The sequence below is a fragment of the Streptomyces sp. NPDC089919 genome (genome assembly GCF_040684615.1).
In the GTDB taxonomy this organism is placed as follows: Bacteria; Actinomycetota; Actinomycetes; order Streptomycetales; family Streptomycetaceae; genus Streptomyces.
The window spans coordinates 1-107,504 of sequence record NZ_JBFBGK010000014.1 but is presented as its reverse complement, the minus strand read 5'-3'; the positions used below and the strand labels follow the sequence as shown (position 1 = coordinate 107,504).

The following is a 107,504-nucleotide window of genomic DNA, read 5'->3' as shown; positions in this document are numbered from 1 at the left end:
CCGCGGCGGGGCTGCTGGACGGCCGGCGCGCCACCTCCCACTGGGCGGTCTGCGAGCTGCTGGCCCGCCGCTACCCGGCGGTCCGGGTGGAGCCGAACCCACCGAGGCGGAGACCGCCTCGGCCCAGGCGAAGGCGACCGGGAAGCGCGTCGAACTGCTCTCCCGCCGGACCGAGACCTCCGACACCTGGGCCAACCCCAGCGGCTCCTTCTCGGTGGACCGCTACGGGTCACCGGTCCGCGTCCTGGTGGGCCAGGACTGGGTGCCCACCGACCCCACCCTGGCCTTCGCCCCGGACGGCCGGGTGGTCCCCAAGGCCGGCACGGTCGCCATGACCTTCTCCGGCGGCACCGGCCCGATGGCCACCGTGGTCGAGGACGGCCGCGAGCTGGAGCTGAGCTGGCCCCGGCCGCTGCCCAAGCCGACCCTGAACGGCAACGTCGCCACCTACCCGAACGTCCTCCCGGACGTCGACCTGCAACTGAAGGCGGACGTCGACGGGTTCTCCCAGCTGCTGGTCGTCAAGACCGCCGCCGCGGCCGCCCACCCGGATCTGGCCACCCTCAAGCTCGGCGTCGACACGGTCGGCCTGGCCGTCACCGCCGACGCCACCGGCAACCTGTTCGCCCGCAACCCCGCGGGCCAGGCCGCCTTCGTCAGCCCCGCGCCCATGATGTGGGACTCCACCGGCACCAGCGCGGCCGCCGCCAAGACCGGCGCGGCGGCCAAGGGCGCGGGGTTCGCGGCCCCGGCGGGCGGCGAGGATCCCTTCGAGCGCGCCCCCGGCGCCAAGGACGCGCTGATGGCCACCAAGGTCGTGGGCGGGTCGCTGGAGATCACCCCCGACCGGACCCTGCTCAACGCCCCGGACACCGTCTACCCCGTCTTCATCGACCCGTCCTGGGCCGAGGGCAAGAAGCAGAACTGGACCCGGGTCTCGGAGAAGTACCGCACCAACACCTACTGGAACGCGAACGACGTGGCCCGCGTCGGCTACGAGAGCGAGACCAACGGCCTCTCGCGCTCCTTCTTCCAGATGGACACGTCCAACATCAAGGGCAAGGCCGTCAAGGCCTCCACCTTCCGCATCAAGAACACCTGGTCCTGGTCCTGCCAGCCCAAGGTCGTCCAGCTCTGGCACACCGGCGGCATCAACACGGGCACCAACTGGAACACCCAGCCCGGCAAGTTGTCCATGCTGGACTGGACCGACGAGAGCAAGGGCTGGAAGGGCAGCTCCGACTGCCCCGAGGGCAACCTGGAGTTCGACGTCACCGGCAAGATCCGCGAGGTCGCGGCGGCCGGTGACAACGAGATCACCCTGGGCCTGTACGCCGGCAACGAGGGCGACACCTACGGCTGGAAGAAGTTCGACCCCAAGACGGCCGTGCTCTCCACCGAGTACAACACCGTCCCGGACGTCCCCACGGAGCTGGGCACCAACCCCAACAACCCGCTGATCGGCAACACCGACATCAGCGTCCACGCCCTGGTCAGCGACGCCGACGCGGGCAACCTCCAGGCCCAGTTCCAGGTCTGGCCGGTGGGCAAGGCGCCCGTGGTCGACGAGACGGTCTCCGCCCAGCGCGGCCGGATCGCCACCCTGGCCCTGCCCGACGCGAAGGTCCCCACCGGCTCGTACCAGTGGCGGGTCCGCGCCAAGGACCAGGACGGCGCCTACTCCGCCTGGAGCGCGGTCAAGTCCTTCGAAGTGGACCGGGACCGCCCCAGCGAACGGCCCACCGTGTCCTCCACGGAGTACCCCGACGGCGAGGCGGGCTGGCCCGCCACCACGGGCAAGGCGCGCGTCACCGCGGGCCGCTTCACCTTCGGCGCGGCCGGCGTCGGCGACGTGGTCGCCTACCGCTACCACACCAGCTGGGACCCGCAGGAGCGGGGCGTCAACGTCAGCGGCTCGCCCGGCAGTTCGGCGACCGTCACGATCACCCCGCCCGCCGTCGGCCCCGGCTACGTCTACGCGTACAGCCTCGACCGGGTCGGCAACCGCTCCGACGAGCGCGCCTACCTCCTGTACGCCAACGGCACCGGCGCCAAGGACCGGCCCGGCGACCTCAACGGCGACGGCAACGCCGACGCCTGGTCCCTGGATCCCTCCGGCACCCTGCGCAGCTACCTCGGCCTGGGCACCGGGAAGTTCGGCACCGCCGCCTACGGCGGCGCGGCCCTCCCCGGCGGCCTGATCACCCACCGCGGTGACTGGAACAACGACGGCATCGAGGACCTGCTGGTCCGCCGCTACGACGAGGTGGACAAGAAGCAGAAGCTCTACGTCTACCCCAACACCGGCTACGGCATCGTGCGTCCCGAGGACGCCTACGAACTCACCGTCGCCTGTACCCACTCGGGGGCCGAGGCCGGCGACTGCCAGGGCCCCGGCTCGGACTACTGGCTCGCGGACGACACCCAGATCCTGGCCGTCGACGACCTCTCGGGCGGTCCGCGTTCCCTCAACGGCACCCACGCCCTGGCCGACCTGCTGGTCCGGGAGGACGACAAGCTCTGGCTCTACTACGGCACCGAGAGCCGCTACCTCGACGAGCAGCAGGACCCCATCCAGATCGGCGCCAACTCCTGGCGCGGCACCACCCTCATCGCCCCCGGCGACGCCACCGGCGACGGCATCCCCGACCTGTGGGTGCGCCGGGACGACACCGGTGACGTGTACCAGTACACCGGCCGCAAGACGGCCGACGGGCACTTCGACCTCGGCGCCTGGGGCGAGGCCGCCCAGCCGGTGAAGATCCTCTCCGGGGCCGGCGCCGCCGCGTACCCCGAGCTCTCCTCCAGCACCGACCTCACCGGCGACGGCCGCCCCGACCTCTGGGGGCGCGGCCAGGGCAACTCCCTGACCGTCTGGCCCGGCAAGGGCTCCACCCAGGGCGGCTACACCTTCGACGCGCCGGTCACCGCCGGCTCCACCCACGCCGGCCCCAACCTGGCCAAGGGTGGCCAGGTCACCGCCTCCACCAGCTACGAGGCCGACGGCTGGGGCAGGTCCGCCCTGGTCGACGGCCGGCGGGACTCCGCACCCGGCTCGAACGGCTGGAGCACCAGCACCGCCAGCCCCAACAGCGACCGCACCGAGTCCGTCACCGTGGACCTCGGCGTCCGGCAGCCGCTGGACTCCGTCGACCTCTACCCGCGCAACGACGGCGCCAACACCGGCATGGGCTTCCCCGTCGACTTCACCATCGAGGTCTCCGAGGACGGCACGACCTGGGACGACGTCATCGAGCGCACCGGCTACCCCAGGCCCGGGAACGCCGCCCAGTCCTTCTCCTTCGACACCACCGCCGCCCGGTACGTGAAGGTCACCGGCACCCGCCTGTCCACCGACCCGCACGGCGACTACCACCTCCAGTTCGCCGAACTGGAGGCCTACGGGACGCAGAAGCTCGCCGCCGGCGCGTACAACGTCGCCAAGGGCACGACGGTGAGCGCCACCAGCAGCCACGAAGGGTCCGGCTGGACCCTGAACGGCCTGGTGGACGGCAGCAACACCGGTGGCTGGAGCAGCGACGCGAACACGGCCGCCAGCCACACCGAGTCCGTCACCGTCGACCTGCGCGCGCCGCGCTCGGTCAACTGGATCAACCTGCGCCCGCGCGGCGACGGCGCCAACACCGGCGGCGGCTTCCCGGTGGACTTCACCGTCGAGGTCTCCCCGGACAACACCGCCTGGACCAAGGTCGTCCAGCGGACCGGCTACCCGCGTCCCGACGCCGCAGCGCAGTCCTTCCCCTTCGAGACCCGGCAGATCCGCTACATCCGGGTGACCGGCACCAAGCTCGTCAAGGACCCGCTCGGCGCCTACCGCATGCAGCTCGCCGAGCTGGAGGCCTTCGGCGACCAGGCCTACGACCCCCGGGTCCCGGACCTCGCGGTCGGTACCGCCGTCACCGCCGGCAGCAGCGCCGTCGGCTGGCCGGCCAAGGCCCTCGTCGACGCCGACCCCACCACGGCGTGGAGCAGCGACGCCAACACCGGCGCCGACCACGCCGAGTCCGTGACCGTCGACCTCGGCGCGAGCCAGTCGCTCAACTGGGTCAGCCTGCGCCCGCGGAACGACGGCGCGAACACCGGCCTGGGCTTCCCGGTCGACTTCACCGTCCAGCTCTCGGACGACAACACCACCTGGGGCACCCCGGTCGTCAGCCAGACCGGCTACGCCCGCCCCGGCAACGCCGGCCAGTCCTTCTGGTTCGAGGCGCGCAGCGCCCGCTACATCAAGGTGACCGGCACCAGACTGTCCAAGGATCCCAACGGCCACTACCGGATGCAGCTGGCCGCACTGGAGGCCAGCGGCGGCCGGTACCTGCCGGCCTCCGCCGTCAACTTCGCCAAGGGCGCCCCGGTCACCTCGACCAGCAGCTACGAGGCCGACGGCTTCGCGCGCGCCAACGTCGTGGACGGCAAACGCAGTTCCACCGCCGCATCGCAGGGCTTCAGCAGCAACGGCACCCCCGCCGTCAACCACACCGAGTCCGTCACCGTGGACCTCGGCACCCGGCAGTCGGTGAACTGGGTCAACCTCGCCCCGCGCGGCGGCCCGCCGGAGAGCAGCGTCGGCTACAGCTTCCCGGTCGACTTCACCCTCGAGGTCTCGGAAGACAACACCACCTGGACCAAGGTCGCCCAGCGGACCGGCTACCCCCGCCCCGGCGGCGCCGTCCAGCCCTTCCCCTTCAACGCCCGCGCCGCGCGGTACGTCAAGCTCAACGCGACCGGGTTGCAGGCGCCCGGGGACTACCGGCTCCAGCTGGCCGAGTTCGAGGTGTACGGCTCCAAGGCCTTCAACTCGGCAGCACCCAACCTGGCGTTGGGGGCCGCGGTCACGGCCAGCAGCAGCTACCTGAACCCGACGTGGAGCCCCGGCGGACTGGTCGACGCCAACCCCGCCACCGGCTGGAGCAGTTCGAACTCCCTCGGCACCGACCACACCGAGTGGGTGAGCGCCGACCTGGGCACCGTACAGAGCCTCAACTGGCTCACCCTGCGGCCGCGTACGGACGGCGCCGACGCCGGCAACGGCTTCCCCGTCGACTTCGTCGTGGAGGTCTCGCAGGACGGCACGACCTGGACGAAGGTCGCCCAGCGCACCGGCTACCCCAAGCCCGACGCCGCCCCGCAGCACTTCCTCTTCGAGCCGCGACCCGGCCGGTACGTCCGGATCACCGGAACGAAGCTGGGCACGGACAGCAAGGGCGAGTACCACATGCAGTTCAGCGGGCTGGAGGCCTACAGCGGCAAGTCCCTGCCCCGGCTGAGCCGCAACGTCGCGCGGGGCGCGGCGGTGACGGTCAGCAGCAGCTACCAGGGACCCGGCTGGACGGCGGCGGCCCTCACCGACGGGAACCCGTCGGCGCTGCCCGGCCTGCAGGGCTGGAGCAGTGACGCGACCCCGGCGGTCGACCACCAGGAGTGGGTCAAGGTGGACCTCGGCGCCTCGCTGCCGGTGGGCTGGATCAACCTCTACCCGCGCAACGACGGCGCCGCCAACACCGGCACCGGCTTCCCCGCCGACCTCGTCGTGGAGGTCTCGCAGGATGGCACGAGCTGGACGAAGGTCGCCCAGCGCACCGGCTACCCCAAGCCCGGCAACGCCGTGCAGCAGTTCCCCTTCCCGACCCAGAACGCCCGCTACATCCGGGTGACCGGCAACAAGCTCGGCACGGACTCTAACGGGCACTACCGCATGCAGCTCGTCGAACTGGAGGCGTACGACCCGGCGGCCACCTCGTAGCCCGCCGTTGCAGCACACCCTGCGGGGCCGCCGGTGCGACCGGCGGCCCCGCAGGTGCGTTCACCCTCATCCCATTGCAACGGAATGCCGCAGTCTGTTGCGTTACCGCCAATCTCAACGCAACGAAAATATGCGCATTGAGCTTTGCTTATAGCGCACATGATCGCAAATTGCGTTGCCGCACCCTCGAATGCAACATAGCGTTTCCTCGTAACGAAACAACAAGTGAGTGCAGTGACCGACGGGGTGGGGATCATGGCGGCGGGGATCGTGACGGCGGCACCGGGGCGGCGATCAGCGGGGCCCGGGGCCGTCGGGGCGTTCGCCCGCTTCGCCGTCTGTGGCGGGGGAGTGGGCCTCGCCTCCAGCTTCGCCGTGACGGCCCTCGCGGCCCGGCTGCCCTGGGGCCTGGCCAACGCCCTGGTGACCGTGGCCGGCACGCTGCTCGCCACCGAGCTGCACGCCCGCTTCTCCTTCGGCGCGGGCGCCCGCGCGACCTGGCGCCAGCACGCGCAGTCCGCCGGGTCCGCGGCCGCCGGCTACGCGCTGACCTGCCTGGCGATGCTGCTCCTGCACCACCTGGTGGCCACCCCCGGGGCGACCCTGCAGCAGGCCGTCTACCTGACCGCCTCCGCCCTCTCCGGCCTCGCCCGCTTCGCCCTCCTCCGCCTGCTCGTCTTCACCCGCCCCCACCACCCCGCCCCCCTCCACCCCGTTCCCACCCCCACCGTCACCCCGCCCCACCTCGTCCGGGCGGCCTGAACCGGCCCGAGTCCGCGACCCGACCCGCCCGCCGGGCGGCGCCGGTCACCCGTCGGCGGGGCGTTCGGGTCCGCGCGGCAGGAGGAGCGGGGTGGCGAGGAGGGCGGTGCCGGCGAGGGCCAGGGCGGTGCGGGGGCCTAGGAGCGCGCCGACCAGGCCGCCGGCGGCGGTCAGTACGGCGGTCGCGGCCTTGGTCGTCACCGACCAGGCGGTGAGCGTACGGGCGACCCGCTCGGTGGCCGTGCGCTCCAGGCGGTAGGTGGCCGAGACGGGATTGAAGACCCCGCAGCAGAAGATGAGCCCCAGCTCCACACCGATGACCAGCAGCAGCCCACCGGTCCCCGGTCCGACGAAGGCCAGCCCCACCGGCCACACCGCACGCAGCGCCCCCGCCACGACCAGCACCCGGTGCTGCCCGAAGCGGCCCGCCAGCGGCCGGGCCAGCCGCGAGCCGATCAGCCCGCCGACGGAGGGCAGGGCGAAGGCCAGGCCGTACTGCCAGGGCGCGAAGCCGAGCCGGCCCAGCATGAGCACGGCCAGCAGCGGCTCGGCGGCCATCACCAGGCCGTTGAAGAGCGCGGTGTTCAGCAGCAGTCGCCGCAGCACCGGATCGGCCCGGATGAACCGCCAGCCGTCGAGCAGGTCCCCCGCCCGCAACCGCTCGGCCGGACGCCGCCCGGCCTCCGGCTCGGCCCCGCCCGAGGCCCGGATGCCCAGGGCCGAGAGCAGGTAGCTGACCGCATCGGCCACCACTGTCGTCACCGGCCCCAACAGGCCGATCAGAGCGCCCCCGAGCGGCGGTCCGACGATCGTGGTCGTCCAGGCCGTGGACTCGAACCGGGCATTGGCGACCAGCAGGTCCTCGGCCGGCAGCAGCGTCTTGAGGTACGCCCCGGACGCCGCGCGGAAGGAGATGTCGGCCGCCGCGACCACCACCGACACCAGCAGCAGCTGCACGAGACTGAGCGCGCCCAGCGCGTAGGCGAGCGGGATCGTCAGCAGCGCCGCGCACCGCAGCAGGTCGGCCCCGACCAGCACCGCCCGCTTGCGCCGGAACTCCACCCACGGCCCCAGCGGCACCGCCACGGCCGCACCCACCGCGGTCGCCACCGCGGGCAGCGCCGCGACCTCGGCCGGCCCGGCGTGCAGCACCTGGATGGCGATCACCGGGAACGCACCGAAGGCGAGCCAGGTCCCGAGCGCACTGGTCGCATACGCCCCCCACAGCCACCCGAAACTCCGCCCGAGTGACCTTCCGCTGCCCCGCCCGACGGGGGTGACCGTGCTGCCCATGCCGCAAGGACTACCAGGCGGGTCTGACAACGCTCCGTTCCCGGGACGCGACGACGGTGGATGATGTCGGAGAGCGTCGCCCTGTACCCCTATGACACCTGACCGAGCCGTCCTCAGGCTCTCGGCAGCCCCCGAGCCGTAGACGCACCCACCCCCGACCCCACACCCCGGGGAACCCGCCGGGTCCTTCCGTTCGTCACTGATCACGAGGGTCGCCCGCCCCGGCGCGGCCCCGTCCGAGGAAGGGGACCGGCATGGCGCACGAACAGCCGACGCCCGGCACGCTCGAGACCACGACCGCCGACGGCCGCCGGATGACGCTGTCGCTGCCCGCGACCGGCGCCGCCTGGGCCGCCGACGGGATCGACGCCCTGCGCTTCGTCCCGGCCACGCACACCGGTCAGGGACCGGAGCCGCAGCCGCTCCCCGAACAGCCCTCGCTGACCATGGAGACGGCCCTCCTCGGGATCGGCGCCTGAGCCGGGCGCGGCCGACCGGAGGGGTCGCTCAGGGTCCGGCCGAGAGCCGGCGGAAGCGTTCGGGGAGGGCGCGGAGCCAGGCCGCGCGGTCCTGGGCCACTTCGCGCAGGCGGGTTTCGGGGGAGCGGGCCACGAGGTGGCCCAGGTAGCGCTCGTGGAAGCGGGCGTGTTCCTGGTGGAGGGTGCGCAGGGCGCGGGCCGTGCGGGCGGGGTCGGCGCCGGAGAGCCGGGCCAGCGCCGGGGCGTGCTGCTTCCAGCGACCCTCCACCGCCTGCCGCAGGAGGGCCGTCAGCTCGGCCGTCCGGTCCAGGACGGCGCGCAGCTGTTCGGAGCGCAGCCCCAGGGCGTCCGCGAGCAGGAGGGTCTGCCGGTCGTCGCCGGACCAGCGGTGCTCGGCCTCGGCGCGCGCGTACGCCTCGGGCGGCATCCCGACCCGGCGCGCGAGCCGGTCCGCGGTGAACTGCCGGGCCAGCCGGTACTCGCGCAAGGTGGCCGGGTTCCGGCCCATGAGGACCGCGACCGGACACCACAACGCGTCGGCGAGCGCGAGGAGTTCGGTCTCGGACGGAACCTCCCGGCCCGACTCCCACGCCGAGACCGTCTCCGCGGTCCGGTGCACCCCCAACTGGTGCATGTGGAAGGCCACCTGGTGGAGCGTCAGGCCCACGCGCACCCGGGCCTGACCGGCCTCGTACGCGGAGAAGGGCGGGTACGGCGCTCCGGGCGGGTACGCGGGCCCGGGTGGGCCGGTCGGCGGGGGGAAGGGCATCGCGGGTCACCAGGCCGGAGCGGGGGTCCGGTCCCCGTCCGGACCGGCCAGGCCGTCCCAGTCGACCTCCTCGAACGCGCCGCGGTCGGCCCGGGTACGGAAGAACAGGTTCAGCAGCACCGCACTCAGGCTGCCCAGCGTGATGCCGCTGCCCAGGACCGCCCGCACCTCGGTGGGCAGCCGGTCGAAGAACGGGCCGACGACCGTCGGGAGCATCGCCGCGCCCAGACTCACCGCCAGGATCAGGGCGTTGCGCTCCTGCCGCAGGTCCGCCCTGCCCAGGATCTGGATGCCGACCGTGGCCACCATGCCGAACATCGCCACCGCCGCCCCGCCGAGGACCGGGTGCGGGACCGATGCCACCACCGCGCCGGCCTTGGGCACCAGCCCCAGCGCGACCATCAGGACGCCCGCCGCGACCACGACGAACCGGCTGGTCACCCGGGAGATCCTGACCAGGCCGATGTTCTCGGCGAAGGCCACGTACGGGAAGGAGTTGAGCACCCCGCCGAGCACGGTGGCCAGCCCGTCGGCGCGCAGGGCCCGGCCGACCGTCTCGCCGTCGACGTCCCGGCCGGTGATCTCGCCCATCGCGTACACGTCGCCGGTGGTCTCCACCATGGTGATCATCATGACCACGACCATGGCCAGGACGGGGAAGACCGAGAAGTGCGGCAGCCCGTAGTGGAAGGGGGTGCTGACGCCCAGCCACCCGGCCTGGCCGACGGCCCCGAGGTCGGCGTCGCCGAGCAGCCAGGCCACGGCCGTGCCCCCGACCAGGCCGAGCAGGACGGCGACGCTGCCCAGGAACGGCCCGCCGAACCGGGTCACGAGCAGGATGAAGAGCAGGGTCCCGCCGGCGTACGCGAGGTGGGAGGGGGCGCCGTAGGACGGGCCGCCGATCAGGTCCGCGCCGCCGCCGACGTCCTGGAGGGCCACCGGGATGAGCGTGACGCCGATGACGGTCAGCAGGGTGCCGGTGACGATCGGCGGGAAGTAGGGGGCCAGGCGCCCGGCGAAGGGCGCGAGCAGGAAGGTGGCCACCCCGGCGGTGATCACCGCGCCGTAGACGACCAGCAGCCCGGCGGTGCCGCCGCCCGCGCCCTGGCCGATGGCGATCATCGGGGAGACGGCGGTGAAGGTCGCGCCCTGGACGAGCGGCAGCCGCGCGCCGATCCGCCAGAAGCCCCAGGCCTGGATGACCGTGGCGATGCCGGCGGTGACCAGGTCCGCGTTGATCAGGTACACGAGCTCCTGGCGGGACAGCCCGAGGCTGTTGCCGAGCAGGACGGGGACCAGTACGGCCCCGGCGTAGAAGGCGAGTACGTGCTGGAAGCCGTAGAGCGCGAGCCGGGGGAGCGGGGGCACCTCGTCGACGGGGTGGACCTCGGTGCGGGGGGTGCGGGGTGTGTGGCGCGCGGCCAGGGGTGCCATTTCTCTGCCTTGCCTGAGGTAGGTGAATGAGAAGGGGCCGCGACGGTGCGCCGCATCACGGGTGCGGGGCGGGGGCGTCGCGGGGAGGCCTCGGCGGAGGGTGCGGCCGGCCGCGCGGATGGGGCGGGCGAGGGGACGGCCGAGCGCACGGGATTGCCGGTGCGCGGCCGGGAGCCGAGGCGGAACGAACCGTTCCACGGCCCGAAGGAGGCTGATCCTTGCGGATCACGGTGGCGGGGCGCAAGGTCTGGGAGTGATGTTTTGAAATCAAAACCCGTAGGTAACGTGCGAATCGACGGAAGATACAGCCCTCGGGGCCTGATTTCTTTGGCGTTGTCGACGAATGCCGGCTCAGGGAGCCGGGCGTTCGCCGCCGAGGAGGGCCCGGCCCAGGGGTGTGAGGGCGTGCCGGACTGCGTTGCCCGCGCGGTCGGTGGTCAGCAGGCCGGCGGCCCGCAGGACCGTGGCGTGATGGCTCGCGGTCGCCGCTGAGGTGCCGGTGCGCCGCCCCAACTCCCCGGTACTCGTCGGGCTTTCGGCGGCCCGCAGCACGCGGGCCCGGGTGCCGCCGAGCAGCGCGCCGAGGGTGTCGTCCCGGCCCGGCGCGGCGGCCGGCGCCCAGACCCTGCCGTACGCGGCGAGGTCCCGGGCGACCGGGTAGCGCAGCACCAGCGGCCGGTCCGGCTCGGCGTTGTCGACCAGGGCCAGCGGCCGCGGCCAGAAGAACGTCGGCACGAGCAGCAGGCCCTGCCCGCCGAGCCGCAGGTCCGCGTCGGTCTCGCAGGGGACGTGCAGGACCGGCGGCGCCCACCGCACCCCGGGGTGCAGGCCGGCGAGCAGCCCGTCCACCCCCGCGTCGGCCAGGTCCAGCGCGCGCCCGGTGCGGTCGGTGTGCACGGCGGCCGCGATCTGCGCCCAGTACGGCGCCACGGCCACGGCGTGGTAGGCGGTCAGGGCCTCGCGGACCGCCGTCCGCCACCCGGCGTCGCCCCGGTGCAGCTCGTGGATCCAGCGCGGCGCGCGCGGGTGCAGCAGCGCGGTGGCGCGCAGGTCGGCGGTCCACTGGCGGCGGGGCAGCGACCAGGTGTGGTCGATGCTGTCCGCGAGGGAGTCGGTGGCGGCGTGCGTGAAGACCTCCGGCACGTACTCGCCGGCCCCGGCGGGGGCCAGTTCGAACAGCGGCCGCATCGAGGCGTGCAGGTCGCTGCGCGTGCGCTCGCGCCAGCCCGAGAGGGCGACCCCGCCCGGCCCGCCGTCCTGGAGCACCGGCAGGCTGAGCACGGTCTCGGCGAGCGGATCGGGGAGCCTCGCCAGACGCACCCGCGCCAGGTCCTCAGCGGTGAAGTGGACGCGCAGCACGAGTTCTTCTCCCGGAGGCGCCGGACCTCTGCGAGGTCCGGCGGGGCGGCTCCGGTCACGGGGGTGGCCGGCGGCGGTGATCACCGGCACGCTAGCCGCCCGGCCCGCCGTCCGCGGGCCTGCGCCGACGAACTGGCCGACGGATGGCGCCCGGTGGGTGCCCGGTGTCCGGATTCGACGCAGCTCGAAGGGTGTTGTCCGCCCCATCGGCGGGCGGTGAGACTGAGCGGGCCGGGGCGGTGGACGCGGGGGAGCAGGGACGGGCCCGCCGCCCCGGCCGGGTCGGGTGCGGAGCCCGTAGAGTCCCGCCCGTGAGAGAAGACCAGGACGAGACCAGGGCGGCCTACGACGGGGTCGTCGAGCTCTACGCGTCGTTGTTCGCTGACCGGCTGGAGACGCAGCCGTTCGCCCGGAACATGATCGCCACTTTCGCCGAGCTGGTCCGCGGGACGGGCCACCCGCGGGCCGCGGACGTCGGCTGCGGGCCGGGCCATCTGACCGCCATGCTCGCCGAGTCGGGGTTGGAGGCCACTGGGTTCGACCTCTCCCCGGGCATGGTCGCGCACGCCCGGCGGGCCCATCCGGCGCTGCGGTTCCACGAGGCGCGGATGGAGGCGCTGCCGGTCGGGGACGGTGCCCTCGGCGGGGTGCTGGCGCACTACTCGATGATCCACACCCCGCCGGACGAGCTGCCCGGGGTCCTCGCCGAGCAGGTGCGGGTGCTGGCACCCGGGGGCGTCTTGATGGTCTCGTTCTTCGGGACCGGCGGGACGCAGCCGGTCCGCTTCGACCACAAGGTGACGCCCGCCTACGCCTGGCCGCCGGACCGGTTCGCCGAGCTGCTGGCCGGGGCCGGCCTCGACCCCTTCGCCCGGCTGCTCCACGACCCGGCCTCCGAGCGCGGCTACCTCGACACCCACCTGCTGGCGCGCCGCCCCCGCCTGCCTGAGTAGTCGTACTCAGGCGGGCCCGGGCGCCTGCTGCCAGGATCCCCGGTATGACGCGAGAACGACGGGCCCTGACGGCCCTTCACCTCCTGCTGGTCTGGGCGGCGATGGCGGTGGCGGTCCCGGTGTTGGGCATGGCGCTGTTCACGGCGGGCTGGGCCGGTGGGGGCGGCGCGGCCGCGGTGTTCGCCCTGATCGGCGTGCCGTTGACGGTGGGACTGCTGGCGGTGGCCGGGGCACCGGCCCGGACCGCGGTGCCCTGGTGCGACACCGTGTCGCGGCGGCTCGGCTGGGCGGTCTCGGTCTTCGCGCTGGGCACCGCCGGCGCGCTGGCCGGAGTGGCCGCCTGGGACGCGGGGGTGGACCTCGGCGGCGACGGCACCCGCATCGCGCTGGTGGGCCTGCCCTACGCGGTGGCGGCCGCGCTGTTCGTACCGGGCCGGGCGGTGCGGCTGGGCGGGGTGGCCGTGCTGGCCGCGGGGGTGGCGTACGGGGGCTTCCTCGGCCCCGCGCAGGCGCGGGAGCGCCGGGACGCGGCGGACCTGGCCCGGCTGCGGGAGCACGCCGAACTGCAGTACCTGGCGCCCGCGCCGCCCGGCATGGCGGTGAGCCGGGCGGAGGTGGGCCCGGCGTCCTTCGGCGTCGACTACCGTCCCGTCCGGCAGGACGTGCCCGGCTACGTGGGGCTCGTCCTGCGCCCGCCCACCGTCCCGGCGCCGCGCTGCGCCGACCTGGCCGCCGCGGGGAGGAGCTGCACCGTCGGTGCACACGGTGAGCTCGTCCTGGTCACCCGGCTTCCCGGCGGCGTCCGTGACGTCACGCTGATCCGCCGCCACGGGCGGGCCGAGGCGGAGGTGAGCAGCCAGAGCCTCGACGAGCGCGGCCTGCGCCGACTCCTGGACGGCCTGCACCCGCTCACCGATGCCGAACTGGGGTCTCTGGTAAGGGAGAAGAAGGTCGACGACCGGTTGTGAGCTGCCCCGGGCGGGAGGTCAGGTCCTGGGCGTCCGCGGGTACGCCCCCGCCCGGGCGGCCGCGGCCGCGGCCCGGGCGGCGCGCTCGGCGGCCGGGCCGTCGAGCGGGGCCGCGGTGGTGAGGAGCCGGTAGTAGAGCGGCGCGGAGACGGCCCGGATCACCTCCGGCGCGTCGGTGTCCTCGGGCAACTCGCCTCGTAGCACGGCCTGTTCGACACAGGGTGTCCACTCCGCCACCCGGACCTCGTAGAAGTGGTGCAGGGCTTCGGCCGCCCCGGCGTCGGTGGTCGCGGCGGCGATCACGGCCTTGAAGAGCGGGCCTTGGCGGGGGTCCGCGAGGGCGCCGGCCACCAGGCGGGCGTTGGCGAGCAGGTCCCCGTCCAGCGAGCCCGTGTCGCTGCGCGGGAGAGAGGTCTCGGCCATGTCGGTGAGCAGGTCGGCGACGAGCGCCGCGGGCGTGCCCCAGCGCCGGTAGACGGTGGTCTTGCCCACCTCGGCGCGGCGGGCCACCTCGGCGAGGTCGAGCCGGTCGAAGCCGGCCTCGACCAGCAGGTCACCTCCTGCCCGCAGCACGGACGCCCGGACGCGGGCCGTGCGGCCGCCCGGCCGGACGGTGCCGGGGTCCTTCTCCTCGGCCGTCATAACGGGACTCCAGTTCCATTAGGTGCGCACTCCTGTTACGGTGAGGACAGCTTAACGGGTCCATGGGCCCATTAAGAACTCGCGCGGTCCTGTCGTACCCCCAGTACCCCCAGGAGGGAACCGTCATGGAACACAGGCAGTTGGGCACGTCCGGCCTCGAGGTCCCGGTCCTCAGCTTCGGCGCGGGCACCTTCGGCGGCAGCGGCCCGCTCTTCGGGGCCTGGGGCAGCACCGACACCCGCCAGGCGCGCCGGATGGTCGACATCGCCCTGGACGCCGGCATCACCCTCTTCGACACCGCCGACGTCTACTCGGCCGGCGCGTCGGAGACGGTGCTCGGCGAGGCGGTCAAGGGCCGCCGCGACCGGGTCCTGATCTCCACCAAGGCCGGCCTGCCGACCGGCCCGGGCCCCGGGGAGGCCGGCACCTCGGGCGCCCGGCTGGTCCGCGCCGTGGAGGACGCCCTGCGCCGGCTGGGCACCGACCGCATCGACCTCTTCCAGCTGCACGCCTTCGACGCGGCGGTCCCGGTCGAGGAGGTGCTGGCCGCGCTGGGCCGGCTCGTCGAGGACGGCAAGGTCCGCCACACCGGCGTCTCCAACTTCGCCGGCTGGCAGCTGATGAAGTCGCTGGCCGCAGCCGAACGGCACGGCCTGCCGCGGTACGCCGCCCACCAGGTCTACTACTCGCTGGTCGGCCGCGACTACGAGTGGGAGCTGATGCCGCTCGCCCGGGACCAGGGCGTGGGCGCCCTGGTCTGGAGCCCGTTGGGCTGGGGGCGCCTCACCGGCAGGATCCGCCGGGACCGCCCGCTGCCCGCCGGGAGCCGCCTGCACCGGACCGCGGAGTACGGACCGCCGGTCGCCGAGGACCTGCTCCACGATGTGGTGGACGCGCTGGACGAGATCGCCCGCGAGACCGGGCGGACCGTCCCCCAGATCGCCCTGAACTGGCTGTTGCGGCGGCCCACCGTCAGCTCCGTGATCATCGGCGCCCGCGACGAGGAGCAACTGCGCCAGAACCTCGGCGCCGTCGGCTGGGAACTCACCGCGGAGCAGGTCGCCCGGCTGGACGCCGCGAGCCACCGCCCCGCGCCGTACCCGTACTTCCCGTACGAGCGCCAGGAGGGCTTCGCCCGCCTCAACCCGCCGATGGTGCCCGCCCCGGGCCCGCGGTGACGGGCGTCCGGTGCCCGACCGGACGAACGCCGACGGGCGCCCCCACGCGGGGGCGCCCGTCGTGACGCGGCGTCAGGCGGCGCCCTCCATCAGGGCCTGGATCAACGTCCGCTGGTCCTCGGAGAGATAGGGGTCCTGGAGGTCGATCGCCTCGTCGTCCACGGTGATCCGGTAGTGGAAGCCGTCCGGCCTCGGCGCGACGGCGCGGTGCGCCAGCTCCTCCCACCGCTCGGCGTCGCGCAGGCCCCGGGTGTCCAGTTCACGCGCCTTCTCGACGCCGGCGAAACCTCCGGAGCGGGTGACGGTGATCAGCATGGTGATGTCCTCCTCGGTTCGGCGCGGCCCGGTGCGGCGCCGTACGACCCCCCGTCCGGCGGCCCGCCACCGCGGCGGCGCCACCACGACCGCGGCTGCCCCCGATCCCGCCCCACGCACCTCCCACCGCCCCCACGGCCCCCGATCGTCCGGAAACCACCCCTCCCTGGCCGAGGCCCGTCCCTCGGAGCGCCGCCGGAGGTCTCGCCCCGGTCGGGCGCCCTGCGACTCTCCGTGGGATCCGGATGGCGAATTGGGGTGCGCGATGCGGCAGCGGCGTACCGTGCCGGGGGTGACGGACGCGACGCGAGAAGATGCTCTGACGGCAGTGCTGCCTGGTCTGTCCGACGCGTTCGGGCTGGGCGCGGTGAGTGATCGGCGGTTCCTTGCCCACGGCCTGATGAACCGGAACTGGCGGCTTGTGACCGCTGCTGGAGTGTTCGCGCTCAAGGAGATCACCGACGTTCCCTTGCCCAAGGTCCGCAGGAACCTTGCGGTGCTCGTGGATCTGGCTCGCGAGGGCATCCCCGTGCCGGCGCCGCTGAGCGCGGCCGACGGTGACCTCGTGGCGGAAGTCGGTGGTCATGGCTACTGCGTCCTGCCGTGGGTGGACGGCGAGCACCTTCAAGGGACGGATCTCCGGCTCGACCAGGTGCGCGATCTCGGTGCTCTGCTGGGCCGCCTCCACGAGGGCTTGCGGCGGCATGGTCCCGGCCCAGTCCCCGAGCAGGCGCCGGTGGCGAAGGTCCGCGCTGTGACCGAGGCCGACCGTGCGGCTGCTGGTCTCCAGAGCCGCTTGCCGTCCGCTCCGGTGACGGACTTCGACAAGGCCGCCGCCGAGGCCCTGCGCGACCGCCGCGGCCTCCTCGCCCGGTACGCCGACGCCCGGCCGGACGGCGAGGTGCCGGCCGGGCCCTACGGGTGGACGCACGGTGATTTCCAGTACCGCAATCTGCTGCGCCGCGACGGCCAGGTGGTGGCGGTCCTGGACTGGGACCGGCTCGGGGTCCGGCCGTACGGGGAGGAGGTCGCACGGACCGCGCAGGTGCAGTTCGGGGCAGGTGGTGTCTTCGACCTCGACCGTGTTGCCGCGTTCTGCGCCGGCTACCGGTCCGGGATCGATCTGTCGGAGGAGGACCTCGCCGACGCCGTGAAGCGGCTGTGGTGGAAGCGGCTGACCGACTTCTGGCAGCTGGAGTTCTACCTCGACCGCCAGGACCCCACCTTCGGCGAGATGTTCCTGACGGACGAGGCGCTGCTGAACTGGTGGACCGATCGCGCCGACGAGGTGCAGGCCGCCTACGCGGCCCGTTAGCCGGCGGCAGCCGGCCGCGGCTCCGAAGGCGGTGTCTGACGGAGCGTGAGCTTCCTACTCCGTCAGGAAGGTGGTGAGGGTGGTGGCCACCGCTGTGGGGTTTTCGAGTTGGGGGTAGTGGCCGGTGGGGGGTGGGGTGGTGAGTTCTTCGATGTGGGCGTGGGGGAGGCGGGTGCGGAGGCGGGGGAGGACGTGGGCGCCGCTGATGGGGTCGGCGGGGCCCCAGACGAAGAGGGTGGGGCCCGGGAAGGACTCCAGGGCGCCGGTCCAGCGGTCGGCGTGGCGGCGGCGTTCGTCGAGGTAGCCGAGGAGCCGGGGGGCGAGGAGGTGGCCGTCGGACCGGTGGAGCGAGGTCCACAGGTCGTCGAGGTCCGCCTCGGCCACCTCGCGTCCCAGGACGTTCCGCAGGGTCGAGCCGAAGCGGCGGCGGGTGGTGAGCCGGGCCAGCAGGGGGCCGAGCGGGCCGTGCAGCAGGCGTTGCAGGAGCACCGGCCGGTGCAGGTCCGGGTAGAGGCCGCCGTTGAGCCAGGCCATCCGGGTGATCCGGGACGGGTCCCGGGCCAGGAGCTCCTGGCCGACGCTGACGCCGTAGTCGTGCGCCACCAGGGCGGTGGATCCGATGCCGTGCTGCCGCCACACCTCCTCGACGAGTGAGGCCTGTTCGAGGAGGGAGTACGCGTGCCGCCGCGGCTTGTCGCTCTCGCCGAAGCCCAGCAGGTCCAGGGTGGTGACCCGCAGCCCGGCCGCCGCGAGCGCGGGCACGACGGCCGCCCAGTCGTGGGAGGAGGTCGGGAAGCCGTGGATCAGGGTCACCGGCGGCCCGTCCGCCGGACCGTCCTGGCGTACGAAGATCCGGTGGCCGCCGACCCGGACGTGCGTCCCGCCGGCCGTCCACCGGTCCAGCGGCGGCAGTGCCCGGCCGCCCTGGCCGCCGCCCCGGCGCCCGGTCACGAGGCGGCCCCCGGGGCGTGCAGCCGGTCCAGGCCGTGCAGCAGCGTGCTCAGTCCGAACGCGAACTCCTCTTCACTGTCGAGGGAGTTGAGCAGTTCGGCGTGGCCGTGGACCACCGGATGGGTGAGCGGCGACAGGGAGGTGAACAGGCCGGTCATGGCGGCGCGTTGGGCGGGGGTGCGGGCCGCGCCGCCGGCGTCGAGCACCGCGGCGCCGATCACGAAGTGGGTGACCATGAGGTAGACGTGCACGGCCGCGCGCGGCGGCCACCCCTGGTCGAGCAGCTGGCCGAGGGCGTGCTCGCGGGCCCGCATCGCGTGCGGCCCCAGCAACTGCCCGTTGGTCAGCAGCGGGACGACCGCCGGGTGGGCGGCCAGGACCCGCCGGAACTCCCGCGCGCCGTCCTCCAGGCCGCTGCGCCAGTCGCCGTCGAGGACGGGCAGCCGGATCTCGCCGAGCATGTGGTCGACGGTCTCGATCAACAGCTCCTCGCGGCTGGCCACATGGCGGTAGAGGGAGGTGTGCCGCACCTGGAGGTGGTCCCCGAGCCGCCGCATGGTGAGGGCGTCGGTCCCCTCCCGGTCGGCGAGTTCGAGGGCGGCGGCGGTGATGCGGTCCAGGGTGAGCCCGCCCGGCCGCGGCCGGCGCCGGCCGCGCTCGGCGTAGCGGGCCTGCCACCAGGCCGGCGAGCCGGCTTCGGGAGCGGGGGCGGTGGCCGGTGCAAGGGGTGCGGGTGCGGGTGCCATGGTGCCGGCCACGCTACTCGAACAGGTCGGGGTCGGTGCGGACGATCTCGTCCCACAGCGGCTGGAAGGAGAACCAGCCAGCCAACGGGAAGCCGGTCTGCTCGCGGGTGTGCCGGGCGGCCTCGGGGGCGATCAGCCGCGGGGTGCCGGCGGCCTCGGCGAGCAGCTGGGCCTGCGCGCTGCGCTCCATGGAGACGAACCACCAGGCCGCCTCGTCCACCGATTCGCCGACGGTGAAGATGCCGTGGTTCTGGTGGATGACGGCCTTGTGGGCGCCCAGGCTCGCGGCGAGCTGCCGGCCCGACTCCTCCTCGACCACCACGGCCCCCGCGTCGTCGCGGTGCAGGGTGTGCTGCTCGTAGACGGCGCAGGCGTCCTGGGTGATCGGGTCCAGCAGCCGGCCCAGGCTGGCGAAGGCCTTGCCGTGCAGGGCGTGCGCGTGGCAGGCCGCCACGATGTCGGGGCGGGCGGCGTGCAGGGCGGAGTGGATCACGAAACCGGCCCGGTTCACCGGCCGCCGGCCGTGGCGCACCTGCCCCTCGTGGTCGACCAGGATCAGGTCCGAGACCCGGACGTGCCGGAAGGACATCCCGAAGGGGTTGACCCAGAACATGTCCGGGTACTCCGGGTCGCGGACGGTGATGTGGCCCGCGACGCCTTCGGAGAAGCCCAGTCGGCCGAAGACCCGGCAGGCCCCGGCGAGCCGCTGCTTGCGGTGCTCGCGTTCGTCCTCGGGCCGCTCGAACTGCGGCGGCAGGTTCAGCTCCAGGTCCTGCTGCTCCGGGATGAAAGCACTGCTCACGGCCTCGTCACTCGATGCGTTCCGCACGCCCGCCCCTCGCCCTCTCTCGCGCCACTCTTGCGTCCACTGGACGCACACAATGCGGCCACTGGACGCAAAAAGCAAGAGTCCGGCGAGGGCGCCCGGCGCGGGCGGCGGGCCGGGCGGAATTCGCGTGACAGTGCCGCGGCCGGTCTGGAACGCTGCCGGAGGCCGACGTCCGGCCTGGTCACGAGCACCGCACGGAGCGGCGGGGGAAGGGCGATCCATGACGTTCACGGGGGAAGTGCCGTGCCTGGAAGGCGACCTGGTGCGCCTGGAGCCGCTGGCGCTGCGGCACGCCGCGGATCTGGCCGCGGCAGGGGAGCAGGACCGCAGCTCCTACGGCCTCACCTGGGTACCTTCCGCCGCCGAGGCGCGGGGCTACGTCGAGGCCCAGCTCGCCCGGGCCGCCGCGGGCACGCTGCGCCCCTACGCGCAGGTGGACCGCGCCTCGGGCCGGGTGGTCGGCGCCACGGCCTTCTGGGAACCGCGCTGTTGGCTGCCGGACGGCCGGCTGTCCGCCGTCGAGGTCGGCTTCACCTGGCTCGCGGCCTCGGCGCAGGGTACGGGGATCAACGCCGAGGCCAAGTACCTGTTGTTCCGGCACGCCTTCGAGACCTGGGGCGTGGCCCGCGTCGACCTGAAGACCGATGCGCGCAACGCCCGCTCGCGCGCCGCGATCGAGGGCGTGGGCGCCCGCTTCGAGGGCGTGCTGCGCAACTGGTCCCGCTCGTGGGCGCCGGGCGAGGAGGGCCGGCTCCGCGACTCCGCGATCTTCTCGATCACCGCGCAGGAATGGCCGCAGTGCCGGGACCGGCTGGAGGCGCGGCTCGCCCGGATCCTCGAGCGCCGACGGGAGTCCGGGCAGCCCGCGCCGGCCGGCCGGGCCGGAGCGGCGCGGGCCGACCAGGAGCCGGATCCGGTGTCGGCTTCTTGACTTCGCGGGGCCGCTGGCCGACCCTCGGGCCGACCGCCGCACCGCTCCGGGCGGGGGCGTACGCCGCGGAGGACGCATGGGGCAGCTCGACGGCAAGGTCGCGGTGGTCACGGGCGGTTCGGCCGGTATCGGCCTGGCGATCGCCCGCCGCTTCGTCCAGGAGGGCGCCCGGGTCTACCTCACCGGCCGCCGGGAAGCCGAACTGACCCTGGCCACCGCCTCCTTGGGGCGCGCCGCGACCGGAGTCGCGGGGGACGTGACCCGCGAGGCCGACCTGGCCCGCCTCTACGCCGCGGTGGCGGAGGGCGGCCGGCCGCTGGACGTGCTGGTGGCCAACGCCGGGGGCGGGCCCGCGGCCCCGCTCGCCGAACTCACCCCGGACCAGTTCGACCAGACCTCGGACCTGAACTTCAAGGCCCCGTACTTCACCGTCCAGCGGGCCCTGCCGCTCTTCCGGGACGGCGGCTCGATCATCCTGCTCGGCTCGGCCGCCGGCTCCGGGGCCTCCCGGCGCTTCGGCGTCTACGCCGCCACCAAGGCCGCCGTTCGGTCGATGGCCCGCAGCATGGCCCTGGAGTTGGCCGGCCGCGGCATCCGGGTCAACACCCTCAGCCCCGGCCCGATCGCCACCCCGTCCCTGGACCGGGCCCCCGCCGCCGTGGTGGCGGAGGCCACCGCCCGGGTCCCGCTCGGCCGCCCCGGCCGCCCCGAGGAGGTCGCCGCCGCGGCGCTGTTCCTCGCCTCCGCCGAGAGCAGCTACATCACCGGCACCGAACTCTTCGTCGACGGCGGCGCCCGCCAGGTCTGACGGTCGCCGCGCCCACCCCGGCGTCAGGTCGCCGATCACCCTGCCGGTCGCCGATCGCCTTGACCGGCGCAGTGATTAGGTGCCATATTAAGTCGCGTGAGCCAGCATCCCGAGACCGGTCCCGTCGCCCCGAGCCTGGAACAGGCCCGCCGTCAGATCGACCGCTACGGCCTCTCGGCCGACCCGCAGGCCGTGCTCGTCGCGGCGCGGCTGATGGCGGCCGGGGCCCGGGTCGGGCAGGCCGGTGAGGTGCACTTCGGTCGCTTCGGCCTCTCCACCGGCCGCTATCGGCTGCTGGCCGACCTCGAGGACCACGGCGGCGAGAAGTCGCCCTCCCAGCTCGCGGCGAGCCTGGGGGTCTCCCGGGCCACCGTGACCGGCCTGGTCGCCGGCCTGGAGAAGGAGGGCCTGGTGGCGCGCCGCCCCTCCGCCGAGGACGGGCGGGGCAACGTCGTCATCCTGACCGCCCGGGGCGCCGACCGGCTGCGCGAGCTGGCGCCCGAGCACTTCGCCCGGATGCAGGCGATGGTCGGCGGGCTCTCCCCCGAGGAGCGCACCACCTTCCTCGACCTGCTCGGCCGGGTCGTGGCGGGCGTGGACGCCCTCATCGAGGACTGATCCATCCGGCGGCCCGTCACGGGGCCGCCTTCTTTTCACCCCATGGTAAGCCGCCTAACTACATTCATATGATTAGGCGGCTAAGGAGATGGGTTCGGACTCCGACCGAAGGACACTCCATGAGCAGACGACCTCCCGGCACACCGCCTCCCGCCCCCCTCTGGCCCGAGGTCCTGATCGCGTACGCCATGCCCGCCGTGACGGCCGGAGCCGGCGGGATCGCGGGCGGGCAGCCGCAGTTGGTGGCCGCGGCGTTCACCACCATCGGCGGCACCTCCGCCCTGGTCACCGCCGTCCTGGGCGCCGCGCTGCGCCGCCGCCCCGTCCGGACCCGCCCCGCCCGGTCCTCGCGCGTCCTGCTGACCGCCGTCGCGGGCCTCGCCGGGGCGGTGGCCGGGTTGGCCGCCGGCCTCGCGGGCGCCCACTGGCTGCCGCAGGTCCCGTTCCTCGCCGACAGCCCCTGGCCCGGCCGGCTCCCGGCCGACCTCGCCCTCTCCGCGGCTCTCGCGGCCGCCATCACCCTGTGGCGCCGGCACGGCCGCCCCGGCCGGGCCCGGCCCCGGCTCGGTGTCCCCGCCCGCCCCGAAAGGACCTCCTCGTGATCGTCATCATGGGCGCCGCCGGCGCCACCGGCGGCGCCACCCTGCGCAGCCTCGCGGCCCTGGGCGTACCCGCCCGCGCGCTGAGCCGCGACCCGGCCGCACTGGCCTCCGTACTCGACGACCGCGCCCTCGCCCGGACCGAGCTGCACCGGGCCGACGCGGCCGACCCGGCCTCGCTGCGGGCCGCCTTCCGGGGCGCCGACCGGCTGTTCCTCACCATGGCCAACGGCCCCGACCAGGTACGCCACGAACTCGCGGCCGTCGAGGCGGCCGCCGACTGCGGCGTACGGCACGTCGTCAAGGTCTCCGCCCCGGCCGCCGAGCCCGGCTCCCCGGTCGCCGTCTCCCGGGGCCACCACACGATCGAGCAGCGGCTGCGGGACCGCGGCCTGGCCACCACCGTGCTGCGGCCCTACGCCTTCATGCAGAAACTGCTGCTGCTGGGCCCCGCCGTCGCCGCCACCGGCACGATCCACGGCGCCACCGGCCGGGCCCGCTGCAACTACGTGGACGTACGCGACGTCGGTGACGCCGCGGCCCGGATCCTGACCCGTCCGGACCCGGCCGGCGGCAGTCACCCGCTCACCGGCGGCCAGGCCTACAGCCACCCCGAACTGGCCGCACTCCTCGGCGAGCTGCTGGGCCGGCCGGTCCGGTACGCCGACCTCGACCCGGCCGGACTCCACGCCCATCTGACCGGCCGGGCCGGGATGCCGGACTGGCTGGCCGCCCACGTGGTCGAGATCCAGCAACTGGCCGTCTCGCGTCCCGAAAGCCCGGACCGCACCTTCGAGGAGCTGACCGGCCGCACCCCGCGCACCCTGCGGGCGTTCCTGGCCGAACACCTCGACCGGTTCCGCTGACCGCGCCGGCGCCCGGCCGCCGGCGCCCGCCGGCCGTCACGGCCCGGCGGGCGGTTCCAGCGGCGGGGCGCTCACCCCGCAGTGGGTGTGGCACTGCGGGTGGCACGCGCCGGGCCCGGGCGAGCGTACCGTCGCCCAGGCCACGGCCGAGCCCAGCACCAGCACCCCCGCGCACCACGGCATGGCCCGCCCGAAGGCCGCGTCGAACTCCGTGGCCGACCGGTACGCCTGCGGCCCCATGCCGGCCAGCAGCGGCAGCGCCGCCACCGCGAGGAGCCCGGCCGCCCGGGCGGCGGCGTTGTTGATCCCGCTGGCCAGCCCCGCCCGGCCGGCGCTCACCGAGGCCAGGACGGCGGCCGTCAGCGGGGCCACCAGCGTCACCATGCCCATGCCCATCACCACCAGGGCCGGCAGCACGTCCGTGACGTACGAGGCGCCCGGCCCCACCCGGGTCATCAGCAGCATCCCGGCCGCGCACAGCAGCGGCCCCACCACCAGCGGGATCCGGGGCCCGATCCGCTCCGCGACCGCCCCCGACCGGGCCGACAGCAGCAGCATCAGCACGGTCGTCGGCAGCAGCGCCGCCCCGGCGGCCAGCGCCGAGTACCCGGCGACCACCTGGAGCTGGAGCACGACGAGGAAGAAGAAGCCGCCGAAGGCCGCGTACACGCAGAGCGTCACCAGATTGACGGCGGTGAACTGGCGGGAGGCAAAGATGTCGGGTGGCACCATCGGATCGGCCCGCCGCCGTTCCACCGCCACGAACACCGCCGCCAGCACCAGTCCGCCCACCGCCGCCGCGACCACCAGCGCCGACCCGGACCGCGCCTCGACCAGCGCGTACGTCACCAGCGACAGGGACACCGCGCCCAGCACCGCGCCGGCCACGTCGAACCGGCCGTGCGCCTGCGGATCGCGCGACTCCGGTACGTGCCGCAGCGCCACCGGTACGCACAGCACCGCCAGCGGTACGTTCAGCAGGAAGACCCAGCGCCAGCCGGGGCCGTCCCACCAGCCAGCCGCCGAGGAAGGGCCCCACGGCCGCCCCGACCCCGCCAAGACCCGACCACAGACCGATCGCCCGCCCCCGGTCGTCGGGGTGGATCGAGCCCTGGATCAGCGCGAGCGAGCCCGGGGTCAGCAGCGCCCCGCCGATGCCCTGCAGGGCGCGGGCCGCCACCAGCACCCCGGCGTTCGGCGCCAGGCCGCACAGCAGCGAGCCCACCGCGAACCACACCACGCCGAGCACGAAGATCCGCCGACGGCCGAAGCGGTCGCCGAGCGCCCCGCCGACGAGGATCAGTGCCGAGAGGGTCAGCAGGTAGGCGTTGACCGTCCACTGGAGCACCGCGAGGTCCGCGCCCAGGTCCTCGCCGATCCGCGGCAGCGCCACGTTGACCACGGTCGAGTCGAGCAGAGCCATGCCCGAGCCCAGCACGGTGGTGAGCAGGATCCAGCGCCCCTGGGCGGACGCGACGGGAACGGCCGGCGCCGACGTGGTCATGCCCCCAGCCTGGCCCGCCCGGGCCCGGAGAGCCAGCCGGACGGAGGTACGGCACGGGGTGGCCCCGGCCTGCGGTCTCCCCTCGCGGTGCACCGCCCACCCCCGTAGCGCGGTGCACCGACCGCGGCCGGAACGATCACCACGCTAGGGCCGCGGCCCCGGGCCGGGAGGGGTCCGTACGCGCCAACCAGGGGGCCGGGCACGCCAACCGGGGGGCCCGCGGCGCCGATACGGGACCCCGGGCGCCAAAAGGGGACCGCAGGCGCCGGATTGGGGGCCCTGCATGCCGAACCCGGTTGATCATCTTGTCGTGCGAGCTGGTCTATGCTCTGCGCTCGTGGTTTCGCACACGCACCCCGGAACGACGTCGTCCGCCCTGGCCCGTCTGAACGTCAACGCCGCGCGGGTGCTCGGCGTACCCGCCGCCGGGTACGCGCACCTGCTGGGCACGGCGCCCGAGCACCTGGACGACGACCTGTGCCGGGTGCCCACCCTCACCAGCATCCGGCTCGCTGAGCTGATGACCCTGCACACGCCCTGGCCCGAGGTGGCGCTGGCGATGACGCGGCAGTCCGGGACCGGCAGCCTCGGCGTCTGGGACTACCTGATCACCTCCGCGCCGACCCCGCTGGCCGGCATCCAGGACGCCGCCGCCCACCTGGGCGCCGCCCTCGACGTGGGCACCGACTCGCTGCTGGTCACGGAGGACAACGGGCAGGTCGTGCTCAGCCACCTCAACGCCGCCGACATGTCCCACGAGGGCGCCTGCGCCGTCCGGGCCTGCGCGCTCGGCCTCTACCGGCACCGGCTGGGCACGGCCGCCCGGCGCGGCCTCGTCCCGCTGCGCGTCACCCTGGCCACGCCCGCGCCGCGCCGTCACGACGCCCTCGTCGAGCTGTACGGCACCCGGGCGATCGACTTCGACGCGCCGGTCAGCTCCCTGACCTTCCTGGCCGCCGACCTGACGGCCCCCACCCCGCACGCCCAGCCGGGCCTGTCGGCCGTGCTGCGCCGGCACGCCGAACGCACCCTGGCCACCGCCACCGTCCTGCGCGACTGGCTGGACCTCTTCCGGACCGCGCTGGCGGCCGTCCACGACACCGGCGCGCTGACGCTGCCGGCGGTGGCCCGGCGGATGAACCTCAGCGCGCGCACCCTCCAGCGCCGGCTCGAGGAGCACGGCACCACCTGGAGCGCCGAGGTGGAGGAGCTGCGCCGGACCCGGATCACCCACCTGCTGCACCACACCGACCTCAGCGTGGAGGCGATCGCCGCCCGCAGCGGCTACGCCGACGCCCGCGCCCTGCGCCGCGCGGTGCACCGCTGGTACGGCACCACCCCGGCCGCCCTCCGCACCACCGGCGCCACCCCGGCCGCCCTCCGCAGCCCCGGTCCCGCCCCCAGCTGACCCGGCCCCTCAGCAGGGCGCGACCGGGACCCCCGGTGGCCGGTCCGCCGTCCGGATCGCCGCCTCGGGCCGGGACATCGGGGTCCCGTCCGGCAGCAGCGGCGGCACCGGGTCGGTGACCGTGCCCGGGTCCGAGCGCAGTGCCCCCGAGGCGCGCAGCGACACCCGGTCGGTGGCGGCGGGGGCGAGCACCCCGGCCTGCCGCACGAATCCGATGAAGCTCTCGAAGTCGCGCTGGTGGGTGAACGGCTCCTGGAAGCCGCCCAGCGCGGGGTACCCGTCCGCGCCGAGGAAGGTGTACGCCGGGGCCGCCAGCCGGTAGCGCCGGTCCGGGTCGAGCGGGACGCCGTCGACCAGCACGTCTTCCGGGGCGACGCGGGAGCCCACCGCGCCGGCCGGGTCGAAGGTGTAGCGGACGTTCCCGGAGACGGCGAGCGGGGCGAACTGGAGCGTTCCGTCCGCCCTGCGGGTCCACTGCTGCTCCAGGACGTCGTGCAGCTGCCGCCCGGTGACCCAGGCGCTGAGGACCGGGTCGCCGTAGCCCACCGCGCGCCAGGCGGACACGAAGCGGACCGCGCCGTCCGACGCCGCGTCGTAGGGCAGGTCCCCGGCGATGACCGTCTGCCCCACCCGCGGTGCGGTCGCCACCAGCGCCAACTCCGCGGGCACGTTCGGGTGCCGGTTGGCCGTGCAGTCGGGGTCGGTGGGCCGGCTGCCCGCCCACCGGGCCCAGTCGGCGACCAGATTGCCCATGGTGCTCTCGCCCGCGGGGTTCCGGGTCCGGGTGAAGGCGCCGCTCTGGCGGCCGATGACGGTGGCGGCGCGGGCCGTGGCCTGGACGTTCCAGTAGTCGACCAGGCGCTGCATCCCGGGGTCGGGGGCGATGTCGGTGCGGGTGTTGGGGTGGTTGGTGGCCACCGTCAGCTCCCGCACCACCGCCCCGGTACGGGGGTCCAGCCTGAGCGAGATCTCGTTGATCAACTGGCCGTAGCAGCCGGCCTGGACGAAGGGGCGGGGCAGGCCCGCCGGGTCGGGCAGCATCATGGTGAAGCGGCTGTGCCAGTGGCCGGTGACGATCGCGTCGATGTCGGGAGAGGCCCGCAGCGCGAGGTCGTAGGCCGGGCCCCAGGGATCCTGCCCGCTGTTGAAGTCGGTGCCGGCGGCGGCGCCGTCGTGCAGGCTCAGGACGATGGCGTTGACCCCGCGCTGCTTGAGGAGCGCGGCGTGCCGGTCGGCGGCGGCCAGGGCGTCGGAGGTCGTGACGGACGGCAGGTAGGCGGTGCTGCTGGCCTCGCTCCCGCAGGCCGTGAGGTGGATGAAGCCGACCGGGATCCGCTCGCCGCCCGGGCCCGTGACGTACCGGACGTTGGAGGCCGGGAGGATGTCCGCGCCGCCGTCGCGCCAGTGGACGTTGGCGGAGTGGTGGGTGAAGTCCGCGCCGTGGAAGCGCCGGCCGGCGGAGTCGGTGAAGGAGGTGTCCCGGCCCGCCACGGGGAAGGGCTCGCCGCGTTCCATGTGCCGGGTGAGCATGGCGGGGGACTTGTCGAACTCGTGGTTGCCCGCGGTGGTGAACTCGAGCCCCATGAGGTTGAGGGCTTCGATGGTGGGCTCGTCGGCGAAGACGGCCGCGTCGAACTCCCAGCCGGAGAAGGAGTCCCCGGCGCTGAAGAAGACGGAGTTGGCCCGTCCGTCGCGGAGCCGTTCGAGGTGGGCGGCGAGGTAGGCGGCCCCGCCGACGGTGTAGGTCCGGCCGCCGTTGCCGTGGACGACCGCGTTGGCGCCGGGTGCCATCGCCAGGCAGCCGTGCAGGTCGGTGATGCTGAGCAGCTGGACGTCCGCGTACTCGATGGCGCCGCGGGCGTCCCGGGCGTGGTCCGAGGCGTAGCCGGGGACCCCGGTCGCCACGGTCGTCCCCAGGGCGCCCAGCGCGGTGAGGAAGGTGCGGCGGCCCGTCCCCGCGGCCCGCCGCGGGCTGCCGGGCGCGCGGTGCGGCCCCGGCGCGGGCTCGGCCCGGCGCACTAGATCCGGCCCCCGTCGGTGTCCGGGACCTCGCGGGAGGCGCGCCATTCCGTGGCGTAGCCGGCGAAGATCTCACGCAGGTGGTGGCCGATCTTGAGGTAGTCGAGGTCGTCCAGGTTGGCGAGGGAGATGCGCACCGACCACTCCGGGCCCTCGAAGCCGCCGCCGTTGAGGAGGACGACGGAGGTGTGCTCGGCGAGCCGGAAGAGCGGGTCCACGGGCTCGTAGTGGGTCTCCAGGTAGTCCGCGAACTCCTTGCCGTGGACGCGCTCGGCCTCGGCCAGCAGGTCGAGTTCGAGGTAGTAGGCGGCCCGCCGGTCGTCGTCGGCGATCTTCATCTGGGCGCCTTCGAGGAGCAGGTCCAGCCGCCGGTGGACGATCTCCCGCAGCTTCACCTTGTAGGCCTGGCCCTCCTCCAGCAGGGCGAAGAGCGAGAACAGGCTCATCATGGCCTGCTGGGGCAGCGAGAGGCCGGCGGTGTGGTTGAGGGCGACGGAGCGGGAGTCGGCGACCATCCGGTCGATGAACCGCAGGGCGTCGGGCTCCAGGGTCAGGGTGCCGTACCGCGCGGCCAGCCGTGCCTTCTGCTCGGCCGGGAGTCCCGCGATCAGCTCGTCGACGACGTTCTCCTCGGCCAGGCCGATGACGCCCAGCCGCCAGCCGGTGCAGCCGTAGTGCTTGGAGTACGAGTAGACGAGCAGGGTGTTGCGGGGCAGTTCGGCGGCCAGCGAGCGGAACCCCGGCACGAAGGTGCCGTACACGTCGTCCGTGACGATGACCAGGTTCGGGTTGGGGCCCTCGACGATGTCCCGGATCTGGTGCGCGACCCGGTCGCTGAGCGCGAGCGAGGGCGGGTTGGAGGGGTTGACCAGGCAGACCATCTTCACGCTCGGGTCGGCGAGCTTGGCGACCTCCTCGGTCGGATAGCGCCACTCCCGGACCCCGGTCTCGGCGAACAGGCTGGCCTGGACGTGCACCACGTCGAACTCGAAGGTGTCGAGCTCGGGGATCTCCAGGTAGGGGGTGAAGACCGGGGTCATCAGCGCGATCCGGTCGCCCTTGTGCAGGACGCCGTTCTTCACCAGCGAGTCGAAGACGTAGCACATGGCGGCCGTGCCGCCCTCGGTCGCGAAGAGCGAGTACCCGCCCGCGGGGGGCCGCCCGTCGAACAGCTCGTCCTCGAGATACCCGCGCACCACCTGCTCCGCGTGGACCAGCATCCGGTCCGGTACCGGGTAGTTGTCGCCGGTGATGGCGTCGGTCAGCTCGTGGAGGTAGGCGTCCCGGTCGAAGCCGAAGCGTGCCACGGCGTAGTCGGTGCACCTCCGGAGCAGTTCCACCCCCGGGAGTTCGGGGTGCCGGCGGCACCACGAGTCGAAGCGGCGCCCGATGTCCCGGCGCTCGGGCATGCCGCCCAGGTTGTCGGCGGTCCACACCCGCCGCGACTCGGAGAGCGCGAAGTAGCCCAGGGCGTAGAAGGCGGCACGCGGGCCGGTGGCGATCCAGTTGGGGTTGCCGCGGCCCGCGTTGAGCATGGCGCGGGCCGTGGTCCCCTTCTGTCCGGGCTCGTCCTCCTGCACGGCGGTGGCGAGCCGGATGAAGGTGTCCTTGAGCTCGAAGGGGGAGAGCCGGGCGAGGGCCTGGATCTCCTCGCGGGTGAAGCTGGTCTTCATCGGTCTGCTCCTTGCCTGGGCGCGGGGCCGAGGAGCAGGGCGGGACCCGGCAGCCGCCTCCCGGCCCGGGGGTCCCGCACCGGTGCCGGAGCCCTGTGGGGAGTTATACCGAGGCGCCGCCGGGCGGCGCCCCGGGTACGCATCCGCCACCCGGGTGATCTGTCGTCAGCGGCCCTGGAGGGTCTTCACGTTGTTGCCGAAGGTCCAGTCCTTGGACCCGTCCCAGTTCACCGACCAGGTCATCAGGCCCTTGAGGCCGCCGGAGTACCGGTTCCAGGCCTGCCCGACCAGGCTGGGGGACATGTAGCCGCCGCCGGCGCCCGGCTGGGCGGGCAGCCCCGGCACCTGCTTGTCGTACGGGACCTTGACGGTGGTCCCCTGCACGACGAGGCCCTTGTTGAGGCAGTCGGTCTGGGCGGTGAAGCCCTGGACCGTGCCCGCCGAGTAGGAGTCGCCGGAGCAGCCGTACATGCTGCCGTTGTAGTACTGCATGTTCAGCCACCAGAGCCGGCCGTTGTCCGCGTACTTCTTGACGATCGGGAGGTACGCGCCCCAGATCGAGCCGTACGCCACGCTGCCCCCGGTGACGTACGCGGTCTCGGGGGCCATGGTGAGCCCGAAGCCGGCCGGCATCTGGGCCAGCACGCCGTCGATGATGCGGATCAGGTTGGCCTGCGAGGCCGAGGGCTGGTTGATGTTCCCGCTGCCGACGAGCCCGGTCTCGATGTCGATGTCGATCCCGTCGAAGTTGTACGTCTTGAGGATCGGCACGATCGTCGCCACGAACCGGTCGGCGACCGCCCGGGAGCTGAGGTCGATGCCGGCCGCGGCGCCGCCGATGGACAGCAGGATCGTGGAGCCGGCGGCCTTGGCCTGGCACATCTCGGCGGGGGTGGCGACCTTGACGGTGCTGTCCATGCCGTCCTGCCACAGGGCCGTGCCGTCCGAGAGGATCACGGGGAAGGCGGCGTTGAGGACGTTGTAGCCGTGGTCCCGGATCCGGCTGTCGGTGATGGGGGTCCAGCCGAAGGGCGGGTGGACGCCGTTGGAGGCGCCGTCCCAGTTCTCCCAGTACCCCTGGAGGACCTTGCCGGCCGGTCTGCCCTTGAGGGCGCAGGTGTCGCCGGTGGGGGCGGCCGCCGCGCCGGGGCCCGGCAGGGCCAGGGCGAGGGCCAGACCGAGACCGGCCGCGGCGGCACGGAGTAAGGGACGGAGCGACGGGCGTGACGAACGACCGGGCATGGGGGGCTCCTTGGCGGGGTGGGGGGCCAGGAACAGCTGGGCCACGCCTCACGCTAGGAAGGTCCAGACCAATGGTCAAGGGTGCGGACCGCGCTCCGTCCGGGCTTCAGCGGCGGTCCAGGATGAGCCCGAGGCCGGCGATGGTCATCGTCCGGTCGGTCACCACCACGTCCGTGGCGGTGAAGCGGTCGGCGCCGAGGCGGCCCCGGACCAGGCCGCGCAGTGGCGCGGGCAGGGCGTCGAGGTCCTCCAGGACGGACTCCGGGACCTCGACCATCCCGTCGAAGCGGCGCGGCTGCGCGGTCAGGCCCGCGGCCTGGACGCTCTGGCGGAGCCCGTCGACGGTGTGCAGGGTGAGCCGCAGCTCCCGGCCGCCCGCCCGCAGCACCAGGGGAGTCCCCTCCACCGCCACGTCGAACGCGTCCACCTGTGCGGTCACCTCGCCCCGGGTCCCGGCGTAGTCGTAGGGCGAAGGCGCTGCGAGGGTGTCCGCGGAACGGTCGTCGGGGGTGTTCTCGAGCAGGGCGCCGGCCAGCGGCAGGCCGGTGGCCGTGAAGCTCCACCCCTCGGCCGTCAGGGCCTTGTGCCAGTACCCGGTGGTGCCGTGGTCGCGGCCCTCGACGCGCAGTTCGCGGGCGTCCGAGCCGCGGCCGGTCTTGTGGACGGAGATCCGGTCGGCGATCTCCCCGCCGGCGGGGACCTTGGGCTGGTGCACCCAGTCCGGCGCGGGCAGCTGGATCTTCGGGAAGACCGCCCCGCGCTGGTCCTCGTAGGAGTAGCCGAAGAAGACTCGGTCGGCGCCCGAGATGTCGAAGTCGTACAGCCGCGTGTACAGGTCGCCGTAGCGGTTGACGACGAAGGAGGTGGAGGCGGCCGTGGACAGCGCCCGGGCCTGGAAGCGGCCGCGCAGCGGGGTGGCCATCTCGTAGCTGTGGTCGGCGGGGAGCCAGGGGTCCACGTACGTGATGCGGCTCCCGTCCGGGCTCAGCGCGAAGACGTGCGAGACCTTCGCGCCGCCGACCGGGTGGTCGTTGCCGGCCGTGTCGCGCCAGACCTGGTCCTCACCGGGGGAGAGCACCGACCAGGTCCAGCGGGCCGAGCCGTAGGGGACGGTGGTGCCCCCGCCCAGCCACAGCGGGGCGCCGAAGCGGTACGTCCAGTTCCAGGTCCAGGGCGCGTTGAGGGCGTGGTCCATGGTGTAGATCCGGCCGTCCTCGTCGACCGCCGCCAGCTCGTCGTCGTCCACGGAGATCCCGCGGATCCGGCCGGCCAGGCAGTCGGGGAGCGTCATGGTGCGCCAACCTCCGTCGGCCGCGGTCTCCTTGACGTACATCAGGCCCTCGCGCAGGGCGAAGGACCAGCGGCGGTTGAAGGTCTCGGCGGTACCGCGCAGGTAGACCCGGCCGGGCAGCTCCACGGCCGCGGGCGGCAGGGCGGACAGTCCCAGGGTGCCGTCGCCGGGCACCAGGTCGGCCAGTCCCGCCGTGCCCACCGGCCGGCAGCCGTCGTCCGCGGCCGCGGTGCCAGCGGGGGTGAGGACGCCGACGGCCAGGAGGGTGGCGGCGAGTGCGTGGCGCAGCATGTCAGATCCATCCCAGGCTGATGAAGACGATGAGGGCGGCCAGGTCAAGGCCGAGCAGCGCCCCGACGGCGAGCGCCTTGTCGCGGACCTTGGGCAGGTCGTGCACCCAGTAGCTGACCAGGAAGAAGGGCAGGTAGCCCACCAGCCAGATCAGCAGCGGCATCCCGGCCCGCCACCAGGACCACTCCCAGGTCAGCGCGTCCATCGAGTTGAGGACGACCTCCACCACCACCGCGGCGGCCGCACCGCCGCCGGCCAGCGCCCAGCGGTTGGGGATCCCGAGGACCCGCGCGTCCTTGTCGGCCGGCAACAGCTTGGCGGCGACCACGCCGAACACAGCGAACATGAAGCAGATCTCGATGTTGAGCCCGATGAGGATGAGATAGGCCGAGCCGCCGCCCGGTGCGCCCCAGACCGGGGCGCGGTCGGTGAAGTGGAAGACCAGGGCGTTCCAGATCTCGTTGAACCAGTCCATGCCCCAGAAGGCCAGCCCGGCGAAGAAGACGTTCCAGTTCCGCCGCTCCACCTCCGCGGCGTACACGTACAGGACGATCAACAGCAGCGGTATGACGTACCACTGGAAGCTACCGCTGTCGCGCAGGTGCGCCAGCGCGGTACGGGACGCGTCGGTCACGGAAGTGGACTCCTTGCTCGGCCGGGACCAGGAGTCTGGCAGCGGCCCGGCACGAAGCTGAAGGGTCCTCAACATTACTATTTAGTAACTTGGTTGACGGTGCCACGTCCGCCCGGCCGGATGTGCCCCGGGCCGCGCCGATGGGCACGGCTGCGCCGTACCGGCCGATCGGCTCAACGACGCGAGACCTCCAGGGGGCCGTACCCGGCTCGTCTCGCGTTTCGGCTCCGCGGACCTGCGCGACACGGTCATGCTCGGCGCGTGAACGGGGTCCGTTCGTCACCCGGCCCGGCCCCGACGGCAACGTCGAAAGGTAGTGGTGCGATGCGACCCGTCCGGATCCGCGCGTTCCTGTCCGTGATCGCCGTGGCGGTGGCCCTCACGCCCATCGGCAGCGGCACGGCCCAGGCCAGGCAGGGCGGGCCGGAGCCGACCACCGCGCGGAGCGCGACACCCCCCTCCCCCTCCGGGGCGGCGAACCACTGCCTGGACCCCGAGGGAACCGATCTCAACACCCTCCTGTCGGTCCGGGAACAGATCATCGGACCGCCCGCGTGCCGTGTGGCGGTCGCGATGAAGCCGTGGGTCTCTTCCTTCCCGAGCTGGGGCACGGTCGCCGATGCGGCCGGCGCGCTCTACCCGGCGGGCTACACGCCCTCCCTGCCGAAGCCGATGGACGACTTCCTCCTGAAGTTCCTCGGCGTCCGGATCGTCCAGGACATCGGTACCCCGCGGGAGCGGAGCTTCGCCTTCGGGCCCGAGGTCCTGCGGTTGGTCGTGCTCGAGGAAGGGCTCCCCTTCGCCACGTTCGCCTCACCCGTGCTGCCCGGCCTCCGGCCCGGGTCGCACACGTCCACCGTCTTCTTCCGCATGAGCTTCGAACACTGCGACGGAGCGGGAACCAACCGCGACGAGGACTGCCTGCCCGCCGGCGAGTCCGCCTACACCGGCAACACCCCGTTCGAGGTCGTCAAGAAGCGGGCGACCATGTGACGGCGCGGAATCCCCGTGCGAAGGGCTGCGCTGCGGCCTTCGGCCGTCGGGCCGGGGCCGCGCTCAGCGGCGTCTGTGGACCGTGGCCGTCAGGGGGACGGAGGGCTGGAGGAGCAGGCCCACGCGGGGGGCGACCGGGCCCGCGGGCAGGTCCAGGCGGCAGCGCTGGGCGAGGGTGGCGAGCACCAGGACGGCCTCGACCTGGGCGAAGCGGGCGCCCAGGCAGGCGCGCGGGCCGCCGCCGAAGGGGAACCAGGCGTGGTCGGGGGCGGCGGGCGCCTCGGGTGACCAGCGCTCGGGACGGAAGCGGTCCGGCTCGGGGAACCACCGGGGATCGCGGTGGACGGTCCACTGGCTGCACCACACGATCGTCCCCGGCCGCACCGCCCGCCCGTCCAGCGCGGCGCCCGCCCGCGCCACCGCCGGCATCAGCCACACCGGCGGGTACAGCCGCAGCGCCTCCTTGACGACCTGCCGGGTCCACACCAGCCGGTCGTAGTCGTCCACGGTCACCGCCCGGCCGCCCAGCACCTCGTCCAGCTCCGCCTCCAGCCGGGCCCGGGCCCCCGGCGCACCGGCGAGCAGGTACAGCGCCCAGGTCAGCGCGGTGGAGGTGGTGTCGTGGCCGGCCGCCCACAGCGTGACGGCCTCGTCGCGCACCTCCACGGGCGTCAGCGGCTGCCCCTCGGCGTCCCGGGCGGCCAGCAGCCGGCCCAGCAGGTCGGTGTCCTCACCGGGCGGCTGCGCCCGGCCCGCCCGCTCCCCGATCAGCCGGTGGACCTCCGCGTCGATGGCCCCCACCGCCGCCAGCATCCGGCGCCGGGCCGGGGTCCGCGCCCAGGCGGGCAGGAAGAGGCTCGCGCCCCGGAACTCCGCCCCGACGGCCCGCTCCGCGACGTCCATCGCCCGCCCCAGCGCCCGTGCGCGGGACCCCAGGTCGCTGCCGAAGAGGGAGCGCAGCACGATCCGTTGGGTGATCAGGGCCAGTTCGGCCCGCAGGTCGATCCGCTCGCCGTCGCGCCACCCGTCGGCGGCCGCCGCGGCGCACTCGGCCATCCCGGCGGCGTACGAGCGGACCTGGCGCGGCCGGACGACGGGCTGGACCAGGGCCCGCTTGCGCCGCCAGTCGTCGCCCTTGCTGAGGATGACGCTCCGCCCCACCAGCTGCCGGAACATCCAGCCGATGTCCAGGAGCTCGTACGTGTCCTCGCGGGCCGCCAGCACCTCCGCGATGTGCCGGGGATGCGAGAGGAACACGCCGTGCCGCGGGCCGAGCGACCAGGTGACGGCATCGCCGAACCCGTCGCGCAGCCGGGTCAGGAAGTCCAGCGGGTCCCGCCCGAAGTCGAGCAGGTTCCCCAGCGGCGGCAGGCCGCGCGGGCCCCGCACCACCCGCAGCGGCGGGCCGGCCGGCGGCGCGGGTACGGGTGCGGGTGCGGCCGTGGGCCTCGGCTTCGACTGCGGCATCGACTGCGGCTTCGGCATCGTCATCGGGACTCCTCGTCGGGACGGTCGCGGGTACGGCGGCCGGGGCGGGTGCGCGAGGGGCGCCTCCGTATGACGGCCCGCCCCCCGTCATGTGACCGGGCGATGACGGCCGGGCCCGGGCGCCCGACGTGCTGGTTGGTTGGACGCATGGTCAACGACATCACCTCCGCGCACCCCGCTCCCGTCCCGCCGCGCCGTCGGGGCCGTCGCACCGCCGCCCTCCTGTCGGTCGTGGTCCTCGCCGGCGCCGCGCTGGCCGCCTGCGGCGACGCCGACGGCAAGGACAACGGCACCGTGGCCGCCGACGACACGCCCGCCACCCCGGGCAAGAAGGTCCTGTGGCTGGGCGACTCCATCGCCGGCGCCGAGGCCCCGCCCCTGGAGGCCGCGCTCAAGGCGAGCGGCCAGGAGTTCAAGAACGCCTCGTCCGACGGCGGCGGCACGGTCGTCGAGGGCAACGAGATCGCCGCGGACCTCGCCAGGATGACCTGGCCCGAGATCACCAAGGACCTCCGGGCCTTCCGCCCGGACGTCATCGCCTACCAGATCACCACCTACGACTGGGGGACGAAGGAACAGCAGCGCACCTCCTACGAGAAGCTGGCCAAGGCCGCCGCGGACGGCGGCGCCGCGCTGGTGATCGTCTCCGCCCCGCCCTTCAAGGCCGACGACGGCCCGTACGCGAAGTTCGGCAGCACCCTCGCCACCGCGGCCGGGGCCGCCGAGGAGGTCGCCGCCCGCAGCGGCGGCAAGGTCCGCTTCCTCGACGCCGGCGCCCTGTGGGGGACCGACCACCGGGCCGCCCGGGCCCAGCGATCCGCCGACGGCATCCACTCCTGCCAGCAGGGCTCGGCCGCCTTCGCCAAGTGGTTCACGGCCGAGCTCGGAAAGGCCTACGGCTTCGCCCCCGCCCCCGCGGACGAGTGGGCCACCGGTGCCTGGACCGGCGACGCGCGCTACGGCAAGCTCGGCTGCAAGTGAACCGGCCGCCCGTCCCGGCCCCGCACATCGCGCCACTGGACGGACTGCGCGGGCTGGCCGTCGCGGGCGTCCTGCTCTTCCACGCGGGACACCTGCGCGGCGGCTTCCTCGGCGTGGACCTCTTCTTCGTCCTCTCCGGCTTCCTGATCACCGGCCTGCTGCTGCGCGAGGCGGGCGGCGCCGGGCGGATCGACCTGGCGGCCTTCTGGGGCCGCCGGGCCCGCCGGCTGCTCCCCGCCCTGGGCCTCACCGCCCTGGCGACCCTGCTGCTGACCTGGGCCTTCGGGGACGCCTCGATGCTGCGCTTCGCGCTCGACGACGCGCCCTGGGTGGCCGGCCAGGCGGTGAACTGGCACTTCGTCCTCGAGCAGGTCGGCTACTGGGACGCCGCCGGCACCCGGGTCTTCGCCCACCTGTGGAGCATCGCGGTGGAATGGCAGTTCTACCTGCTCTGGCCCCTGGTGGTGGCCCTGGCCGGCCGGGGCCGCCGGGGACCGGCGCGGATCGCCGTCCTGGCCGGCGCGGGCGCGCTGGTGTCGCTGGCGCTGATGCTCCACCTCGGGTCCGCCGTCGACACCACCCGGGCCTACGAGGGCACCGACACCCGGGCCTTCGCGCTGCTCCTCGGCGCGCTGGCCGCCACCGCGCCGGTCCGCGCGGCCCTGGCCCGCGTCCCGCGCACCGCGGCCGACGCCGCCTGCGCCGCACTGCTCTGCGGCCTCGGCGCCTCCTGGGTGCTGACCGACGGCCAGCACGCGCCCGGGCTCTTCCGGGGCGGGCTGTTCGCGCACTCCCTGGCCTGCGCGCTGCTGATCGGGCTGCTCGCCCGGACCGCCGACGCGCGGACCGGCCGGGTGCTGGGCAGCCCCGCGCCCCGCCGGCTCGGCGAGCTGTCGTACGGCCTGTACCTGTGGCACTGGCCGGTCTACCTGCTGCTGCCGGACCCGCTCCTTGGGGCGACCGGATGGCCCCGGACCGCGGTGGCGATCGCGCTGTCGCTGGCGGCCGCCGTGGCGACCAAGGCGCTCGTGGAGGATCCTGTGCGGTACCGGGTCCGGTGGGCGACCGGCCGCCGCGGGGCGGTGGCGCTGGTGGCGGGGCTCGCGCTGACGGCCGGCATCTGGGCGGCCGTACCGCAGCCCACGCCCGGGGCGGGCAGCGTGGACCTCGACCGGCTGCTCGCGCCGTGACGGCCCCGCGGCCGTCCGCCGGGCCAGACTGGGCGGATGACGGTCCACCGGCGGGCGCTGTGAAGCGGGTGCGGTACGGGCGGCTGCCCGCGGGTCCCGACCGGTGCGGGCGTTCCCGGTCCTGGCCGGCCCGGCTCGGCCGGGCCGCCCGGGCCGGTGGCCTCGGGTGCCCCGCGGCCCGGTCCGGCCCGGTGGCGCTGGTGGCGGGCTGCGTGCTGCTCGCCGGATGCGGCGTACCCGGTACCGGGCCCGAGGGGGCCGGCGACCCGGCCCGCGGCGCCCGGCCCGCCACCGCGACCGCCGGGTACGTCCGGGCGTACTTCGTCGCCCCCAACGGCCCCTGGCCGGTGGCCCGCCCGGCCGCCGCCGGGGCCGGACCCCAGCAGGCGCTGGAGGCGCTGCTCGCCGGCCCGAGCAGCGACGAGCGCGCCCGGGGCCTGGTCACGGCGCTGCCGCCGGGCCCCCACCGGGTCCGGGCCACGGCGGACCGGCCCGGCCAGGTGGACGCGTACCTGCCGTGGCTGGTCGCGGAACTGCCGCACGCCGCGGTCAACCAACTGGTCTGCACGGCCGCCGCGGCACCGGGGATCCCCGGGGGCCGGCGGTCGGCCGACGTGGTCGTGCGGCTGCACGAGTCGGGGCTGCCGGGCGAGCCGTGGCAGGTGATGTGCGACGACACGGGCGTGGCAGCGCCCCTGGGCGCCCCGCCGCCGGCCCCGGACACGCCGTCCCCCCGCCGGTGAGATGTCCCGTTTGACCACTTTCCTAGGGTTGTCCGGCGTTTCGCGCCGCCGGAGAGCGCGCCGTCGAGGAGCGAGAGAGAGGGGCGCCTGCCCATGACACGGGTCCTGCTGATCGAGGACGATCCGGCCGTGCGGCGCGGCGTGATGCTGGGGCTGCGCCGCAACGGCCACGAGGCCGAGGCGGTCGGCACCGGCGAGGACGGCCTCGAGTCCCTGGGGCCCTTCGCCCCCGAGGTCGTCCTGCTCGACCTGATGCTGCCCGGCATGAGCGGGCTGGAGGTCTGCCGCCGCATCCGCGAGCACAGCCAGGTGCCGATCCTGATCCTCTCCGCCCGCAGCGACGACGTGGACATCGTCGTCGGACTGGAGGCCGGCGCCGACGACTACATCGTCAAACCGGCCGGCAGCGAGGTCATCGAGGCCCGGATGCGCGCCGTCCTGCGCCGCATCGCCCCGTCCCAGGCCGCCGCCGGCCACCGCGACGGACCCGCCGTCCACGGCGACCTCACCATCGACCCGGTCTCGGTACGGGTCACCAAGAACGGCGAGGAGCTGGCCCTCGCCCCCTCGGAGCTGAAACTGCTGCTCTTCCTGTCCGCCACCCCGGAGCAGACCTACGGCCGCCAGGACCTGCTGGAACACGTCTGGGAGCACAGCTACTACGGGGACGTGCGGCTCGTCGACGCCTGTGTGCGGCGGCTGCGCGTCAAGATCGAGGACGACCAGCGGCACCCGCGCTACATCCAGACGGTGCGCGGCTTCGGCTACCGGTTCGGGCCGCTGTGATCCGACGCCGGCCGCCCGGGGAACCCCGCCCCGCCCGTCCGCGGCTGCTCCCGGCGGGGCTGCGGGCCCGCCTGGTCGTCGTCTTCCTGCTGGTCGCCGCGCTCAGCGCCCTGACCGCGGCCGCCCTGACGTACCGCCAGGCCCGGGCCGGGATCCTGGAACGCGCCCAGGACGACGCCGTGCACGACCTGCGCGGCCAGGTCGACTCGCTGGCGCCGGACCTGCCGGCGGCGCCCGGTGAGGCGGACCTGCGCGCGCTGGCCCTCCAGCTCGACCGGGCCGGCGGCTCCCGGGACTGGCGCACCGCCGCCGCCTACCGGACCGGGCCCCCGGTGCCGGCCGCGGACCGGGCACCGGTGCTGCCCGGGGCGCTGCGGACGCAGGCCACCGCCGCCCGGACCGCGCTGGTCCAGCGCTTCCACACGGACGGCATCCCCTGGCTGGCGGTCGCGCTGCCCGTCGACGCCCAGGACGCCGGCCCTTCGGGGCTGGTGGTGTACGCCTCCTTCTCGCTGGCCCCCCAGGAGCGGGACGTGTCCGCGCTGGTGGCCGCGGCGCGGGCCGGGGTGCTGCCGGTGGTGGTGCTCTCGGTGATCCCCGCGCTCTTCGCGGCCCGCCGGGTGCTGCGCCCGGTACGGCAACTGCGCTCGGCCGCCGAGCAGATGGCCGACGGCGCCCTCGAGACCCGGATCGAGGTCCGCGGGGAGGGCGAACTCGCCGATCTGGGGCGGACGTTCAACACGATGGCGGCGACGCTCCAGGAGGACGCCGCCGCCCTGCGGGCCATGGAGGCCAAGGCCCGCCGGTTCGCCTCGGACGTCTCCCACGAACTGCGCACCCCGCTGGCCGCCATGGCCGCCGTCACGGGCGTGCTGGCCGAGGACTCGGCCGCCGGGGAGCTGGCTCCCGAGACGGCTGAGGCGCTGGAGCTGGTCGTGGACGAGACGCACAAGCTCGTGCGGCTGGTGGAGGACCTGATGGAGATCTCCCGCTTCGACGCGGGCGCGGCCGTCCTCGCCCCCGACGACGTCGACCTCGGGCGGCTGGTGCACAAGACCCTGGAACTGCGCCACTGGTCGGAGCGGGTGACGGTCGACGTGCCCGGGGGGCTGCGGGCCCGGCTGGACCCCCGGCGCATCGACGTGGTCCTGGCCAACCTGGTGGGCAACGCACTGCGGCACGGCGGACCGGACGTACCGGTGGCGGTCCGGGCGCGCACGGCCGGGGGGACCCTGGTGCTCACCGTCGCGGACGGCGGCCCCGGCATCCCCGAGGCGGTGCTGCCGCACGTCTTCGACCGGTTCGTCAAGGGCGACCCGGCCCGCACCCGCAGCGAGGGCAGCGGGCTGGGCCTGGCCATCGCGGCCGAGAACGCCCGACTGCACGGCGGCACCCTGACCGCGGCCAACGGCCCCGAAGGCGGGGCGGTGTTCACTCTGACGGTGCCGCTGCGTGAGGACGTGCCGCAGTGATGCGGGGCGCCGACGGCGGGGCAGCACGCGGTACCCGGCGGCCGCGGCGGGGCAGGGCGGCGCTCGCGCTGGCCGGGCTGCTGGGCGTGCTGGGCCAGGTCCTGGCCGGGTGCGGGATCGACGCCGAGGGGCCGGTACCCGCCGGGCCGGCCGCCTCGGGGCTGCCCGGCCAGGAGAACGGGCCCGCCGACGCCGTGCACCTGTACTTCTCCTCGCCGGTCGGGCTGGAACGCGTCTCGCGCACCTACCGGGGGCCGGACCCGCTGGGCGCCGCCCTGGCCCGGCTGGTCACCGGCCCCGACGAGGCCGAACGGACCCGGGGGCTGGTCACCTTCCTCCCGCCGGCGGCCCCGGCGCCGTTCGCCGTCGCCCGCGGCCGGGAGGCGGTGGACGTGTACCTGCCCCGCGGCTGGACGGCGGACCGTACGGCCGGCCGCCAGCTGGTCTGCACCGCGGCCGACGCGGTCGCGCGGGGGGCGGCGCCGGGGTCGGTGCAGGTCCGGCTGCACCACTCCGACGGCCGGTCGACCACCGCCGTCTGCGCGAGCCCCTGACCCACCGTCACGACCGTAATATCGTCCTATGGCACGATTCGAGGCATGACTGATGTGCAGATCGTCCCCCTGGAGCTGACCCACCTCAGCGATGTCCTCGCCCTCGGCCACCGGGTGTACGACGTCAAGGCCATGCCGTACACCTCGTGGTCGCTCTCCTCGGTCGCCGCCCACTGGGACGCCCAGCCGGACGCCTGCTGGGTCGCCCTGGACGGGCAGGGCCTGCTCGGCTTCGTCCTCGGCTCGCTGTCCTACGACGAGCGGGAGGACTGGGGCTATCTGGAGTGGATCGCGCTGGAGGAGCGGGCGCGGGGCCGGGGGGTGGCCAGTGCGCTGGTGGAGCGGTGCTGCGCGGCGCTGTACGCGGCGGGGGCGGTGCGGATCATCACGGACGTGGAGGGGAGCAACGCGGCCTCGGCGGCCATGATGCGGCGCAACGGCTTCACCGAGGCGGTCACCGTCACCCTCTTCGTCCGCCCCGCCCCCGGCGACCACCCCGCGGCCACCCCCCACCCCGCCCACGACCCCGCCCGAACCCGCCTCCGCCGAGCCGCCCGCACGACCCCGCGCACCTGACCGGGCTCGGCCCGGCCATCCCAGCCGCGCTGGGGGCACCTCCCTGCGGTAGCTGGGGAGTTTGAGCGCACCGGCGCGGAGCGGCGGCATGGGTGTCGGGGGGCAGTTGCGGGGGAAGCGCCCTCGGCTCAACTGCCGAGAGTTGCTTCTCTGGCTGCGCGGGCCCAGAGGGATTGCTGGCGGAGCGTGAAGCCCATTCGGTTCCAGTGGAAGAGGATGTGACGTGCGAGGATTCCGCGCATCCCGAGACCGAGCTGACCGGCTGCCGCTGCTGACTCCAGCGCCCGCCCGCTGGCCTCCAGGCTGCTGATCCATGGCTGGACGTGAGCGAGCGTTTCGGATGCGAGAAGGGGGCGAGCGTCCGCGAGGAGGAGGCGGCGCATGGGCTCGACCATTGCGCTGAACTGCTCGGCGGTCATGGCGTCGGCGAGCGGACGCCGTGATTCGACCAGTCCCCATACGTCGCCCTGCTCGCCGAACTCCAAGCCCGCTGAGCGCATGAGCATCGTCATGGCCAGAAGGGAAACCGCCTTGGAGTCCAGTGCTGCTTGCTGGCCACCCGCCGCTGCCTGGTAGTCGATCACGCCGACGCTGTCGTCGTGAAAGAGTGCGTGAGCGAGGACCATTCCGTCCGGGCCGCCGAACGCGGTGACTTCCGGTTCATACAGAGCGGGAGTCCACTCCGCAGTCACGCTCCAGGAGACGGAGCTGTCGAGCGCCTCGGCGACGTGGCGGACGGCTTCCTCGGCGGTGGAGCCCGGAGCAGGGAGGTAGCGCAACCGCCAATAGGGGTGCTTACGAATGAACCACCAGTTTCCCACCGGCCCGGTTCGAAGGGCCGACAGGAGGTAGGCGCGGAAGATCCGGTTGCCTGCCGGGTAGTCGGTGAAGCGGATGTTGGCTTGATGCCAGCCGGACGGCTCGGCATCGAGCGCCGCTCGGCCGGCGCTCTGGTACCGCTCCACGGCCTGGGACAGTAGTGCGGGTTCCGTTGCGGCGGCCCGGGCGGCGTCTTCGACGGACCCTCCGCCGAGAACGGCCAGGATCGCTTCCTCCAGACGGTCTGTGCGGTGCACGGCCGGGCTCCTCACGTCAATAGGAGGCAGGCGTCCCACTGCCCCTGGGGTGCGGCGTCGACTTCGGCGTCCTGGAAGGCGAGGACAGCTCCTGCCTTGCCGACCAGGAGGCCGTTCTCCTCGGCGGCCGGCGCCAAGGTGAACCGCCCGATGAGGAAGGCGAACTGGTGGCGGTAGCCGTCCGGAGATTCGGCGTCTTCCGCTACGCGTTGGACCGTACGCAGTGCACCACCGAAGCCATGGCAGAGCCCGCGGTCAGCGAGCAGATCGATCTGCTGGCGGTCGGCGAGGGAGTGCATCAGGGCGTGCTCGGCCATCCGTTTCCGATCCCTGTCTCCGAGTACTACGGCCGCGAGCTGCTGCGCGCGAGTGATTCCGGGCGTGCCGTAGCACCAGCCGGGGGCTGCTGTATGCATGGGAGCGGCACCTACGCGGCTGATCCACCGGGGCCAGCGGAGGCCGTGGGCACTGGTCTGTTGGATCTGGTCGAGCCATCGGCAGATCCGCCGGATGGCTGCTTCGTGTCCGTCCACGGTGACGCCTGCGCGCAAGGCCAGCGAGAGGAGGGCGAGCGGTCCGGTGATGCCGTGCGCGAGCCCGGCGTTGGCATGGCCGCCCGGTGTGGCGCTCTGGTCGCTGGCGGGGGCGTGGCCGACCCACCAACCGGGGAGGGGCCCGTTCGTCGCGTCGGCGAGTGGCTCGCTGAGGCGGACCAGGTACTCCAGGACGCCTTTCATCTCAGCGCCGTGGGGTTGTCGCCGCAGCAGCAGTGCCCCGATGCCGGTCAGGCCGCGGAAGAGGTCGTACTCCGCGAAGGAGGGGCGACGCCCGGCGTCGACCCGGGCATGCGCGGCGGACAGCCGTCGGCGGGTGTGTTCGGCCACGATTCCGTCGAGGGTGTGCAAGGCGTCCGCGTACCGGCCGGTTCCGTCGGCGGCGACGTGCAGAACGAAGGCCATCGCGGGGGCGCCGAGGAACAGATTCGCCTCGTGGCCGTCGGTCAGGGGGCCGATCGCGGCGAGGGTGCGGTGGACTTCTCGCCACTCCCCTGTGCCCCGCCGGGCCCGCTCGATCTGGAGCAAGGCGGCTCCGAGTGAACCGTGGGCGAGGGACTGCCGAGGAAAGGTGTCTGCAGCGGCCGGCGGTGTGGTCGTCATGCCGAGGCTCCTTCCGGGCGGCGGGTCCAGGCGAGGGCTGCGGCTCTGGCCATCCGGCGACAGGTTGCCTCCGCCGTGCTGTCGATTCCGGCGACGCGGTTGTGGTGCATGTGCAGGAGAGAGGGCAGCACGCCTTCTGGGCTACGGCCCGCCAGCATTCGGCGGTAGTGGTTCAAGGCCTCACCGCGTGCTTCCCATGCGGCGACCACCGCGTTCCCGCCGTACAGACAGGCGAGGCCGTTGCGTCCGGCCGGGTCCGAGAGTTCCAGCGCGAGGGCTTGCAGGTCGTGCGGGACGGGTGTGCCGTCGCTGCGCAGAAGGTGCTGGACCAGCCAGGTACAGCCGGCATCGCGAGAACCGAGGAACGTGGTGGCGATGTTCACGAAGGAGGCAGCGGTGACGGCGGGCCGGACTTCCATCGGGACCGCCAAGGCCAGCTGGCTGATGGCTACCGCCGAGTCGGCGACGAAGTACTCCTCCGCCGCTTCCAGCACCGGCCCGGTGCCGTAGCGGCCGGCTTCGGGGCGATCGGTGTCCCACTGCACGTGTTGGATCAGGCCCTCTCGGCGGAGGTCGGTCGCCCAGTGGGCGACGGTCTCCACCGCGGGGCCGACTGCTCCGGCCCCAGGGAGGCACAACCGCAGGCGGAGGTGGGCGTCAGGGTCGGCATAGCGGGTGAACCAGGCCGAGGGAGGCGTGTTCCACCCTTCTTCCAGGAGGCGGGGCAGGTGCCTCGTCAGTACCTCGGGCAGATGCACCGCGCTGCCGTAGAGCTTCACGAAAGCCCAGTGCGAGGATCCGGGCATCCGGGCCGAGGCTTCGCCAGTGGAGGAGCGGACCACAGGTACGGGGGTGGGCTTCTGATCGGAGGCGAGCGTCACAGTGACCTCGTGAGCACGTCCGATCCAGCCGTAGGCCCGTTCCTCGGGAGCTTCGCGCAGGACAGCCGTGTCGTGTCGTCGGAGTTCGGCACGAAGGAGTTCTTGATGGACCGGCTCCTCAAGGTCGAGGCGCAGGCGCTGGTCGGTGGCGCCGACGAACACCGTGCGCGGTACGCCGTAGGTGCAACGCCAGTTGATGAAGCGCTCCAGCCAGTCGTCTCCGTCCCCGAGGTCGCGCGCACGCAGTTGCCACTTGGCTTCAGCGAGGATGGTCCGGCCCACGCGGACCTCGGGCAAGAAGGGCAGTCGGCCAGCTGCGCCCCAGAAGAAGGGGATCAGGACGGCGGTGTGGGAACGGGCGAGCTCGCAGACGAACCGGATCAGCGGGTGGGTGCCGCTCGAGAGCTCGACAGCGTTCATCACCGTCGGCTCGATGATCCGCCCCGTGGACGCCGACAGGAGGTAGAGCCGGTTCGAGTCCGCGACGACACCGAGGTCATCGAGGTCCAGGGTCGCAGCGGGATTGTGCTCGCCGAGGGCCAACAGCTCGGGCGCGACGATGGGCGAGCGGCTCACGTTGTTGACCGGCACCTTCAGCGGTGGGCCCGAGACCTGCCCGCGGACGGCACCTTCGGTCAAGGTGGGCAGCGCGGCGTGCACGGCGGCGACCCGGTCACGGTCTGCCCGTTCGAGCATGGGCAGGAATCGCCCGGTCGTGATGCCGACCGCGAGGGAGAGCCCGACGGTGGAGAGCGTGAAACAGCCTTCTTCCAGAGCCTGCTGGGACTCCGCGAGCACGGTGAAGACGAACTCCGCGTGTGCGGGGACCTGAGTCGGAGCGGCGACGGCGAGCGCCTCGAGATCCGCGTCCGTGAGCACGATCTCTCGACGGGAGGTCAGGGCGGCGTTCTGAGCCATGGCCAGGAGGTGCTCGTCGCGCGGCGTCGTCGCCAGGACGGGCCGGGGCAGGACGGTGCCGCGGTAGCCGACGGGGTAACCGAGCCCGGTGTCAGGGTCGGTGAGTTCCCGCACCGGAACGACCATGCCCATGCTGTACCGCTCCAGGAACCGGGTGAGGTAATCGCGCCAGGCCGGGGAACCGTTCGGGTAAGGCGTGATGCGGGCGACGACGTCCAGGGCCCGGCTCGCCTCGTCGGCGATCTGCTGTGGGAGGACGACGTCACAGTCCGGCCGCAGGTTCACTGCCAAGTTGCCGTTGCCCACGCTGGTGAGACGGTTCATCGCGGCGGCGACCCGCCCGCGGATCCCGGCTTGCGCATCCGCGTGTACGCGGTCGTGCTGATCAAGCATGTGGTGGATGCCCCGCAGGTCCTCCGTCTGCACCGCCAAGGATCGTCCAGCAGTTCCGGCGCGATGGGCCTCATCCAGCTGGGCGATCAGGTGTCCGAGGGCGTCGTCAACCGTCATAGGGGCGTGAAGGTCGGTGAGGAGAACTCGGTGTCGAACCAGGGTGCGCACCATGTCTTCGATCACCGGCACGGGGGTGTCGGGGTAGTCGCCGTGCAGCTTGGAGACGAGTTCGCGAACGGGCGTGGGTGACTGTGCCGATGAGAGCGCCAGTTCTGATGCCTGGGTACGGCGGAGGGTGGTCTCGGTCGGCCCCCTCAGGCCGGGCTGGCAGGGGACGGCGATGTGCCGGCCTCGGGCGGTGAATGTCGGATCGGTGACGACGTGTAGATGCCGCAGCACGTCCGGATCCTGCTCCAGTGAGGTGATCACGGCGTGCAGCCACGTCGCGTCGGCCCTGGCGTACGTGGTGTGTTCCTCGCCGCAGCGCACGGTGGTCGACCCGGCGAAGCGCACAGGGGATGTGCCTGCAAAGGTTCCGAAAGGAGTCGCGCGGAACTGCATGCGCAGGAGGTACCGGTTGAGCGAGAGCGCGGCTCGGCGGATCCGAGAGGTGCGTTCCTCACCGCGCAGGGTCCTGCGGATGGTGTCAGCCAGCACCGGCGCGGCGAGCTCGATGGCCCCGGCGCGCCGGTCGTCGCTCCAGACCAGTTCGATCCACCGGCGGCAGTTGTCCGCGTCCATGAGGGGATCGGGAACGGCCGCAGGGCAGGCAGGCGGCGAAGCAGAGAGCGCAAACGCCGACACCCTAATCATGTTCGCGTCAACGACTCGGTACATGGCCGTTCCTCCTTCGCCGGGGTGGTGCGAGGTGTGTGCGGGCCGACCGGCGGCCCGCACACACCCCGTGGGGGATTGGGTCAGCCGATGCAGGTGCTGTTGGAGCACGCGGACTGGCAGGTGGACCCGCAGCCGTCGCCGGTGTCGTTCAGCAGCGCCCCGATCACGGGCAGGGCCGCGATGGTCTCGATGTTCAGATCGAAGTCGGATCCGGACTCCGCCGCGAACGACGTCGCGGTCTGCGGGAGGGGCCTGGTGTTCTGCTGTGCCATGGTGAGTCTCCTCGGTGGAGGGATCAGTGGACTGTGCGGATGTGCATGTGGAACCACCTGGCTAGGACGAAGGGTCACGGCCAGGAGATGGTGATCCGCGTGTGCGGCCGCTCGATGACCCTGCCCACGGGAAGGTGCTCGTCGGGCGTGCCCGCTGGGAAGACCGCGATGTGCGCGCGGTCGCCTCGGTGCCCGTCGTGCCAGGCCTGGATCTCCTCGGCCAGGCGCTCAGCGACCTTCCGGCCGTTGGGTCCGTGCCCGATAGCGCCCAGCTCGTAGCGGTCCTCCTGGTCGGTGGGCCGCGAGCGCCGATAGGCGAAGCTGTCGCCGTCCACGAGCGTCGGTGTTCCGACCGGTGACGCGACGGCCACGACTCCGCGTCGCCTGGCCTCGATCTTGGCGGCCATGAGAGGCAGGTTGTCGAGGGCAGTCGTCAGCCAGAGGTCGAGGTGCTCCATCGACTCCTCGCCGCCGACGGTGACTCCGGACCACGCCTCCATCCGGGGAGAACGCAGAGCCGCACGAAGCGCCTCGGTGTCGGGCTCGGGGTGGCCGTCGAGACGGAGAGCTACTTCGGCACCTTCCTCGTCGTGGAGGACGGCGAGGCGCATCCGGTTCTCGCCGGCACCGCGGATCGGGACGAAGCCGCACTGCTCGAACCCGTCGCTGAGGAGCCGGTCGCCGTCGCGGACGAACGCGACCGTGCGCGTCATGCTGCGCATCCGTAGCGGCACCACGAGCCGGCCGCCCTCCTTGAGCTGCGCGGTCCAGGCGGGCGGGATGTCCGCGGACTGGACGGTGGCCACGATGCGGTCGAAGGGTCCGTGCTCGGGTGCCCCGTGCTCGCCATCACGGGTGATCACGGTGACGTTCTCGTAGCCCGTGCTCTTGATGAATCGCTCCGCACGCGCGGTGACATCTACGTCGATGTCCATGGTGATCACCCGACCGCCATCACCGGTCATCTCCGCGAGGTAGGCGGCATTGGGTCCACCGGACCCGATCTCCAACACCGTCATCCCCGGCTTGATGTCGGCCTGCTCGATCTGCATCGCCTGAATCCGAGGCGCCGAGACGGAGCTGATGTCCACACCGTTCTCGTCGGTCTTGGTGATCGTGGCGGTCTCGACCTCGTACGTCTTGGCTACCTCCACTTCCGGGGTGGCCAGGTGACGGGGGACGGCACGGAACGCGGCAACGACGCGAGGGTCACGGGCGGCCCCGACCTCGATGAGCCGCTGGACCATGGTGTCGCGCAGCTGCTGCTCCGGGTTGGCGAGTTCGGTCATGATTGTTCTCCTCTTCGGCGAGATTGCGCCGGGCTCTGGGTCGAGAAGGCTGGCGGACCGGCATGGACCGAGAGGCCCGTGAGTCAGGGACCTGGCGGCCGTCCGCGCCGGGGTGATCAACCGCCCGACGGCTCGGCCGGTGACGTCCGGACCGCCAGGCGGTCGTCAATAGCGCGCGCGGCAGGGAGGCCGGCGCCGGGATCTCGGAGCAGGCCATGCACCAGCTCCTGCCGGAGCCGCATAGGGCCGGGCACTTTGGCTGCAGAGCCGTGGGGGGAACCGGGCCGGCGATGACCGCTGCTCGGTTACGCAGCGCGGCTCGGGCTGTCCTGTGGGCGCGTCACGACCAGACCGAGGCCGGTGTGGGCAGGCCCTGGTCCGCGAGTTCGATCATCCGACCCACGATGTCGCCCAGGTCCGCGTCCTTCGCGCCGATGACGGCGAGCATCGACTGGTCGGGAGCGCCCACCAGGATGAGCGTCTGGCCGAACCGGTCCTCGATCACGCTGTGGCTCCACGGGTTCCCGCGGGAGGCGAGGTCGCCGGCGATGTCGAGGCTCCTACCGCTCACGGAGCCCAGCGCCGCCATCAGGGCCGCCCACTTGTCCGCTTCGTCGCGGGCGATTCCAGGCGATGTACCCGCGACGAGGCCCTCGGGGCCGACATGGATGGCCGCCACGGCGCCGTTGGCTTCGGTCACCAGATCGCTGAGGAAGGACGGCTGCGGATGGGGCTGCATGACTACTCCTTGGCCGGAGTGGAGGAAGAGACGGATGGACGCTGAGGCATCGGTCACGGGGTACCCGCGCTCCTCGGGATGCCCTCGCCGAGCGCATCCCGCAGGGCCGGCCGGCCCGCCCGGTCCTCCGACGGCACCTGACCCCTCTCGGTGAAGACGGCGGCCACCGCCCACTCGCGGGACTCGGCAGACTGCTGGCAGTGGTTCTCCAGTACGGCGTCCGGATCTCCACCCGGTGAGGCAAGGTAGATCGCTACGGGGACATGGCCCGGCGATCGAAGTGCGTCCGAGGGCATGTCACCACTGTCACAGCAGTGTCGCCCCGAGTGAACCGGCGGCCCGTACGACTTCGGAAGATCGCTGGAGGGCGAAGTCGTATGGCCCGTACGAGTTCATGTCTTCCTGCCGCCCGGCAACGTCAGTGGCAGGAGGCCGTGTTCGGCTCCACCGGGTCGAGGTCCAGCAGCCTGGCAACCGTGGAGGCTGTTCCGTGGCCGTCAGCGAACACGGCCGTTATGCCCATCGCCTCGGCGGGCGCCAGGTTCGGCCGGTGGTCGTCTACGAACACGCACTCTGAGCCGGCCAGCCCCATCCGCTCCAGCGTTCGCTGGTAGATCTCCGGGGAAGGCTTCGCGACGCCCTCGACCCCGCTGATGACCCGCACGTCGAACAGGTCCCATACTCCGGTCTTCTCGTACGGGTTGTACGGGGAGAAGCCGTAGGAGTTGGACAGGAGGGCGACAACGATCCCGGCGGAGCGGGCGCGCTGCGTCAGCTCCACCATCTCCGCCACGGCCCGCACCTCGCCGTGGGCCCGGCCCATCAGGTTGTCGCTGGAAACGCCCATGAGCGCTGCGGTCCGCCGGTTCCACTCGGCCTGCTCCATGCGGCCCAGTTCCAGCTCGATGTACAGCGCTCGGCCTGATGGATCGTCTTCCAGCGTGCGCCGCCACGTGTCGGCCGGCAGCCCCTCACTGGCGCACCACGCCCGCGAGGACTGCCCGATCGGAGTGGTCATCACTCCCGCGAAGTCGAGTATCAGGCCGCGGTAGGACAACGGGCTCTCCCAGACTGAGGATTCGAATCAGCAACTCACCGGACGGTCGGCGAGGTCCCAAGGATCTCAGACAGTTTCCGAATCCGGGCGTTCCCGGCGCGACCGGCCCTCTGGATGATCACCCCGGGGATGGCCTGATGCTTGGCCCACTCCGGATGGGCCGAGCAGACTTCCAGCAGCGTATCCAGAGACGTCTCCCACTGGCGCGCGTCGGCCTGAGCGAGCGCGATGTCCAGCTGCATCCTGCTGTGCGCGGCCTGGGTCAGACCGGCCGGATCGAACCGTCGGGAGAGGTCAAGCGCCTTTCCTGCATTTCCAAGGGTTACGTTGATCCCCACGGCTTGGGCGCCGGCATACGAGGGCCCGAACTGCATCCCGTTGCCGAAGACGTCGCGGCCCAGCCGCGCCGCCACCGCGTGCGCCTGAGAAAGCATGTCCGCTGACCGTTCGGAGTCGCCGAGCCGGGAGGCAGCAACCGCCGCGAAGACGAGGTTCTTCCCATGCGCAGCCAATAGCCCCGTGCCGTGCTCGGAGAATCTCGGCTCGGCTCGGATCGCCGCTGACTCGGCCTCGCGCAATGCCTGTTCCACGCGAGCATCCCGCAGTAAGACCCGCGCTCGTGCAGACGCCAGCATCGACACCCGGACAGGGTCGGCTGCCAACTCCGCGTGCCGGATTGCGTGTCCGATCGAGGCGTACGCCAGGTCCCTGGCTCCAAGGAAGTTGGCGATCAAGCCGGCAGCCCGGAAGGCATCCGACAACAGACCGTTGCCCTCAGCTTCCTGGCCGGCCGGCACCTCTTGCCCGAACAGAGCCACCGACCGCAGGAACGGTGCGGCCAAGGAGCCGGCTTCGGCGTACGCCCCGCGCCAGTACACCCGCCACATCCGATCAGCTGCCTCGGCGAGATCGGCCGGCCCCGGAGCGGCCCCCTCGGCAGGGTCAGCCAGCATGCCGGCAGCGGTGTCGTGGACCGTCCGTGACAGCTCACGCAACATCGAGCGATCGTCCCGCCCCATCCCACGGCGGGGGGCCTGTTGCCCCAGGATCACCGACACGTCGGAGTGCAGCGCCTCCGCGAGACGAAGGAGCGTCGGTAATGAGACGTTCTTGTCCTGCTCGGCCTTTTGGATGGTGTGCTTCGACAGCCCGGACCGCTCAGCCAGGTCTGTCTGGGTCTCCTTGCCCCTGAGCATTTTGATCCGCTCACCTGTGGTGAAGTCTTGCCACTGTCCCACTGGTTTCCCCTCCGTGAGATGTGTCCCTGGACGATAGCCGCACGGGTGCTCCGCCAGGTGGAGTTTGCCGTCCGCCCTGCGTTCCGCGAGCGCGATATCAGCCCCGCACTGGATCGGGATACAGCACCGGCATGTCTTCCACTTGGCGCTCGGCGCACCCACCTCGGACCGGTGGATGAGCCGGGAGGATGGCGACGGGGGACGGGAGCCCACCATGCTCGGGAAGTGCATCCACGGTGCCCAGGTGCGGGTCCTGGGAGGGCGGCCCCGGCTACAGGGACGTGCCCAGGCCCTCGCTCAGGGAGGTGAAGGCGGTCTCCGCGTCGCGGACCGCGGCCGGGTAGCGGGCTTCCGCCGTGGCGCCGGCGGACAGGGCGTCGAGGTTGTCCATCGAGAGCAGCCAGTGGGTGCCGACCACCCAGGAGGCCGCCAGCCGGGCCGTCAGTTCGGGAGTGCCGGCCGTGTCGACGAGGGCCGCGGCCAGGGCCCGCCGGGAGCCTTCCTGGAAGCCGACCGACCGGGCCAGCAGCGCCGGCGTGTCCCGGACCAGCCGGGCGAAGGCGAGGACCTGGGGGATGTCGTTGAGGCCGGTGATCGGGTCCCGGTCCCGCAGCCCCGCCAGGAAGTGCTCCCGCAGGGCGGTCAGCGGCCCGACCTCCGCAGGCCTGGCCCGCACCACGCGCGCCGCCTCGTCCTCGTGGTCGGCGAAGCGGTGGATGACCAGGTCTTCCTTGGTGGGGAAGTAGGCGAAGAGCGTCCGCTTGGACACCTCCGCCGCCTCGGCCACCTGCACCACCGACACCTGGTCGAAGCCGTGCTCGAGGAAGAGCGCGATCGCCGCCTCGGAGATGGCGGCGTGCGTCCGTGCTCGTTTCCGTTCCCGCAGCCCAGTCATGCCGCTCACGGTACCAAGAAACCTGCACTTGGAAGATTTCTGCACCGGGTATACATTCTTATTGCGGTTTACATTTACACCTGGTCACCCTGGGAGGAACCATGACCGAGCGCGTCACGGCGGCCGACACGACGGCGGCGGCGGAGGTGATCGTGGCGGGCGCCGGCCCCACCGGCCTCACACTCGCCTGCGAGCTGGCACTGGCCGGTGTACGGACCCTGGTGGTCGAACGCCTCCCGGAGCGGATCGAGCAGATGAAGGGCGGTGCGCTCCAGCCCCGCACCCAGGAACTCTTCGATCTGCGCGGCCTGTTGGAGCCGATGCGGGAGCGCGCGCTCGACCGGGAGCCGGCCGGCGGCGGCCACTTCGCGATGCTCCCGGTGCCGCTGGACTACGGCGCGTGGGACACCGCCCACCCCTACCCGCTGTCCGTCCCGCAGGGCGACGTCGAGGCGGTGCTCGAGGAGCGCGCCCGGGCCCTCGGCGTGACGGTGCTGCGCGACACCCCCGTCACGGCCGTGGCGCAGACGGCGGACGGCGTGCGGGTCACCGCGGGCGGCCGGGAGATCGGCGCACGCTACCTGATGGCCTGCGACGGCGGGCACAGCACGATCCGCAAGCTGCTCCAGGTGCCCTTCCCGGGCCGCGCGGGGACGTACACCGCGGTCCTCGCCGACGTACGCCTGACGTCCGTCTCGGAGCTGGTCCCGCAGAGCATCGGGCACATCAGCACGCTCACCCGGCAGGTCGGCGACGACTGGGTGATGCTGGTGCCGCTGGGCGAGGGCCGCTACCGCTTCACCGGCGGCCGGACCAGCGGCGCGGAGCTGGCCAAGGACCGGCCGGTGACCTTCGAGGAGATCGCCGCCCAACTGCGGGCCGTATACGGCGAGGAGACCGTACTGGCCGAGGTGGTGCACGCCTCCCGGTTCGGCGACGCCACCCGGCAGATCGAGCGCTACCGGGTCGGGAACGTCTTCTTCGCCGGCGACGCGGCGCACATCCACCCGCCGTTCGGCGGCCAGGGCCTCAACCTGGGCGTGGCGGACGCCTTCAACCTGGGCTGGAAGGCCGCCGCCGTCCTGCGCGGCCGCGCCCCGGCCGGACTCCTGGACACCTACCACGCCGAACGGCACCCGGCGGGTGCCTGGGTCCTGCACATCACCCAGGCGCAGCGGGTCTTCGCCGACCCCCGCCCGGCCGAGGACGTCGTCGAACTGCGCACGGTCTTCACGCAGATGCTCCGGCTCCCGGAGGCCAACCGGTACCTGGCGGGGCAGATGTCGGGGCTGTCGCATGCCTACGAACTGCCGGGCGGGCACCCGCTGACCGGGCGCCGCGCCGCCGGACTCGACCCGGCGCTGTTCCACGACGGCCGGCCGGTCCTGGTCGACCTGGCGGGGATCCTCCCCGACGGGCTCGGCGCCGTCCGCGCCGCGCCGGTGCCCGGTCTGCCCGCCGCCCTGCTCGTCCGCCCGGACGGGTACGTCGCCTGGGCGGCCGACACCACCCCCGACGCCGCCGGGCTGGCGGCCTTGGCCGCCCACCCCTGCCGGCCGCTGTGCGGCTGACCGGACGGGCCCGGTGCGGCCCTGGCCCGGATCAGGCCGGGGTCGGGTAGATCCGGGACTGCTTCACGCTTCCGAAGGCGAAGCTGGACTCGATGGAGGCGATGCCGGGGATGGCGTGGATGCGCTTGCGGACCAGGGCCTCGTAGGCCTCCAGGCTCTCGATCACCACCCGGAGCAGGTAGTCGCTGCTGCCCGCCATCAGGTAGCAGTCCTGGATGTGCTCGATCACGCCGACGTGCTCTTCGAAGACCTTGACCGCGTCCGCGGTGTGGCGTTCCAGCCGTATCCGGACGAAGACGGTGATCGGCAGGCCGTACGCGACCTGGTCGACCATGGCGGTGTAACCGCGGATCAGGCCGGCCTGCTCCAGCCGCCGGACCCGCCGCAGGCAGGGCGAAGGCGAGAGCCGGACCCGGTCGGCGAGGTCCTGGTTGGAGAGCCGGCCGTCGGCCTGCAGCTCGCGGATGATCTGCCGGTCGACGGCGTCCATCGTCTTTTCCCCCTGGGCTTGGCAGATTCTGCCCTCACGGTACGTCTGGAGGGCAGAAGTGGCAATCGGCTGCCCCGGCCCAGGCCCTAGCGTTGCGGCATGGCCGGATCCGGCCCCCGAGGGCTGGAGGAGCCGCCTTGGTCACCACGCATTCCGTCCCCGCGACGACGGCGCCGCCCGGGCGCCGCACGCGCGGGATACCCGGGCTCACGCCCCAGGCCCAGGGCGCGGCCGCGCTGCTGGTGACCGTCCTGATCTGGGCCGGCTTCGCGCTGAGCGCGCGGGCCCTGCACGGCTCGTCGCTGGCCCCGGCCGACGCGGGCCTGCTGCGCTTCGGCGTGCCGCTGCTGGTGCTGGCGCCCGCGCTGTGGCGGCGCCGCCGCCGGATCGCCGCCGTCCGCCCGGCCGCCGCACTGAAGATCGTCTGTGGCGCGGGGGTGCCGTTCTTCCTCGCCGCGATGCACGGCGGGGCCCTGACCTCGGCCGCCTTCGTCGGCTCGCTGGTGCCCGGCATGGTCCCGCTGTTCGTCAGCCTCCTGATGGTCCTGAGCGGGCGCGGCCTGCCCCGCGGCAGCCAGGCGGCCGGCCTGCTGCTGATCGCCACCGGGGTGCTCGTCCTGGTCTGGCGCTACCTGGTGCCGGTCGACGCGGACGTGCTGACCGGCTCCGGCATCCTGCTCCTGGCCAGCGGGCTGTGGGCGCTGTACACGGTGGGGCTCAAGGAGGTGGAGCTCGACCCGGTCGGCTCCATCGGCCTGCTCTGCCTGCCGTCCTTCGTCCTGCTCGGCCTGCTGGTGCTCACCGGGGTGCTGCCCACCGGCCTGGGCTCGGCCGCCGCCTCCGACATCGCGCTCTTCGCGGTGGTGCAGGGGCTGGGCGTCGGCCTGGTCGCCGGCCTGACGTACGCCTTCGCCATCCGGCGGCTCGGCGCGGAGCGCAGCTCCGTGGCCGGCAGCCTCAGCCCGGTGGCCGTGGTGCTGCTGGCCGTACCGGTGCTGGGCGAGTCGCCGACCCCGGCGGTGCTGGCCGGCGTCCCGCTGATCACGGCGGGCGTGGTGCTCGCCAACCGGCGCCCCAGGCCCGCCCCGGTCCCCGCCGCCCCCTCCTCCGCCCCGTCCGACACCGAGGTTGCCACCGATGCTTGACCTTCTCCTCCCGCCGCCCGTGGACCCGCTGTGGGACCTCACCGAGGCGTACGGGGCCGACCCCCGGCCCGAGCGCCTGGACCTGGTCGTGGGCGTCTACCGCGACCACACCGGCGCCACCCCGGTCATGAGCGCCGTACGGCAGGCCGAGATACGCCTGGCGGAACGTTCCCTCTCCAAGGAGTACCGGGGCCTGTCCGGCAACACCGCCTTCAACCGGGCGATGCTCGCCATGGTGCTGGGCGAGTCCGGGCCGGCCGGGCGCGCGGTGGCCGTGCAGACGGTGGCCGGCAGCGGCGCCCTGCGCCTGCTCGCCGACCTGATCTGCCGCACCCGCCCGGGCACCACGGTGTGGATCAGCGACCCGGCGTACGTCAACCACCGCCCCATCATGGAGGCGGCGGGCCTGGCGGTGCGCACGTACCGCTGGCAGGACGCCGAGGGCCGCTTCGACTCCGCCGGCATGCTCGCCGACCTGGCCGGCGCGGGCCGCGACGACGTGGTGCTGCTCCAGGGCTGCTGCCACAACCCCACCGGCGTGGACCCGGCCCCGCGGGACTGGGGGGCGGTGGCCGAACTGGCCGTCCGGCGCGGCTGGGTGCCCTTCGTGGACCTCGCCTACCACGGCCTCGGTGACGGCCTGGACGCCGACCTCGCCCCCACCCGGCTGCTCGCCGACCGGGTGCCGGAGATGCTGGTGGCCGTCAGCTGCTCCAAGAACTTCGGGCTCTACAGCGACCGGACCGGCTGCGCCATGGTGCTCGGCACCTCCGCGCAGGCGCTGCGGCACGCCGAGACGGCGCTCCAGAACGCCGCCCGCACGCTGTACTCCATGCCCCCCGAGCACGGTGCGGCCGTGGTGACCACCGTCCTCGAGGACGCCGGCCTGCGGGCCGAGTGGCGTGCGGAGCTGGACGCCATGCGCGGCCGGATCGCCGCCAACAGGACCGCCCTGGCAGCCCGGTTGACCGAACTGGGCCGGCCGGTCGAGGCGGAGGTGCTGGCGCAGCAGAAGGGCATGTTCTCGATGCTGCCGCTGACGCCCGGTCACATGCAGGAACTGCGGGCCCGGTTCGCGATCTACGGCACGGTCGCGGGCCGGATCAACATCGCCGGTCTGCCGGCCGACCGGGTCAGCTGCCTGGCCCGGGGGATCGCCGGGGTGCTGGACGGCGCCGCCGGCTGAGGGGTGTGCGTACCGGGCCGGGCGGGCTCAGCCGAAGTCGAGTCCGCCGGTCCGGGTCCGCTTGAGCTCGAAGAAGTCGGGGTGTCCGGCCAGCAGCCGGACCCCGTCGAAGACGCGGACCGCGTCCTCGCCGCGGGGTATGGAGCTGAGCACCGGGCCGAAGAAGGCGGTGCCGTCCACGTGCATGGTAGGGGTGCCGACCTCCTCGCCCACCGGGTCCATGCCCTCGTGGTGGCTCTTGCGCAGGGCGTCGTCGTACGCCGTGGAACGGGCCGCCTCGGCCAGTTCGAGCGGGAGGCCCGCCTCGGCCAGGGCCTCGCGGATCACCTCGTCGTCGGCCGGCCGGTCGTCGCGGTGGAAGCGGTTGCCCAGCGCGGTGTACAGGTCGCGCAGCACGTGCGCGCCGTGCCGCTCGGCCGCCGCGATGCACACCCGCACGGGCCCCCAGCCCGTCTCCATCAGGCGCTGGTAGCGCTCGGGCAGGCCCTCCCGGCCCTCGTTGAGCACGGACAGGCTCATCACCCGGAAGGTCAGGTCGACCTCGCGGTGCCGCTCCACCTCCAGGATCCAGCGCGAAGTGATCCAGGCGAAGGGGCAGATGGGGTCGAAGTAGAAATCGATCTTGGTGGTCATGTGATCGATGCTAGGCGTCCAGTGGCCTGAAACAGAGAGCCATTTGCACCCCCGGACAGTGGGCCATTCACGGCTCGGCCGCGATCCGGTGCAGCAGGGCGCCGAAGCCGTACGGGGTGCGGCCCGGCCCGCGGGCGGGGAGAATCGGAACGGTGAGCGACAGCGGGGGCGCAGCTTCGGGCGCTTCCCACGACGTCACCGGCACCGCCTCCGCCGGCGCGGGACGGCCCGCACCGGCGCCGGGGGAGCCGACCGCGCCGTCCGCACCGGCATCGGGTCAGCCGTCCGCCCCCATCCGGTTGCACCGCAACCTCGTCTTCGCCGCGATGGTGTTCACCGTCGCCATGGTCTTCGTCGACCAGACCATCGTCAGCATCGCCGCACCGAGCATCACCGAAGAACTCGGCCTGTCCGCCTCGGCGATGCAGCGCGTGGTCAACGCCTACCTGCTCGCGCTGGCCGCCTTCTTCGCACTCGGCGGGCGGCTCGCCGACATCCTCGGCCACCGCCGGGTGGTGGTCGCCGGCACCCTCGTCTTCGTCGCCTCCTCCGTGCTGTGCGGCTCGGTGCCGGGCGGCGCGGCAGCCGAGACCTGGCTGCTCGTCTTCCGCGCCACCCAGGGACTGGGCGCGGCGCTGGTCTTCCCCGCCGCGCTGGCCGTCGTCGTGGACGTCTTCCCGGTCGGCGAACGCGGCCGCGCCCTGGCCCTGTTCTACGTCCTGGCCGGCGGACTCACCGCGCTGGGACCGCTCTTCGGCGGCTGGCTGACCGCCTGGACCTGGCGGGCGGTGTTCTGGATCAACGTCCCCGTGGCCCTGGTCGCGCTGGTCCTCACCGCCCTCGCCCACTTCCCCGACTCCCGGCGCCGCGAACGCCTGGACGCCCCCGGCGCGTTGCTCGTCGCGGCCGGCCTCGGCCTGAACGTCCTCGGACTGCAGCAGGCGGCGGCCTGGGGCTGGGGCCGGCCCCTCACCTGGGCCTGCATCGGCGGCGGGATCCTGGTCCTGGTCGTCTTCTGCCGGTACGAACTGCGCACCACCGAACCGCTGATCCGGCTGCGGGTGTTCCGCGACCGGGCCTTCACCGCCGACACGCTGGTACTCTTCTTCTCCACCCTCGCCTTCGTGCCGGTGATGTTCTTCGCATCCGTCTACGCGCAGGTCTCGCTCAGCGCCTCACCGGACCAGGCCGGGCTGTACATCCTGTACTTCTTCGCCGGCTTCGGGCTCGCCGCGCAGTGGGGCGGCCGGATCCTCGACAAGCGCGGGGCCCGCCCGGCGATGCGGCTGGGCACCGCGCTCGGCTGCGCGGGCTTCGCCCTGTGGGCGAGCAAGCTGACCGTGCTGTCGGCCCACGACCAGTGGCCCTACGCCTGCCTGGCCGGGGCCGGCATCGGCCTGCTGCTGTCCCCGGCCGCCACCGATGCCGTGAACCGGGCCATCGGCGCCTCGTACGGCGAGGTCACCGGCGTCACGCAGACGGTGCGCAACTACGCGGCGGCGGTGGGCATGGCGGTCTTCGGCACCCTCCTCACCCACGTCATGACCAGCCGGGTCACCCAGACCCTGGTCGCCGCCGGCACACCCCCGGACCGCGCTCCCGGTCTGGCCCGCACCATCGCGGAGCGGATCACCGGCCATCCGGACGACCGGCTGCCCACCGGCACCGGCCCGGCCGCCACGGCGATGCGCCACTCCATCCAGGACATCCGGCTGGACTTCGCCGAGGCCAACCGGCCGGTCTTCTACGGGATGGCCGTCGCGATGGCGCTGGCGTACCTGTGCACGCTGCTGCACCCGGGGACGCGGGTGGCGGACGAGGACCGCCCCCGGCCCGCGGCGGCCCCCGGCACCGGGACGCCGCCATGACCCCCGACGCCCTCACCCCGACGACCGGCAGGCGGCTGGTGGCCGGCGGCCTCCTGTGGGCCTCACTGGTCCAGATGCCCGTGGTGAACAACGCCGTGGTGCTGCCCGAGGCCACCAACCAGAGCCTGGTGCACCAGATCATCTCCGCCCTCGGCATCACCCGCTGCGGCCGGGTCGAGGGCTTCCGCTTCTGCTCGCCCTGGCACGAGGCCGCCGACGTCGCCTGGATCGTCGGCGGGCTCTGCCTGGCCCTCGGCGCGGTGCTGAACGCCGGGCTCTTCCCGGCCGGCCGGCTGCGGAACACCGCCTTCACCGCACTGGCCCTCAGCGGCCTGGGCCTGACCGCCACCGGCCTCAACCCCTACAACCTCCGCCCGGCCGCGCACCTGCTCTCCGCCGGCACCTGCTTCTTCAGCGGGGCGGTCGGCGTGCTGCTGCTGGGCGTCCTGCTCCGGCGGACCGGGCGGCCGTACTGGGGTGCGGCGGGCATCGTCTGCGGGGTGACCTCCCTGATCTGCGCCGTGCTGACCGGGGTCCGGCCCGACCCCAGCGACCAGGGCGCCTTCGAACGCGCCTCGGCCTGGCCCAGCATCCTGTGGATCATCGTCACCGGGGCGATGCTGCTCTTCTCCCGCCCACGCACTCCTGCGGGTGAAACCCGCTGAGACACGCCGGACGAAGGCCGCGTCCCGGGCAAGCTCTGCTACGAGGGCACTCGCGAGGAGCCCGCGCAGAGCGTGCGCGGGGGCCGAGGCCAGGGGAGGCAGCATGTCCCGTCCAAGCCGCCGGCCGGTCCGGGCTGCGGTGAGCCTGCTGGCCGCCTGCCTGCTCGCGGTCGGCTGCTCCGTGCAGGTACCGCCGCGCGGTGCGCTCGGCGGCAGCGCGGGGCGGACCGTGGCGGTGGGCGCCTACCTGCACTACGGCTCGCCCGGCGTGGACCGGATGCGGGAGCTGTCCCGCTGGCTGGGCGGCACCGAGCTGCGCGCCGGGCACACCTACCTGCCCGGGGACAGCTGGGCCAACATCGAAGGGGCCCCCGAATCGCTGCGGACCTGGGCCCGCTGGCGCCGGGCCAAGGCCGACCGGCTCTTCGTCCTCAACGTCCCCATGCTGGAGCACAACGAATCCGGTGCCCCCGACGCCCGGGTCGCCGAGCTGCTGCGGGCCGGCGCCCGGGGCGAGTACGACCGGCACTTCCGGCGGCTGGCCCAGCGGCTGGTCGGCATCGGCGTGCCGGACACGATCCTGGTGCTGGGCTGGGAGATGAACGGCTTCCAGTACACCGGCCGGTGCCGCCCGGACGCCGAGCACTGGAAGCAGTACTGGCGGCGCATCGTGGCCGCCATGCGGAGCGTGCCCGGAGCGCGGTTCCGCTTCGACTTCGCCCCCAACCGCGGGATCGACGCGATCGCCTGGACCCGCTGCTACCCCGGGGACGACGTGGTCGACATCATCGGCATGGACTCCTACGACCAGCCGCCCGGCGAGTCCTTCGACGACCAGATCGCCCAGCCCTACGGACTGCGGCAGCAGGTGGCCTTCGCCAACGCCCACCGCAAGCGCATCTCGTACCCGGAGTGGGGGCTCTTCCGCAACGGCGACGACCCGGAGTACATGCGGCGGATGCTGGCCTGGATCGCCGCGCAGAAGCCGCTGTACCACAGCATCACCGACTACTGCCCGCACGGCGTCTGGCAGTGCCACGAGAACCCGCGCTCCGCCCGGGTCTTCCGGGACGCCCTGCGCTCCGGGCGGGGCCGCCCGCGCTGAGCGGGGCGGTCAGTCCAGCGCGTCCCAGGGCACCTGCTCGAGCAGCCCGGGCAGCGCCCGCAGGAGCGGGCCGTCGTGCGGGAGGTCGAGGTCGTCGATGCGGGCGACCGGCGCGAGGCCGATGGAATTGCAGACGAAGGCGCCGTCGAAGCGGGCCAGGTCGTCCAGGCGCACCGGCTCCTGGCGCCAGGCCAGCCCGGCGTCCTCCAACTGCCGGCGCAGCAGCCTCATCGCGGTCCCCACCAGCTGGGGCCCCGCCGGCCAGACGATCGTGTCCCCGGCCACGAAGCCCACGTTGGTGATGGCGCCCTCGGCGACCGTGCCGTCCGGCGCCACCAGCAGCGCCTCGTCGTAGCCCGCCGCCTGCACCTGCCGCAGGTGCAGGCCCTGGCCGAACACCCCCACGTGCTTGAGGTGGGCGAACGGCCGGACGTACGGCACGCTGCGCAGCCGCTGGGGGCCGGCCGGAGCCGGCGTCGGGGGCCGTACGATCACCAGCGTGACGGGGTCGTCGGCACCCGGCGCGGCGTACACGTAGACGCGTACCGCGGCGTCCCGGACGCCCGCCTCCGCCAGGGCCTGCCGCATCCGGGCCAGCACCCGGCCGCCGTCCAGCCCCTGCCCGAACAACTCCCGCGTGGCGGCGTCGAGTCGGGCCAGATGCAGCGCCAGCCCCTGGACCCGGCCGTCCCGCACCTGCATGGCGGTCATGTGCCCGAACCCGCCCATGAGCATCACGGGCAGCGGCTCGGCCTCGACGGTCCGGCCCTCCACCTGCAGGAACGGCAGTGCATGATCATTCATGTCGCCACCCTAACCGGGCCCGTCCGGAGCGCGGGGAGACGGCCGTCAGGCGTGGTGCCAGCGGTTGCGGTGGTCGGCGGCGGGGCCGCAGACCATAGGCGTCCCCCGGGAGGTGACGCCGGTGGCCCCGGCGGGGGAGCAGAAGGCGCCGGGGTGCACGACGCGGGAGCCGCCGCCCGCGCCGCCGGTGTCGCTCCCGCCGCTGCTGCTTCCGCCGCTGCTCGACCCGCCTCCCGTGGAGCCGCTGCCACCGGTGCTGCCGCCGTCCGTGGAGCTGCCGCCCGTGCTCCCGTCCTGGCTCCGTCGTGGGCTCGGGCTCGGGTCGGCCGGGTGCAGCCGGGTGCCGGGTACGGCCGGGCAGACGCTCTCGGCAAGGTAGAGGCGCAGCAGCGTCGAGCCGGTCGCCGACGGCTTGCTCTCCTGGCTGCAGACCCGCCAGCCGTCGTGGTCCTTGGGCAGTTTCACGTCCGTGTAGGCGCTGACCGCCCGCAGCCGCACGACCTGCTGCTCGGCCTGGCGCCAGGACCGGCCGCCGAGTTGGGGTATGCCCGCCGCCGAGGCGGAGGGCGACGGCTCGGCGGCCGGGGCGGCCGCGACGGTCACGGTGACGGTCGGCCCCGGCACCTTCTTGACCTTGGTGACGGTGTCCGGGCCCAGTACGAGGGAGGCGGTGACCAGGGCGACACAGCCGAGCACCACGATGCCGCAGCCGCCCAGCCCGAAGCGCTGCCCGCGGGTCAGGCCGTGCGGCTCCGGCGGCGGACCCTGGACGAACGGTCCCGTGGGTGGCATCGGGGGAGGCCCCGGCTGGTAGGGGTTCGCCATGACGGAGTCCTCGGGGTGAAGGCGCACGGGTGTACGGGAGTTGCCGCCCGCGCACACCCTCCCGTCGACTGACCCCGCCCTTCTTTCACGGATGCCGGGTACACGTCAACCCTCGCGCGGCGCCCCGATCCGCGCCACGGCATCGACCACCGCGCGCCGGTGCCGGGCCCGGTGCTCCTCGGGCCACGCGGACGAGCCGTCCGCCGTGTCCGCGGGACCGACGCCGGTCGTGAACCAGGCCTGCGCCACCCCCAGGACCAGCGCGAGCACGTCCCCCGGCGCGTACCCGGCGTCCACCCGGCCGGCTTCCTGCGCTGCGACGAGGGAGGCGATCTTGCGTTCGTAGGACCCGGCCTCCAGCGCGGTGGCCTCCGGCCGCTCCAGCCGCTTCCACATCACCAGCCGCATCAGCCGGGGGTCCGCGGTGAGGTGGTCGAAGATCGCTCCCGCGTACTCGGGCAGGTGCAGGGCGTCGAAGGGCACCGACTCGGCCCCCTTCTCCAGCGCCTCCTGGATGACCTGGTCGAAGAGCTGCTCCTTGTTGCCGTAGTAGACGTAGATCATCCGCTTGTTCGCGCCGGCCGCCTCGGCGATCCGGTCGACCCGGGCCCCGGCGATGCCGTACCGCGCGAACTCGGCGAAGGCGGCCTCCAGGATCCGGGCCCTCGTTGCTTGGGAATCACGTGCCATACGGCCCAGGCTAGCAAGTAACTATCTAGTTATTGACAAACGGGTCCGGCGGCGCGCACCATGCAAATAACCAGTTAGTTACCACCTCGCCCCACCTCGCAAGGACACAGATCATGGAACTGCGCGCACTCGGCACCCAGGGACTCCACGTCAGCGCCGAAGGCCTCGGCTGCATGGGCATGAGCGCTTTCTACGGCGCCACCGACGAGACCGAATCGCTGGCGACCATCGCCCGCGCCCTGGAACTCGGCGTCACCATGCTGGACACCGCCGAGGGCTACGGCCCCTTCCACAACGAGCGGCTGATCGGGAAGGCCCTCGCGGGCCGCAACCGCGAGGACGTGGTGATCGCCACCAAGACCGGTGTCGAGTTCGACGACGACGGCACGCTGCACGGCTTCAACGGCAGCCCCGAGTACATCCACCGCGCCGCCGACCGCTCCCTGCGCCACCTCGGCACGGACCACATCGACCTGTACTACCTGCACCGCATCGACCCGGACGTGCCCGTGGAGGAGAGCATGGGCGCCATGTCCGAACTGGTCGCCGCGGGCAAGATCCGGTACGTCGGCGTCAGCGAGGCCGCCGCGGCCACGATCCGGCGGGCGCACGCCGTGCACCCCCTCACCGCCGTGCAGACGGAGTACTCGCTCTTCGAACGGGGCATCGAGGGCGACGGCGTACGGGCCACCCTCGACGAACTGGGCATCGGGCTGGTCGCCTACTCCCCGCTCGGCCGCGGATTCCTCTCCGGCGCCATCACCAGCCCGGACCAGTTCGCCGCCGACGACTTCCGACGCACCGACCCGCGCTTCCAGGGCGAGAACTTCGCCAGCAACCTCGCCGTGGTCGACGCCGTCCGGCGGCTGGCCGAGGAGAAGTCCGTCACCCCCTCCCAGCTGGCCCTCGCCTGGGTGCTGCACCAGGGCGCCGTCGCGATCCCCGGCACCAAGCGCCGCCGCTACCTGGAGGAGAACGTCGCCGCCACCGGGATCACGATCACCGAGCAGGACATCGCCGAGATCGAGGCCGTCGCCCCCCGAGGCGTCGCCTCCGGCGACCGCTACTCGGCCGACCTGATGCAGAGCCTCAACGGCTGACCCGCGCCACCCCGGCCCCGGCCCCGCCCGCTCCGGGTGGCTGCGGTAGAAAGGTACGACTTTGCGAGGAAGGCAGCACATCATGCAGAACCCCGGCCGGCCCGACCACCGCGCAGCCGTCGCTGCGGAGACGCACCGCTTGGCGGACCTGATCCGGGGAGCGGATCTGACCGCTGCGGTGCCGGGCTGCCCGGGGTGGACCCTGCTCGACCTGACCCGGCACGTCGGTGCCGTGCAGCGGTGGTTCTCGGTGCTGCTGGAGCAGCGCGTCCAGGAGCGGCCCACCAGCCGGGACGTGGACCTGAGGCTGCCGGCGGAGGAGAGCGGGTACCCGGACTGGCTGGCCGAGGGCGCCGCGGTGGCGGCCGGGGCCTTCGACGCCGTCGATCCGGACGCCCCCATGTGGGTCTGGGGCGCGGACGGCCACGCCCGCTTCTGGGCGCGCCGGATGTACTTCGAGACCCTGCTGCACCGCACCGACGCGGAGCGCGCGCTGGGTCTGGGCTCCGAGCTGGACCCGGCCTCGGCCCACGACGGCGTCGACGAGTTCCTGGTCAACCTCCCGTTCGCCGGGCCGTTCGCGCCCAAGGTGGCCAACCTGCGCGGCACCGGGGAGGTCATCCGCTTCGAGTCCACCGACACGGCCGGCCGCTGGCCGGTCGCCCTCGGCCCGGACGGCTTCGGGCTGCTCGCCGAGGACGAGGACCGCGCCGGGGCGGCCGCCGCCGCGACGGTCCGGGCCCCGGCCGCGGACCTGCTCCTGCTCCTCTACGGGCGCCTGGACCGGACCGCCGCCGCGGTGCGGACCGAGGGGGACGACGCCCTGCTCGAGCGCTGGTTCGCCAACTCGGAGTTCTGAGCCGCCGCGGGGCCGCAGGCGACGACCTCAGGCGAGTCGTTCGTCGACGGTCAGCTTGCCGAGCTCGTCGAGGAGGGCGGTCAGCTCCTCGCCCAGGCCCGCGGACGGCGTGAAGACGCCGTCCGCGACCAGGGAGTGGATCGCGGGCACGGCCGGCCGGCGGGTGGCCGGGCGCATGCCGAGCCGGGAGAGCACCGGCAGCAGCATCTCGGCGGCCGGGGCGCCGCCCGTGGGGCCCGCGGAGTAGCTGACCAGGCCGACCGGCTTGCCCTGCCATTCGGCGTAGAGGTGGTCCAGGGCGTTCTTGAGCGGTGCCGTGAAACCGCCGTTGTACATCGGCATCACGAAGACGAAGGCGTCGGCCGCCGCGGCGACGGCGCTCCAGTCGCGGGTGTGCTGGTGGGTGTAGATGCCCGTGGAGGCGTACTCCGGCTCGTCGAGCAGCGGCAGGGCGAGCTCCCGCAGGTCCACGGTCTCCACGGCGAAGGCGCCGTGCCCGGTGGCGGTCTCCGCGACCCAGTGGGCGAAGGGACGTCCGTTGGAGACGGAGCGGGTGCTGGCGGACAGGACGAGCAGGCGGGGCATCGGGTGGCTCCTCGTGAGATCGTTGACGGCCACCCATTCAAGCGCATGGCGCGGCGCGGCCCGGTACGCCGCCCGGCGGAGGGGCGTCACCCGCAATCCCTGACCCGGCCCCGCCTCAGGCCCGCGGCGTACGGCCCCGGACCCCGAGCACGCCCAGCAGGGCCAAGGTGGCCGGGCTGGGGTTGAACCGGCTCCAGACCAGGTGCTCCACCCGCCGCGGTCCGTCCGTGACCGGCACCACGACCAGCTCGGGATCGGCCGCTGCCAGCGGGCCGATGAACGCCGAGGGCAGCAGCGCGACGCCCAGCCCCCGCGCCACCAGCCGGGGCATCAGCTCGGCCACCCCGGCCTCGTACGCCACGTCGCGGACCAGCCCGGCCTCGGCGAACGCCCGGTCGGACTGCGCCCGCCCCTGGGTCCCGGCCACGAAGTCCACGTACGTCTCACCGGCGATCTCCCGCAGCGACACCCGGCCGGCGCCCGCGAGGCGGTGCCGGGCCGGCAGGAGCAGGACGTGCTCGTCGTGGTCGAGGGCCAGCGTCTCGACCCCCGCCGGCTCCTCGCCCTCCGGCAGGCCGAGGAAGGCGATGTCCAGCTCCCCGGCCCGCACGGAGGCCGCCAACTCGTCGCTGCCGCCCGCCCGCAGGAGGATCCGCACCTCCGGGTAGCGCCCGCGGAACCGCTGCAACAGCTCGGGCACGTCCACCGCGGCCGTGGTCACGATGACCCCGACCGCCAGTTGTCCGCGCACCACCCCCGCCGCCGCGGCGGCGTCGGCGGCCGCCCGGTCGGCGGCGGCCAGGCAGTCCCGCGCGCTGCCCAGGAAGGCCTCGCCGGCCCGGGTCAGTTCGACGCGACGGCTGGAGCGGGCGAACAGCCGCACCCCCAACTCGCGTTCCAGGGCGGCTATCCGGTGGCTGAGGGAGGACTGCACCACGTCGCAGCGCTCGGCGGCGCGGGTGAAGTTGCGGGTTTCGGCGACGGCGACCACGTATCGCATCTGCTGGAGATCCACCTGAAGCATGGTCGTGGTTCATGGCTCCCATGGCAACCATGCGTTGGATTCATGATCCCTGCGACGCAGACTTCACCCATGCCTTCCCCGACCTCAGAGCGGCCATCCGGCCCGGTGACGACAACTCCCCACGGAGTGCGTCACATTGACGGACCGGCGCGGCCCGAGCGCATCGGTCGCGCGGCGCTCGTCGCCCTCACCGCGCTCGCCCCGGCCGCCTGGGGCACCACGTACGCCGTCACGACCGAACTCCTCCCGGCCGGCCACCCGTTGTTCGCCGGACTGATGCGCGCCCTGCCCGCGGGGGTGGCCGGGCTCGTCCTCACCCGGGTCCTGCCGCGCGGCGCGTGGTGGTGGAAGGCCGCGGTGCTCGGGGTGCTCAACATCGGCGCCCTGTTCCCGCTGCTCTTCCTGGCCGCCCAGCGGCTGCCCGGCGGGGTGGCCGCGACCCTGGGCGCCACCCAGCCGCTGCTTGTGGCGGGGCTGGCGGTCGTGGTCCTGCACGAACGGCCGACGCCCTGGCGGCTGGCCTGGGGCGTGCTCGGCGTCGGCGGGGTCGGGCTGATGGTCCTCGGACCGGCCGCCCGGCTCGACCTGGTGGGGGTGCTGGCGGGTCTCGGCGGCACCGCCGCCATGGGCGCCGGCCTGGTCCTCACCAAACGCTGGGGACGTCCGCCGGGCGTCGGCCCGCTGGCCTTCGCGGGCTGGCAGCTGACCGCCGGCGGCCTGCTGCTCCTGCCCCTGACCTTCGCGGTCGAAGGCGTGCCCGACCACATCGACGCCGGCGCGGCCGGCGGGTACCTGTGGCTGGGCAGCATGGGCGGTCTGATCGCCTACACCCTCTGGTTCCGCGGTCTGGGCCGCCTGCCGGTGGGCGCCTCCGCCCCGCTCGTGCTGCTCTCGCCCCTGGTCGCCACCCTCCTCGGCCTGGCCCTGGGCGAATCGTTCACCCTCTCCCAGGCCCTCGGCTTCGCCCTCTCGCTCGCCGCCCTCCTGGCCGCCCAGCTCACGCCGGGCCGCCCCCACCGCAAAGGACACCCCACCCCGTGAACACCCACGCACCGCAGCCCGGTACGCCGTCCGCGCCCCGGCAGACCATCGCCGTCCTCGGCGCCACCGGCATGGTCGGCAGCCGCGTCCTGGCCGAGGCCACCGGCCGCGGCCACCACGTCCTCGCCCTCTCCCGGACCCCCGCACCCACCGACGCGGCGGAGGTGACCCCGGTCGAGGCCGACCTCGGCACCCCGCACACCCTCGGCAAGGTCCTCGCCGCCGCCACCGCCGAGCGTCCGCTGGACGCCCTGGTCCTGGCCGTGCGGACCTTCCCGGCCGACGAGGCCTTCCTGACCGACGCGACCCGGGCGGTCCTGGACGCCGCGGCCGCCCTGGGCACCCGCGTGCTGGTGGTCGGCGGCGCGGGCGCCCTGCTCAGCCCCTCCGCCCCCGGACTGCGCGTGGCGGACGACCCGGCGTACGTCCCGCCCGGCTGGCGGGCGGTGGCCGCGGCCGGGATCGCCCAGCTGGAGACCTGCCGGGCGCACGCCCACCAGGACTGGACCTACCTGAGCCCGCCCGCGAACCTGGCGCCCGGCGACCGCACCGGCCGCTACCGGTGCGGCACCGACACCCTCCTCACCGAGGCCGACGGCAGCTCGTGGATCAGCGCCGAGGACCTGGCCACCGCCGTGGTCGACGAGCTCGAGAACCCCGGCGCCGGGCGCATGTTCACCGTCGCCCACCAGTCCGCCTGACCGCGGGGGCGGACGAGCGGCCTCAGCGCCGCAGCCGGGCCGCGGAGGTACCCAGCCCCCGCGGCCCGGCGGCCCAGCCGGTCGCGGCGGGGCGGGTGCGCTGCCAGGAGGCGGGCCGGTAGCGGTCGGTCTCGCGGTGCCACTGGTAGTCCCCGGCCAGCCAGTCCCGCAGCCCGGCCAGGTACCGCGCGGTCCCGCGCAGCACGGCCGGGCCGGCCCCGGTGGCGGCCAGGTGGGCCGGTACGTCCACGGTCGCCAGCCGGTCGAAGAGCCGCAGCCGGGCCTCCAGCAGCCGCCGGACGCTCTGCGCGGCCTCCCCGGCACCGCCGCCGAGGAAGTGCCGCCACACCACGACGGCGTTGCTGATCTCCTGCTCGTACTCGGTCTCCCGGCGGTAGGACACCAGGTCGTTGTGGAGGTCGACCACGTCCGCGAAGGCGTCGTGCAGGCGCTGCACGGGCGTACTGCCCACCAGCTCCTCGGGCAGCTCCACCCCGAGGACGTACTCGACCAGTTGGGCCGCCCAGGGCGCGCCCCCGGCGGCCCGCCGCATCTGCAGGTAGTCGGCGGGGTCGGGGACCTGGCCACGGCAGAGGTTGTCGATCTCCCAGAGCGCGTCGTCGAGCAGGTTCGGGACGCATCCCTTGAGGCGGGAGCGCCAGCCGGCCGGGCGGGCGGCCGTGGTCCGGCGCCACAGGTCCGCCAGGCCCCGCTCGGCCGGGTCGGCCGGTCCGGCGGGCGGCCGGTCCCCGGCGAACTCCGCCAGCCGGGCGAGGAAGCGTCGCGCCCCCGCCGCGTCGCGCGGGCGCTTGAACCGCTCCAGGAGCAGGTCGTCCAGGTACCAGCTCCACACGTACCAGTCGGTGACGAGCTCCAGCAGGTCGCCGCGGGCGTCCGGGTGGACCAGGGCGGCGAAGCCGGGGAGGTCGAAGCCGGCGAAGTCCTCCTCGTCCCAGAGGGCGAACCCGGCTTCGGCCCCGCCCAGCAGGCCCGTCGCCCGGGCCCAGCGCAGCCCGTGCTCGCGGGCCGCCGCCGCCCCGGGGTTGCGCCGTACCGGATACGGCGGCACCAGAGCGGCCGCCGGCGTCTCGTCCCCCACCGTCCCCACCCCTCCCGGCAGTCCCCGGCCACCGTACGAGCCCCGGGCGGGCCGCCCGCCGGGCCCGCTCGCCTGTCACTCGAACGGGTGAGGCCGGAGGTGCCGGCGGTTCAGCCCTGACGCCCGGTCAGCAGGCTGCGGATGCGGTTGAGGGCGTCCGTCGCGCCGTCCGTGCGATCGGGCAGCGGGGTGCTGTCCGGGGCGGTGATCTGCTGGGACTGGCCGGTGAAGAAGTCGGCGTACACCTGCTCCGCGTCGACCGCCTCGGGGGGCTGGCGCAGGCCGACCGTGGCCTCGACGGCCTTGCCGATCAGCGCGGTCATCGTGAAGGAGTACAGGCCGAGCACCACGATGGCGGTGAGCTGCCGGCCCAGCAGGTCCCAGGAGCCGCCGTAGAAGAGGCCCTTGGGGGTGCCCAGCGCGCCGGTGGCGCACAGGCCGGCCATGACCATGCCGACGATGCCGCCCCAGCCGTGGATGCCGACCACGTCGAGGGTGTCGTCCACGCCCAGCCGGTACTTCCAGCTGATCGCGAAGGCGCAGGTGAGGCCGGCCAGGAAGCCGGTGACGGCGGCCCAGACGGGCGAGATGCCGCCGGCCAGCGGGGTGGTGGCGACCAGGCCGGTGACGGCTCCCATGGACATGTCGAGCAGCCCGACCCGCCGGGTGCGCCACCAGCAGGTGACGGCCCAGCCGGCCATCGCGGCGCCCGCGGCCAGCTGGCTGTTGAGGAAGCCCATGGCCGCCCCGCCCGGGACGCCCAGGGAGGAGCCGGTGTTGAAGCCGAACCAGCCGAACCACATCAGGGACAGCCCGATGACCACCAGCGGGAGGTTGTGCGGCCGGATGCCCTGGCGTTCGAAGTCGGCCCGCCGGCCCGCGACGATCGCCAGGGCCAGCCCGGCGGCGCCCGAGCCGATCTCCACGACCGTGCCGCCGGAGAAGTCCACCGCGCGGAGCTGCTTCGCCACCCAGCCCTCGGGGTCGAACACCCAGTGGGCCATGGGGACGTAGACCAGCAGGGTCCAGGCCGCGACGAAGGCCAGCCAGCCGGCGATGCTCGCCCGGCCCGCGACCGAGCCGCTGATGAGGGCGACGGTGACGATGGCGAAGGACATGTGGAAGACGACGAAGGTGAGCGTCGGCACGGACCCGGTGGTGTCGGCGTTGCCCACCCCGGCCAGGAAGGCGTGGTCGAGGGTGCCGATGACGCCGAGCCCGGCCGCGTCCGGCCCGAACACCAGCGAGTAGCCCACCGCGAACCACAGCACGGTGACGATCACCACGCACAGGAAGATCATCTTGAGCATGGCGATGATCTGACCGGTCCGGACCATCCCGCCGTAGAAGAAGGCCAGGCCGGGGGCCATCAGGAGGACCAGCGCCGAGGCCATCATGAGCCAGGACGCGTCGCCGGAGTCGGCGAGGGCGAGGGTCACTTGTCCCGCTCCCGTCGCTCCAGGACCTTGACGATCTCGCCCAGCAGGACGGCGTCGGTCGAGGCGTCCCGGACGGGCGCGCCGGCCGGCTCGGCCATCCGCGCCCGGATCTGCTCCAGCGTCTCGTTGTCGTAGGCGACCTCCTCCTCCCGGCCGGGGACGTTCTCGTACTCCTCGGCGGTGCGGAAGCCGACCAGGGCGTCGATGGCCTTGGCGATGACCCAGGTCATGCCGAAGGCGAAGGAGCCGACGGCCAGGATCCCGACCGCCTGGCGCCACAGCAGGTCCGCTCCGCCGCCGTAGAAGAGGCCCTTCTTGCCGCTCATGGCGGCGGTGGCCAGGAAGCCGATGGCCAGCACGCCGGTGATGCCGCCCCAGCCGTGCACGCCGACCACGTCGAGGGTGTCGTCCACGCCGATCTTGTACTTCATGTTGACCGCGAAGCAGCAGACCACACCGGCCACGAAACCGACGACCAGCGCGCCGATGGGGGAGACCTCACCGCAGGCCGGGGTGATGGCGACCATGCCCGCCACGGCGGCCGAGGCCACCCCCAGCATCTCCACGTGCCCCAGCCGCCACTTCTCGATGATCGGCCAGCCGATCATCGCGCCGGCCGCCGCGAGCTGGGTGTTGAAGAAGGTGGTCGGCGCACTGCCCTCCACCTGGAGCGCGGACCCGGCGTTGAAGCCGAACCAACCGAACCACAGCAGCGCCAGACCGATGATCACCAGGGGCAGGTTGTGCGGGCGGATCGGCTGCCGCTCGAAGTCCGCCCGCTTGCGCAGCACGGTCGCGATCGCCAGGCCCGAGGCCCCGGAGCTGAGCTCCACCGGCAGGCCGCCCGCGTAGTCGAGCGCGCCCAGCGAGTGCTGGATCCAGCCGTCGGGGGCGAACACCCAGTGCGCGGTGGGCACGTACACCAGCAGGGTCCAGGCGACGACGAAGACCAGCCAGCCCTTCATGGTGGCCCGGCCGGCGATCGAACCGCTGATCAGCGCCACGGTGATGATGGCGAAGGACATCTGGAAGCAGGCGAAGATCACCGTGGGGATGGAGCCGTGCAGGGAGTCCATCCCCACGCCCTGGAAGAAGGCCAGGTCGAGATTGCCGATCAGGCCGCCGCCGGCGTCCTTCCCGAAGGCCAGGGAGTAGCCGACCGCCAGCCAGATGATGGTCACCAGCGACAGGCAGACGAAGCTCATCTTCAGCATGATCAGGACGTGCTTGGTCCTGACCATACCGCCGTAGAAGAAGGCGAGTCCGGGCGTCATCAGGAGCACCATCGCGGTGCTCGCCATCATCCAGGCGGTGTTACCCGTGTCGTAGCCACTGGGCATGGTGGGTGTCTTTCTCGTCGGGGCCGGAGCGGGTCCCCACCGGCCGGCGGGTCAGGACTTGCGCAGGTGGGGGGCGGGTACGCCGATCAGCCGGCGGCGCACGCAGTCCCAGGCGGTGCGCAGGGCGCCGGCCACCGGTTCGGCGGCCGGGCCCAGCAGCCGTACCCAGACGCCGCGGGCGTCGGGGAGCACGCTCACCCCGGCGCGCACCGACGGGTGGGCCGGGAGCGCGGCGTGCAGCAGGCCGGCCAGTTCCCCGGCCGGGGCGAGCGGGGTGAGCGCGAAGAAGGCGGCCGTCACCGCGTGCCCGGCCATGACCGCGGGGCCGTCGACCCGGTGCGCGCCCGGTTCGAGCCGTACGGTGTCCACGGCCACCGGCCGTCCGTCGGGCAGCAGCACCTCCAGGTCCGAGGCGAAGACGTCGTAGGCGTGCCGTTCGCCGCGGGCCAGCCGGCCGGCCAGCACGGTCTCGGAGAGGAGGACGGTGGCCGAGGGGTCCGCGGTGACCGTGGTGCGCTGGTAGAAGCGGGAGCCGACGAACGGGATGACCGGGTCCGGCAGGTACTCGACGTAGGAGTCCGGACCCGCCGTCAGGAAGGTCTGGGCGGTGGCGTAGTCGTGCTCCATCCGGTAGACCTTGGTGGCGGCCTGGGTGGTCAGCAGGGCCGCGGCGCCCGCCCCGACGTGCAGGTCGGTGCGGAGCCGGTCCGCCTGGAGCACCCCGCCGCCGGTGGACATCAGGAAGGTCAGCGGCAGGTCGGGCCGGTGCGGGTCGAAGTACAGCGGTCGCATGATCTGCAGCGGGGACTTCTGGAAGTGGTGCACCAGCTCGGTCCGCGCGCCCACGCGCGCGTAGCCGAGCTCCAGCAGCCCGACCTTGCCGGGCCGGCCGACCCCGAGCATGTGGGGGCGGGCGGCGTGCCGGGCGACGGCGGCCGGGACGTGCTCGGGCTCGTAGTGGCCGGGCCCCAGGCGGTCGGCGGGAGCCGGCGGGTACGCGGTCACGGGGACGGCCGGGGGAGCGGGCGGGCCGGAGCGGGTGGCGGTGGGCGCACTCACGCCGGGACTCGGCGGAAGCTCTCGAGGAAGGCGGCGATCTCCTCCAGGCCCTCCCCGGTCAGCGAGTTGGTCAGCACCACCGGCTTGCCCTCGCGGACGTGGTGGGCGTCGCGCTCCATCACGCCCAGGTCGGTGCGGACGTACTGCGCGATGTCGATCTTGTTGATGACCAGCAGGTCGCACTCGGTGATGCCGGGCCCGCGCTTGCGGGGCATCTTCTCGCCCTCCGCGGTGTCCAGCACGAACAGGAACAGGTCGACGAGGACCGGGCTGAAGGTCAGGGTGAGGTTGTCGCCGCCCGATTCGTAGAGCAGCGTGTCCACGTCGGGGAACTGCTCCAGCATCTCGGCGCCCGCGGCCAGGTTCATGGTGGGGTCGTCACGCACGGCGGTGTGCGGACAGGCGCCGGTCTCCACGCCGACGACCCGCTCGGGGTCCAGGACCCCGGCCAGGGTGCGGCGGACGTGGTGGGCGTCCTCCTGGGTGTAGATGTCGTTGGTGATCACGGCCGGGCGGTAGCCGCGCTCGATGAGCACCGGCACCAGCGCCTCGATCAGCGCGGTCTTCCCGGAGCCGACGGGACCGCCGATCCCCACCTTCAGGACGTGTGCGTCGTTCATCTGGATTCCCTCGTGGATACCCCCGGCGTCAGCCGGGGGAGGAGACGAAGCTCCTGCGGAGCGGGACGGGGAGGGCCGGTTCGCCCTCTGGGTGGGACGGCGTTGTCAGTGGCGGCCGGTACGTTGAATGCGTGTATCTGCGGTACTCGTACCGGATCGAGCCGACGCCGGGTCAGCGCATTGCGCTGGTCCGTACGTTCGGCTGTGCCCGGGTGGTCTACAACGATGCGCTTGCCGCCCGTAAGGCCGCGTGGCAGGCGGACGGGTCGCGTATTGCGACGGGTGCTCTGGCCCGGCGGGTGATCACGGAGGCGAAGCGGACGCCCGAGCGGGCGTGGCTTGCCGAGGTGTCCGTGGATGCGTTGCAGTCCTCTCTGCGCGATCTTGACGCCGCTTACAAGAATTTCTTCGACTCGGTGGCGGGGAAGCGGCGGGGGCGCCGGATGGGGCTTCCGGTGTTCAAGAGGAAGTCCGACAGCCGCCAGTCGATCCGGTTCTCGAGGAACGGTTTCCGGCTCCGGGGAGACGGCCGGCTCAATCTCGCGAGGATCGGTGATGTCCGGGTGCGCTGGTCGCGCCCTCTGCCGTCCGCGCCGTCGTCGGTGACGGTGGTCAAGGACGCCTGCGGCCGGTTCTTCGCCTCGTTCGTGGTCGAAACCGAACCGGAGATCCTGCCGGCGGTCGATGCCGAGGTGGGTATCGACCTGGGGTTGACCCACTACGCCGTGCTCTCCGACGGCCGCGTGATCGACAATCCGCGGTTTCTGCGCCGGGCCGAGCGCCGGCTGCGGAAAGCACAGCAGGCCCTGAGCCGGAAAGCGAAGGGATCGAAGAACCGGGCCAAGGCCCGCATCCGGGTCGCCCGCGCCCACGCAAAGGTGGCCGACGCGCGGAGGGACTGGTGCCACCAGACGGCTTCGAGGCTGGTCCGCGAGAACCAAGCGGTCTATCTCGAGGATCTGGCGGTCTCCGGCCTCGCCCGCACCCGCCTGGCGAAGTCCGTGCACGATGCCGCGTGGGGCATGTTCCGGCGTGCCCTTCAGGACAAGGCTGTCCGTGCCGGACGGCATGTCGGCGTCGTCTCGCGGTGGTTGCCCTCGTCGCAGACCTGTCATGTGTGCTGGGTCGTGGACGGGAGGAAGCCGCTGCACATACGCACCTGGCAGTGCGAGGGCTGCGGAACCGTGCATGATCGTGACCTCAATGCGTCGCGTGTGATCCTCGCCGCCGGGCAGGCGGAGAGGCTAAACGCCCCTGGAGGGCCGGTAAGACCTGGGGTGGAAATCCCCCGCCAGGCTCGGCCCGTTGAACGGGGAACCCACCCGAAGCCCCAGCCGGTGACCACCGGCCGGCAGGCGGGAATCCCACTCCTTTGGTGAGGGGGAGGATGTCAAGGGGAGGGCCTTTCGGGATGGAGGGAGGAGCCGGGGCGTTGCGGACCGGTCAGGTGGCGAACAGGCGTGCCTCGGCGCGTTCGTGCCGGGCCGACATCACGTCCGCCAGCGGCACGCAGCCACCGAGGTCGGCGAGGCCGCGCCGCAGCGCGGCCGCCGCGACCTCCGCCATCACGGGAGCGGTGCGGCGCAGCACCAGCTGGGCCCGGCGGTGGTCGGTGAGCCGCAGCCGCAGGGCGGCGCCGACGAAGCTGGCGGAGAAGGCGAACAGGTCGCTGACCACGGCCTGGTGGGCCGGCACCCCGGCCGCCGCGTACGCCACCCCGACCGCCACCGCCTGGCAGCCGGGCGAGCCCTGCTCGGCCACCAGGCGGGCGTACCGCTCCAGCGGCGGGCCGCCCAGGCACTCGAGGGTGAGGTCGAGGAACTGCCGGCCGGTCCGGGTCGCCGCCCGCCGGGTCCCCTCGTTCAGCTTGGTGGCGTACAGGCGCCGGTCGACGGCGGCCAGCGCCCGGTCGTCCCCGCGGACGGCCGCGCCGTGCGCCAGGGCCAGGGCCGTCGCGTCCGAGGGTCCCACGCCGTGCCGCAGCAGGTCGGCCAGCAGCCCGGGCACCTCCTCGGCGGTCACCTCCTTGGCCTGGGCGTAGCCCTCCAGGCCGTGGCTGAGGGTGTAGAAGCCGCTGGGGAAGGCGGAGTCGGTGAGCTGCAGGCTGACCAGCAGGCGGCCCGCCGCGCCGCCGTCCGGGTCCGGTCCGTCCGGTGTCATGCCAGGAAGAACAGCTGGTTCAGCGGGAGTTCGCGGGCCGGCTCGATGGTGGCGGGGATGCCGTCCAGGGTCACCTTGTACGTCTCGGGGTCGATCTCGATCCGGGGCAGCGCGTCGTTGCGCACCATGTGCTGCTTGCCCACGCTGCGGCAGTGCCGGACCGGCAGCACCCTGCTCTCCAGGCCCAGCTTCTCCGGGACGCCGAGGGCGATGGCGGCCTGGGACATGAAGGAGACGCGGGTGGCCTGGCGGGCCCGGCCGTGGGCGCCGAACATCGGGCGGTAGTACACCGGTTGCGGGGTGGGCAGCGAGGCGTTGGGGTCGCCCATGAGGGCCCAGTTGATCAGGCCGCCCTTGATGACCATCTTCGGCTTGGCGGCGAAGGAGTGGATCGGCCACAGGACCACGTCGGCGAGCTTGCCGGTCTCCAGGGAGCCGATGTGCTCCGCCATGCCCGCGGCGATCGCCGGGTTGATCGTGATCTTGGCGAGGTAGCGCAGCACCCGGTGGTTGTCGTTGCGCTCGGTGTCGCCGGGCAGCTTGCCGCGCTGGTCCTTGCAGTGGTGCGCGGTCTGGAAGGCGCGGGTCCAGGACTCGCCGATCCGGCCCATGGCCTGGGAGTCGGAGGAGAAGATCGAGATGACGCCCTCGTCGTGCAGGACGGTCTCGGCGGCCACCGTCTCGGCCCGGACCCGGGAGTCGGCGAAGGAGACGTCCTCGGGGATGTCGTGCGAGAGGTGGTGGCAGACCATCACCATGTCGAGGAGTTCGTCGATGGAGTTGACGGTGTAGGGCAGCGTCGGGTTGGTCGAGGAGGGCAGCACGTTCGGCTCGCCCGCCACCCGCATGATGTCGGGGGCGTGGCCGCCGCCGGCGCCCTCGCTGTGGAAGGTGTGGATGGTGCGGCCGTCGATCGCCGAGCGGGTGTCCTCGAAGAAGCCGGACTCGTTCAGGGTGTCGGTGTGCACCGCGATCTGGACGTCGTGCACGTCCGCCACGTCCAGCGCGGTGCTCAGGGCGGCCGGGGTGGTGCCCCAGTCCTCGTGGACCTTGAGCCCGCAGACCCCCGCCTCGATCTGCTCGTTGAGCGCTTCGGGCAGCGAGCCGTTGCCCTTGCCCAGGAGCCCGACGTTGACCGGCAGGTCCTCCACCGCCTGGTACATGCGGTGGATGTTCCAGGGGCCGGGGGTGCTGGTGACGCCGTTGGTGCCGTCGGCCGGGCCGGTGCCGCCGCCCACCAGGGTGGTGATGCCGTTGGACAGGCCGTGCTCGGCCTGCTGCGGCGAGATGAAGTGGATGTGGGTGTCGATGCCGCCCGCGGTGGCGATCAGGTGCTCCCCGGAGATCACCTCGGTGCCCGGGCCGATGACCAGCTTGGGGTGCACCCCGGACTGGGTGTGCGGGTTGCCCGCCTTGCCCAGGCCCGCGATGAAGCCGTCCTTGATGCCCAGGTCGCCCTTGACGACGCCGAGGACCGGGTCCATGACCACCACGTTGGTGATCACCAGGTCCAGGGCGCCCTGCGCGGCGGTGGCCTGCGGGTCCTGGGCCATGCCGTCGCGGACGGTCTTGCCGCCGCCGTAGACGGCCTCGTCGCCGTAGTGGCCCTCGTTGTGGTCCTTCTCGACCTCGACGACCAGGTTGGTGTCCGCCAGGTGGAAGCGGTCGCCGACGGTGGGGCCGAACAGGTCGGTGTACTGCTTGCGGCTCAGGACGGCCATCAGCTCTTGCCCTTCGTGCTCTTCTTGTTCTTGTGGCCCGCCTTGCCGGTGCGGGCGGCCGGGGCGGCCTCGGCGTCCGCCGCCTTGGGGGCCTCGGTCAGCGGCGCGGCCAGCTGCGCCGCCGCGGCCTCCTCGAAGGTCTCCGCGCGGGCGCCCAGGAAGCCCAGCTCGACGGCCCGCCGCAGGGCCCGGACCCGGGTGTCCGTGGCGCCCAGGCCGCCGCCGACCAGGCCGCTGAAGCCGATCAGGCGCGCATGCCCGCTGTAGGCGGTCAGTTCGACCTCCCGGGTGTCACCGGGCTCGAAGCGCACGGCCGTGCCGGCCGGGATGTCCAGGTGCATGCCGTAGGCGGCGTTGCGGTCGAAGTCGAGCGCCCGGTTCGCCTCGAAGAAGTGGTAGTGGGAGCCGACCTGGACGGCGCGGTCACCGGTGTTGGACACGGACAGGGCCGCCTTGCGACGGCCGGCGTTGATCTCGATGGATCCTTCGCCGTAGAGGTACTGGGCGCCACCGGACACGGCTGGCACATCCTTCCGGGTACGAGGGGACGGGCGGGGGCTACGGCGCGGAGGGCACGCACGGGCGGCCGGGGCCCGGTGCGCCCGGCCCGGGGGCGGCCGGTGCGGGAGCGGCGGGTGGTCCGGGCAACCGGCCGTCGGACAGGTCGGGTGCGGGGCCGTGGTCGTGCGGGCGGGCGTGCGCGTGGAGGTGGCCGTGCCCGTGCGCCGCCGGCGGGGCGCCGGGGGCAGGGGAGTGGGGGTGCGGGTGGTCGTCCGTGTGCGCGTGACCGTGCGCGTAACCGCGGCCGTGTTCGGCCCCGGCGCCCGCCGCGACCCCGTCGTCCCCCTCGTCCAGACGGGCCAGGGCCTCCCGTACCCGGGCCCGGACCACCTGCACGATCGCGGCGTCGGACAGCAGCGGGCCGGCCGGGCGCAGCCCCTCGGGAAGGCGGGCGGGCGCGGCGAACGCGGCCCTCAGCAGCCAGACCTCCTCCGCGCCGAGCCGTCGGCACCGCGACACCCCGGAGTCGAGGTCCGGGTCCCCGCCGTCGAAGGCCACCTCGACCATCGGGGCGATCCCGTACTGGTGGACCAGGCGCGCCACCCGGAACAGGTCGGCGTCCACGAACGGCCCGCCGGCGGGGGCGGTCACCAGCAGCGCGCAGCGGTCGGTGTGGATGGACCGGTCGGCGGTGTGGGCCTGGGAGGCCTTCAGCGCCGCGGACCGCAGCCAGGCGGTGAGGTGGTCGAGGGTCCCGAAGGGCGGGGCCAGGGCGAGGCCCCCGCGGCCGGTGCCGCCGCCGGCCCAGCGCAGCGCGCGGGCGCAGTCGGCCACCAGCCCCGGGTCCCGGCCCAGCGTCATGGGCACGACCACCACCGGCCGGGTCTGCCGGGAGAGCGCCTCGGTGACCCGGGCCAGCAACTCGCGGCCGGCGCCGGGGACGACGGCCATGCCCTCCGCCTCGGCGGCCCGCCGCAGGGCGCTCCCGCCGTCGCTCTCGTGTCCGCAGGCGAGCAGGACCGTCGCGGGCCGGCGCGCGGGCACGCCCGGGAGGGCCCGGGTGTCCGCCGCGGTCATCCTCAGGCTCCGACCGGGTCGTGGCAGGACACGAGCTTGGTGCCGTCCACGAAGCCGGCCTCTACCTGGAGGAGCGGCAGCATCTCGCGGACCCCCGCCATGACGTCCCCGGCGGCGACGGCCTGCTTGCCGATCTCCATGCACTCGGCCACGCTCCGCCCGTCCCGGGCGGCCTCCAGGATGGCCTCGCTGATCAGCGCGCAGGCCTCGCTGTAGTTGAGTTTCGTACCGCGCTCGCGACGCCTGCGGGCGAGGTCCGCGACCACGTAGACGTAGAGCTTGTCGATCTCACGGGGTGCGAGGTTCATCGCTCCCTCACTTTCGGGACGGGGACGGGCGGCACTCGGAGCGGTCAGGGTCGGCGGCTCAGCCTCGGCAGGGCCGGCACCGCCGCGACGAAGGCCAGGGCGGTCAGGACGAACGGCCAGGTGAAGGTGTGGCCGCCGAAGGTCGTGAAGAAGGCGGTCATGGCCGCGGTCAGGGCGGTCGCCCCGGCCGCACCGATGAGCGCGTACCCGAAGCTCCACGCGGTGGGGAGGAGGAACACCCCGCACAGGGCCATGGCCACGAGCACGCTGTTGTAGCCCATCAGCCCCTCCGCGATGCCCCGGGACGGCGAGCCCAGCGCCCAGGCCACGAAGAGCGAGGCGGCGCTGCCGGCGCAGGCCATGGCGGCGGCGGTCCGGCTGGCGATGAGGATCCCCGCGAGGAAGATGAGCCCGACGTACCACTGGGGCATGAAGAAGATCTGGCCGAAATTGGCGAGGAAGCCGTGCCAGATCTGGGTCCAGTCGAGCCGGGTGGTGTCGGAGGCCGGCTGGGGGAGGGCGGCGAGCCCGGGGCCGGAGTGCCAGACGCGGGCGAAGCTCGGTGCCGCGACCGTCATCACACTGGCGGTGATGCAGAACGGCGCGGTGAGGGTCGGGATGTTCCAGGTGCCGAGGATGGTGGCGAGCGCGGAGGTGACGAAGACGACCGTGACGGCCCCGCCGACGGCGAGGCAGAAGGTCGAGAGGTGGCCCGCACCGAGGAACACCGCGAAACTCAGGGCCACCAGCGTGCCGTTGAAGCCGCGCAGTCCGGCGGAGACGGTGTCCCGGTCGACGTCGAAGGCGTGCGCCGTGGCGGTGGCCACCGCGCAGCCCACGAGGGCGTAGAGCGCGTACTGCCAGCCCGCGGCGGCCAGCGCGACCAGGAAGACCAGGCCGGTGACGGGGCTGGGCATGAAGTCGACCTGGGCGACGCCGCGCAGGACGTCGAGCAGGAACTCGGCGGGATGCAGCCGTGGCCGGGCCGCGACGGCCGGTGGGGCGACGGTCTCCATCGGTGTGCTCTCCCGGTGCGCGAGGGGGTGTGTCACCTGCCGCAATGAGGGAGACCGTACCGGTTGATTGAACTATCCACCGGATTGCCCCGGTGTGTCCGAATGAAATGATCCGCTCCGGCTGATCGCCGGAGTCTGCGACGCCCCGGCACACAGCGGTGCCCGCCGCCCCGGTACGGGACGGCGGGCACCGGGGGATCAGCGGGTCAGCAGGCCGAAGCCCGCGGTCCAGGCCTCCAGCTTGGGATCGGCCGGCGGCTTGACCTCGCGGGTGGGCGCCGCACCGACCACGCCGTTCCTGACGCCGACGGACCACAGGGTGCCGCCGGACCAGGTGAGGTTGACCTCGGGCTTCTTGTCGCCGTTGAGGTCGACCGGCTTGATCTGCATGCCGAAGCGGACGGTCTTCTTCGGGCGCGGCAGCCCCGGCGCGTTGTACGCGGTGAACTTGGAACCGGTCACCGTCACACCGGACTTGCCGCTCTTGAAGACGTACAGGCCGCCGCCGCTGCGGGGGCGGCAGTGGTCGTCGCAGGCCGGCCAGCGCTCGCCGCCGGCGCCCACGATCAGCTCGGGATAGCCGTCACCGGTGAGGTCGGCCGCGCGCACGTCGGATCCGAACCAGTCCATGTGCTGCGGCGTCCCCGGCACGCCGGGGGTGTCCTCGTCGATGACCTTGACCCGGCGGCGCGGGTCGAGGCCCTTGGCGCCGCCGTACGCGATGTGGACGCGGCCCGCATCGGTCTGGTTCTCCCACGCGGCGTTGGGGTCGCCCACCGCGACGTCCCCGTAGCCGTCCTTGTCGAAGTCGGCGATGACGGCCGTTTTGCCGGCGCGGAGCTGCGCGGAGGTGGCCGTGAGGCCCTTGGCGCCGCCGAGCAGGACCTTGCCGGGCCGCTGGCCGAGCATCGTGGAGTCGCCGAGGACGACCAGGTCCTCGGCGGCGTCCTTGTTGATCCGGCCGGCCACGATCCGGCCGGCCCTGAACTGGTCGTACTGGAAGTCGATCCCGGTGCGGACCGGCAGGATCGCCGCGGGCTTGCCGGCGCGGCTGATCGGGCCCTTGAAGAGGTCCAGCCGGGTGCGGTGCCCGACGACCAGGTCGGTGAGCCCGTCACCGGTGAAGTCGCCCGTCACCAGGACCGCCCCGAAGTTGCCGTACGGCACGGCGGGGTCGTTGTTGGCGATGTCCGTACCGGCGCCGAGGCCCTTGGGCCCGCCCCACAGCACGGTGACCTTGTTCAGGTCCTTGGCGCCCGCGTCGCCGTCGTAGTCCCTGGACCGCACCACGAGGTCGGCGTAGCCGTCGTGGTCGAGGTCGCCGTTGGCGATCACCTCGCCGAAGTTGTTGTTGAGCGCGGCCTTGCCGGGGACGCCGGGGCTGTCCTGCGTGATGGCCTTGAGACCGGCCTTCTGGGCGCCGTACTTCCCGCCGTACGTGACGGTGACGTACCCGGCCGCCCAGCCGGCGTTGGGCTGCTGCGGGGTCTCCGGGACGACGACGTTCGCGTCGGACACGGCGACCGCGAGGTCGTGGTAGCCGTCGCCGTTGAAGTCGTCGGCGTACCGGCTGGCCGCGGGACCCGCGGCGGCCGCCTGCCCGGCCGAGGCGGCCACCAGGCCTCCGGTGAGCGTGCTGGCCGCCGCGGCGATGGCGACGGCATGACGGATTCGGACTCGCACGGTCCTGTCCCCCCTGAGGTTTTCGATCGTTTGCACCCCATAGACCCAGGGGATCCGGGAACGGTTGTACGAAGACCTGACCGACTTTTTGTCGCCTCTTTGCGACGGCCCGGCCGGGCCGTCGGGATGAGGGGGCCGCGCCCCTCGGGACGCGGCCCCCTGCCGTCACTTCGTGAGCCGCGCTCCGGCCCAGTCGGCGTGGTCGCTGTTGATGCCGTCGCCGGTGTCGGTGACCTTGAGGACCAGTGACTTGACCCCGGTGACGTCGAGGTCCAGGGACTGGGTCGGGCTGGTGGGCGTCATCACGGGGCTCTGGTAGAGGCGGACTCCGTCGCCCCAGACCTCGAAGCCCACGGTGGCGTTCGCGCTCACCTCGTCGTCGACACCGATGTCCGAGGTGAAGCGGGTGTACGCGCCGCCCAGGGCGTAGGTGACGGTGCTGTTCGCGTGGGTGCCGATGCCGTCGGCGTATCCGGTGCCGTTCAGCTTGATGGGGTTGCCGCCCACGCTCCGGTCCTTCTGCACGGTGCCCCAGCCGGTGGTGGGGGTGCCCGTCCAGTCCAGGGCGCTGAGGGCGGTCGGCGTCGGCGGGGTGCCGACGAGCTCGGCCCCGGCCCAGTCGGCGTGGTCGCTGTTGATGCCGTCACCGGTGTCGGTGACCTTGAGGACCAGCGACTTGACCCCGGTGACGTCGAGGTCCAGGGACTGGGTCGGGCTGGTGGGCGTCATCACGGGGCTCTGGTAGAGGCGGACTCCGTCGCCCCAGACCTCGAAGCCCACGGTCCCGTTCGCGCTCACCTCGTCGTCCACGCCGATGTCCGAGGTGAAGCGGGTGTACGAACCGCCCAGCGGGTACGTGACGGTGCTGTTGGCGTGGGTGCCGATGCCCTTGGCGTAGGCGGTCCCGTTCAGCCTGATCGGGTTGCCGTCCACGCTCCGGTCCTTCTGGACCGTGCCGAAGTCGGCCCGGGCGCTGCTCCAGTTCAGGTCGCTCAGCGCGGCGCTCTGCTCGCCGCCGCCGGTGGCGGTCGCGGTCACCGAGGTGCCGGCGGCCACCGGCACGGTCACGTACGACACGGTCCTGCCGTACAGCCTCTTGGTGCGCGGCGTCTGCGGGGTGCCGTTGACGGTGATCGTGGTGGGGTTGCCGTAGAACTGCCCTTCCCAGTTCACCGTGGAGCCGGAGTTGTTGGTGAGCGTGGAGGCCGTGGTGCCGGTGTGCTTGAGCTTCAGGTCGCTGTCACCGACCTTCAGGTGGTCGATCTCCACCCAGGGCGCCTCGGGGGTCAGCCGCGAGACGGTGGCCACCGCGTGGTGCGGGGCGTCCGGCTGCACGCCCATCATGCCGTCGACGACGCTGCTGACCGCGAGGAAGGAGACCTCGGGGTAGGTGTTCCGGCCGGTCATGAGCTTCTTGAGCCAGGCCCAGCCCTCCGCGGAGCGGTTGTACTGGTAGTACATCTCCGGCAGGTAGGAGGTCGCCTCGACGTTCAGGTCGTCGTCGTTGGCGGCGATGAAGTCCAGGTAACCGCTGGTGCGCGGACCCTGGTCGCCCAGTCCGGTGAGCATCATCAGGAAGCTGGCCTCGTGGCCCCAGCTGCTGTAGCCCGTGCCGGCCGCGTCCTTGCCCCGGTAGTAGCGGTTGTTCTGCGCGTCCCACCACTTCGCCTCGAAGTGGTCGCGCACCCGCTTGGCCCGGTCGGTCCACTTCGCGCCGCCGGCGGTGTCGCCCTTGGCCTTGAGTATCTCGGCGTAGGCGAGCATCGACTGGTACTGGTACCCGAGCGAGTCGGCGGCGGAGACCAGGTTCTCGTTCGGGAACTCGAAGAAGGTCGCGGTGTACTCACCCGACTGCTTCCTGGAGACCGGCTGGTCGTTGGCCGGGTTCGCGTCGTCCCACTTCACCTCGTGGGAGGCCAGGAACGGCCCCATCGTCGAGTCGTAGAAGGCGGCGAGGTCGGGGTCGTTGATCCACTTCGGGTCGCCGGTCCACTGGTACTGCTTGAACGCCTTGGTCATCAGGTTGAAGGGCGAGGGCAGTTCGCGGAAGCCGGTGCCGTCGATGTAGTACATCGCCCCGGAGGAGCTGTGCGCCCACAGCGGCCAGCCGTTCTGGCCGGGGTCGTCGGCGTCGGCGGCGAAGGTCTTCATCATGCTGAAGGTCTGGGTGTCCAGGCCGAGGGCGTGCGCGCCGTCCGACTGGTGGGAGATGTCGCGGTTGTAGTACGACTCGCGGTTGGTGTACGCGCCCCAGTAGCCGGGCTGCACCGTCGGGTGGGCCGGGTTCTGCAGCCGCCACCACTCCGGCTCGTGCCCCATCATCGGGTTGCCCGGGTAGAAGGTCATCCCCAGGGCGCGGTCCTTGCCCCAGTTGAAGCCGTCATTGAGCGTGGAATTGGGGGAGTTGATGGTCAGCGCGCTGGTCGGGGCCCCGACGTACTGCTGGACGGTGATCCGGTCGACGCGCGGTACCTCGCCGTTGGAGACGGCCTTCAACTCGATGACGTCGCCCGGCGCGAGGGCCACCTTGCCGGTGGTGCGCGTGTCGATGTCCATCGGGTCGGTGTAGTCGCGCCCGTACCGCTGCGAGGTGGACCAGGAGTCCGTGACCACGGAGTTCACGGACAGCTGGTACGCCGTGCCGTTCGCGGCCTTGCCGTTGAAGCGGGTGATCAGGTCGTAGGTGCCGGCCGCGCCGCCGAAGGTCGTCCGGGCGGTGCTGGTCTGGCCCGCCACGCCCTTGGCGTAGGTGACGTCGTCGACGGTGTTGCCGTTCCAGGTGTGATGGACCGCCTCCGTCGTGAAGTTGGTGAGCGACATGCTCTCGGCCTCGAGCACGTACGGCCCGGCGGCTGCCGCAGTGGCACCGGTCGTTGCCGCGGCCGGGCGGGCGAAGGCGTCCGTGGCGGGGAGCGCGAACGCGGCGCCGACCGTGGCGAGGAGGGCGGTCAGGGCACAGGCGGTGCGATGGCGTTGCATTACCAAGTCGGTCCTTTGAGGAGTGGGGGATCCGGGGTGGGGTGGTCCCGGTGACGCGCACGTCGGTCCGCCAGGTCGGCTCTACCTCAGGCGCCCTGTTGGAAGTTGTTGAAGTGCGTTGCCTATTGATGCTTCGGGGCGGGGTGCTGTCAATGCTTCTGTTCGGTTCGGTGTCACCGAGCCCGGGCCCGCTTCCGTCGGTTCGCGCGGGCCGGTGCGGGGTGTGCGATGGCCCGGGAGGGACCTCCAACGGCGCTGTCACCACAGGGGTTTAGCAGGTCAGAGCCTATTGAGGCTGATGTCGGCCTGACTCGCCGGTGGCGCGGGAGGGCTTCGCGGCGAGGGGGAAGTGGTCCCTTCCGGGGTTCGGTCGTCGCACGCTTGCAGCCCTGTATTGACTAAATCTCAGAAAACTTTCATCAGTGCATTGCATGCGATGGATGGCGATGCGTAGGGTCTTGGTGCGGGAGGGATGTCTGTTCGGTCGTGCGCCCGGTCGTGTGTGTCGCACCGCGCGTGCGCCGCGTGCGCCCGCCTCCGGAATGAGCCCCTCGTGAGACCCGCGTGCGCCGTACGCCCAGGTGGCGCGGGGTGCGGCCCGATCGGCGGGTCCGGGTGGCCCGGAACTGCTCGCGCGGCAGCGGGGAGTTGAGGAAGAATCCTTTTCTCAGGCCTCCGGGCAAACGGGTGATCTTGGCCCGATCGCCGCCGATTCCCTGCCTATGATCCACCGTTGTGACAGAGAGTCAGTACGACCGGGTCGCTCGCGACTCGGCTGATGTGGTCGTCCTCGGCGCCGGACCGGCCGGTCTGGTGCTCGGGAACCTCTTACTCCGCGCCGGAATCGACTGTGTCGTCCTGGAACGCGCCGGGCGCGAACAGCTTCACGCCCGCGCACGCGCCGGCTTCCTCGTACCCCACACCGCGCGCGTCCTGGAGCGTCACGGTCTGGCCGAAGGGCTGCGAAAGCGCGGCCGGGAGCACGGCGTCTGCGAGTTCCGCACCGACGACGGCCGCTTCCGCCTCGACTACCGGCAGCTCGGCCGCGGCGAACAGCACACCGTCTACCCCCAACACGACCTGGTCGCCGATCTGTTGTCGGTCTACGAGGCCGGGGGCGGGCGGATCCGCTTCGGCACCGAGGCCCGTGCCGTGTCAGGCGCCGACGGACCGTCCCCGATCGTGACGGCGCGCACCGACGACGGACGCCCCGAACAGTGGCGGGGCAGGTACGTCGCCGCCTGCGACGGCCGGCACGGCGCGGGCCGCCGCTCCCTGCCGCCGAACGCGGTCCGCCACCACACCGACCACGGCGTGTCCTGGCTGGGTCTGCTCGCACAGGCGCCCCCCAGCCTGGACGCCGTCGGCTACGCCGTGCACCCCGACGGCTTCGCCGGACACATGGCCCGCTCGGCCGACATCACCCGCTACTACCTGCAATGCCCGGCGGACGCCACGGCCGACGACTGGAGCGAGGAGCAGATCTGGGACCAACTGTCGCGGCGCCTGCGCGCGGACGAGTACGGCCCGCTGCGGCGCGGCCCGATCGTCCAACGCGGCGTAGTGCGCCTCGAGTCCGACGTGCTCGAACCCCTGCGGTACGGCTCGCTGTTCCTGGCCGGCGACGCCGCCGCCCTGATCAGCCCGTCCGCGGCCAAGGGCGCGAACCTCGCCGTACTGGAGGCCGAGCTCCTGGCCCAGGCGCTCACCGCGGCCCTCGCGCACGGCGAGGCCGCCGAGTTGGACCGGTACTCGGAGCGCTGCCTGGCGCACATCTGGCGGGCCCAGGAGTTCTCGCACTGGATGATCCAGCTGCTGCACGCACCCCAAGGCCCTGCGGGAACAGCGCAGTTCCAGGACCGGCTGCGGCGCTCGCGGCTGTACGCGCTGCGCAGTTCGCGCACCCAACAGGACTGGTTCGCCGAGAACTACGTCGGCATCTGACGCACCCCGCACACCCGGATGCGTCCCCGCGTGGGCTCCCCACGGCCCGCGCCGGGACGTACGCCGGTCCCGCGCCTCCCCGGCGCCGCCCGCCGCGGACCAGGACCTCCCTCGTCCGGTCCCGCGCACCTCTCCCCGCACCCGGGCCCGCGCCCACCCCACTTCGCGCGGTCCCGCACCACCCCCACTCGCGTCCCCGTTCCGCACCCGCCGGGCTCCGGCCCGGGCGGACCGGGGGCTCCTCCTCCGTACACGGACGGTGAACGCAGTGCATTCCATGGACACCTCCACCCTGCCCGTGCCCGCGCCGACGGCGGGCGCCGTGCCCCCGGCGGCCGACGACGCCGCGCGACTGCGCGCGACGGCCGGGTTCGTCCGCGAACAGGACACCGCCGTCCTGCTGTCGCGGGTGCTGCCCGGCCTCGACGGCCCCGAACTGCGGGCCCTGACCGAGCGGTGCCGCTTCGCGCACGCCGCCCTGCTCGTCTTCCCGCCCGACGAGCAGACCCTGCGGAGCGAGCTGGCGGCCTGCGGTCTGACCGCGGACGCGCCCCCGCAGCCCAGCGTCGTGGTCCGCCAGCGCCTGGCCGCCCGCCACCGCAGGGCCGCCGCCGATCTTGACGTAAGGATTCTCCGCCCCGGGGTCCCGGGTCCCGCCGGGGAGCACCGGGCCGTCGAGGTCTTCGCCCTGACCGTCCCGCCGGGTTCCGGGCTCGCCGCCCTCGCCGACCACGAGCGGGCCGCGGACCACGAGGCGCACCTGGCCTTCGACGTGGTGCAGCCCGACCCGCTGGTGCTGCGCGGCCTGCTGGCCGGCTTCCTCAGCCACGGCGCGGCGGCCGACGGCGGCGGCTACAACCCCCACGAGAACGGCACGGTCTTCTACTTCACCGCCCCCGCCGGCACCAAGACCCCCTATCCGCGCGTGGAGTTGTACGCGAGCGGCGACCACCGCGACATCCTGACCGAACACCTCGGCCGGACCCCCGCCGGCCGGCCCGCCCCGGCGCCCGCCGTCCACACCGAGGCGGAAACCCTCCTGCGGCTGCTGACCGGCGCCTGGACCACCCAGGCACTGGCCGCCTGCGTCCGGCTCCGGCTGCCCGAGGCCCTGGACCCCCGCACCGGGACCACCCCCGCCGCCCTGGCCCGCACGGTGGGCGCCGACCCGCAGGCCCTGGAGACCCTGCTGCGCTACCTCGCCATGCTGGGCGTCCTGTCCCAGCACGCGGACGGCTACCGCCTCACCGGGGTCGGGGCCCTCCTCCACAGCAACGCCGCAGCCTCGATGCGGCCGTTGGCGCTGATGTACGGCGGGCCCTTCTACCAGTCCTTCGCCCACCTGGCCCATGCCGTACGCACCGGGCGGCCCGGCTTCGACCACCTCTACGGCGAGAACCACTTCGACCACTTCGCCCGCGACCCCGAACTGGCCGCCCTCTTCGACCAGTCCATGGTCTCCAGCGCCGCCATCTTCGAGCCGCTGCCGGCCCACCCCGTCCTCACCGCCGCGGCCGGAGCCGCCGGACCGCCGCGGACCGTCGTCGACATCGCGGGCGGCACCGGCGAACTCCTGGGCCGCGTCCTGACCGCCCACCCCGCCCTGCGCGGGGTCCTCCTCGAACGGCCCGCCGTGCTCGAAGCGGCCCGTACCCACCTGGCCGGCACCGCGGCCGCGGACCGCTGCGGGTTCCGGGCCGGCACCTTCGCGGACGTCCCCGCGGGCGGCGACGTCTACCTCCTCTCCCGCGTCCTGCACGACTGGGACGACGAGCGCTGCCGGGAGATCCTGCGGCACTGCGCCGAGGCCATGCCCGCGCACGCCGACCTCCTGATCGTCGAACGCCTCCTCCCCGACGACGACAGCCCCTCCCTCGCCACCGCCTGGGACCTCCACATGCTCTGCAACACCGGCGGCCGCGAACGCACCGCCGCCCACTACGCCGACCTCCTGGAAGCCGCCGGCCTGCACCTGCGCACCCACACCCCCCTCCCACTCGGCGCCCACACCCTCCACGCCCGCAAGGCCTGACCCCCGCCGACGGCCCCCCGCGACCAGGCCACCCCCTGGGCCGCGGGGCGTCCGGCCGCAGCGGCACCGGTCGGGGCCGGACCCGCTGCCGCCTGCTGTTCCGAGCCGCCTATGCTGCGGAGATGATCAAGCCCATTGAGCTCGTCATCTTCGACTGCGACGGCGTCCTGGTCGACAGCGAGCGCATCGCCGCGCGCGTGCAGGTGGCCCTGGGGGCCGAGTTGGGGTGGCCGCTGACCGAGGCCGAGGTGGTGGAGCGCTTCATAGGGCGGTCCCACGCGGCCATCCGCGAGCAGGTCGCGGCCCGGCTCGGCGAGGAGGTGGCCGGGACCTGGTCGGCCCGCTTCGAAGAGCTGCACCGGGAGGCGGTGGACGCCGGGCTCGCCCCGGTCGAGGGGCTGCCCGAGGCGCTGGCCGCCCTCACGCTGCCGACCTGTGTGGCCTCCAGCGGCAGCCACGACAAGATGCGGCACACCCTCGGACGTACCGGGCTCTACGAGCACTTCGCCGGCCGCATCTACAGCGCCTCGGAGGTCGCCCGGGGCAAGCCGGCCCCCGACCTCTTCCTGCACGCCGCCGCGCGCATGGGCGTCGACCCGGCGGCCTGTGTCGTGGTCGAGGACAGCCGCCCCGGTGTGCTGGCCGCCCGCGCCGCCGGCATGCGGTCCTTCGGCTACGCGGGCGGTCTGACCCCGGCCGAGCGGCTGGCCGGCCCCGGCACCACGGTCTTCCACGACATGAGCCGGCTGCCGGCGCTCGTCGCGGGCCACTGACCGCCGCAGGTCGGGCGGGTGGGCTCGCCCGATCGGCGGGTCGTGTCCCGGGCAGCGGGAAGGTCCCGCGCGGACGGGTAGGGATGTCGGCGACATCCGTCCGCCGTTCCAGGGAGACCCCGATGGGCTGCATCAACCGACGTGACCTCGCGCTGCTGGCCCTGCGGGCCGGGACGGGGGCGGTGCTGATGGCGCACGGGACCCAGAAGCTGTTCGGCTGGTTCGGGGGCGGCGGCCTGGAGAAGACCGCGGCCGGGATGGAGCACATGGGCTTCACCCCGGGCCGGGCCAGCGCGCTGGCCGCCGGCCTCGGCGAGACCGGCGGCGGGGCGCTGCTCGTGCTGGGACTCGCCACCCCGGCCGCCGGGGCCGCGGCGGCGGGCGCCATGGCGGGCGCGGTGTCCGTGCACGCCCCGGCCGGCTTCTTCAACCAGGCCGGCGGCTTCGAGTACCCGGCGTTCCTCGGCTTCACGGCCGCCGCCATCGGCCTCGCCGGCGCCGGCCGCTACTCCCTCGACCACGCCACCGGCCACACCTTCGACCAGCCCTGGACCCTGGCCCTCGCCTTCACCACCACGGCCCTGGCTGCCGCTGCCGTGGTCACCAAACGAGCCCAGGACCAGCAGAAGGCCGACCCCGAGGCCTGACGGCGGGCGCCCTCGCCCACGTCCCCCTGCGGCCCGTGCGTTGTCAGTGGCGGCGGCTACCGTCGGGGCATGGATGAGCAGCGGTGGGGCGGGGTTCGTGAGCGGGTGCGGGCGTTGGGGGGTCGGGCGGGGAGCGGGAAGGTGTTCGGCTCGCTCGGGCACACATGGGTGCTCGACGAGCCGCTGGGCGATGACGGGCTCGCCGAGCTCGAGGCGCAGCTGGGCGTGCGGTTGCCCGATGGGTACCGGGACTTCCTCGGCTGCGTGGGCGCCGGGGGTGCGGGCCCGGCGTACGGGCTCTTCCCCGTCCGGCGGGTGGACGGCCGGTGGGGGTGGGAGGGGGACGGCGCCGATCTGGCCGACCTGACCCTGCTCGCCCGGCCGTTCCCCGAGCACGGGCCGGACCGGGCGGAGCTGGACGCGCTGCTCGCCGTACGGCCCGAGGAGGAGGCCTTCGGCGAGCTCGAGGAGTTCGACGAGGCCTTCGAGGCGTGGGAGGAGCGCTGGGAGGCCGTGCTGTTCACCCCCGAGCGCACCGCCGGCGCGATACCCGTCTCCCACCTGGGCTGCGCCCTGCGCGAGTGGCTGATCGTCAGCGGCGCCCACCGCGGCACGATCTGGTCCGACTACCGGGCGGACGGCGCCGACCTCGTCCCGCTCCTCGACGACGACGGACAGCCCGTCACCTTCACCCGCTGGTACCTCGACTGGCTGGAGAAGGCCGAGCTGACCGCGGGCACCGCGACCACGGACGGCTGATCCAGCCGGCCGCGGGGTCAGAGCCTCGTCAGGCGGGGGCGCCAGGTCCACCCGGCTGCGAGGACCGCGGCGCGCAGGGCGTCCTTCATCTCCCGGGTGTCGAGGGTCTTGACCCTGCGGCGGCGCCCGTCGGGGCCCCGCTCGTACGTCCACTGCACGGCGGCGCCGGCCCCGCGGCCGTACTCGCGGGAGGCCGACAGCCGGCCGCGGCTGCTCGACCGCTGCTCCTGGACGGCCCGCACCTCGCGCCGGTGCGGATCCAGCCGCAGCCGGACGGTCAGCCGCAGGTCGACCTCCTCGCCGGGCGAGCCGTGCCGGAGGCGCCAGTCGGCGACCAGATCCCCCTGCTCCGCAGAGCCTGCGATCCGCACCCGGTACGGCGCCGGCTCCCCGCCCACCGCGAGCAGCGCATCCCGCACCTCGGCCGCCCCTGCCGGGGTACCACCACCCACCGGACGCCTGACGCCGCTCAACCGTTCGAAGAGACCCATCGGCTCACCCTACGTCGCCCGGTCGCAGGCGGCCGGCGCGCATCGGCGCCGGCTCCGGCGGAGCGCGGATGACTCCTCAGAGGAGCAGGGCGCCCGTCGTGGTCGTCGCCGTGGCGGCGAGGAGGAGGGCGATGACGAAGAGGAGGCTGCGGCGGACGGCGCGGCGGGCGGCGGCCGGGTCCAGGGTCAGGTAGGTGAGGTCGTCGGGGGCGTAGTGGAGGGTGACCGAACCGCCGAAGGCCCTGGCCGGGTCCTTGGGCGGGTCGGCCAGGCGGGCGGTGACGGTCGTGCCCCCGCCGGTGGTGAAGCGGACGAAGAGCCGGTGGACGGTCATGGGCCCGTCGTCGTAGTCCTGCACGGTCTGCGTGACGGCGATGACCTCGGCCCGGACCGGTACCACGGTCGCCAGCTGCGCCGACTCCCGGCGTCCCACGCGCAGTTCGTGGGGCAGGGCGGTGGCCGCGAAGAGGGTCAGCGCCGCACCCCCGCCGAGCAGCGCCCAGGGGTAGCCGTGCCGGATCGCGGTGTCCGTGACCAGCCCGGCGTACAGGAGGAAGGCCGCGAAGTGCGGCCAGCCGCGCCCCGTCAGGCCGTCCTCGGGCGAATAGGCGACCTTGAACCGGCCCGGTTCGCCCGGCGGGTGCAGGACGGTCACCTCCCGGCCGATCCAGGCGGTCTCCAGCATCATGCCGTGCTCGCCGTCGTAGGGCAGGGTGTGCTCCCGGCCCGTGGCCGGGTCGGGGAAGGCGAGCACCACGGGTATCCCGGCCGTACCGGCCGCGCCGTGCGCCGGCGGGCACACCTCGACCACCCGCCCGGTCACGCGTACGGCCCGCTGCCCGCGGGTGGCCCCGGCCAGCGCCAGCCCGTACCCCACCAGGGCCCAGACGGCGCAGACCGCGCACCCGAGCAGCCGTACCAGACCCCAGTCCATGCCCGCGCCCCCCCGTCGTCGCCGCGCGCAAGATCTACCACGGACGGACCCGGCCGGGTAGGGCCCAGGACGCACCGGGTCGGGGCGGGAAAGGATCAGACGGCCTCCACCGGACCGAAGAGCAGGCGGCCCGGGTGCGAGGGGTCGGTGCCGGCCCAGAACTCGTACCAGTTGGCCCGGAACTCCTCCCGGCTGATCCGGCCGTCGCCGTTCAGATCGAGCTGGTCGAAGGCGGCCGCGGTGTCCACGCCCCGGCCGCCGAACGTCTCGATCATCTGCTTGTACTCGGCGTGGTCGACCTCGCCGTCGCCGTTGGCGTCCACGATCGCGAACATCGCCTCGGCGGTCCCGTCGACGGCGTGGGGCATGGTGGGCAGGACGTCCACCACCCCGAGGACGTCGTCGAGCGAGACCTGGTCGCTCCCGTCGGCCGCGGCCGACAGGACCTGCCACCACCCCAGCATGGTCTCCCGCACGGCGTGGTCCTCGTCCCCCGCGCGGCCGGTCCACCGCCGGCCGAGGAGGACGAAGTCCTGTTCCGTCAGGAACCCGTCGCCGTCGACGTCCAGCAGGGCGAAGGCCAGGTCGATCTTCCGGCGCTGGAACTCGGTTGCCATCGTGCGTCCGTCCTCACCTGTCGGCCGTGGGCGCTCCTCGTCGCGACCGGCGGGCTCGCCGGGGCCGTCGAGAGCACTTCACTCTGAGGATGGTCCGCCCGGCGTGGTGGAAACCCGCACCGCAGGGGGAACAGACGAGCGGGTCAGCCCCGCGCCGCCGCCAGGATCACGTCCACCAGCCGGTCCGCGGCGTCCGGCCGGCCGTACGCCCGGGCCCGCTCCGCCATCGCGGCCCGGCGCACCGGGTCGGCCAGCAGCGGGCCGACCGCCTCCGCGAGGGCGTGGGCGGTGACGTCACCGAGCAGGGCGACGGCCGCTCCTGCCTCGGCCAGGTGGCGGGCGTTGTGGGCCTGTTCGTTGCCCGCGGAGGTGGCCAGCGGGACGAAGACGGCGGGCTTGCCGAGCGCCGTCAGCTCCGCGAGCGTGCCGGCGCCGCTGCGCGAGATCACCAGGTCGGCCAGGGCCAGGACGTCGGGCAGCTCGGCTCCGACGAAGCCGGCCAGGTGGTAGCGACCGGCGCGGACCGGGTCCAGGTGCGCGGCCGAGGCGCGCAGGGCGTCGACGTTGGCCGGACCGCACTGGTGGACGACGTTCGCCCGCTCCAGCAGCCAGGGGAGCACTTCCTGGACCACGCCGTTGATCTGGGCCGCGCCCTGCGCGCCGCCGGTGACGTAGACGGTGGGCAGGCGCGGGTCGAAGCCGGCCAGGCCCAGCGCGTCGACGGCCTTCTGCGGGTGCCCGGCCAGGACTTCGGGCCGGACCGGATTGCCGGTGACCACGGCCCGGTCCCGCACGTCGGCCGGCAGCAGCTCCAGCGAGGACTCCGACGAGACGGCGATCCGGGTCGCCGACCCCGCGAGCTTGCGGTTGGCCAGGCCCAGCCGGACGGTCTGCTCGTGCAGCACCAGGGGCACGCGGCACAGCCGGGCGGCGAGCCCGGCCGGCACGGCCACGTACCCGCCGGTGGCCAGGACCGCGTCCGGCTGGAAATCCGACACGATCGTCCGGGCCTGGGCCACGCCCAGCGGCACCCGCGCCATGTCCTTGAGGTTCGCGGTGGACAGCATCTTCAGCGGGTTCGCCGAGCGGCGGATCTTGCCGGTGGCGACCGTCTTGAAGGCGATGCCCTCGGCGGGGGCGACCTTGGCCTCCAAGCCCTGTGCGGTACCGATCCACAGGACGTCGAGGGTGCCGCCCGCGGCGCCGAGTCGGGCCTGCAGGGCGCGGACCGCGGTCAGGGCCGGGTAGGTGTGACCACCGGTCCCACCGCCCGTGACCAGCAGCCGGAAGGAACGAGGAAGGGAAGAGCTGTCCATCACGTCACCCTACTCGCCGGCCGCCGTCCGTTCCGCCACCCGCCCCCTGCCCCCACCGTGCACCCGGTCACCCGGCGGGCTGCCGGTCCGCCTTCGTACGCCCGAGGGCGACGGCCAGCAGCAGCGCCGCGACGACCACGATGGCCGCGTCGATCGCCAGGACGGTACGGACGCCGTCGAAGAGCGAGGCCCCGGTGGTGGCCAGCACGCCCAGCAGCGGGATGCCGATGGTGATGCCGACCTGCTGGGTGGTGGTGACCAGGCCCGTCGCCAGACCCTGCTCCTCGTCCGGTACCCCGCTGGTGACGACCACTCCGTACGAGATGATCGCGCCGAGGTGGAACATGCTGGCCACGGAGACGAACACGGTGGCCAGGACCGCGCCCGAGCCGGTGCCCACGCTCAGCAGGGCGGCGGTGAAGGCGCCCTGGCCCAGCAGCGAGCCGATCAGCGCCCGCCGGGCCCCGAACCGCCCGATCACCTTCGGCGCGTACGTGCCGGCCACGATCGACAGGACGCCCTGCACGCCGAAGACCAGGCCGGTGCGGAAGGAGGACAGCCCCAGCGTCTCCTGGAGGTAGAGGGTCAGCACGAACACGACCGTCGACATCATCGAGAAGGTCACCAGACCGCCCAGATTGCCCCAGGCGACCGTCCGGCGGCGCAGCATCGGCAGCGAGACCAGCGGCGCCGGGGAGCGCGACTCCACCACCGCGAAGGCGGCGAGCAGCGCGAGACCGACGACCAGGGTGCCCCAGACGTCCACGTCGCCGAAGCCGCGCTGGGCCGCCGTCGACAGGGAGTAGATGAGCGAGAGCAGTCCGCCGGTCACGGTCACCGCGCCGGGTACGTCCAGGCGCGGCCGCTGCGGCGTACGCGACTCCGGCAGCAGGCCGGGGGCGAGGACCAGCACGACCACCGCGGCGACCGAGAGCAGCCCCATGGTCGAACGCCAGCCCAGGGTGTCGGTCATCACACCGCCGAGGACCATGCCGATGGTGAAGCCGAGGGAGAGCAGGGTGCCGGAGATGCCCAGCGCCCGGTCGCGCAGCGGCCCTTCGGGGAAGGTGGTGGTCAGCAGGGACATCCCGGTCGGCACGATGACCGCCGCGCCCAGGCCCTGAAGGGCGCGACCGGTCAGGAAGGAGGCCGGGTCCCAGGCGAGGGTGGCGAGCACGGAGGCCGCGCCGAACAGCCCGAGGCCGGTGAGGAAGAGCTTGCGGCGGCCGTACAGGTCGGCGATCCGGCCGAACAGGAGCAGGAAGCCACCGGAGGGCAGGGCGAAGGCCGTGACGGCCCACTGGAGCGCCGAGTTGCCGAAGCCGAGGTCCTTGCCCAGGGCCGGCAGCGCCACGTTCAGCACGGAGAAGTCGAGCGCCACCATGAACTGGGCGGCGCAGAGCACGAAGAGGACCAGCTTGGCCCGGCCGGTCAGCCGGGTGTCCTCGGGGGCCGCCGGAACCGGTCCGGCGGTCGTCGTCTGGATGTCGATTGCCATGGCCACAGCCTCGCGGCCCGGGAATGGGCGTGGAGAGTGGGAACTTATCCTGTTGCCGACACCACCAGGCAGCGAGCAGGGGGACTTCGTGGCCACACCGATCGACCAGCACGACCAGCGGGGCGGGCCGGAGGGCCGGCGCCGCACGGAACTGCGCGAGTTCCTGATGAGCCGGCGGGCCCGGATCTCCCCGGCCGAGGCCGGCCTGCCCGACGGCGGGGCCCGCCGCCGCACCCCGGGACTGCGCCGAGAGGAGGTGGCCGTGCTCGCCGGCGTGGGCGTCTCCTGGTACCAGTGGCTGGAGCAGGGCCGGGACATCACCGTCTCCGGGCAGGTCCTGGACGCGGTGGGCCGGGTGCTCAAGCTCACCAGCGCGGAGCGCCGGCACCTGTACGCGCTCGCCGGGCTGAACCCGCCGGCCCTGGAAGTCGCCCCCGCCGACCGGGACATGTGCGACGGTCTGCAGCGGCTGATCGAGGCGTGGATGCCCTTCCCCGCGCACATCATGGACGCCTACTGGAACACCGTGATGTACAACGACGCCGCCGCGCTGGTGCTCGGCATGCGGCCGGAGATCGTGCAGAACTGCCTGATCGCCTTCTTCACCGACCCGCTCTACCGGGCGCGCGCCGCGGACTGGGAGGGCAACGCCCGCAAGGTCGTGGCGCAGTTCCGGGCAGCGTGCACGGAGCGGCCGGGGGACGAGGGCTTCCGGGCGGTGGTGGAGGAGGCCCGGGAGCTGAGTCCGGAGTTCGCCGAGCTGTGGGAGCAGCGCGACATCCGGCCCGGCGGCCAGCTGAAGAAGCAGATGGAGCACCCGGCCGTGGGCGCCCTGCACATCGAGACGACGCAGCTGCGGGTGCCGGCCCGCCCGGACCTGGTCATCGTGCTGCACACCCCGCTGCCGGACACCGGCACCGCCGAGAAGCTGGAATGGCTGGCCTCGCCGGAGGGGCGGCGGGGGCAGATGTATCCGGTGGCCGGCTGAGCCGGTGCCGGTGCCGGCCGCGGTGCGGCGCGGGCTCTGGGTCGGGTCGGGTGGACCGGTGCCGGCCCGGCTGGGCGGGCACCGGTCCGTCCTGCTCAGCCGATGTGGTACTTGTCGCCGTAGACCTTCCAGTCCAGCGGCGTCTTCAGCGTGAGGTTGCCCTTGCGCAGGAAGACCCGCTGGGCGGTGTCCACGCGACTGGTGTCGCCGTGCGCCTCCTCCTGCTTCATCGCCCAGACGCGGGCGTCCAGGAAGGCGTTGAGGTAGGCGCTCTGACTGCCGCCCCGGGCCGGGAGCTCGGCCTTGGCGAGGGCCTTCTTGCGGATGGCGCCGAAGCTGGTGCGGTCGTGGCCGCCGCCGTGCATCACCAGCGCGTCGTAGTAGATGAACTGGCCCAGCACGCCGACCCCGTCGGCCTTGCCCTGCTTGACGGCCGGGTTGAAGTAGACGCGGTCGCGCTCGTCGTTCTGGGCCCGCTGGAAGGCGCGGTCCGCGGCAGCCTTCTTCCAGTCCCGGACGAACGCGGCACCGAGGCCGGCGTGCGAGTCCGAGCCGTCCACCCGGCGCAGCGCCGGGAGGTACTTCGCCAGGACGTTGCCGGGCTTGCGCCGGGTGTACAGCTCGACGAGGTCGAGCATGTCGCCGGTGCCCGAGCAGAAGCCGACGAGGCCGGCGGTGTAGCCGCGGCCGTCGTCGATGTCCTCGATGTACCCGTACTGCGCCTTCCAGTTCAAGGAGGAGTTCTCGGCGCTGGACACCAGCTTCATGGCTATCTCCTTCTTCGCCGGATCGGCCAGGCTCAGCGCCGCCGCCCCGGCCTGCGGCGCGGCCGCCGCGGGGACGGGCGGGTCCGCGGGGCTCGCGGCGTAGGCCCCGACCGGGGCTGCGACCAGGGCGGCGCCGAGCAGGACCTGCAGGGCGGTCCTGGTCCTGGTCCGGCGGGCGTCGGTACGGCGGTGGGCCTGCGGCACGGGGGCTCCAAACGGGACGCTGGGGCATCTGGTGGGGCGACCTGCCTATCAGATGCGGACACCCGGCTCCCCGTCCGGGGCCTCAGTCGGTGACCTCGAGGCGGCCCGGACCGTCGAGCACGTGCGCGGCGGCGACGGACGGACGGCCGCGCCCGGCGGTCCGGCAGCCGATGCAGGAGGCGTGACCGCCGGCCGCCGAGGTGTCGCGGACCCGCCAGGAGCGCTCGGCGGCCGGCCGGGGGCCGGAGGGCTTGCCCCAGCCCGCCAGGTGCAGGGCCCAGGTGGTCAGCAGCGCGACGACGGCGAGCGCGCCGCTGGCCCACAGGCCCGGGGCCCAGTCGAGGCAGACGGCGGCCCCGGCGACCGCGGCCGCCAGGGTGCCGAGTGCGGTACCGGTCCAGCCGGCCACCGTGTGGCCGAGGTCGACATCGCCGTGGGCGCTCATGGGTTCTCCCGTTCGGGGCAGGGGGCAGGCAGGATGAGGGGGGACAAGACCATTTATCTCACGAGCTAAGTAACTTAGATGCTAAGGAGTATCTGCGTGCAGGGCAAGACCCGCCCCCCGGTCACCGTCGGTGAGGCGATCCAGCGGATGGACGCGTACGTCGCCCTCGGCATCGTCGGACAGCAGGAGGTGGCGCAGGCCCTGGGCCTGAACGTCACCGATCTGACCTGCCTGGGGCACGTCCTCGGTGCGGGGGAGGCCCCCCTCACGGCCGGCGAGCTGGCCGAGCGGGTGAACCTGACGACCGGGGCGGTGACGGGGGTCCTGAACCGCCTGGAGAAGGCCGGGTACGCCCGGCGCCGGCCCGACCCGGGCGACCGGCGCCGGGTGCGGGTGGTGGCCGACCCGACGGCCGCCGCCCGCCTGATCGCGCTGTACCAGCCCTTCTACGACCGGATCGGCGCGCTCTTCGCCCAGTACGAGCCGGCAGAGGTCGCGGTGATCGCCGACTGGTTCACCCGCGCCGCCGACGAGGCCCGCGCCCACCTCGAAACCCTCCGGACCGGGGCCCTCTGAGGAGGGGCGCGGGAATTTACCAAGATCGATTCTTCGGGTCAAGCCACGAGATGCAGTGGCGTGCCCGGATCTCCGCCGCGGGGTTTATTTGAAGCACGCCCCACCGGGAAATCCCGGAGGAGAACGAGAAGCCGGATGAATTCCTCTTCTCTCTCGCGGGGCCTCTTATAAAGCCCCCTTATTTGCGAGTGGAGAATCCGATGTTCGAGCTTTCCTTTACCCGTCGTGTCGTCCTCGCCGGTTCCTCCCTGCTGCTGGTCGGCGGCGGTGTGGCCCTGCCGGCCACGGCGATGGCCGCCCCGGCTCCCCAGCACGCGGTGACTTTCGTCCAGGACGACAGCGCCGACGGCATCGCCACCAGCGGCGACTCGAACGCGGAGAACACCACCGCCGGCGGCACCGCGACCAGCGGTGACACCAACACCGGTGTCGGGAACTGCAAGGGCAAGTGCACGATCACCACGGGCAACGCCACCTCGGGTGACGCCAGTGCCGACGCCATCAACACCGGTGACGCCACCGCGGTGAGCGGCGACGCCCACGGCACCGGCGGCACGGTCAAGAAGAACGACATCAAGAAGCAGCTGAAGGAGAACCTGAAGGCCAAGCTCGGCAAGTGATCCCACGAGCCACCCCGAAAAACCCGGATGCCGGAGAGGTCCTGCCTCTCCGGCATCCGGGGGTTTGCGTGCGCGTTTATCCGTGGGATCAGTGTTCCGCGGCGCCGGTGCGCGCGTCGGGGCGGCCCATCCACCAGTTGCCGGGGGCGGCGGGGTCGGTGCTGGACCAGTACTCGATCACCGCGGACTCGAATTCGGCGGGGGACAGGACGCCGTTGCCGTCCAGGTCCAGGTGGCCGAAGGCCTCGTCCAGGTCGGCCTGGCCGATCGCCGGGAAGTGGCTGCGTTGGAAGGCGTCGAACTCGTTCTTGTCCACCGACCCGTTCCCGTCCGCGTCGGCGATCGCGAAGAACGCCCGGGCCAGCGCACCGACGGTGGTGGCCGCGGCCTCGGGATCGGCGGCCAGGGTGAGGGTGCTGGTGACGAACTCCTGTTTGGTCAGGCGTCCGTCGGGACCGCCGACGTGCGGGGCGTGCAGGTCGCGCCAGATGGCGACGTACGCGTCGACCATGCGGGTGTGCTCCACCGAGCCGTGCGGGTAGCCGAGTTGGTCGGCGGCCCGGTCGCCCATGACGACGTGGTCGGCCTCGGTCAGGGCCCCGTCGCCGTCGGTGTCCAGCAGATCGAAGCCGTGGCTGATCTTGTCGCGCAGGATGTCCATGGCGGCGAAGGTAGCGCAGCCGCCCCCACCGCCGGAGCCGATCCACCTATCGGGTGACGGTGCCGTCCTGGCGGGCCTGCTCGTAGCGGGGGAGGAGGTCGCGGAGGTAGGTGGCGGGAGTTCGGCGGTCCTGGGCGCCGGGGCGGTGGAGGGTGAGGCGGCCGTCGGGGTGGACGCGGACCGTGGTGGTCGCGCTCCGGGGGATCGCGGGTACGGGGTCCGGTACGGGAGGGGCCAGGACGGGCACGGCGGCGGGGAACATGGCCAGGGCGCCGTCGGTGGTGGCGGCCGGCGGGCGGCCCGTGCGGTTGGCGCTGCTGACGTAGAGCACCGGGTGCGGGTCCAGGAGGGGCAGCAGCGGCTGCCACCGGGCGCCGAAGAGGAGCAGCCAGCCGTCCTTGACCGCGGGCGTCGTCCACGCGGGCACTCCGCCGCCGCGGACCGGGACCAGGACGGTGAGGTGTTCGGCGGCGAGGAGCCATCGGGTCAGGGCAGCCGTGCCCGGGTCCAGGTCCCAGACGTCGTCGAGGGCGTGGAGGGTCGCGGGATGGTGGGCCCAGAGGGCGACCGGCTGGTCGGTGGGGCGGCCCTTGGCGTCGTTCACGGCGCCCGGCCGGGTGGCGGTGACGACGTGGGTGAGCGGCGCCGGGTTGGGGAGGACCACGGCCGTACCGGCGGCCAGGGCCCGGGCGGCCTCCGCCGGCGACGCCGGGCCGCGCGGTTCGGTGTTCACCGGGTGGGTCCGGTCGCGCGGGTGAGGCCGTCGAGGTAGGCGGTGAAGGAGTCGTCGTCGACCACGGCCTGGCCGGTGCGGAAGGCCCGGGACTTGGCCCAGTCCAGGGCCGCGCCGGTCTGCTCGCGGTCGAGGCGGTACCCGAGGCGGGTCGCGACGGCCGTGACCACCCGCGCGCTCGCCAACTGCGTCAGCAGGACCTGCGGTTCGATGCCCAGCACCGCCGACGGGTCGTAGGGCTGGAACAACTCGGGGTGCACGAAGGGCGTGCCCGTGGAGAGCGACCCCACCCCGCTGCCGACGATCGGGGTGGTCACGCTCAGCGGCACCCCCGTCTCATGGGCCACCCGGTGCGCGATCCGCGGCAGTTGCCGCAGGTCGGGCGCGCTCCACCAGAGGTCCGCGGTCGGGCCCAGCAGCTCCGGCGCGTGCCGGGCGAGGAGGAACAGCAGCTGTTCGGTGGCCACCATGCCGGAGCGCTCCGCGATGCCCAGCCAGGAGCCGGACACCACCCGCACCCCGGCGGCCAGCGCCTGGAGGGTGTTGGCCAGTCCCAGCCCGAGGTCGTTGTGGAGGTGCGAGGCGAGCACCACGTCCTCGTCGCAGCCCTTCCGGACGGTGTCGAACATCTCCCGGCAGGCGCCCGGGAGTTGTCCGCCGACCGTGTCGGCCAGGACCACGAGCCCGGCCCCGGCCCCGGTCAACTCCTGTGCGTAGTGGGCCATGAGGGCGGTGTCCGCCCGGGAGGCGTCCGCGAGGCAGATGTCCACCGCGACCGACTCCTCCAGGTCCCGGGCCGCCTTGACCAGGTCGACCCCCGCCCGGAGCGCTTCGGCGGCCGGCCGGTGCACCATCACGTGTGCCATCGCCTCGGAGGCCGGTACCACGACCATCACCCGGGCGTGCCGGCTGCCGCGCACCGACGCGACCGCCTGGGCCACGTCCGGGCGCGCCCCCCGGCAGACCGCGGCCACGCTCACCGCTCCCTCGGCCTCCGCCGCCACCTGGCGCACCGCCTCGAACTCCTCGGCGCACACGGCGGGGAAGCCGGCGGCGAAGACGACGTGGCGCGGTCCGTCCGCACCGAAGACCCGGCCCGTCTCGTGGGCCAACCGCACCCGGAACCGCGGGCTCATGAGGGTCTTCGCCTGCGCGCCGTCGCGGGCGGACTCCTCCCACACCACGACCTTGCCGGCCTGAGCCGACTGTCGCACCAGGTCCACCGGAGCCTCCCGCCGCCGTCACCGCGCCCCGGTCGAGCACCTGCTCGACCCCGCTCCGGAAACGTTCTCCCGGCCGTGGCCCCGGTAGGCCGGGACGGACTGGAGGATCACCCGAAAGGGTGAGTTGCGGCTCTTCCGTGGACATCGGCAGTACGAGGGAATCCGCTGTCGCCACACGGGCGTTGACACGCCCTCCGGTGCGCCCGGATCATCTGGGAGAGCGCTCTCCCGCATGGTCGGGTGGTCCGGGCGGTCCGGACGGTGGCTCGGTGAGGGGTGGACATGCGCGACGTCGACGTCGAACGGCTGGCGGACAAGCTGGACCCCGGGCAGCGGGTGCGGCTGCTGACCGGCGGAGACACCTGGCGGACCCGTGCCGAGCCCGACATCGGGCTGGCGGAGCTGGTCTTCTCGGACGGCCCGGCCGGGGTGCGCGGACCGGGGTGGGACGAGCGGGCCACCTCCGCGCTGCTGCCGTCGCCCAGTGCGCTGGGCGCGCTGTGGGACGAGGAACGCGTGCGCCGGCTGGGCGAGTTGCTGGGTGAGGAGGCCCGGCGCAAGGGTGTGCACGTGCTCCTCGCGCCCACCCTCAACCTGCACCGCAGCCCGCTGGCCGGACGCCACTTCGAGTGCCTGGCCGAGGATCCGCTGCTCGCCGGCCGGACCGGAGCCGCGCTGATCCGCGGCATCCAGTCGCGGGGGGTGGCGGCCACCGCCAAGCACTATGTGGCCAACGACTCCGAGACGCAGCGGCTGACCCTCGACGTACGGGTCGAGGAGCGCGTGCTGCACGAGGTGTACCTGGCCCCCTTCGAGGCCGCCGTCCGGGCCGGGGCGTGGGTGGTGATGTCGGCCTACAACCGGGTCAACGGCACCACGATGAGCGAGAGCCCGCTGCTCGCCGAGCCCCTGAAGGGCACGTGGGCCTTCGACGGCCTGGTGGTCTCCGACTGGGGCGGCGTCCGCTCCGTCCTGGCCTCGGCCCGGGCGGCGCAGGACCTGGCGATGCCCGGTCCCGGCGGCCCGTGGGACGCGGAGCTGGCGGCGGCCCTCGCGGCGGGCCGGGTGCCGCCCGAGGCCATCGAGGACAAGGTCCGCCGCCTGCTGCGCCTCGCCGCCCGGGTCGGCGCCCTGCACCCCCGCGACACGTCGGTGGCCGACCTGCACCCCCGCGATACGCCGGTGGCCGACCTGCTCCCTGCGGCAGGAGGTGGGCCCGATGTGCACCCCCGTGACGCGCCGGTGGCCGGGGCGGCGGCCCCCGCCCGGCTCCGCCGGGACCTGCGGGAGGCCGCCGCGGCGAGTTCCGTGCTCCTCGAGAACCGCGGCGTACTCCCCCTGGACCCGGCGGCGTTGACGCGGATCGCGGTCATCGGGGCGCACGCCGAGGTCCCCCGCGTCCAGGGCGGAGGCAGTTCGGAGGTGTTCCCGCAGCAGGTCGTCAGCCCCCTGGACGGCCTCCGGGCGGCGCTGCCGCCGCACGTGCGGATCGCCCACGAACCCGGCCCGGCACCCGAGGGCGCCGGCGGGCAGGCACCGCTCGGTGCGCGGTACGCCCTCGATCCGGAGAGCGGCGCCCCCGGCGTCCGGCTGCGGGTACTCGACGCCGAGGGGACGGTGCTGGGCTCCTCGCACCAGCCCTCCGGGCGGCTGCTCGAGCCCGGACTGCCGCCCGGTGCGCACACCGTGGAGATCGCGGCGGTGCTGCACCCCGATGTCACCGGTCCCTGGACCCTGGGGCTGGGCGGCTTCGGCGCGCTCCGTCTCAGCGTCGACGGGGAGCTGCTGCTCGGCGGGGAGTTCCCGCCCGGGACCGACGATCCGGCGGTGATCCACGTCCGGCCGCCCCAGCACCTCACCCGCGTCCCGCTCACCGCCGGGTGCCCGGTCACCGTGGTCGCCCGGCGCGAGCTGGCCCGTGGTACCGGGCGGGCCACCGTGCTCACCGCCGCTCCGCCCCGGCCCGATCCGGCGGTCGCGCTCGCCGCCGCGGTGGCCGCGGCCCGGGCGGCGGACGCGGTGGTCGTGGTGGTCGGCACCACCGACGGCGACGAGTCCGAGGGCGCGGACCGCACGTCGCTGCGACTGCCCGCCCCCCAGGATGCGTTGGTGGCCGCGGTCGCCCGGGCCAACCCCCGGACGGTCGTCGTGGTGAACGCGGGCGCCCCGGTGGAGCTGCCCTGGCGTCGGGAGGTGGGTGCCGTGCTGCTGACCTGGTTCCCCGGGCAGGAGGCGGGCGCCGCGCTGGCCGACGTACTCCTCGGCCGCGTGGAGCCCGGCGGGCGGCTGCCGACCACCTGGCCCGCCGCCCTCGCGGACGCCCCGGTCCGGGCCACCGAGCCCGGACCGGACGGGCGGCTCCCGTATGCGGAAGGCCTGCACATCGGGTACCGCGGCTGGCTGCGCCCCGGCCACGACCGGGCCCCGGCGTACTGGCTCGGCCACGGACTCGGTTACACCAGCTGGGAGTTCGAGCGGATCGGCACCCCGGCGCCGCTGCCGGACGGGGGGTACGAGGTCCCGGTGACCCTGCGCAACACCGGCCCGCGGCGCGGCCGGGAGCTGGTCCAACTCCACCTCTCCCGGCCGGACTCGGAGGTCGAGCGGCCGGTCCGCTGGCTCGCCGGCTGGGCGACGGCGCAGGCGGACCCGGGGGAGCGGGTCACGGTCGCGGTGCGGGTGGCGGGCCGGGCCCTGGAGCACTGGTGCCCACGGGCCCGGGCCTGGCGGACCGAGCCGGGCGCCTTCACCGTCCTGGCCGGCCGCACGGCCGGGGAGCTACCGCTCCGGGCGGCGATCGAGGTCTGAACGCGGGCGGTTACAGTGCCGCCATGGACGCAGCGAACGCGGGTACCGGGGGCGGCGCGGGCACCGGGACGGCTCCGACCCTGGAGGACGTGGCGCGTGCCGCCGGGGTGTCCCGGGCCACGGTGTCCCGGGTGGTCAACGGGGTCCGGAATGTGGACCCCGCCATCCAACAGGCGGTCCAGCGGGCGGTCGCCGCGACCGGTTACGTACCCAACCGGGCGGCCCGGTCGCTGGTGACGCGGCGGTCCGGCGCGGTGGCGCTGGTGGTGTGCGGGGCCGGGGCGGACACCGACCGGGTGTTCCAGGACCCGTTCTTCGGGCGGGTGGTGAGCGGGGTGGTACGGGCGCTGCGGCCGCGCGGGGTGCATCCGGTGCTGCTCTTCGCCGACGGGGAGGCGGACCGGGCCCAGGTGCTGGCCCACCTGACCCAAGGGGGTGCGGACGGCGCGCTGATCGTCTCCACCGACGGCCGGGACCCGCTGCCCGCGCTGCTGGCGCCGGCCGGGGTGCCCGCGGTGCTCTTCGCGCGTCCGGCGCCGGGTGTCGTACTGGACTGGGTGGACCTGCGGCACCGGGAGGGCGGCGCGCTGGCGGCCCGGCACCTGCTCGACCGGGGCTGCCGGCGGCTCGCGGTCATCGGGGGCCCGGCCGACCTGCCGGCCAGCCGTGAGCGGGTGGCCGGCTTCCGGGAGGAGCTGGGGGGCGGACCGGTCCGGGTGGCCGAGGCGGACTTCACCCTCGACGGCGGTGAACGGGCCATGCGGACGCTGCTGGACCAGGAGCCGGAGCTGGACGGGGTGTTCGCCGCCAACGACCTGATGGCCCAGGGAGCCTGCCTGGTGCTGCGGGAGCACGGCCGGGGAGTCCCGCAGGACGTGGCGGTGGTCGGCTTCGACGACTCGGGCGCGGCGGGGTTGGCGGGGGCTGGCCTGCGGGCGGGGTCTGTCGTGCCTGCAGGGTCTGCCGCGCCTGCGGGGGCGGCCCCCGATGCCGATCGG

96 protein-coding genes and 2 pseudogenes are annotated in these 107,504 nt (G+C 73.6%); 43 read left to right on the top strand and 55 right to left on the bottom strand.

Translation table 11 applies throughout. From position 1 onward, the window contains the following. The 3 genes and pseudogenes from AB0O40_RS09160 to AB0O40_RS09150 all read left to right on the top strand — a co-directional run. Positions 1-101 (top strand): annotated as a pseudogene (locus AB0O40_RS09160) (GlxA family transcriptional regulator); the annotation flags it as partial. A 113-nt stretch (positions 102-214) separates the two neighbouring features. Continuing rightward, positions 215-5,764, top strand: a complete 5,550-nt coding sequence (locus tag AB0O40_RS09155; protein WP_365037279.1) for a discoidin domain-containing protein — start codon at positions 215-217, stop codon at positions 5,762-5,764. 255 nt (positions 5,765-6,019) lie between these two features. After that, entirely contained in the window at positions 6,020-6,526 is a 507-nt protein-coding gene (locus tag AB0O40_RS09150) for a hypothetical protein (RefSeq protein ID WP_365037287.1), read from the top strand. 45 nt (positions 6,527-6,571) lie between these two features. On the opposite strand, the gene AB0O40_RS09145 is transcribed toward AB0O40_RS09150, so the two are convergent. After that, complete coding sequence (locus AB0O40_RS09145) at positions 6,572-7,819, bottom strand: MFS transporter (RefSeq protein ID WP_365037277.1); 1,248 nt, start codon at positions 7,817-7,819, stop codon at positions 6,572-6,574. A 254-nt stretch (positions 7,820-8,073) separates the two neighbouring features. Between AB0O40_RS09145 and AB0O40_RS09140 the strand changes: the two genes are divergently transcribed. Next, the gene (locus tag AB0O40_RS09140; protein WP_365037276.1) at positions 8,074-8,298 is read left to right on the top strand and encodes a hypothetical protein; all 225 of its coding nucleotides are present in this window, start codon (positions 8,074-8,076) and stop codon (positions 8,296-8,298) included. A 28-nt stretch (positions 8,299-8,326) separates the two neighbouring features. Here the strand turns inward: AB0O40_RS09140 and AB0O40_RS09135 are convergent, their stop codons facing one another. The 3 genes from AB0O40_RS09135 to AB0O40_RS09125 all read right to left on the bottom strand — a co-directional run bounded on the left by AB0O40_RS09135 (position 8,327) and on the right by AB0O40_RS09125 (position 11,860). Continuing rightward, positions 8,327-9,067 (bottom strand): helix-turn-helix transcriptional regulator, encoded by a 741-nt coding sequence (locus AB0O40_RS09135; protein ID WP_365037274.1) that lies wholly within the window; start codon positions 9,065-9,067, stop codon positions 8,327-8,329. 6 nt (positions 9,068-9,073) lie between these two features. After that, positions 9,074-10,501, bottom strand: coding sequence for a nucleobase:cation symporter-2 family protein (locus AB0O40_RS09130; RefSeq protein ID WP_365037273.1), 1,428 nt, complete (start codon positions 10,499-10,501; stop codon positions 9,074-9,076). A gap of 351 nt (positions 10,502-10,852) precedes the next feature. Next, positions 10,853-11,860, bottom strand: a complete 1,008-nt coding sequence (locus AB0O40_RS09125) for a winged helix-turn-helix domain-containing protein (protein WP_365037272.1) — start codon at positions 11,858-11,860, stop codon at positions 10,853-10,855. A gap of 311 nt (positions 11,861-12,171) precedes the next feature. Here AB0O40_RS09125 and AB0O40_RS09120 point away from each other — a divergent pair, with 311 nt between their 5' ends. Beyond that, a complete protein-coding gene (locus tag AB0O40_RS09120) occupies positions 12,172-12,813 on the top strand; it encodes a class I SAM-dependent methyltransferase (protein WP_365037270.1) in 642 nt (213 codons plus the stop codon). A gap of 44 nt (positions 12,814-12,857) precedes the next feature. Next, positions 12,858-13,781 (top strand): hypothetical protein, encoded by a 924-nt coding sequence (locus AB0O40_RS09115; RefSeq protein ID WP_365037268.1) that lies wholly within the window; start codon positions 12,858-12,860, stop codon positions 13,779-13,781. Positions 13,782-13,799: 18 nt separating this feature from the next. Here the strand turns inward: AB0O40_RS09115 and AB0O40_RS09110 are convergent, their stop codons facing one another. Next, entirely contained in the window at positions 13,800-14,423 is a 624-nt protein-coding gene (locus AB0O40_RS09110; protein WP_365037266.1) for a TetR/AcrR family transcriptional regulator, read from the bottom strand. A 125-nt stretch (positions 14,424-14,548) separates the two neighbouring features. Between AB0O40_RS09110 and AB0O40_RS09105 the strand changes: the two genes are divergently transcribed. Next, the gene (locus AB0O40_RS09105; RefSeq protein WP_365037264.1) at positions 14,549-15,601 is read left to right on the top strand and encodes an aldo/keto reductase; all 1,053 of its coding nucleotides are present in this window, start codon (positions 14,549-14,551) and stop codon (positions 15,599-15,601) included. A 72-nt stretch (positions 15,602-15,673) separates the two neighbouring features. Here the strand turns inward: AB0O40_RS09105 and AB0O40_RS09100 are convergent, their stop codons facing one another. Continuing rightward, positions 15,674-15,916, bottom strand: coding sequence for a protealysin inhibitor emfourin (locus tag AB0O40_RS09100; RefSeq protein ID WP_365037262.1), 243 nt, complete (start codon positions 15,914-15,916; stop codon positions 15,674-15,676). Between the two features lie 292 nt (positions 15,917-16,208). On the opposite strand from AB0O40_RS09100, the gene AB0O40_RS09095 reads away from it, so the two are divergent. Further along, positions 16,209-17,231: a phosphotransferase gene (locus AB0O40_RS09095; RefSeq protein WP_365037260.1), complete on the top strand. Its 1,023-nt coding sequence runs from the start codon at positions 16,209-16,211 to the stop codon at positions 17,229-17,231. Positions 17,232-17,285: 54 nt separating this feature from the next. Here the strand turns inward: AB0O40_RS09095 and AB0O40_RS09090 are convergent, their stop codons facing one another. Genes AB0O40_RS09090 through AB0O40_RS09080 form a run of 3 tightly spaced genes read right to left on the bottom strand, consistent with a single transcriptional unit; the run spans position 17,286 to position 19,730 of the window. Further along, positions 17,286-18,182 (bottom strand): alpha/beta hydrolase, encoded by an 897-nt coding sequence (locus AB0O40_RS09090; protein ID WP_365037258.1) that lies wholly within the window; start codon positions 18,180-18,182, stop codon positions 17,286-17,288. Beyond that, positions 18,179-18,928, bottom strand: a complete 750-nt coding sequence (locus tag AB0O40_RS09085; protein WP_365037256.1) for a TetR/AcrR family transcriptional regulator — start codon at positions 18,926-18,928, stop codon at positions 18,179-18,181. Before AB0O40_RS09085 ends, AB0O40_RS09090 begins: the two co-directional genes overlap by 4 nt. Positions 18,929-18,941: 13 nt before the next feature. Further along, positions 18,942-19,730: a class II aldolase/adducin family protein gene (locus AB0O40_RS09080; RefSeq protein ID WP_365037254.1), complete on the bottom strand. Its 789-nt coding sequence runs from the start codon at positions 19,728-19,730 to the stop codon at positions 18,942-18,944. Between the two features lie 247 nt (positions 19,731-19,977). Here AB0O40_RS09080 and AB0O40_RS09075 point away from each other — a divergent pair, with 247 nt between their 5' ends. The 5 genes from AB0O40_RS09075 (at position 19,978) to AB0O40_RS09055 (ending at position 23,579) form a co-directional block, all read left to right on the top strand. After that, positions 19,978-20,688, top strand: a complete 711-nt coding sequence (locus AB0O40_RS09075) for a GNAT family protein (protein WP_365037252.1) — start codon at positions 19,978-19,980, stop codon at positions 20,686-20,688. Between the two features lie 76 nt (positions 20,689-20,764). Further along, entirely contained in the window at positions 20,765-21,496 is a 732-nt protein-coding gene (locus AB0O40_RS09070) for an SDR family oxidoreductase (RefSeq protein ID WP_365037250.1), read from the top strand. A gap of 96 nt (positions 21,497-21,592) precedes the next feature. After that, positions 21,593-22,114 carry a MarR family transcriptional regulator gene (locus AB0O40_RS09065; protein ID WP_365037248.1) on the top strand — a complete coding sequence of 174 codons (522 nt, stop codon included), beginning with the start codon at positions 21,593-21,595 and terminating at the stop codon, positions 22,112-22,114. Positions 22,115-22,233: 119 nt separating this feature from the next. Continuing rightward, on the top strand, positions 22,234-22,716 hold the full coding sequence (locus AB0O40_RS09060) for a hypothetical protein (RefSeq protein WP_365037246.1): 483 nt from the start codon (positions 22,234-22,236) through the stop codon (positions 22,714-22,716). Then, positions 22,713-23,579, top strand: a complete 867-nt coding sequence (locus AB0O40_RS09055) for an NmrA family NAD(P)-binding protein (RefSeq protein WP_365037244.1) — start codon at positions 22,713-22,715, stop codon at positions 23,577-23,579. The genes AB0O40_RS09060 and AB0O40_RS09055 overlap by 4 nt, the downstream gene beginning before the upstream one ends. A 36-nt stretch (positions 23,580-23,615) precedes the next feature. On the opposite strand, the pseudogene AB0O40_RS09050 reads toward AB0O40_RS09055, so the two are convergent. Next, positions 23,616-25,083, bottom strand: a pseudogene (locus AB0O40_RS09050) (DHA2 family efflux MFS transporter permease subunit). Positions 25,084-25,420: 337 nt separating this feature from the next. Here AB0O40_RS09050 and AB0O40_RS09045 point away from each other — a divergent pair. Then, positions 25,421-26,491, top strand: a complete 1,071-nt coding sequence (locus AB0O40_RS09045) for a helix-turn-helix domain-containing protein (protein WP_365037242.1) — start codon at positions 25,421-25,423, stop codon at positions 26,489-26,491. A gap of 9 nt (positions 26,492-26,500) precedes the next feature. Here AB0O40_RS09045 and AB0O40_RS09040 read toward each other — a convergent pair whose 3' ends face one another. The 5 genes from AB0O40_RS09040 to AB0O40_RS09020 form a co-directional block, all read right to left on the bottom strand. Further along, positions 26,501-28,510, bottom strand: a complete 2,010-nt coding sequence (locus AB0O40_RS09040; protein ID WP_365037240.1) for a bifunctional metallophosphatase/5'-nucleotidase — start codon at positions 28,508-28,510, stop codon at positions 26,501-26,503. Next, positions 28,510-30,183 (bottom strand): bifunctional aspartate transaminase/aspartate 4-decarboxylase, encoded by a 1,674-nt coding sequence (locus AB0O40_RS09035; protein ID WP_365037238.1) that lies wholly within the window; start codon positions 30,181-30,183, stop codon positions 28,510-28,512. The genes AB0O40_RS09040 and AB0O40_RS09035 overlap by 1 nt, the downstream gene beginning before the upstream one ends. A gap of 165 nt (positions 30,184-30,348) precedes the next feature. Next, entirely contained in the window at positions 30,349-31,425 is a 1,077-nt protein-coding gene (locus AB0O40_RS09030) for a chitinase (protein ID WP_365037237.1), read from the bottom strand. 106 nt (positions 31,426-31,531) lie between these two features. Continuing rightward, on the bottom strand, positions 31,532-33,007 hold the full coding sequence (locus tag AB0O40_RS09025) for a hypothetical protein (protein WP_365037235.1): 1,476 nt from the start codon (positions 33,005-33,007) through the stop codon (positions 31,532-31,534). 1 nt (position 33,008) lies between these two features. After that, on the bottom strand, positions 33,009-33,641 hold the full coding sequence (locus tag AB0O40_RS09020; RefSeq protein WP_365037233.1) for a hypothetical protein: 633 nt from the start codon (positions 33,639-33,641) through the stop codon (positions 33,009-33,011). A 324-nt stretch (positions 33,642-33,965) separates the two neighbouring features. On the opposite strand from AB0O40_RS09020, the gene AB0O40_RS09015 reads away from it, so the two are divergent. Beyond that, on the top strand, positions 33,966-34,634 hold the full coding sequence (locus tag AB0O40_RS09015) for a hypothetical protein (RefSeq protein ID WP_365037231.1): 669 nt from the start codon (positions 33,966-33,968) through the stop codon (positions 34,632-34,634). Positions 34,635-34,697: 63 nt separating this feature from the next. On the opposite strand, the gene AB0O40_RS09010 is transcribed toward AB0O40_RS09015, so the two are convergent. Beyond that, complete coding sequence (locus tag AB0O40_RS09010) at positions 34,698-36,125, bottom strand: cytochrome P450 (RefSeq protein WP_365037229.1); 1,428 nt, start codon at positions 36,123-36,125, stop codon at positions 34,698-34,700. Between the two features lie 144 nt (positions 36,126-36,269). Between AB0O40_RS09010 and AB0O40_RS09005 the strand changes: the two genes are divergently transcribed. From AB0O40_RS09005 to AB0O40_RS08975, 7 genes are all read left to right on the top strand, one after another. Further along, the gene (locus AB0O40_RS09005; protein WP_365037227.1) at positions 36,270-37,103 is read left to right on the top strand and encodes an SGNH/GDSL hydrolase family protein; all 834 of its coding nucleotides are present in this window, start codon (positions 36,270-36,272) and stop codon (positions 37,101-37,103) included. Continuing rightward, positions 37,100-38,293 (top strand): acyltransferase, encoded by a 1,194-nt coding sequence (locus tag AB0O40_RS09000; protein ID WP_365037225.1) that lies wholly within the window; start codon positions 37,100-37,102, stop codon positions 38,291-38,293. The genes AB0O40_RS09005 and AB0O40_RS09000 overlap by 4 nt, the downstream gene beginning before the upstream one ends. A gap of 59 nt (positions 38,294-38,352) precedes the next feature. Continuing rightward, complete coding sequence (locus tag AB0O40_RS08995) at positions 38,353-39,036, top strand: hypothetical protein (RefSeq protein WP_365037223.1); 684 nt, start codon at positions 38,353-38,355, stop codon at positions 39,034-39,036. Positions 39,037-39,129: 93 nt separating this feature from the next. After that, on the top strand, positions 39,130-39,822 hold the full coding sequence (locus AB0O40_RS08990; RefSeq protein WP_365037221.1) for a response regulator transcription factor: 693 nt from the start codon (positions 39,130-39,132) through the stop codon (positions 39,820-39,822). Next, complete coding sequence (locus AB0O40_RS08985; RefSeq protein ID WP_365037220.1) at positions 39,819-41,294, top strand: HAMP domain-containing sensor histidine kinase; 1,476 nt, start codon at positions 39,819-39,821, stop codon at positions 41,292-41,294. The genes AB0O40_RS08990 and AB0O40_RS08985 overlap by 4 nt, the downstream gene beginning before the upstream one ends. After that, positions 41,294-41,848: a hypothetical protein gene (locus AB0O40_RS08980; protein WP_365037218.1), complete on the top strand. Its 555-nt coding sequence runs from the start codon at positions 41,294-41,296 to the stop codon at positions 41,846-41,848. Before AB0O40_RS08985 ends, AB0O40_RS08980 begins: the two co-directional genes overlap by 1 nt. Positions 41,849-41,893: 45 nt before the next feature. Next, positions 41,894-42,424, top strand: a complete 531-nt coding sequence (locus AB0O40_RS08975) for a GNAT family N-acetyltransferase (RefSeq protein ID WP_365037216.1) — start codon at positions 41,894-41,896, stop codon at positions 42,422-42,424. A gap of 128 nt (positions 42,425-42,552) precedes the next feature. Here the strand turns inward: AB0O40_RS08975 and AB0O40_RS08970 are convergent, their stop codons facing one another. The 9 genes from AB0O40_RS08970 to AB0O40_RS08930 form a co-directional block, all read right to left on the bottom strand. Next, positions 42,553-43,500, bottom strand: a complete 948-nt coding sequence (locus AB0O40_RS08970) for a thiopeptide-type bacteriocin biosynthesis protein (RefSeq protein ID WP_365037214.1) — start codon at positions 43,498-43,500, stop codon at positions 42,553-42,555. Positions 43,501-43,511: 11 nt separating this feature from the next. Further along, a complete protein-coding gene (locus AB0O40_RS08965; protein WP_365037213.1) occupies positions 43,512-44,657 on the bottom strand; it encodes a lanthionine synthetase C family protein in 1,146 nt (381 codons plus the stop codon). Then, positions 44,654-47,590, bottom strand: a complete 2,937-nt coding sequence (locus AB0O40_RS08960) for a lantibiotic dehydratase (RefSeq protein WP_365037211.1) — start codon at positions 47,588-47,590, stop codon at positions 44,654-44,656. The genes AB0O40_RS08965 and AB0O40_RS08960 overlap by 4 nt, the downstream gene beginning before the upstream one ends. 176 nt (positions 47,591-47,766) lie before the next feature. Continuing rightward, on the bottom strand, positions 47,767-47,958 hold the full coding sequence (locus AB0O40_RS08955; RefSeq protein ID WP_365037209.1) for an FxLD family lanthipeptide: 192 nt from the start codon (positions 47,956-47,958) through the stop codon (positions 47,767-47,769). Positions 47,959-48,032: 74 nt separating this feature from the next. Next, positions 48,033-49,247 carry a methyltransferase, FxLD system gene (gene fxlM / locus AB0O40_RS08950; protein WP_365037207.1) on the bottom strand — a complete coding sequence of 405 codons (1,215 nt, stop codon included), beginning with the start codon at positions 49,245-49,247 and terminating at the stop codon, positions 48,033-48,035. 340 nt (positions 49,248-49,587) lie between these two features. Next, positions 49,588-49,986, bottom strand: a complete 399-nt coding sequence (locus AB0O40_RS08945) for a hypothetical protein (protein WP_365037205.1) — start codon at positions 49,984-49,986, stop codon at positions 49,588-49,590. A 418-nt stretch (positions 49,987-50,404) separates the two neighbouring features. Next, positions 50,405-51,043: an HAD-IA family hydrolase gene (locus AB0O40_RS08940; RefSeq protein ID WP_365037203.1), complete on the bottom strand. Its 639-nt coding sequence runs from the start codon at positions 51,041-51,043 to the stop codon at positions 50,405-50,407. 35 nt (positions 51,044-51,078) lie between these two features. After that, a complete protein-coding gene (locus AB0O40_RS08935) occupies positions 51,079-52,281 on the bottom strand; it encodes a helix-turn-helix transcriptional regulator (protein WP_365037201.1) in 1,203 nt (400 codons plus the stop codon). Between the two features lie 271 nt (positions 52,282-52,552). Then, the gene (locus tag AB0O40_RS08930; RefSeq protein ID WP_365037199.1) at positions 52,553-53,176 is read right to left on the bottom strand and encodes a TetR family transcriptional regulator; all 624 of its coding nucleotides are present in this window, start codon (positions 53,174-53,176) and stop codon (positions 52,553-52,555) included. 101 nt (positions 53,177-53,277) lie between these two features. Between AB0O40_RS08930 and AB0O40_RS08925 the strand changes: the two genes are divergently transcribed. Further along, positions 53,278-54,747 (top strand): FAD-dependent monooxygenase, encoded by a 1,470-nt coding sequence (locus AB0O40_RS08925; protein WP_365037197.1) that lies wholly within the window; start codon positions 53,278-53,280, stop codon positions 54,745-54,747. Positions 54,748-54,778: 31 nt separating this feature from the next. On the opposite strand, the gene AB0O40_RS08920 is transcribed toward AB0O40_RS08925, so the two are convergent. Further along, positions 54,779-55,237 (bottom strand): Lrp/AsnC family transcriptional regulator, encoded by a 459-nt coding sequence (locus tag AB0O40_RS08920; protein ID WP_365037195.1) that lies wholly within the window; start codon positions 55,235-55,237, stop codon positions 54,779-54,781. 137 nt (positions 55,238-55,374) lie between these two features. Between AB0O40_RS08920 and AB0O40_RS08915 the strand changes: the two genes are divergently transcribed. After that, on the top strand, positions 55,375-56,382 hold the full coding sequence (locus AB0O40_RS08915) for a DMT family transporter (RefSeq protein ID WP_365037193.1): 1,008 nt from the start codon (positions 55,375-55,377) through the stop codon (positions 56,380-56,382). Further along, positions 56,375-57,568, top strand: coding sequence for an aromatic amino acid transaminase (locus AB0O40_RS08910; protein ID WP_365037191.1), 1,194 nt, complete (start codon positions 56,375-56,377; stop codon positions 57,566-57,568). The genes AB0O40_RS08915 and AB0O40_RS08910 overlap by 8 nt, the downstream gene beginning before the upstream one ends. A gap of 27 nt (positions 57,569-57,595) precedes the next feature. Here the strand turns inward: AB0O40_RS08910 and AB0O40_RS08905 are convergent, their stop codons facing one another. Continuing rightward, positions 57,596-58,201 carry a DsbA family protein gene (locus AB0O40_RS08905; RefSeq protein ID WP_365037189.1) on the bottom strand — a complete coding sequence of 202 codons (606 nt, stop codon included), beginning with the start codon at positions 58,199-58,201 and terminating at the stop codon, positions 57,596-57,598. A gap of 326 nt (positions 58,202-58,527) precedes the next feature. Here AB0O40_RS08905 and AB0O40_RS08900 point away from each other — a divergent pair, with 326 nt between their 5' ends. The 3 genes from AB0O40_RS08900 to AB0O40_RS08890 all read left to right on the top strand — a co-directional run bounded on the left by AB0O40_RS08900 (position 58,528) and on the right by AB0O40_RS08890 (position 61,839). Then, on the top strand, positions 58,528-60,069 hold the full coding sequence (locus tag AB0O40_RS08900) for an MFS transporter (RefSeq protein WP_365037285.1): 1,542 nt from the start codon (positions 58,528-58,530) through the stop codon (positions 60,067-60,069). Next, a complete protein-coding gene (locus AB0O40_RS08895) occupies positions 60,066-60,734 on the top strand; it encodes a DUF998 domain-containing protein (RefSeq protein ID WP_365037187.1) in 669 nt (222 codons plus the stop codon). The genes AB0O40_RS08900 and AB0O40_RS08895 overlap by 4 nt, the downstream gene beginning before the upstream one ends. A 103-nt stretch (positions 60,735-60,837) precedes the next feature. Then, positions 60,838-61,839, top strand: coding sequence for a glycosyl hydrolase (locus AB0O40_RS08890; protein ID WP_365037185.1), 1,002 nt, complete (start codon positions 60,838-60,840; stop codon positions 61,837-61,839). A 9-nt stretch (positions 61,840-61,848) separates the two neighbouring features. Here the strand turns inward: AB0O40_RS08890 and AB0O40_RS08885 are convergent, their stop codons facing one another. From AB0O40_RS08885 to AB0O40_RS08875, 3 genes are all read right to left on the bottom strand, one after another. Next, on the bottom strand, positions 61,849-62,643 hold the full coding sequence (locus AB0O40_RS08885; protein WP_365037183.1) for an aminotransferase class IV: 795 nt from the start codon (positions 62,641-62,643) through the stop codon (positions 61,849-61,851). A gap of 45 nt (positions 62,644-62,688) precedes the next feature. Continuing rightward, positions 62,689-63,468, bottom strand: a complete 780-nt coding sequence (locus AB0O40_RS08880; protein WP_365037181.1) for a hypothetical protein — start codon at positions 63,466-63,468, stop codon at positions 62,689-62,691. A gap of 105 nt (positions 63,469-63,573) precedes the next feature. Then, on the bottom strand, positions 63,574-64,158 hold the full coding sequence (locus tag AB0O40_RS08875) for a TetR family transcriptional regulator (protein ID WP_365037179.1): 585 nt from the start codon (positions 64,156-64,158) through the stop codon (positions 63,574-63,576). A 113-nt stretch (positions 64,159-64,271) separates the two neighbouring features. Between AB0O40_RS08875 and AB0O40_RS08870 the strand changes: the two genes are divergently transcribed. Together AB0O40_RS08870 and AB0O40_RS08865 are read left to right on the top strand one after the other, a co-directional pair. Next, positions 64,272-65,258: an aldo/keto reductase gene (locus tag AB0O40_RS08870; RefSeq protein WP_365037177.1), complete on the top strand. Its 987-nt coding sequence runs from the start codon at positions 64,272-64,274 to the stop codon at positions 65,256-65,258. Between the two features lie 82 nt (positions 65,259-65,340). Then, positions 65,341-66,117, top strand: coding sequence for a maleylpyruvate isomerase family mycothiol-dependent enzyme (locus tag AB0O40_RS08865; protein ID WP_365037175.1), 777 nt, complete (start codon positions 65,341-65,343; stop codon positions 66,115-66,117). Between the two features lie 27 nt (positions 66,118-66,144). Here the strand turns inward: AB0O40_RS08865 and AB0O40_RS08860 are convergent, their stop codons facing one another. Then, positions 66,145-66,702: an NADPH-dependent FMN reductase gene (locus AB0O40_RS08860; protein ID WP_365037174.1), complete on the bottom strand. Its 558-nt coding sequence runs from the start codon at positions 66,700-66,702 to the stop codon at positions 66,145-66,147. Between the two features lie 115 nt (positions 66,703-66,817). Then, on the bottom strand, positions 66,818-67,717 hold the full coding sequence (locus AB0O40_RS08855) for a LysR family transcriptional regulator (RefSeq protein WP_365037172.1): 900 nt from the start codon (positions 67,715-67,717) through the stop codon (positions 66,818-66,820). 135 nt (positions 67,718-67,852) lie between these two features. On the opposite strand from AB0O40_RS08855, the gene AB0O40_RS08850 reads away from it, so the two are divergent. Continuing rightward, positions 67,853-68,767: an EamA family transporter gene (locus tag AB0O40_RS08850; protein ID WP_365037170.1), complete on the top strand. Its 915-nt coding sequence runs from the start codon at positions 67,853-67,855 to the stop codon at positions 68,765-68,767. Positions 68,768-68,838: 71 nt separating this feature from the next. Continuing rightward, entirely contained in the window at positions 68,839-69,468 is a 630-nt protein-coding gene (locus AB0O40_RS08845; RefSeq protein ID WP_365037283.1) for an NAD(P)H-binding protein, read from the top strand. A gap of 22 nt (positions 69,469-69,490) precedes the next feature. On the opposite strand, the gene AB0O40_RS08840 is transcribed toward AB0O40_RS08845, so the two are convergent. From AB0O40_RS08840 to ureG, 5 genes are all read right to left on the bottom strand, one after another. Continuing rightward, on the bottom strand, positions 69,491-70,567 hold the full coding sequence (locus tag AB0O40_RS08840; protein ID WP_365037168.1) for a hypothetical protein: 1,077 nt from the start codon (positions 70,565-70,567) through the stop codon (positions 69,491-69,493). Positions 70,568-70,677: 110 nt separating this feature from the next. Next, positions 70,678-72,006: an ammonium transporter gene (locus AB0O40_RS08835; RefSeq protein ID WP_365037166.1), complete on the bottom strand. Its 1,329-nt coding sequence runs from the start codon at positions 72,004-72,006 to the stop codon at positions 70,678-70,680. Further along, on the bottom strand, positions 72,003-73,346 hold the full coding sequence (locus AB0O40_RS08830; protein ID WP_365037164.1) for an ammonium transporter: 1,344 nt from the start codon (positions 73,344-73,346) through the stop codon (positions 72,003-72,005). Before AB0O40_RS08830 ends, AB0O40_RS08835 begins: the two co-directional genes overlap by 4 nt. Before the next feature lie 51 nt (positions 73,347-73,397). Continuing rightward, the gene (locus AB0O40_RS08825; protein WP_365037162.1) at positions 73,398-74,405 is read right to left on the bottom strand and encodes an urease accessory protein UreD; all 1,008 of its coding nucleotides are present in this window, start codon (positions 74,403-74,405) and stop codon (positions 73,398-73,400) included. Further along, on the bottom strand, positions 74,402-75,025 hold the full coding sequence (ureG, locus tag AB0O40_RS08820; protein ID WP_365037160.1) for an urease accessory protein UreG: 624 nt from the start codon (positions 75,023-75,025) through the stop codon (positions 74,402-74,404). The genes AB0O40_RS08825 and ureG overlap by 4 nt, the downstream gene beginning before the upstream one ends. A 131-nt stretch (positions 75,026-75,156) precedes the next feature. Here ureG and AB0O40_RS08815 point away from each other — a divergent pair, with 131 nt between their 5' ends. Beyond that, positions 75,157-76,404, top strand: coding sequence for an RNA-guided endonuclease TnpB family protein (locus AB0O40_RS08815; protein ID WP_365037158.1), 1,248 nt, complete (start codon positions 75,157-75,159; stop codon positions 76,402-76,404). A 64-nt stretch (positions 76,405-76,468) separates the two neighbouring features. On the opposite strand, the gene AB0O40_RS08810 is transcribed toward AB0O40_RS08815, so the two are convergent. The 8 genes from AB0O40_RS08810 to AB0O40_RS08775 all read right to left on the bottom strand — a co-directional run bounded on the left by AB0O40_RS08810 (position 76,469) and on the right by AB0O40_RS08775 (position 86,470). Then, a complete protein-coding gene (locus AB0O40_RS08810; RefSeq protein WP_365037156.1) occupies positions 76,469-77,185 on the bottom strand; it encodes an urease accessory UreF family protein in 717 nt (238 codons plus the stop codon). Further along, entirely contained in the window at positions 77,182-78,906 is a 1,725-nt protein-coding gene (gene ureC, locus AB0O40_RS08805) for an urease subunit alpha (protein WP_365037154.1), read from the bottom strand. Before ureC ends, AB0O40_RS08810 begins: the two co-directional genes overlap by 4 nt. Continuing rightward, positions 78,906-79,424, bottom strand: a complete 519-nt coding sequence (locus AB0O40_RS08800) for an urease subunit beta (RefSeq protein ID WP_365037152.1) — start codon at positions 79,422-79,424, stop codon at positions 78,906-78,908. The genes ureC and AB0O40_RS08800 overlap by 1 nt, the downstream gene beginning before the upstream one ends. A 40-nt stretch (positions 79,425-79,464) precedes the next feature. Beyond that, the gene (locus AB0O40_RS08795) at positions 79,465-80,484 is read right to left on the bottom strand and encodes a cobalamin biosynthesis protein CbiX (RefSeq protein WP_365037150.1); all 1,020 of its coding nucleotides are present in this window, start codon (positions 80,482-80,484) and stop codon (positions 79,465-79,467) included. A gap of 2 nt (positions 80,485-80,486) precedes the next feature. Beyond that, a complete protein-coding gene (locus tag AB0O40_RS08790; protein WP_365037148.1) occupies positions 80,487-80,792 on the bottom strand; it encodes an urease subunit gamma in 306 nt (101 codons plus the stop codon). A gap of 44 nt (positions 80,793-80,836) precedes the next feature. After that, positions 80,837-81,808 carry an urea transporter gene (locus AB0O40_RS08785; protein ID WP_365037146.1) on the bottom strand — a complete coding sequence of 324 codons (972 nt, stop codon included), beginning with the start codon at positions 81,806-81,808 and terminating at the stop codon, positions 80,837-80,839. 198 nt (positions 81,809-82,006) lie between these two features. Continuing rightward, positions 82,007-83,491, bottom strand: coding sequence for an FG-GAP and VCBS repeat-containing protein (locus tag AB0O40_RS08780; protein ID WP_365037144.1), 1,485 nt, complete (start codon positions 83,489-83,491; stop codon positions 82,007-82,009). A 165-nt stretch (positions 83,492-83,656) separates the two neighbouring features. Beyond that, complete coding sequence (locus AB0O40_RS08775; protein WP_365037142.1) at positions 83,657-86,470, bottom strand: NPCBM/NEW2 domain-containing protein; 2,814 nt, start codon at positions 86,468-86,470, stop codon at positions 83,657-83,659. Positions 86,471-87,205: 735 nt separating this feature from the next. Here AB0O40_RS08775 and AB0O40_RS08770 point away from each other — a divergent pair. From AB0O40_RS08770 to AB0O40_RS08750, 5 genes are all read left to right on the top strand, one after another. Beyond that, positions 87,206-88,414 carry a 4-hydroxybenzoate 3-monooxygenase gene (locus tag AB0O40_RS08770; RefSeq protein WP_365037140.1) on the top strand — a complete coding sequence of 403 codons (1,209 nt, stop codon included), beginning with the start codon at positions 87,206-87,208 and terminating at the stop codon, positions 88,412-88,414. Between the two features lie 277 nt (positions 88,415-88,691). Continuing rightward, positions 88,692-90,446 (top strand): methyltransferase, encoded by a 1,755-nt coding sequence (locus AB0O40_RS08765; RefSeq protein ID WP_365037138.1) that lies wholly within the window; start codon positions 88,692-88,694, stop codon positions 90,444-90,446. 122 nt (positions 90,447-90,568) lie between these two features. Continuing rightward, on the top strand, positions 90,569-91,219 hold the full coding sequence (locus AB0O40_RS08760; protein WP_365037136.1) for an HAD family hydrolase: 651 nt from the start codon (positions 90,569-90,571) through the stop codon (positions 91,217-91,219). 122 nt (positions 91,220-91,341) lie between these two features. Then, positions 91,342-91,866 (top strand): DoxX family protein, encoded by a 525-nt coding sequence (locus AB0O40_RS08755; RefSeq protein WP_365037135.1) that lies wholly within the window; start codon positions 91,342-91,344, stop codon positions 91,864-91,866. Positions 91,867-91,935: 69 nt separating this feature from the next. Next, positions 91,936-92,625, top strand: a complete 690-nt coding sequence (locus AB0O40_RS08750; RefSeq protein ID WP_365037133.1) for an SMI1/KNR4 family protein — start codon at positions 91,936-91,938, stop codon at positions 92,623-92,625. A gap of 17 nt (positions 92,626-92,642) precedes the next feature. Here the strand turns inward: AB0O40_RS08750 and AB0O40_RS08745 are convergent, their stop codons facing one another. The 5 genes from AB0O40_RS08745 to AB0O40_RS08725 all read right to left on the bottom strand — a co-directional run bounded on the left by AB0O40_RS08745 (position 92,643) and on the right by AB0O40_RS08725 (position 97,481). Further along, positions 92,643-93,116, bottom strand: coding sequence for a hypothetical protein (locus AB0O40_RS08745; RefSeq protein WP_365037131.1), 474 nt, complete (start codon positions 93,114-93,116; stop codon positions 92,643-92,645). A 76-nt stretch (positions 93,117-93,192) separates the two neighbouring features. Continuing rightward, positions 93,193-94,050: a DUF3592 domain-containing protein gene (locus tag AB0O40_RS08740; RefSeq protein ID WP_365037129.1), complete on the bottom strand. Its 858-nt coding sequence runs from the start codon at positions 94,048-94,050 to the stop codon at positions 93,193-93,195. 95 nt (positions 94,051-94,145) lie between these two features. After that, complete coding sequence (locus AB0O40_RS08735) at positions 94,146-94,667, bottom strand: EF-hand domain-containing protein (protein WP_365037127.1); 522 nt, start codon at positions 94,665-94,667, stop codon at positions 94,146-94,148. 143 nt (positions 94,668-94,810) lie between these two features. Then, positions 94,811-95,983 carry a UDP-N-acetylglucosamine--N-acetylmuramyl-(pentapeptide) pyrophosphoryl-undecaprenol N-acetylglucosamine transferase gene (locus AB0O40_RS08730; RefSeq protein ID WP_365037125.1) on the bottom strand — a complete coding sequence of 391 codons (1,173 nt, stop codon included), beginning with the start codon at positions 95,981-95,983 and terminating at the stop codon, positions 94,811-94,813. A gap of 67 nt (positions 95,984-96,050) precedes the next feature. Beyond that, positions 96,051-97,481 (bottom strand): MFS transporter, encoded by a 1,431-nt coding sequence (locus tag AB0O40_RS08725; RefSeq protein WP_365037123.1) that lies wholly within the window; start codon positions 97,479-97,481, stop codon positions 96,051-96,053. A 166-nt stretch (positions 97,482-97,647) separates the two neighbouring features. On the opposite strand from AB0O40_RS08725, the gene AB0O40_RS08720 reads away from it, so the two are divergent. Further along, positions 97,648-98,469, top strand: a complete 822-nt coding sequence (locus tag AB0O40_RS08720) for a helix-turn-helix transcriptional regulator (RefSeq protein ID WP_365037281.1) — start codon at positions 97,648-97,650, stop codon at positions 98,467-98,469. 95 nt (positions 98,470-98,564) lie between these two features. Here AB0O40_RS08720 and AB0O40_RS08715 read toward each other — a convergent pair whose 3' ends face one another. Beyond that, the gene (locus AB0O40_RS08715) at positions 98,565-99,440 is read right to left on the bottom strand and encodes a chitosanase (RefSeq protein ID WP_365037121.1); all 876 of its coding nucleotides are present in this window, start codon (positions 99,438-99,440) and stop codon (positions 98,565-98,567) included. A gap of 82 nt (positions 99,441-99,522) precedes the next feature. Then, positions 99,523-99,885 (bottom strand): HGxxPAAW family protein, encoded by a 363-nt coding sequence (locus AB0O40_RS08710; protein ID WP_365037119.1) that lies wholly within the window; start codon positions 99,883-99,885, stop codon positions 99,523-99,525. Between the two features lie 96 nt (positions 99,886-99,981). On the opposite strand from AB0O40_RS08710, the gene AB0O40_RS08705 reads away from it, so the two are divergent. Together AB0O40_RS08705 and AB0O40_RS08700 are read left to right on the top strand one after the other, a co-directional pair. Beyond that, the gene (locus AB0O40_RS08705; protein WP_365037117.1) at positions 99,982-100,461 is read left to right on the top strand and encodes a MarR family transcriptional regulator; all 480 of its coding nucleotides are present in this window, start codon (positions 99,982-99,984) and stop codon (positions 100,459-100,461) included. Between the two features lie 200 nt (positions 100,462-100,661). Beyond that, a complete protein-coding gene (locus AB0O40_RS08700; protein ID WP_365037115.1) occupies positions 100,662-101,081 on the top strand; it encodes a hypothetical protein in 420 nt (139 codons plus the stop codon). An 88-nt stretch (positions 101,082-101,169) separates the two neighbouring features. On the opposite strand, the gene AB0O40_RS08695 is transcribed toward AB0O40_RS08700, so the two are convergent. The 3 genes from AB0O40_RS08695 to AB0O40_RS08685 are packed head-to-tail and all read right to left on the bottom strand — an operon-like array spanning position 101,170 to position 103,698. Then, on the bottom strand, positions 101,170-101,742 hold the full coding sequence (locus tag AB0O40_RS08695) for an EF-hand domain-containing protein (protein WP_365037113.1): 573 nt from the start codon (positions 101,740-101,742) through the stop codon (positions 101,170-101,172). Between the two features lie 46 nt (positions 101,743-101,788). Continuing rightward, a complete protein-coding gene (locus tag AB0O40_RS08690) occupies positions 101,789-102,475 on the bottom strand; it encodes a hypothetical protein (protein ID WP_365037111.1) in 687 nt (228 codons plus the stop codon). Beyond that, positions 102,472-103,698: a 2-isopropylmalate synthase gene (locus AB0O40_RS08685; RefSeq protein ID WP_365037109.1), complete on the bottom strand. Its 1,227-nt coding sequence runs from the start codon at positions 103,696-103,698 to the stop codon at positions 102,472-102,474. Before AB0O40_RS08685 ends, AB0O40_RS08690 begins: the two co-directional genes overlap by 4 nt. Before the next feature lie 282 nt (positions 103,699-103,980). On the opposite strand from AB0O40_RS08685, the gene AB0O40_RS08680 reads away from it, so the two are divergent. Beyond that, positions 103,981-106,506 carry a glycoside hydrolase family 3 C-terminal domain-containing protein gene (locus AB0O40_RS08680; protein WP_365037107.1) on the top strand — a complete coding sequence of 842 codons (2,526 nt, stop codon included), beginning with the start codon at positions 103,981-103,983 and terminating at the stop codon, positions 106,504-106,506. A 23-nt stretch (positions 106,507-106,529) separates the two neighbouring features. Beyond that, the coding region (locus AB0O40_RS08675) for a LacI family DNA-binding transcriptional regulator (protein ID WP_365037105.1) at positions 106,530-107,504 on the top strand (975 nt) is incomplete at its 3' end.

What these genes read in the sequence shown, in the direction of transcription:
- AB0O40_RS08700 (WP_365037115.1), top strand. Translation starts at nt 100,662, where the DNA reads ATGTTCGAGCTTTCCTTTACCCGTCGTGTCGTCCTCGCCGGTTCCTCC.
- AB0O40_RS08795 (WP_365037150.1), bottom strand. Translation starts at nt 80,484, where the DNA reads ATGACCGCGGCGGACACCCGGGCCCTCCCGGGCGTGCCCGCGCGCCGG.
- AB0O40_RS09075 (WP_365037252.1), top strand. Translation starts at nt 19,978, where the DNA reads ATGACGTTCACGGGGGAAGTGCCGTGCCTGGAAGGCGACCTGGTGCGC.
- AB0O40_RS08790 (WP_365037148.1), bottom strand. Translation starts at nt 80,792, where the DNA reads ATGAACCTCGCACCCCGTGAGATCGACAAGCTCTACGTCTACGTGGTC.
- AB0O40_RS09115 (WP_365037268.1), top strand. Translation starts at nt 12,858, where the DNA reads ATGACGCGAGAACGACGGGCCCTGACGGCCCTTCACCTCCTGCTGGTC.
- AB0O40_RS08875 (WP_365037179.1), bottom strand. Translation starts at nt 64,158, where the DNA reads ATGGCACGTGATTCCCAAGCAACGAGGGCCCGGATCCTGGAGGCCGCC.
- AB0O40_RS08880 (WP_365037181.1), bottom strand. Translation starts at nt 63,468, where the DNA reads ATGGCGAACCCCTACCAGCCGGGGCCTCCCCCGATGCCACCCACGGGA.
- AB0O40_RS09110 (WP_365037266.1), bottom strand. Translation starts at nt 14,423, where the DNA reads ATGACGGCCGAGGAGAAGGACCCCGGCACCGTCCGGCCGGGCGGCCGC.
- AB0O40_RS08745 (WP_365037131.1), bottom strand. Translation starts at nt 93,116, where the DNA reads ATGGGTCTCTTCGAACGGTTGAGCGGCGTCAGGCGTCCGGTGGGTGGT.
- AB0O40_RS09100 (WP_365037262.1), bottom strand. Translation starts at nt 15,916, where the DNA reads ATGCTGATCACCGTCACCCGCTCCGGAGGTTTCGCCGGCGTCGAGAAG.
- AB0O40_RS08830 (WP_365037164.1), bottom strand. Translation starts at nt 73,346, where the DNA reads ATGCCCAGTGGCTACGACACGGGTAACACCGCCTGGATGATGGCGAGC.
- AB0O40_RS08730 (WP_365037125.1), bottom strand. Translation starts at nt 95,983, where the DNA reads ATGGACAGCTCTTCCCTTCCTCGTTCCTTCCGGCTGCTGGTCACGGGC.
- AB0O40_RS09015 (WP_365037231.1), top strand. Translation starts at nt 33,966, where the DNA reads ATGCGACCCGTCCGGATCCGCGCGTTCCTGTCCGTGATCGCCGTGGCG.
- AB0O40_RS09010 (WP_365037229.1), bottom strand. Translation starts at nt 36,125, where the DNA reads ATGACGATGCCGAAGCCGCAGTCGATGCCGCAGTCGAAGCCGAGGCCC.
- AB0O40_RS08775 (WP_365037142.1), bottom strand. Translation starts at nt 86,470, where the DNA reads ATGCAACGCCATCGCACCGCCTGTGCCCTGACCGCCCTCCTCGCCACG.
- AB0O40_RS09025 (WP_365037235.1), bottom strand. Translation starts at nt 33,007, where the DNA reads ATGCTGCGCCACGCACTCGCCGCCACCCTCCTGGCCGTCGGCGTCCTC.
- AB0O40_RS08925 (WP_365037197.1), top strand. Translation starts at nt 53,278, where the DNA reads ATGACCGAGCGCGTCACGGCGGCCGACACGACGGCGGCGGCGGAGGTG.
- AB0O40_RS08945 (WP_365037205.1), bottom strand. Translation starts at nt 49,986, where the DNA reads ATGCAGCCCCATCCGCAGCCGTCCTTCCTCAGCGATCTGGTGACCGAA.
- AB0O40_RS09035 (WP_365037238.1), bottom strand. Translation starts at nt 30,183, where the DNA reads ATGAAGACCAGCTTCACCCGCGAGGAGATCCAGGCCCTCGCCCGGCTC.
- ureG (WP_365037160.1), bottom strand. Translation starts at nt 75,025, where the DNA reads ATGAACGACGCACACGTCCTGAAGGTGGGGATCGGCGGTCCCGTCGGC.
- AB0O40_RS08895 (WP_365037187.1), top strand. Translation starts at nt 60,066, where the DNA reads ATGACCCCCGACGCCCTCACCCCGACGACCGGCAGGCGGCTGGTGGCC.
- AB0O40_RS08725 (WP_365037123.1), bottom strand. Translation starts at nt 97,481, where the DNA reads ATGGCAATCGACATCCAGACGACGACCGCCGGACCGGTTCCGGCGGCC.
- AB0O40_RS08930 (WP_365037199.1), bottom strand. Translation starts at nt 53,176, where the DNA reads ATGACTGGGCTGCGGGAACGGAAACGAGCACGGACGCACGCCGCCATC.
- AB0O40_RS09060 (WP_365037246.1), top strand. Translation starts at nt 22,234, where the DNA reads ATGAGCAGACGACCTCCCGGCACACCGCCTCCCGCCCCCCTCTGGCCC.
- AB0O40_RS09105 (WP_365037264.1), top strand. Translation starts at nt 14,549, where the DNA reads ATGGAACACAGGCAGTTGGGCACGTCCGGCCTCGAGGTCCCGGTCCTC.
- AB0O40_RS08810 (WP_365037156.1), bottom strand. Translation starts at nt 77,185, where the DNA reads ATGACACCGGACGGACCGGACCCGGACGGCGGCGCGGCGGGCCGCCTG.
- AB0O40_RS08710 (WP_365037119.1), bottom strand. Translation starts at nt 99,885, where the DNA reads ATGAGCGCCCACGGCGATGTCGACCTCGGCCACACGGTGGCCGGCTGG.
- AB0O40_RS09070 (WP_365037250.1), top strand. Translation starts at nt 20,765, where the DNA reads ATGGGGCAGCTCGACGGCAAGGTCGCGGTGGTCACGGGCGGTTCGGCC.
- AB0O40_RS08965 (WP_365037213.1), bottom strand. Translation starts at nt 44,657, where the DNA reads ATGACGACCACACCGCCGGCCGCTGCAGACACCTTTCCTCGGCAGTCC.
- AB0O40_RS08680 (WP_365037107.1), top strand. Translation starts at nt 103,981, where the DNA reads ATGCGCGACGTCGACGTCGAACGGCTGGCGGACAAGCTGGACCCCGGG.
- AB0O40_RS08760 (WP_365037136.1), top strand. Translation starts at nt 90,569, where the DNA reads ATGATCAAGCCCATTGAGCTCGTCATCTTCGACTGCGACGGCGTCCTG.
- AB0O40_RS08845 (WP_365037283.1), top strand. Translation starts at nt 68,839, where the DNA reads ATGGTCGGCAGCCGCGTCCTGGCCGAGGCCACCGGCCGCGGCCACCAC.
- AB0O40_RS08955 (WP_365037209.1), bottom strand. Translation starts at nt 47,958, where the DNA reads ATGGCACAGCAGAACACCAGGCCCCTCCCGCAGACCGCGACGTCGTTC.
- AB0O40_RS09130 (WP_365037273.1), bottom strand. Translation starts at nt 10,501, where the DNA reads ATGGCACCCCTGGCCGCGCGCCACACACCCCGCACCCCCCGCACCGAG.
- ureC (WP_365037154.1), bottom strand. Translation starts at nt 78,906, where the DNA reads ATGGCCGTCCTGAGCCGCAAGCAGTACACCGACCTGTTCGGCCCCACC.
- AB0O40_RS08870 (WP_365037177.1), top strand. Translation starts at nt 64,272, where the DNA reads ATGGAACTGCGCGCACTCGGCACCCAGGGACTCCACGTCAGCGCCGAA.
- AB0O40_RS08980 (WP_365037218.1), top strand. Translation starts at nt 41,294, where the DNA reads ATGCGGGGCGCCGACGGCGGGGCAGCACGCGGTACCCGGCGGCCGCGG.
- AB0O40_RS08740 (WP_365037129.1), bottom strand. Translation starts at nt 94,050, where the DNA reads ATGGACTGGGGTCTGGTACGGCTGCTCGGGTGCGCGGTCTGCGCCGTC.
- AB0O40_RS08910 (WP_365037191.1), top strand. Translation starts at nt 56,375, where the DNA reads ATGCTTGACCTTCTCCTCCCGCCGCCCGTGGACCCGCTGTGGGACCTC.
- AB0O40_RS09085 (WP_365037256.1), bottom strand. Translation starts at nt 18,928, where the DNA reads ATGGCACCCGCACCCGCACCCCTTGCACCGGCCACCGCCCCCGCTCCC.
- AB0O40_RS08765 (WP_365037138.1), top strand. Translation starts at nt 88,692, where the DNA reads ATGGACACCTCCACCCTGCCCGTGCCCGCGCCGACGGCGGGCGCCGTG.
- AB0O40_RS09140 (WP_365037276.1), top strand. Translation starts at nt 8,074, where the DNA reads ATGGCGCACGAACAGCCGACGCCCGGCACGCTCGAGACCACGACCGCC.
- AB0O40_RS09150 (WP_365037287.1), top strand. Translation starts at nt 6,020, where the DNA reads ATGGCGGCGGGGATCGTGACGGCGGCACCGGGGCGGCGATCAGCGGGG.
- AB0O40_RS08755 (WP_365037135.1), top strand. Translation starts at nt 91,342, where the DNA reads ATGGGCTGCATCAACCGACGTGACCTCGCGCTGCTGGCCCTGCGGGCC.
- AB0O40_RS08920 (WP_365037195.1), bottom strand. Translation starts at nt 55,237, where the DNA reads ATGGACGCCGTCGACCGGCAGATCATCCGCGAGCTGCAGGCCGACGGC.
- AB0O40_RS08785 (WP_365037146.1), bottom strand. Translation starts at nt 81,808, where the DNA reads ATGGAGACCGTCGCCCCACCGGCCGTCGCGGCCCGGCCACGGCTGCAT.
- AB0O40_RS08890 (WP_365037185.1), top strand. Translation starts at nt 60,838, where the DNA reads ATGTCCCGTCCAAGCCGCCGGCCGGTCCGGGCTGCGGTGAGCCTGCTG.
- AB0O40_RS08960 (WP_365037211.1), bottom strand. Translation starts at nt 47,590, where the DNA reads ATGGACGCGGACAACTGCCGCCGGTGGATCGAACTGGTCTGGAGCGAC.
- fxlM (WP_365037207.1), bottom strand. Translation starts at nt 49,247, where the DNA reads ATGACCGAACTCGCCAACCCGGAGCAGCAGCTGCGCGACACCATGGTC.
- AB0O40_RS08885 (WP_365037183.1), bottom strand. Translation starts at nt 62,643, where the DNA reads ATGAATGATCATGCACTGCCGTTCCTGCAGGTGGAGGGCCGGACCGTC.
- AB0O40_RS08695 (WP_365037113.1), bottom strand. Translation starts at nt 101,742, where the DNA reads ATGGACATCCTGCGCGACAAGATCAGCCACGGCTTCGATCTGCTGGAC.
- AB0O40_RS08905 (WP_365037189.1), bottom strand. Translation starts at nt 58,201, where the DNA reads ATGACCACCAAGATCGATTTCTACTTCGACCCCATCTGCCCCTTCGCC.
- AB0O40_RS09005 (WP_365037227.1), top strand. Translation starts at nt 36,270, where the DNA reads ATGGTCAACGACATCACCTCCGCGCACCCCGCTCCCGTCCCGCCGCGC.
- AB0O40_RS08900 (WP_365037285.1), top strand. Translation starts at nt 58,528, where the DNA reads ATGGTGTTCACCGTCGCCATGGTCTTCGTCGACCAGACCATCGTCAGC.
- AB0O40_RS08975 (WP_365037216.1), top strand. Translation starts at nt 41,894, where the DNA reads ATGACTGATGTGCAGATCGTCCCCCTGGAGCTGACCCACCTCAGCGAT.
- AB0O40_RS08865 (WP_365037175.1), top strand. Translation starts at nt 65,341, where the DNA reads ATGCAGAACCCCGGCCGGCCCGACCACCGCGCAGCCGTCGCTGCGGAG.
- AB0O40_RS09030 (WP_365037237.1), bottom strand. Translation starts at nt 31,425, where the DNA reads ATGCCCGGTCGTTCGTCACGCCCGTCGCTCCGTCCCTTACTCCGTGCC.
- AB0O40_RS09135 (WP_365037274.1), bottom strand. Translation starts at nt 9,067, where the DNA reads ATGCCCTTCCCCCCGCCGACCGGCCCACCCGGGCCCGCGTACCCGCCC.
- AB0O40_RS08990 (WP_365037221.1), top strand. Translation starts at nt 39,130, where the DNA reads ATGACACGGGTCCTGCTGATCGAGGACGATCCGGCCGTGCGGCGCGGC.
- AB0O40_RS08720 (WP_365037281.1), top strand. Translation starts at nt 97,648, where the DNA reads ATGAGCCGGCGGGCCCGGATCTCCCCGGCCGAGGCCGGCCTGCCCGAC.
- AB0O40_RS08735 (WP_365037127.1), bottom strand. Translation starts at nt 94,667, where the DNA reads ATGGCAACCGAGTTCCAGCGCCGGAAGATCGACCTGGCCTTCGCCCTG.
- AB0O40_RS08750 (WP_365037133.1), top strand. Translation starts at nt 91,936, where the DNA reads ATGGATGAGCAGCGGTGGGGCGGGGTTCGTGAGCGGGTGCGGGCGTTG.
- AB0O40_RS08860 (WP_365037174.1), bottom strand. Translation starts at nt 66,702, where the DNA reads ATGCCCCGCCTGCTCGTCCTGTCCGCCAGCACCCGCTCCGTCTCCAAC.
- AB0O40_RS09145 (WP_365037277.1), bottom strand. Translation starts at nt 7,819, where the DNA reads ATGGGCAGCACGGTCACCCCCGTCGGGCGGGGCAGCGGAAGGTCACTC.